This window comes from Dyella koreensis, assembly GCF_044904565.1.
GTDB lineage: Bacteria > Pseudomonadota > Gammaproteobacteria > Xanthomonadales > Rhodanobacteraceae > Dyella_D > Dyella_D koreensis.
On record NZ_JADIKD010000011.1, the window covers coordinates 1 to 115,343 of the forward strand.

The window sequence follows — 115,343 nt, forward strand, 5'->3', positions numbered from 1 at the left end:
TGGCGCTGGCACATCACGGTGACTTCCTTCCAGGGCATGAATGACGACACCTCGCCAGATCGATGGGGATCGGGCGGGTGTAACCCATGTCCTGGCACATCTGTTACCTATGTCTCCGGTCCATACAGGCCAGCAAAGAGAAAGTGACCCGGCTCGCGGCAGCGAGTCGGAAGCCCGCGGCAGGCGAGCCCGGTCGCGATAACGCGACAACCGGAGCGCACCACTCTGGATTCCGGCCTACGCCGGAATGACGAAGTAGGAAGGAATATCGCAAGCGCCGGACACTCTCCCAGAGGGAAAGGGAGCAGAGGCATTACTCCGATGCGCTGACCAACGCCGTCAACACATGATCCTCCCACACCCCTGCAATCTGCAGATACCGCCTCGCATACCCCTCCCGCTCAAACCCAAGCCCTTCCAACAACCGCCCACTACGCTCATTGCGCGGCATGTAATTCGCCATCACCCGATGCAATCCGAGCCCATCAAACGCCCACGCCAAGCCGGCGACCAACGCCTCCCGCATGATCCCCTGCCCCTGCCATCGCGCCGCCACGCCATAGCCCAGATGGCAGGCCTGAAAAGCGCCGCGCACCACATTGGACAGATTGAACGTCGCCAGCACTTCTCGCTCTTCGGCGTCGAACACGAGAAAGGGATAACTGCGGTCCAGCCGCATCGACTCGCGCATCTCGGCGATGGTCTGCACGCAATGCGCAAGGGTGAAGAAACGCTCCTCGCGCAACGGCTCCCAGGGCGCGAAATGCTCCCGATTCTCTATGCGATAGCGCAGCAGCGCAGGCGCATCCGCTTCCACCATCACGCGGCAGACGGTGCGCGCTGTTTCCAGACGCGGCTCGATCATCCCAGCGCCCGCGCGTGATGCCGCAAATGATCGTCCATGAAACTGGCGATGAAGTAATAGCTATGGTCATAGCCCGCATGACGACGCAGTTGCAGGGACTGCCCCGCTTCGGCACACGCCTGGTCGAACAGTTCGGGCCGCAGCTGCTCGGTAAGGAACCGGTCGGCTTCGCCCTGATCGATCAGGATGGTGCCCGGGAACGTCTGCTGCCGCACCAGTTCGCAGGCGTCGTACGCGGCCCATGCCTCCGGCCGATCGCCGAGGTAACGCGGCAACGCCTTCTGCCCCCACGGCACCTGACTCGGCGCCACGATGGGCGCGAAAGCGGAGACCGAGCGATAACGCTGCGGATGCTTCAACGCGATGGTCAGCGCGCCGTGCCCACCCATCGAATGACCGCAGATGCCACTGCGCGTCGGGTCGATCGGGAAGTTCGCCGCCAACAGGGCCGGCAACTCGTCCACGACATAGCGGTGCATGCGAAAGCGAGCCGACCATGGCGCCTGCGTGGCATCGACATAGAAGCCCGCGCCCTCGCCGAACTCCCAGTCGCCGGTCGCACCTTCGATGCCGGTGCCGCGCGGGCTGGTATCGGGCATGACCAGCATCAAACCCAATTCGGCGGCCAGACGCTGTGCGCCAGCCTTGATCGTTGCGGTTTCCTCGGTGCAGGTCAGGCCCGCCAGGAAATACAGCACCGGTCGCGGACCGTTCGCCGCCTGTGGCGGCTGGTATACCGCGAACCGCATCGGGCCACCGCAGGCCTCCGATGCATGCCGATAGAAACCTTGTACGCCGCCGAAGCATGCCTGCTCGGAGATCGTTTCGATTGCACTCATGGTCATCCTTCGCCTGCACATCCGGACGACGATGATAATCGCCACACAATGGCCTTCCGCAACTCAGCGCTCCTGATCTGTAGGACGCAGCAACACCTCGTTGATGCACACATACGATGGCCGCGTGACGCAGAACAGGATGGTGTCGGCGATATCTTCCGGCTGCAGCTGGCGCATCTCCGCCACGCGCGCCTCCACCGCTTGCCGCGCACCGGCGTGGCCGATGTGCTCGCGCAGCTCGGTGGCCACCATGCCCGGTTCGATCACACTGACGCGGATGTTGTCTTTGTAGACCTCGCGGCGCAGCGATTCGGAAAAGCCTACGACGCCGAACTTGGTCGCCGCATACGCTGCCGCGTTCGGGTTCGCCACGCGCCCCGCCACGGAGGACACGTTGACGATATGACCATCGCGGCGCGCACGCATGCCGGCCAGCGCGGCCTGGCTGGCGGCGATCAGGCTGAGCACGTTGAGCTCCAGCATGTGCCGCCAACGGCCCAGGTCGGCCTCGGCCACCGGCTCCAGGTACATCACGCCGGCGTTGTTGATCAGGATGTCCAGCCGGCCGTAATGCGCCTCGGTTTCCTTCACCACGCGCTGGGCTTCGGTTTCGGAGACCAGGTCGGCGACCAGGACCAGCGGTTCGGCACCCAGCGGCGCCAGCCGGGCGGCCAGGGTATCCAGCCGGTCGCGCCGCCTGGCCGCGATGGCCACGCGAGCGCCAGCCTCGGCCAGCGCCAGCGCCGTGGCCTCACCGATGCCCGATGACGCTCCCGTGACCAGGGCAACCCGGCCTTCCAGACGCTTTTGCATACGAATTCCTTGAAATAATTGAAAGTTCGACCAGGCCGAAGCGCGGCCAAGGCTGGTCAGGCTGCTACAATAGCGACCATTCTCCTGCATGCCGTCGTGCATGCCATGTCGAGGTTCCCATGTCCTCCCCGTCTACGGATTCCACACCGGCAGCCGCTGGTTTTTCTGCGCTTGCGCTTCACCCCGATGTGCTGCGCGCCCTCACCGACGTTGGCTACGAGTCACCGTCGCCGATTCAGGCCGCCACCATTCCACCGCTGCTGCAAGGCCGCGACGTACTCGGCCAGGCGCAGACCGGCACCGGCAAGACCGCTGCCTTTGCGCTGCCGATCCTCTCGCGCATCGAACTGAAGCCCGGCAAGCCGCAGGCGCTGGTGCTCGCACCGACGCGCGAATTGGCCATCCAGGTGGCCGAAGCGTTCCAGCGCTACGCCGCGCATATGCCTGGCCTGCAGGTACTGCCGATCTACGGCGGTCAGAGCTACGGCCCGCAGCTGCACTCGCTCAAGCGCGGCGTGCAGATCGTGGTCGGCACGCCCGGCCGCGTGATCGATCATCTGGATCGCGGCACGCTGGACCTGTCCGAGCTGAAATTCCTCGTGCTCGATGAAGCCGACGAAATGTTGCGCATGGGCTTCATCGACGACGTGGAAAAGGTACTGCAGGCCACGCCGCCGTCGCGCCAGGTGGCGCTGTTCTCGGCCACCATGCCCACGCCGATCCGCAAGATCGCGCAGCATCACCTGAAAGATCCGGTCGAGGTCACGATCAAGTCGTCCACCACGACCGCCGCCAACATCCGTCAGCGCTACTGGTTCGTCAGCGGCCTGCACAAGCTGGATGCGATGACCCGCATCCTGGAAGCCGAGCCGTTCGACGCGATGATCATCTTCGCGCGCACCAAGCAGGCCACCGAAGAGCTCGCCGAGAAATTGCAGGCGCGCGGCCTGGCCGCTGCCGCCATCAACGGCGACATCGCGCAGCCGCAGCGCGAGCGTGTGATCCAGCAGCTGAAGGACGGCAAGCTCGACATCCTGGTTGCCACCGACGTGGCTGCCCGTGGTCTCGACGTGGACCGCATCAGCCACGTGATGAACTACGACATTCCCTACGACACGGAAAGTTACGTGCATCGCATCGGCCGTACCGGCCGCGCGGGCCGCAGCGGCGAGGCGATCCTGTTCGTCACGCCGCGCGAGAAGGGCATGCTGCGCGCGATCGAACGCGCCACGCGCCAGCCCATCGAAGAGATGAAGCTGCCCACCGTAGAAGCGGTGAACGATCAGCGCATCAACAAGTTCAAGCAGCGCATTAGCGACACGCTGGCGGTGGGCGAGCTGGAGCTGTTCCAGCAGCTGATCGAGCAGTACGAGCAGGAACACAATATTCCGGCCATCGAAATCGCCGCCGCGCTGGCGCGTATCGCGCAGGGCGACCAGCCATTGCTGCTCGCGCCGCCGCCGAAGCGCGAGTTCGCACCGCGCGAACGCGATGATCGACGCCCTGCGGAACGCGACCATCGCGAAAGCCATGACCGCGGCACACGCGAACACAAGCCACGCGACCGCGACGGCGCGCCGCGCGAGTTCGGCACGCGTCCCGTGCGTCCGCACCACACCGAGGAAGGCAAGCGCACCTATCGCGTCGAAGTCGGCCACGAACATGGCGTGAAGCCGGGCAACATCATCGGCGCCATCGCCAATGAAGCCGGCCTGGAAAGCGGCTTTATCGGCCGCCTCAGCATCCGCGGCGAATACAGCCTGATCGACCTGCCCGATGGCATGCCGGCGGAAGTGTTCGAACACCTGAAGAAGGTGTGGGTGAGCCAGCAGCAGCTGCGCATCAAAGAATGGGACGGCAACGACACCGGCGCCAGCGAAGCGCCTCCGCGCAAGCCGGGCGGCTTCCGTCCGGGCGGCGGTGGCTTCAAGGGCAAGCCGCGTCCGCATGGCCATGGCGGCGGCAAGCCGTTCAAGAAGCGCTGAACCCAGGGGCCCTCTGATCTATTCCACGTAGGCGTCACCGTTGTTGTTTGCGCGCAGATGGCCGTTGCGCTGGCGAAGGTAGACTGGACGTCTGTCGAGACAGCGCGGCGGCGAGCTGCGCGCAAACAACAACGGCCCCAACTTCTTGTTTTAAAATGACGGGGTGATCTCCCGAAGGCGCGCTGCGGCTACCGCGCGGCTTGACCTGACGGCCAGTCAGGTGCTTCGCCACGCGGTAGCCGCAGCGCGCCTTCGGGAGATCATGCCGCCTACGCGGAATAGATCAGAGGGCCCCTGACACAGCGTTGCCCATCGTTCTGATCGGGCAACGCTTCGTTCCAGTACACACGGCTTATAAGCCAACGCAGCGCCCTTACTCTATGGCGGTCCCTTCGAGGTAACCGCCATGTCTGCCCTGCCCAGCCTGTATATCTCCCACGGCTCGCCGATGACCGCCCTGCATCCGGGCCAGGTCGGCGTGCGCCTGGCCGAGCTGGCGCAGACTATCGCGCGCCCCAAGGCCATCGTCATCGCTTCCGCGCACTGGCTGGCTCGCCAGCCATCGGTGGGTGGCGCGGCGCACCCGGAAACCATCCACGATTTCTACGGTTTTCCGCGCGAATTGTTCGACATCCACTATCCAGCGCCCGGCGCGCCGGCGCTTGCCGCGCACATCGTCGAACTGCTGGACAAGGCCGGCCTGCCCACCATGCTCGATCCACGTCACGGGCTCGATCATGGCGCGTGGGTACCACTGCGCCTGCTCTATCCGGAGGCCGACATCCCGGTCGTACCGCTGTCCATCCAGCCGGAACTCGGCCCTGCGCATCAATACACCGTCGGCCGCGCGCTCGCACCGCTGCGCGAGCAAGGCGTGCTGGTGATCGGCTCGGGCAGCATCACCCACAACCTGCACGATTTCCGCGAAGGCTATAGCGAGGAACGCGAAGCGCCTTACGTACGCCCCTTCATCGGATGGATCGAGCAAAAGCTCAATCAAGGCGACACTCAGGCGCTGCTCGACTATCGCCGGCAGGCGCCCTTCGCCCAGCGGGCGCATCCCACCGATGAACACCTGCTACCGCTGTTCGTGGCGCTGGGTGCGGCCGGCGATCAGCCGACCGCACAACGCATCGATGCGGGCATCGATCTCGGCTTCCTGGCCATGGACATCTATCGCTTCGACGGCCGCTGATTCATTGCACGACGATAGTGCCGACCATCATCGGATGGATCGTGCAGTAGTACGCATAGGTACCCGGCTTGGAAAACGTCACGGCATAGGTGTCACCAGTATCCAGGGCCCGCGAGGGTGCGAACATCGCGCCCGCACTGGTAACGACATGAGGCTCCTCGTCGTGGTTGGTCCACACCACCTTCGTTCCCGCCGGCACGGTGAGCGTCTTCGGCGAGAACGCGAAATTGGTGATGTCCACGCGGGTGTCCTTGGCCGCCGCGTGAGCCGCGAAGGCGGGCTGGATCGCAAGACAGCACAGTCCCAACACCCAAGCAGCGCGCTTCATGACAGCACCTCGTCAGTCACCGCCAACACCTGCTTGCCCTGCACATGCCGCACGTCGCGGATGCCCAGATAGGCATGCAGCGCATTGGGCGCCACGTCCTTCATCGGCCCCGGCGCGGGCGCCGCGCCAGGCGCCGGTTGCGGATACGCGGTAGAGCGCGCCGTGTAGAACGTGATCGTGCCCTCCACCTTCTGCTGGATCTGGTGGATGTGCCCGTTGAGCACGCTGACCGAACCGAAGCGGCGCAAATAACTTATCGCCTCTGCACTGTCGTCGGTTCCCCAGCCCCACTCCGGATACAACGGCCACAGCGGCATATGCGCGAACACCACCAGCGGCGTCTCGGCGGATAACGGCGCCAGATCCTTCTTCAACCAGGCCAGCTGATCCGCGCCAAGCGAGCCCAGCCCACCGGCTTTCAGGTTGAGCACATTGATCAGGCCGACGAAATGCACGCCATGATGATCGAAGCTGTACCAACCGCCGGATTGCTGGCGCTCGCCGAAGCGTCGGAAGAATTCGGCGCCGTTGTCGCCGATCACATCGTGCTCGCCCGGTACATAGAACGCGTGGCTGGCGCGCGCCTCGCGCATCACTTCGGACAAGGTGTCGAACTCCTCTGGTCGGGAGAGATGGGTGAGATCGCCGGTATGCAGCAGGAAGTCAGGGCGCGTCTGCTGCGCGCTGATCTTCGCCAGCGAGGCGCGCAAGGTGCCCACCACATCCATATTCGGCGCCTTGTGGAAGCCGATATGCGAATCGCTGATCTGCACAAAGCTGAAGCTGGCATCCTTCGCCGCAGCAGCGCCGCCATCCAGCGGCTGCGCGTGCAGCACCCCGCCTTTCATCAGCCATAGCGTGCCCGCCCCGGCCCAGGCCATGCACTTGAGGAACTGGCGCCGGCCGCCGTCTTGGTTGTCATGGTTATCTTGCATGTGGATTCGCTCCGCGCAGGGCGAATAGCCCGGATGGCTATCGCAGTCATGGACGCCCGGCACACGCCGGGGCCTCACCTTGCAATACCCGGCGAATGGGCGGCCTATTCCGCCTTTCGTGCGTCGGGAATAAAGTCGCGGCAACGGAGGTATTCCCTCTTATGCCCACCGGATCGCCCAGCCCGACACCTAGCTTCGACGCGCGTTTCGAAACGCAGGTACTGCCGTGGCTGGATGCGGCCTACAACCTGGCACGCTGGCTGGCACGTGACGACACGGACGCGCAGGACGTGGTGCAGGAATCACTGCTTCGCGCACTGCGTTATTTCGACAGTTTTCGCGGCGGCGATACGCGGGTATGGCTGCTCGCGATCGTGCGCAACACCTACTACACGCTGCGCAGCAAGCTGCCACCGGACCATCTGCGCGACGATGTGGACGACGACGCCCACCAACTGGCCGACGAACGCCCCTCGCCCGAAGCGCTCGCGCTGCTCGCGGTGGATGTCGGCTCCCTGCGGCTCGCGCTGGAACGCCTGCCGCATCCGCTGCGCGAAGTCATCGTGCTGCGCGAGCTGGAGGAATGCTCGTACAAGCAGATCGCTTCGATCACCGGGCAGAAGATCGGCACCGTCATGTCGCGGCTCGCACGCGCCCGCGAGAGACTGAAGGCCGACCTTACCCATCACCCAACTCATCACGCCGGGGAGGCGCGCCGCCATGACGTGCGATGACGCCAGGCTGCTTCTGCACGCCTATCTGGACGACGAACTGGACGCGCCGCAGAGCGCGGCCATGGCGCGGCACCTGCAGGACTGTGGCGCCTGTGCCGCCAACTACGGCGACCACGCCCGCCTGCACAAGGCGCTGGCGCAACCGGAGCTCTATCAGCGAGCGCCGGATGCACTACGCCAACGCTGGACTGCCGCCAGCGCCCAACCCGCTTCGCGCACGCGTCGCGCACGCTGGCCCCTGGCCATGGCGGCCGGCTTCGCAGGAGCCCTGCTGATCACCAGCCCCGCCTGGATCGCCACCCTGCGCCCTCATGACTCCAGCCAGGAACTGGTCGTCGGCGAAGCCATCGCCGGCCACCTGCGCTCCCTGCAGCCGGAACATTTGATGGATGTGGTCTCCACCGACCAGCACACGGTGAAACCCTGGTTCGAAGGCAAACTCGACTTCGCACCGAAGGTCAAAGACCTGGCCGGCGAAGGCTTTCCGCTGGCCGGTGGACGGCTGGATGCCATCGATGGGCACAGCGTCGCCGCGCTGATCTACAAGCGACGGCTGCATGTGATCAATCTGTACCAGTGGCCGGCGGAGAGCGCGGAAGCCGCACCGATGCAGGTACAGCGGCATGGCTATACGGTCATCGGCTGGGCCGCCGCAGGCATGCGTTATGTGGCGGTTTCCGACGTCAACGAAGGTGAGTTGAAGCAGTTCGTGCTGGCGTTCCAGAACGACGCCAATACACGTTGAAGATTCGCAATCACCCGTGAGATCTAAGCACTCTGCGGTAACAGCGGCGTGCCCGAACCCGGCGGATCGAGCCAGTCCTCAGGCGTCAGCAACTGCAAACCATGCGCTAGACGCGCCTTGTCACATTGCGGACTGGGCGCGCCGAACTCCCAGGAGGGCACCACCTCCCGGCATACCGACGGCCGCTGCTCATAAATCCCGCAGCTCGCCGCCTCGCCCACGGTGCCCTGCAGCGCAACGCAGCGCGGCTGAGAAGCCTGGGTGCCGCGCATCACCAGGCGATGCGGATCCAGCTTCTCCGCAAGTTCTGGCGGCACCACGCCGCCCATGAATGCCTCGGCCTCCGACCAGTGGAAGGCCACACGAAAATGAGCGCAGCAGGCACCGCAGCGCAGACAAGGATGGACCATAGAAGTGGACTGAGCGCACCCCAAGGCGCGCAGCGAGCGGATTCTAGAACGGCGAAGGCCCGCTTTACAGCGGGCCTTCGGGCTAGACCGGTAGCAAACGTTTAAGGCGTGCCGCTGAAGGTATTGCAGCTTCCCACATTGCCGCTGTCGAAACCGGTACGGAACCACTTCACACGCTGGGCCGAGGTGCCATGCGTGAACGAATCGGGCACCACCCGGCCGCGCGCCTGCTCCTGCAGAGCGTCGTCGCCGATCTTGCTGGCAGCGTTAAGGGCGGACTCAATGTCGCCCGCCTGCAGCCATTGCAGGCGCTGCTGACTGTGATTGGCCCATACACCGGCGAAGCAGTCGGCCTGCAACTCCTGCCGCACCGACAGGCCATCCGCGCCTTCCATGCGCGCGCCTTGACGACGCGCCCGCTCCACCTGATCGAACACGCCGAGCAGGTTCTGCACATGGTGGCCCACTTCGTGAGCGATCACGTAGGCACGCGCGAAATCACCCGCGGCGTTGAACCGGTTCTGCAATTCCTGGAAGAACTGCAGATCCAGGTAGACCTTCTGGTCACCGGGACAATAGAACGGCCCCACCGCGGTGGAGGCCGCGCCACAGGCGGTATTCACGCCGCCGCTGAACAGGTCCAGCTTGGGGTCCACGTATTGCTTGCCGTTGGCGGCAAAGATGTCGGCCCAGGTCTTCTCGGTGGAACCGAGCACCGCGCTGACGAAATCCTTCTGCTGCGGATCGACCTGCGCCGGTTGCCCACTGGGCGCGGCGACCTGGCCGCCGCCCGTATCGACCTGGCTGAGCAGCGCGGTCGGATCCTTGAAGAACACCAGGCCCAGGATCGCGAGGATCACAATGCCGCCGATGCCCATGCCGCGGCCGCCACCGAAACGCGGACCGCCACCACCGCCGCCACTGTCGACCTCGACGTTCTGACTGCGTTCGCCTTTCTGCCAGTCCATGCGAGCCTCACCCTGCCGATTGGCACCGCCACCGGCGCCGCGTCGCGACGATAGCGCCTGCCAGAGCCCCCGCCAAGCGTGAGCCAACCATTACAGTAGGCCACTTTTCAGCGAGATACCTTCTTCATGTCCCAGCATCTGCCTGCCGTGGTCGCCCTGCTCGCCGTCCTGCTTCAGCTCGGCACCATGTTTGCCGTGGGACGGGCCCGGATGCGCTATGGCGTCAAGGCGCCGGCCACCAGCGGCCATCCTGATTTCGAGCGCGCCTTCCGCGTGCAGATGAATACGCTGGAAGCGGTGTTGGTGTTCCTGCCCTCACTGTGGCTGGCGGTCCAATATGGCTCGCCGCTGTGGGCGGGGCTGGCTGGCCTGGTCTGGGTGGTGGGCCGCGTGTGGTACGCGCTGGCCTATCTCAAAGATCCCGCCAAGCGCGAAGGCGGTTTCATGCTTGGCTCGATCGGCTGGCTGGCGACGCTGGCGATCGGTGTGATCGGGTTGGCGCGCGCGATCTTCGCCGGCTGATTGCTCAGCCGGGCGCGACGGCGCTCAGGACCCACACGCAATGCGGCACGGCCATCGGTTCGACCGGGTGCCGGTTTGCCAGCAGTTCCGCCAGCTCGGCGTCGAAACGCGCGACGCCCACCGAATCCATTGAAGCACCGACACCCGCGCTGGCGCGGATGCGCCCGCGCCAATCCGCGTGGCTGTACGGCACGGCCACGTCGTAAGAGAAAGTGCGCACATCGGAGAAGCCGTTCTCGCGCACTTCCTTGAACCACGCGGGATACAAGCCGCTGCCGCCACCCAGATTCCACGCCGGATTGTGTGTGCGGATCAGCCGTTCGGTGTCGTCGACCATGTTGCCGGCGATCGGCAGCCAATCAAAATGCGCAATCACCAGGCGTCCGCCGGGACGCAGCCAGCGCCGCACCAGCGCGGCAGTGCGCGGCCGGTCAAACCAGTGCCAGCATTGCCCGGCGGTGATCAGATCAAAGCTGGCTTCGGGCAGGTCCGCCTCTTCTACTCGCGACTGCACTTGCCGCACCTGCACGCCATCGGCGCGATCCAGCTCGACGGCCTGTGCCAGCAAAGCCGCCGAAGGATCCAGGCCGGTGACGGCGCAGCCACGCAAGGCCAGTCCACGTGCCACCGTGCCGGTACCCGTGCCGAGGTCCAGTGCGATATCGCCCACGTGCGCCAGCTTTTCATCGAACAGGCGCTGGAAGAACGAATCCGGGAAACCTACGCGGTGCTTGGCGTAATCGCTGGCGGTCTTGCCGAAATCGACGTGCATGATGATCCCGATCCGATAGGGCCAGCGGCTCAGTCCGCCGGTATGACCTTCAGGCGCTCGATGCGCTCGATGCGCGCGCCGTCCATCGCCATCACTTCGAAATGCAGTCCTTCGCTGGTGAAGCGATCGCCGGCGCTTGGCAGGCGACCCAGCTGCTCCAGCACATAGCCGGCCAGCGTGGAAAAACTGCCGTCGCTAGTGAGCTGGCGATCCAGCAGATGCTCGACCCGGCGCAGGTCCAGACTTGCGTCGAGCAACCACGCACCATCGGTTTCCTGCACGGCGGCAGGGTCGCCGCTTTCGTCATCGGGAAATTCGCCAGCGATCACTTCGAGCACATCGGTGGGTGTCACCAGGCCAAGCACGCTGCCGTATTCATCCACCACCAGGGCCACCTGCAGGGGCGAGCGACGGAATTCGTCGATGAGACGCAGCACGCTGAGCGACTCCAGCACGGTCATCGGCTTGCGCACCACGTTGTCGACGTCGACGCGGCCATGCTCCAACAGGCTCGCCAGCAGATCGCGCGAGGACGCCACACCGATCAGCTGATCCAGATCATCGCCAGCCACCGGCAGCCAGTGATGGGTGGACGATGTCACTTCGGCGCGCAGAATCTCCGCACTCTCGCGCGGATCGATCCAGCTGATCTCCGGGCGCGGTGTCATGATCGAGCGCACGGGCCGGTGTGCCAGATCCAGCACGCCCTGCACCATCGCCAGCTCGTCCTTGCCGAACACGGCCATGCCGGTTTCCGCCACGGCCGATGTGGTCTTGGGCGCATCCTCTTCCTCTTCGCCGCCCGTGCCCAGCAGACGAAGTACGGCACGCGCGGTGCGATCGCGCAGATTGCGCGGACTGCTGAACAGCGCGCGCTGGCGATTGCGGCGCATGGTCTGGTTGAACACCTCGATCATGATCGAGAAGCCAATCGCCGCGTACAGATAGCCCTTCGGAATATGGAAGCCCAGGCCTTCGGCAACCAGGCTGAAACCGATCATCAACAGGAACGACAGGCACAGGATCACCACGGTCGGCCGCGCGTTGACGAAAGCGGTGAGCGGTTTGCTGGCACTGATCATCAGCACCATCGCGATCACCACGGCGATCATCATCACTGAGAGTTGATCGACCATACCGACCGCGGTGATCACGGAGTCGAGCGAGAACACTGCATCGAGCACCACGATCTGCGTCACCACCAGCCAGAAACGCGCCTGCGCGCGGTTGGCGGATTCGTTGTCGTCGTCTGCCTCCAGTCGTTCGTGCAGTTCCAGCGTCGCCTTGAACAGCAGGAACACGCCGCCGAGCAACAGGATGATGTCGCGCCACGATAGCGAGAAGCTCTGCCAGGTAAGGATCGGCGTGGTGAGTTTCACCAGCCACGACATCGCGCCAAGCAGCAGCAGGCGCATCACCAGCGCCATGGTCAGGCCCATGATGCGGGCCCGGTCGCGCTGATGCGCCGGCAATTTGTCGGCGAGGATGGCGATGAAGACGAGGTTGTCGATGCCGAGCACGATCTCCAGCACCACCAGGGTGAGAAGACCTGCCCAGGCAGTGGGATCGGCCAGCCAGTCGAAAGCGAACATGGGTAGGCGCCTGGGCGCCAACTTCCTCCTTAAACGATTGCGCCACTATACAGGCTCACTTCGCAGCGACCATGCCGAAGGACAGGATTGCGCGTGCGCGATCACGCCCTTAGCGTGTCGATGGTCGGGAGACGGATGCCTTCGCCTGCCCTGCACACAGGACCCGCCCGATGGATGCTCCGCGCCTTGACCCCGTTTTCACGTCCTCCAGGCCGCCGCGCCTGCCGACGTTGTGGGCGGCACTGGGACTGATCGCGCTGTACTTCCTGCTGCAGCTCGCGATGAGTGTGGTGACCGGCCTCGTCATTGGGCTGGTGGTCGGCTTTCGCCAAGGCACGCACGGCGGCGACGTGATGGCGCAGATGCACGACCTGCTCGTGCGCCCCGACGTCAACGCACTGATGGTGATACTGACCTTGCTGATTGCCGCCGGGGCGACGGTGCTGCTCGCCCGACGCCTGTGGCCATCGCTGTGGACGTTGACGACACCGCCCGGCTTTGGCTTCGTCGCGCCACGGCAAGCGTCGTTCTACGCCCTCGCACTTCTGCTCGGCCTGATTCTGCCTTTTGCCGGCGGGCTACTGACCCAATGGCTTGCGCAAGGACACGAGGTGAGCCAGGACATCAAGCAGCTCGGCGCGCAGGCTTCGCCGCTGCTTCGTTTCCCGCTCGCACTGCTGGTGGTCACCGCGGGACCGCTGGTGGAGGAGTTGCTGTTTCGTGGCGTACTACTATCGGCGGCGATGCGCTATGTCCCCATGGGCGCCGCATCGTTCGCGACCGCGCTGCTATTCGCCTGCGTGCATTTGCCCGATCTTGGTTTTCTCTGGTACGCCCTGCCCAATCTGCTACTGCTCGGACTGGTGCTGGCCTGGCTGCGCCTTCAATCGGGATCGATCTGGCCGGCGGTCATCGCGCACAGCGTCAACAATGCGCTGGCCGTGGTGTCATGGTTCGTAGTGACTTCGCCGGGCGCTACCTCGTAGGAGCGCACCCTGTGCGCGACAAACCGGCAGGACTGCCGGCTTGCACGGCGAAGCCGCCCGAAGGGCAAGGGCCATGGATGGCCCGAGTGAAACGGCCCGAAAGGGCCGCGCTCTGCATTACTGCGATAGAGGCCCTACTGCGTAGTTCAACCCGGAGTGATACCGAAGCGGCGCAGCAGCCGTGCCGTTTCGAAGACGGGCAACCCCATGACACCGGTGAAACTACCTTCCAGATGCTCGATCAAGGTCGCGCCGCGCCCCTGGATCGCATACGCACCAGCTCGGCCGAACGGTTCGCCGCTGGCGACATAGGCCGCAATATCCTCATCGCTGAGCGACGCGAAGCGTACGCGCGACACGCAGGTTTCGCTTTGCGCGCGCTCACCCTGCACCGCCCACACCACCGAGATCGTTTCGTGCGTGCGGCCGGACAACTTGCGCAGCATGGCGGTGGCATCCGCGGCATCGGCGGGCTTGCCGAATACTTCGTCGTCGAGCACCACTTCGGTATCCGCACTCAGCACCACCGCGCCGTTGCCCACGCCCGCCACTCCGGCGCGTGCTTTATCGCGCGCCACGCGACTGACGTATTCGACCGGCGATTCGCCTGCGGCACGCTGCTCTGGCACATCCACATCGAGCGGTGTGAAAGCGACGCCGATCTGTTCCAGCAACTGCCGCCGACGCGGCGACTGCGAAGCGAGGTAAAGCATGGAGGTGTCCTTGAAGAGAATGCCTTGAAGAGAATGCCTTGAAGAGAAAGCCCTAAAGAGAATGGCGGATCAGAGCGTCAGGTTGTATTCGCGGAATGCTTCATCGTGCACCCAGCCCATCGACTCGTAGAGGCGCTGCGCCGGTTGATTGTCATGCGCGGTGGAAAGCGAGAGCCCCGAAACACCCATCGCTCGCCCATGTGCCGCCGCAGCTTCAAGCAGCGCGCGCGCGGCACCATGCTTGCGTGCCGCGGGCGTCACGAACAGATCATTGAGCAGATACTTCCGCGTGGCGCGCACGGAGGAATACAAGGGATACAGCTGGGTGAAGCCCACGCCCCGCCCCTGTCCATCGAGCGCCAACAGAATCACCGACTCGCGATGCTGGAAACGTTCGGCGAGAAAGCGACGCGCCAATGCCAGGTCCGACGGCTGCTGATAGAACTGGCGATACGCATCGAACAGCGGTGCGACGGTATCGAGATCGTGGATCGTGGCCTGGCGAACGGTGATGGACATGGGGAACCCGGCGGCGTGGAGATGTACCGCCGAGCATAGCAAGCGCATGGGGGACCACCCACTAGGCGCGGTGGTAAGGATGTCCTGCCAATAAAGTGGTGGCCCGGTACAACTGTTCCGCAAGCACTAGGCGCACCAGCATGTGCGGCAAGGTCAGCGGCCCCAGCGACCAGCGCTGGTCGGCGCGCGCAATGACCTCAGGCGCATGACCGTCCGGCCCACCGATCAGAAACGCCAGATCGCGCCCCGACATGCGCCACTTCGCCAATTGCCCGGCGAGCTCTTCGCTGGACCAGGTCTTACCGCGTCCGTCCAGCGCAACCACGTGGATGCCGCGCGGCAAGGCGGCGAGGATCGCCGCACCCTCATCCTGGATCGCACGCGCGTCATCGCGCCCTTTGCCGCGTGCACCGGGCTTGAGTTCGATGAGTTCCAGCGGCAGCTCGTGCGACAGCCGCTTGCGGTATTCGGCGAAGCCTTCCGCCACCCAGGCGGGCATGCGTTCACCAACGGCGATCAGGCGTGCGCGCATTCGGATCGGAAAAAAGAGAGCGAAAAAGAAACAACGCGCGCGTCGAACGACGTCGCGCCACAGTCATCGCACGTCAGCGGGCGATCAGCCCGCGTTGACGGCTTCGTTTTCGGCTTCGCGGTCGCCCACGGTCCACAGCCGCTCCAGGCCGTAGAACTCGCGGATGCGCGGGAGCATCACGTGGACGATCACGTCGCCCAGATCCACCAGTACCCATTCGGCTTCCTGCTCGCCTTCCACGCCGAGCGGCATCACGCCCGCCTTCTTGGCGAACTTGACCACTTCGTCGGCAATGGATTTGACGTGGCGCGCGGAGGTGCCGGAGCAGATAACCAGCAGATCGGCGATGGAGGTTTTGCCGCGGACGTCGATCTCGCGGACATCCTTGGCTTTCAGTTCGTCCAGCGCGTTGAGCACGTGCTGGCGGAGGGATTCGGCGTTAGCCGTTTTGCTACGTTGTAGGGTCTGACTCAAGTGCGTGTGCCTCGATGCGATATCGATGCGCGGGATGGCGCGAGCGCAGTATAACGCTCCCACCTGAAACCCACGTCAAGCCAGGGCCTTACGGGCTTGCGCGTACTCGTCCATCAGCACCTTCACCAGCTCGCCGGCCGGCATGGCACGCACCATGCCGACGCCCTGCCCGCACCACTCCGAAAGCAGGTCGCCACGACCGGCCGCGGCGGCGGCCCGGCGCAGCGGCGAGGTCAGCGCATTGGTCACTGGATAGGCCGGCAGACTGGCTTCGTAAGGCCGCATGGCCTCCACGTAGGTATTGCGCAGCCCCCGCGCGGCGCGGCCGGAGAAGCTGCGGATGGTGCCTACCTGATGCTCCGCCGCCTTGGGCAGATCGCGCTTCCAGGCCTCCGCGGCACCGCATTCCGGGCAGGCCAGAAAGGCGGTGCCCAGCTGACTGGCCGCCGCGCCCAGCACTTCCGCCGCGAGTATGCCGCGCCCGTTCATGATGCCGCCGGCAGCGATCACCGGGATGTCCAGCGCGCGTACCGCCAACGGCAGGAGGGCGAACAGCCCGATCAGGGCCTGCTCCGGCTCGTGCAGGAAACTGCCGCGATGGCCGCCTGCCTCCGCGCTCTGCAGGCTCACCGCATCCGCCCCCAATTCTGCCCAAGCGTGCGCCTCGTCCACCGTGGTGGCAGTACCGATCAGGGTGATGTCGAGCTGCTTGAGTTGACGCACCTGCGCCGGCGTCAGCAGGTCGAAGGCGAAACTGGCCACGGCAGGCCGCGCCTCGCACAAGGCGGCGAACTGATCGGCGAACGATGGCGCCCAGCGCGCGGGCCGCACGGTGCGCACGGCCAGGCCTTCGCGCTCCATCAAATCGTCGAGATGTTTGCGTGCCGACGCGATAGCCACTTCATCGACATCAAACGTTTCCGGCAACACAAACAAATTGATCGCGAAGGGCCGATCACTCAACGCGCGCACTTGCGCGGCCTGTTCGAGGATGGCCTGTGGTTCTAGATAACCCGCCCCCATGGACCCGAGGCCACCAGCATTCGATACCGCAGCAACCAGAGCGGGTGTGGTGGAGCCGGACATTGGCGCCTGGATCAGGGGATGCGTTATGCCGAGACGTGCAACAAAGGGGGACGTCATGGTGTAACTCCGCAACTCATCCACGGCATTACACCACAGCAAAATAAAACGGCCCTCCCCGTCACCGGGAAGGGCCGCTTCAGATCAGATCGCGACGATCAGGTACCGCTGCTCGACGCTGCTGCCGGCGCGGCTTTCTTTCCGTGCTTCTTGCCGTGGTGGCTAGCCTTATGCGCTGGCTTGGTGCCCGCATCCGACTTCATCGACGTATCCGACTTCATCTCGTCGGATTTCATCGAGGTGTCGGACTTCATTGACGTATCCGACTTCATGCTATCGGACTTCATGCTGTCCGACTTCATGCTGTCCGTGGTGGACTTCATCGCATCTTTCCCAGCGCTCTGCGCGGACTTCATCGCGTCCTTGCTGGCGTCTTTCGTCGCCTGGGCCGCAGTGGCGCCGGCGTCCTGCGCCATCGCCTGACTTGCCGCGAAACCGGTAGCGAGCGCGATGGAGAGGGCGAGTACGGCGTAACGTGAAACTTTCATGGGTACGTTCTCCTTCATCGGTGAGGTAACCGTGCGGCAATGGCCGCACTTCCATGGAGCTGCCGACGCATCCCATCCTGGGTTGCCTCAGCGATACCAGTTCCGGCGCAACACCGGTCCCGGTCACGCCACATCAAGCCCCTGCTTGCCTGATGCGCAACGGTTCATCCGTGGGCCCGCGAAACCCTTCGGCTATAACGACATAACCGACAGGTTTTAAGCGTATACCCGTGCTCAAGACAGGCAAGCCGCCTGCGTTGTCATCGTTCAGCATCAATATCGTCTCGCGCACTCGTGCGCGACACGCATGCTGCAACGCCCACAAGACAGAATGGGATTCGGCGGCGCCTCAGCCGCCTCTTTCGCACTGGATGCTGCGACGCGCCATCCGTACGTCGGCGTAAAGCAAGCGGGAACTTATTCGCCTTGCTTAGCGCGGCTGCAGCAAGCGGCCGCCCATGGCGGCGTTTGCTGCGATCACCAGAGCCACCGCCAGCGCGTGCGTCAGCAGATCCGTCGCCGCGGCGTCGAAGGCGTGGCAGATCTCCAGCAAACTGGCTGAAGCCGCCGCGCTGGCGAGGCCGATCATCACCGCCGTCAACACCGGCCGCAGCGGAAAGGCCCGCCGCAGCAGCCATACCAGGCATGCCGACAAGGGAATCGAGAAGCTGATGATGAACACCAGGCAGTCGCTGACTTCGTGGATGTCCGCCACATGGGTCTCGGAAGGAATCCAGGTGCGCAGACAACCGATACCGCTCGCGCCTATCCACAGCAAAGCTGCCGGCAGCGGCAGCCAGGCCCAGCGTACGCTCCGCCCCGGCACACCAAGGCTAAATGCGGCCCATGCGGCAGCGACGGTGGTCAGCACCGCACCGATACCGGCCCAGGCCAGATCCGGTGCACTGGCCCAGCGCCCCAGCATGCCAGTGACGCCGTAGTGCATCAGCAATGCTGCAGCAATAACGGCGACTACCGACAGCCAGCCGAGCGCGCGCAGCCACGGCGCAGGCAGGCGACGCACCGGCACCAGCTCGGCGCCGAGCGTGTCGATCAAAGTTTCGTGGCGACGCGGATCGGACATGGCGCCTACGGTTCTCCGTGAATGCGGTTGCGCAGCGCCTTCAGCGCGCGATGCAAATTGACCTTGAGCGCGCCGGCCTTACGGCCGGTGTGCTGCGCGGCTTCGGCCAGCGAGCGCTCCTTCAGCGCGAGCTGCTCCACCGCCTCGCGCTGTCCTGGGGGCAAGGTGGCGATGGCTTCGCGCAACCGCTGTGCCGATTGCTCGCGCTCGGTTTCGCGGGTGGCATCGTCGCGGTCGGGATGCGTCTCCAGCGCGTACTCGTCGTGCAATTCACGGCGGTCGCGCCGGCCGTGACTGCGCAATGCGTCGATGGCACGGCGCGCGGCGATGGCCGCCAGCCACGCATCGTACGAACGCGAAGGATCGTAGGTATGACGCACCCGATGCACGGTAAGCAGGGTCTCCTGCACTACGTCGTCCACCGCATCCGGCGCCACGCCCTGCCGGCGCGCCACCGCGCGAATCAGGCCCAGCGAGTCAGCCAGCACGCGCTCATAGGCCCGGCGATCGCCCGCCTGGGCAGCCGCCATCCACGCCGCACGGCGCAGATCGGCCTCTTCATTGGCACGAAGGGTGGGTTCGACGGACAAGACGGCTCGGGGCTGCAGGCCAAGGGAAAGGCCGCCATCTAGAACCATCATGCTGCCCGCGGTCAAGCTGGACGACATGGACGCCTCGCAGGAGGAGGTATGTCAGGCGTTTCGCTGGCGGGGGTACCAGGGTTACGCCGTTACCCGATGGTCGATCCGACGCGCTATCGCGTCGACTCCGATTTGCGCTGTACTGGCCCGGGGCAGGTAACTCTCGCCGTCGCCGCGCCGAATAGCAGTCACACCTCCAAGGACCGTCCTTCCATGATCGTGTTGATCCTCGCCTATCTCGGCGGCGTACTGACCATCCTCAGCCCCTGCATCCTGCCCGTGCTGCCGTTTGTGTTCGCCCGCGCCGACCGCCCTTTCATGCGCAACGGCCTGCCGATGCTGCTGGGCATGGCGCTGACGTTTGCGCTGGTGGCGACGCTCGCGGCGCTGGGTGGCGGCTGGGCGATACGCGCGAACCAATATGGGCGCCTGATCGCGCTGGTGGTCCTGGCGGTGCTTGGACTTACGCTGCTGTCCAGCCATGTCGCGGAGTGGGTCAGCCGTCCGTTCGTGGCGCTGGGCAATAAGTTGTCGCAGCGTTCGGACGCGGAAGGCGATTCGGTGTTTTCGGCCGCCGGCCTGGGCATCGCCACCGGCCTGCTGTGGGCACCGTGTGCCGGCCCTATCCTCGGCTTGCTGCTTACCGGCGCGGCACTCAATGGCGCCAGTGTGCAGACCACGCTGCTACTGATCACCTACGCCGCCGGTGCAGCTACCTCGCTGGCGCTGGCACTGGTGGTGGGCGGCAAGGTCTTCTCCCTGATGAAGCGCTCGCTGGGTGCGGGCGAATGGGTGCGTCGCGCACTGGGCGTGCTGGTGCTGTGCGGGGTCGCCGCTATCGCACTGGGACTCGACACCGGTCTGCTCACGCGCGTGTCACTCGCCAGCACGGGCGGCATCGAGCAGCGCCTGATCAATGCGGTGAAGCCCGCCCCCGCGCCGCAGCCGATGCTGAAGCAAGGCGACCCGCTGCCGGTGGAAGGCGAACTGCCGTCACTCAATGGCGCTACCGCATGGCTCAACAACCCGCCACTGACCGCGATGTCGCTGCGCGGCAAAGTAGTGCTGGTGGATTTCTGGACCTACTCCTGCATCAACTGCATCCGCGCCCTGCCCTACGTCCGCGCCTGGGCCGACAAGTACAAGGACCACGGTCTGGTCGTGCTCGGCGTGCATGCGCCGGAGTTCGCGTTCGAGAAAGATCTGGGCAACGTGACCAAGGCGGTCAAGGATCTGGGCGTGACCTATCCGGTTGCGCTGGATAACGACTACGCGATCTGGAAGGGCTTCCACAATGAGTACTGGCCTGCGCACTACTTCATCGATCCCAAGGGCCAGATCCGCCATCACCATTTCGGCGAAGGCGAGTATGAACAAAGCGAGGATGTGATCCGCCAGCTGCTCACCGAAGCCGGCCAGACCAGCCTGCCGGGCGGTTACGTGAACCCGAATGCGCAAGGCGCCGAAGCTGCCGGCTCGGGCGACTACAACCGCTCGTCGGAAACCTATGTTGGCTATGCCCGTGCGCAGAATTTCGCCGGCGGCCAGATCGCCCATGACGACAGCTGGACATATCACGCACCGTCCGCGCTGCTGCCCAACCAATGGACGCTCGACGGCCAGTGGAACGTGCACGATGAGAGCGCGCAGTTGGATCACGCCGGCGGCCGCATCGTCTACCGCTTCCGCGGCCGCGACCTGCATTTGGTGTTGGGCCCGGGCAGCGACGGCACGCCGGTGCGTTTCCGCGTGCGCATCGACGGCAAAGCGCCCGGTGCCGATCACGGCATGGACATCGATGCCGGCGGCAATGGCAGCGTGACCTCGCAGCGCCTGTATCAATTGGTGCGCCAGGCCAACGGCACCGGCGAGCGTCTGTTCGAGATCGAATTCCTTGACCCGGGCGTGCGCGCCTACGCCTTCACCTTCGGCTGAGTTGACGCCCTTTGTTGCGGAGAACCGCCATGACTACCCGATCGATCAAAACCATCCAGGACGCGCAACGCAGGGACTTTCTGCGCGTGGCCGCGCTCAGCGGCGCGGCCGTCGCCCTGGGCGGCCTGCTGTGGCCGCGCCGCGGTCCGGTAATGGCGGCCAGCGCGCCTGCCGCCACGGCGGCTTCGCAGGATCTGATGCTGGAATGCTTCGCCGATGCGGATGGCCGGCACCTCGGCCCCTGTCACGTGCGCAAGCTGGTACTGACGGACACCCAGTGGCGCCAGCGGCTCTCCGCGGAAGCGTTCGAAGTGATGCGTCGCGAAGGTACCGAGCGCGCTTTCAGCGGCCAGTACGGCAGCCTGCATGCGAAGGGCCTGTTCCGCTGCGTTGGCTGCGATACCGCGCTGTTCGATGCGTCGACCAAGTTCGAATCCGGCACTGGCTGGCCCAGCTTCTGGCAACCCATCGCCAAGGCCAACGTGATTGAAACCACCGACCATAGCTTCGGCATGGAACGCATCGCGGTGAGTTGCGCCGGCTGCGACAGTCACCTGGGTCATGTATTCGACGATGGTCCCAAGCCGACCGGGCTGCGTTATTGCATGAACTCCGTGGCGCTGCGCTTCGTGCCGCGCTCGCTCACTTAAAGTTACCTGTAGGAGCCCACCCTGTGGGCGACCTTCAGCGCGTCACTCTGCAGGTTTTCGCGCACAGGGTGCGCTCCTACACTGCGCGCTTCAGCGCGCGCGATAGGGCGCCAGCAAAGCGGAATTGTCGAACAGACCGCAAGGCAACAGGTAACGCGGATCGCGTCCTGCGGCGAGCAATTCCCGGATGCGCGTCGCGGAAATCTCCAGCGGCGTCACCGCCAGCTCGATCACCTTGCCCGCGGGCAGCGCGCGCAACACGTTGACGTCGTCGACACGACGCGCGTCAATCTCGGCCCACAGTTGATGCGGCAGTTCCACTTCAACGCCCGGCCGGCTGAGCACGCCCAGGTGCGCTACGTCGAACAACTCCCGCCAGCGATGCCAGCTCGGCAGACCCGCGAACGCATCCACACCGAGCAGCAGCACCAGTGGACGATCGCCCTGCTCCGCGCGCAGCTCACAAAGGGTGTCGTAGGTATATGAGGGCCCGGTGCGGCGCAGCTCGCGGGTATCCACAGTCAACCGCGACTGTCGCTGCAGGGCGGCATGCAGCATCGCGACGCGTTGTTCGGCGTTGGCCATCGGCGCGGGACGATGCGGCGGTACGTTGGCCGGCATCAGCCGTACTTCGGCATCCAGCAGTTCGGCTGCTTCCCAGGCCACGCTGAGATGACCCAGATGCACCGGATCAAAGGTGCCGCCGAACAGCGCGAGTGGTTTCATGCGAGTGCGCTTGCTGCCCGCGGCTCGGCGATGGCGGCGATCAGGCGCTCGGCTTCCAACCACGGCTCGCCAGCTTCACGGCCCTTGGCCATGCGGTCGATGCGCGCAGCGCGCGCCAGGCATTGCAGCCAATGTTCGCGCGGCGCGCGGCGCAGCGCTTTGCGGAACAGCTGCTCGCGGGCCGGCCACAAGCGCTCGGCGCGGGCCTGCGCGGCGAAGTCGCGCGCATTGGCCAGGCGCAAAGCCAACTGCAATTGATTCACCAGCCAGCCCATGAGAGCGATCAACTCATCGCCCTCTGAACGCAGGCCGGCAAGAATGTGCAGGGCACGACCGCCATCACCGGCAAAAGCGGCGTCGGTCAGTTTGAAAGCGTCGTAGCGCGCGCTGTCGGCGACAAGGTTTTCCATAGCGGCGGCGTCGATGCGCGAAGCGCCACCGTCCTGCCCGCGCAACACAACAAGTTTGTCGATCTCTTGCGCAGCCGCCAGCAGGTTGCCTTCCACACGCTCAGCCAGCAGCGCGGCGGCGTCTGGTGTCGCACTGAGTCCGCGCGAGGCCAGCCGCGCACCGACCCAGGCGGCCCATTCGTGCGGCTTGGGTGCGTTGAATACCACCAGCGCGCCGGCGGCGTCCAGGTTCTTGGTCCAGGCGCCTTCGTGCTTGTTGCTCCACTCGGTCGCGGTGATCAGCAGCGAGACATCCGGCGGCGGGTTGGCGCAAAACTCGTTGATGGCCTTGGCACCCTCCGTGCCGGGACGCCCTGTAGGCAGGCGCAGATCCAGCAGGCGGCGCGTGGCAAACAGCGACATGCCGGCCGCGGCACGGGCCAGGTCGTTCCAGTCGAAATGGTTGCCGACATCGAGCACTTCGCGCTCGGCATAACCGAGACGGCGCGCCTGCGCGCGCAGTGCGTCGGCGGCCTCCAGCACCAGCAATTCCTCGCCGGCCAGCATATAGACCGGCAGCAAGTGATCCGCCGCCAGCGCCTTCTGCCATTGCGCGGAATTGAGCGGCATCGCTTACTTGGCCGAGCTGGTGGCGTGCGCCGGCTCCACCGTGCCGCCGTGTTTCTGCGCGGCCTGCAGACGGAACAGGATCGCCTGCACCATGTCGTCGTTGAGGCTGCGCTGGATCTCTTCGACCTGCGCGCTGCTGCCGATGGTGTTACTGGCGTCGTAGCTGAATTCGCGCGACATGTTGATGGTCTGCTGCGGTACCAGCGACTGGCCGGCACCATCGTTTACCAAGAACTGCACCTGGTAGTGCACCGCGTATTCCGTAACGCGAGCATAGCCGCTGACAGTCAGCGTATCGGTGCTGAAATTCGCCACCGGGATGTTCAGTTCCGCGATACCCGTTCCCGGCGCGTCCTCCACCGTGACACCGGAGCCTGCCAACGCGCGCGCGAGGTTGCGCGTCAGATCGCCGCCACCGCCACTCAGATGCATGCGCTGCATCGACGGCGGCAAGGCCGCGCTCTGGCGGAGATGGAAGCCGCACGCTGTCAGCGCGAGGGCGGACACCAGCATCAGCGAAGCTTTGAACATGCGGCTCACCGAACTCATAGGGATGTGCTCATAGGAGGTTCTCATCCTGCGACGATGTTGACGATCTTGCCCGGAACCACGATCACCTTGCGCACGGTCTGGCCCTCCAAGAAGGCCACCACGTTCGGCTGCGCCAGGGCCAGCTTCTCGGCTTCTTCCTTCGAGGCGTTGGCCGCAACCTCGATGGTAGCGCGCAATTTGCCATTGACCTGAACCGCCAGGGTCAGCGAGTCACGCACCAGCGCGGCACTGTCCACCTGCGGCCACGGCTGGTCTTCCACTACGGACTCAGCATGACCCAGCACCTGCCACAGGGTGTGGCTGACGTGCGGCACCACCGGGTTGAGCAACAGCACCATCGCCTCGAGCGCTTCGTGGCGCACGGCGCGGCCCTGGTCACTGCTGTCGTTGAACTTGCCCAGGCCGTTGAGGAGCTCCATCAACGCCGCGATGGCGGTGTTGAAGGAGTGACGGCGGCCGAAGTCGTCGCTGACCTTCTGGATGGTTTCGTGCAACTGGCGGCGCATGGCCTTCTGGCCGGCATCCAGCGCCGACGGATCGACCACCGGATGATCCGGGCCGGCCGCATGCGTGGTCACTTCGCGCCAGAAGCGGCGCAGGAAGCGCGCCATGCCTTCCACGCCAGCTTCGCTCCATTCCAGCGACTGTTCCGGCGGTGCGGCGAACATCGAGAACAGGCGCACTGTGTCCGCGCCGAACTTCTCCACCATCGCCTGCGGATCGATGCCGTTGTTCTTGGACTTGGACATCTTCTCGGTGCCGCCGATCTGCACCGGCTTGCCGTCGCTCTTCAGCACGGCACCGATCACGCGCGCTTTCTCGTCGCGCTGGATTTCGACGTCGGCCGGGTTGATCCAGTCCTTCGAGCCGTCCGCGTTGTCGCGGTAGAACGTCTCGGCGATCACCATGCCCTGGCACAGCAGATTGGTGGCCGGCTCGTCGGCCTTCACCAGACCCGCGTCGCGCATGAGCTTGTGATAGAAGCGGAAGTACAGCAGATGCAGGATGGCGTGCTCGATGCCGCCGATGTACTGGTCCACCGGCAGCCAGTAATTGGCGCGTCCGTCGACCTGATCCTGCGCACCCGGGCTGGTGTAGCGCGCGTAATACCAGCTCGACTCCATGAAGGTGTCGAAGGTATCGGTCTCGCGCTCGGCCGCACCGCCGCACTGCGGGCAGGTGGTTTTGCGCCACTCCGGATCGGCCTTGATCGGCGACTGCACACCGGAGAACGCCACGTCCTCGGGCAGCACCACCGGCAACTGATCTTCCGGCACCGGCACTGCATCGCATTTCGGGCAGTAAATCACCGGAATCGGACAGCCCCAGTAACGCTGGCGGCTTACACCCCAATCGCGCAGGCGCCAATTGACGCGGCGCAGGCCCTGGTCGCTGGCCTCCAGCTTGGCCGCGAGGAAATCGAAGGCCTCGCGGTAATTCTTGCCGTCCAGATCGCCGGAATGAACCACGCGCATATCGGCGCGCGTCTTGTCCGAATACCAATCCTTCCAGTGCGCCGGATCGTAGGCTTCATCGCCCGCGGCGATCACCTGCTTGATCGGCAGACCGTACTTGTGGGCGAACTCGAAATCGCGCTCGTCGTGGCCAGGCACGGCCATGACGGCGCCAGTGCCGTAACCCATCAGCACGAAGTTGGCGACCCATACCGGCACCTTCTCGCCGCTGACCGGGTGGATGGCGAACAGGCCGGTAGCCATGCCGCGCTTTTCCTGCGTCTCGAGTTCGGCTTCCGACACGCCGCCGTGCTTCAGCTCATCGAGGAAAGCAGCAAGCTTGGCATTGTCCTTGGCCGCCTTCAGCGCCAGCGGATGCTCGCCGGCGATGGAAACGAAGGTGACACCCATCAGCGTATCGGGGCGCGTGGTGAACACGGTCAGCTGTTCGCTCTCGCCTTCCACCGCGAAATGGATTTCCAGGCCTTCGCTGCGGCCGATCCAGTTGCGCTGCATGGTTTTCACCGCATCCGGCCAGCCGGGCAGCGTATCCAGGCCGTCGAGCAGTTCCTGCGCGTAATCGGTGATCTTGAGGAACCACTGCGGGATCTCGCGCTTTTCCACCAGCGCGCCGGAGCGCCAGCCGCGGCCGTCGATCACCTGCTCGTTGGCGAGCACGGTGTGATCCACCGGATCCCAGTTCACCACCGCGTTCTTGCGGTAGGCCATGCCCTTCTTCATCAGCCGGGTGAACATCAACTGTTCCCAGCGGTAGTACTCCGGACGGCAGGTGGCGAACTCGCGGGTCCAGTCATACGCAAAGCCCATGCGCTGCAACTGGCTGCGCATGTGCTCGATGTTCTTGTAGGTCCACTTGGCCGGCGCGGTGTTGTTCTTGATCGCGGCGTTCTCGGCCGGCAGGCCGAACGCGTCCCAGCCCATCGGCTGCAGCACGTTCTTGCCGTTCATGCGCTGGTAGCGGCTGATCACGTCGCCGATGGTGTAGTTGCGCACATGGCCCATATGCAGCGCACCCGACGGGTACGGCAGCATGGAAAGGCAGTAGAACTTCGGGCGGGAGGCGTCCTCCTTCACCTCATAGGCGCGGTGGTCGCGCCAGTACTGCTGCGCGGCGGTTTCCACCGCCTGCGGCTGGTAGGCCTGTTCGGTGGCCTGATCGTTCGTGCCCTGTTCTTGGATGTCCTGCATGTGTCCGGCGCCATAGCTTGTTCTGGCAGCCAAAACCGGCGTCCACCGGTGGCTGCGGGTGAACGGGGCAGACTAGCAGATTGGGGCCTCAGCCGGGCGGGCAGACCGTACTTTGGCCAGCCGCCAGCGGCCCTGCGGCGGCGGCGATTTGCGCCGCGAGACGGTCGATGGCGCGCTGATGTCCCTGCACCAGCGCCTCGTACCCCTCGCCCACCGATTCCTGCACCCGACTGGTACAGGACAGCGACGTGTTGCCCTTGAGCGAACGAAGGCTCCACGCGGCATCGATCAGCGCATAGCTGCCCGGTACCGAATCGAAGCGGCGCAGATCGACCTTGATCCGCAGGACCGGCTTGCTGCCTGCGGGCAACCCGCTGACATCCTGCGTTTTCAGCTGCCGCGCGAGATCGGCCGACAGGGCGCTACGGATTTCATCGCCCAGCGGCGCGATCCAGCGCTGGCCATCAAGCATGGCCACGCCCTGCCCGCCCTGGCGTACCACCAGCTGCGGCTGATCGACCTGCGCCGGCACGCCGACCGGCAGCAGTTCGAACTGGAACGAGGCCGGCGGCGCGGTGATAGCCGACTGCGTCGCCGTTGGCACATAGGTATCGGCCGGCGGCACCAGCGTGTAATAGCGCACGGGTGCCGAACCACCGCCACAGGCGGCCAGCGTCAATGCGGCGGCCGCGGCCAGGATGGGCCATCCCTTGTAAATGGTGCCCTTGCGGATCATGGCTTGCTCCCTTGTTGCGTGGCGGCTGGCGGCGTTTTGGCCGGCGCGGGATCGGCCTTGCGTCCGCGCAGCAGCGAGTCCGGATGACTGCCCAGGTAATCGGTGAGCACTCGCAGCGAGCGCGCCGAGCGCTGCAATTCCTGCAGCGTGCCGCCCAGGTTCTGTTGCAGCGGCGAATCCGGCGACAGCGCACTGTTGGCGGTACCCATGGTCTGCTGCGTGCTCTGCAAGGTGTTCTTGAACTCCGGCAGCACGTCGCCGTTGACCTGCTTGAGCGTGCGATTCAATTCGCCCAGCGTCTGGTCGAGATTGCGGCCGATACTGTCGAACGGGATCTTCTGGATCTTGCCCACGATCTCCGCCATCTGCTCCTGCAGCTTGTCGAAGCTGCCCGGCACAGTCGGAATCTCCATCGGCTTGGCGGTCGGATCGAACGCCACCTTCGGCGCCTTGGGATCGAAGTCCAGCGCGATATAGAGCTGTCCGGTGAGCAGATTGCCGCTGCGCGCCTGGGCGCGCAGGCCGTGCTCGACCAGACTCCGCATCATCTGCGAGAGCTGAGCGTCATCGCCGCGCGCCTTGGCCAGCGCCACCAACTTGTCGTGGGCGCGACCGAGGCGCTGCGGATACACCACCGCGCCCACAGTCACCGGGAATTTCTGGGTCTTCTCATCGAAGTCCAGGTTCACCGACACCACACGACCAAACGGAATGCCCAGGAATTCGACCGGCGCATCCACCTTCAAACCGCGCAGGGATTGATCGAAGCGCATGCGGATGTATTTCGGCTCGCCATCCGGCGGCGCCATCGCGGTGGATTCGTCCTTGAACAGACGGAACTCGGCATCCTCCGTCGCCGGCGTCTCGTCATGCGGCCCCATCGGCGCCTGAAACGCCACGCCACCCGCCAGCACGGTAGCCAGCGACTGCGTATTGAGCTTGACGCCGTCGGCGCCTACTGAGACATCCACACCGCTGGCGTTCCAGAAACGGCTGGACTGAGTGACAAACTGGTCGTTCGGGCCGTCGATGAAAATCTGCAACGACACACCCTTGCCATCCTTATCCAACTGATAGGTCACCACGCGCCCCACCTGGATGCGCCGGTAATACACCGGCGAACCGATATCGAGGGAACCCAGATCGTCGGTGCGCAATGTAAAGGTCTTGCCCGGCGCGCCGTGCGTCACCGCTGGCGGAGACTCCAGGCCGGTGAACTCGTCCTCCGACTCTTTCGACTCACCCACGTCAGCGCCGATGAAGGCGCCGGACAACAAGGTATCGATACCCGACACGCCGCCGAGACCGATGCGCGGACGCACCACCCAGAAGCGCGTATCCGCCGTGGCGAAACCTTCGGCGCTCTTTTCCAGCGACACCTTGGCGGTAACGTGGCTGCGGTCCTTGCTGAGGCGCACCGAAGTGACCCGGCCGATGACCACGTTCTTGTATTTCACCGGCGTCTTGCCCGGATCCAGGCCTTCCGCACTCTGGAAGCTGATGTTGATGGTGGGGCCTGCCTGCATCCAGGCGTTGATTACCAGCGACAGGCCGACCAGCGCGGCCAATACCGGAATCAGCCAGACAAACGACGCATTGATCCGCGGACGGTGAACTACCGGCTCGGGCAGGTCGGCGTTGCCGGGTTTCAAGTCGTCAGTCATCGGAATCCCTGCCATCCCAGATCAGCCTGGGGTCAAAACTCATTGAAGCGAACATAGTGAGCACCACCGTGAGGCCGAAGAACACCACCCCTGGCAGCGGTTCCACCAGGCTCAGCAAACCAAACTGCACCAGCGCCGTCAGTAGCGCTACCACAAAGACATCCAGCATCGACCAATAGCCGATCAGCTCCACCAGCCGGTAAAGCTTGGCACGTTGCCGGCGCGCCCAGCCGCTGTTGCGATGCGAACTCCACAACAACGTCACTAGCGCCAGGAACTTGAGCATCGGCACCACGATGCTGGCAGTGAACACGATAATCGCGAGATCCGGCGAACCCTTCACCCACAGTTCGATCACGCCGCTGAGGATGGTGTTGTCGTCTACATCACCCACGCTCACCGTGCGCATGATCGGCAACAGGTTGGCGGGAATGTACAGAATGAAAGCGGCGATCAGCAGTGCCCAGGTGCGGCTGTAGCTCGCCTTCTTGCGACGATGCAGCGGGGAATGGCAGCGCGGACAGTGCACACCCTCCACACCCGTATCGCGGCACACCAGGCCGCATACATGGCAACCGATCAAGCCCAGTTCGCTGGCGCGCGGCAATGCACTCACGACGCGCGCTCCGAGGTCATATCCCACAGCCGCCTAATGTCGATGCCCGCGAAGATGGTGATCAGCAAGGTCAAGGCAGCGTAAGCAAAAATGCCGGGATTGAGGATCACGTCGAAATACACATGCGCCTTGACGATGGCGACCATGGCGCCCAGCACGAACACCTCGCTCATCGTCCACGGCCCCACCCGATACAACGCCACCATCGCCAGGCGGAATCCCGGCGCGCGCTGTCCGCGGCGCGCGTACAGCAACACCCAGCCCAGCAGCAGCATCTTGCACAGCGGGAAGAAAAACAGCGTGCCCGCCGCCAGCAGCGACACCACCTGCGAATGCTCGCGCCACATCATTACGATGGCGCCCCACAGCGTGGTGCTGATCAGCGTGCCGTTGAACCCGAGCGTCACGATCGGCCAGATATTGGCCTGTACGAACACCACCAGCGCGGTCAGCACCAAGGCCAACATTCCGCTCGCGCTCAAGCGGTGATAGCGCTCCAGCACGGCGTCGCAACGCAGGCAGCGGGCAACCTCCCCGCAGCACAGTTCGCGCCGGCGATACACGGTGTCGCAGTGCTCGCAGATCAGCAGCGGCGGCGTCGCAGCCATGGGGGTCGTGCCTGGATCCGGGCTCGTCATCCAGCGGATTCTCGCAAATCTGTCGTCGCGGCGCTTTAAACGCACTTTAATCAGAAAGGGGGCCGTCATCTGAGGATGCGCCGACCCTTGATATGCTTCGCCGCGCCCTGATCTGAAACCGATTCGTTACCCGGAGTTCCCCCTGTGACCGCCAGCACTGCCGCCACCCATGTCTTCGATGTGGACCAGGACAATTTCGAGGCCGACGTCCTTCAAGCCTCGCTGACCACCCCGATCCTGGTGGACTTCTGGGCGACCTGGTGCGGTCCCTGCAAAACCCTGGGCCCGATGCTGGAAAAGCTGGCCGCTGAATTCAACGGTGCCTTCCGCCTGGCCAAGGTGGACGTGGACAAGAACCAGCAGCTGGCCGGCATGTTCGGCGTGCGCAGCATTCCCACCGTGGTGCTGGTCAAGGACGGTCAGATCCTGGACGGCTTCGCCGGCGCACTGCCGGAAGGCCAGTTGCGTGAGTTCCTGATGCGTCATCTGCAACCCGCCGAAGGTGGTACGGCGGAAGAACCGGCACCGGCCGAAGTCGAGACGCCCGAGCAGGCGATCAACCGACTCCAGCAAGCCATGGCCGCCGAGCCCGACAAGGCCGACCTGAAACTCGATCTCGCCCTGGCCCTGATGCGCGCCGGCCAGGCCGACGCCGCCGAAGCCGAGCTCGCCGCCCTGCCCGCTAACCTCGCCACCGATGGCCGTGCGGTGCGCCTGCGCAGCCAGCTCGACCTGGCCCGCGCACTGAAGGACGCGCCCACGTTGACCGAGCTGCAACAGCGCGTGCAAGCCGACGCTGCCGACTGGCAGGCCCGCGACCTGCTCGGCGTACGCCTGCTGCTGGAAGACGATGCCGCCGCCGGCCTGGAACAGTTCCTCGCCATCCTCGAGCGCGCCCGCGACTGGAACGAAGGCGCCGCCAAAAAGCGCCTGCTCGCCGCCTTCGCCACGCTGGACGATGCGGAACTGGTCGGCCGCTATCGCCGGCGCATGGCTTCGTTGCTGTTCTGATCGCATGAGTCCTTCCACCTTCCGGCGACTGATGAACCTGTGGCCGCCGTTCCTGTGCAACAGCATTCGCGTGCAATCGCTGAGCGACGACTGGAGCGAAGCCACCGTAGTACTGCGCCTGCGCCCGTGGAACCGCAACTACGTCAAAAGCCAATTCGGCGGCAACCTGTTCGCCATGACCGATCCACTATGGATGCTGCTGGTAATGCACCAGCTCGGTAGCGAGTACTACGTGTGGGACAAGGCTGGCGCGATCGATTTCGTCGCTCCGGGCCGCGAGGACGTCTACGCGCATTTCAAGCTGGAGCCATCGGTGGTCGACGAACTGCGCGCCGCCGCCGCGAACGGCGAGAAGGTATTGCGCTGGTTCGAAACCGAAATCAAAACGGCCAGCGGCGAAGTCGTGGCGCGAGTGCGCAAGCAGATCTACGTACGACTGAAGCCGAGGGCGCGCTAGCCGTTCGTCTATTCGCGCTCGAAACTCAGCATATCCGCCAGAAGTTTCTCTACGCGCTGGACGCTACGCCCAGCCGCATGGCTTGCCATCGAGCGCGCCAACCTCATCCGCTTCAAGACGCGGATAACAAGCCACATCAGCAGTTCGCACGGCGCCGAAAAAAAATCACACACGGCAGCGAAAGGGCCGAACGTCACCCCCTGATGGCACCAGCCGCCCCCTACAATGCCGGTCTTCCCGCTACCGATGACCCCTCCCATGCGGCGATTGCGCATCAAACGCTATCTGATCACCGGCCTGCTCACCTTTATCCCGCTGTGGGTGACCTGGCTGGTCTTCAAGTTCGTGCTGGGCATGCTGGCCGGCATCGGCGCGCCGCTGGTGGGGGCCTTTGTCGGTGCCATCTCGCGGGCCTGGCCCGGCCTGGGCGAATCGCTCAACCGTGGCTGGCTGCTCTTTATCCTGGCCCTGGTGCTGACCCTGGGCGCCCTGTATGTGCTGGGCTGGCTGGCCAATCGCGTGATCGGCCAGCGCCTGCTCGATGGCTTCGATGCGCTGCTCGCGCGCATCCCGCTGGTGCAGACCATCTACGGCGGCACCAAGAAACTGATGGCCGTGCTGCAACAGAAGCCGACGGGCGTGCAGCGTGTGGTGCTGATCGACTTTCCGCGCCGCGGCATGAAGGTGGTCGGCTTCGTCACCCGCGTGATGATTGAGGAAGGCACCGGCCGCGAAATGGCCGCCGTCTATATCCCGACCACGCCCAATCCCACCGGCGGCTACCTCGAGGTGGTACCGGTGGACGAATTGACGCCCACCGACTGGACCATGGATCAGGCCATGGCCTTCATCATTTCCGGCGGTGCTGTTGCTCCCGATACCTTGCCCGCCTCGGTTACGCCGCTGACGGACGACAACGCCAAGGATCACGTATGACAGGATCAGGCATAACCCCGCGCCACCTTCTTCTGTCCGCCCTGCTGGGAGCCGCGGCCATGACCGCACAAGCTGCCGACTGGACCACGCCTGCTGAGGCGGCGCATTTCCGCACCACACCGAGTTACGCCGACACATTGGCTTACCTGCAGAAGCTGGCCGCTGCCGCACCCGGCAAGTTGAAGGTGGAAAGTTTCGGCACCTCGCCACAGGGGCGTCCGCTGACGATGGTGATCGCCAGTGGCGATGGCACCTTCACTCCGGAAGCGGCGCGCAAGGCCGGCAAGCCGATCGTGCTGTTGCAGGCCGGCATCCATCCCGGCGAGATCGAGGGCAAGGACGCCGGCCTGATGCTGCTGCGCGACTATGCCGTCGCCGGCAAGCTGCCGCATCTGCTCGACAAGGTCGTACTGGTCTACATCCCGGTGTTCAGCGTGGATGGACATGAGAATTCCAGCCCCTTCCACCGCATCAACCAGAACGGCCCGGACAGCATGGGCTTTCGCGGCCAGGCGCAGTACCTCAACCTCAACCGCGACTACGTGAAAGCCGATACGCCGGAAATCCGCGACTGGCTGAAGCTGTGGCAGCACTGGCTGCCCGACCTGTTCATGGACATCCACACCACCGACGGCGCGGACTATCAGTACGACCTCACCTGGTATACCGAAGACCCGCACAAACTGGACCCCGATGTGAGCGCATGGCAGCAGGCGCTGATGACCAGCCGCGTGATGCCCGCCTATGAAAAGCGTGGCCATCTCGGGGCGATCTATCTGGACTTCAAAGATGGCCGCGACCCGCGCAAGGGCCTTGCCAACTTCGGTTCGGGTCCACGCTTCTCCACCGGCTATGTCGCGCTACAGAATCGCCCCGCGCTGCTGGTCGAAACGCACATGCTCAAGTCGTACGAGAACCGCGTGCGCGGCACCTATGATCTTGTGGAGCTGATGCTGGAGAACATCGGCAACGACGCAACCACACTGATCGCTATCAATCGCAAAGCCGACCAGGCCGTCGCGGCACGCGCCGCTGATCCGAAAGCGCAGGTGGCACTGACCTACAAGCCGGATTCCAAGTCCACGCCATTCGAGTTCAAGAGTTTCGCTTTCAGCATCACCCACAGCGATATCTCCAACAGCGACTGGATCCAGTACGACCCGAGCAAACCGCAGACCTACGCCATCGAGAACTGGAATGGCCTGCTGCCCGATACGTCCATCAATCCACCCGCTGCCTACGCCATTCCGGCGCAGTGGACGCAAATCATCGAGAAGCTCGACATCCACGGCATCGCCTACCGCCGACTGTCGCACCCACTGAAGATCAAAGCGGGCGCCTATCAGTTGGACAACCCACAGTGGAGCAGCAAGCCGTTCGAAGGCCACCTGATGCTGCGCGACTTCAGCCAGAGCAATGTCACACGCGAAGTCGAACTGCCGGCAGGTTCGGTCATCGTGCCGATGAACCAGCGCACCGCCAACGTCGCCATCAACCTGCTCGAACCGCAGGCGCCCGACTCGCTGCTGCGCTGGGGCTACCTCAACGCCATCTTCGAGCCGAAGGAGTACGGCGAGCCACGCGTAGTGGAGAAGCTCGCGCGCGACCTGCTCGCGAAGAACCCGGCGCTGAAAACGGAATTCGACAAGAAGCTGCGCGACGATCCCGCCTTCGCCGCCAGTCCCGGTGCGCGGCTGGAGTTCTTCTTCGAGCGCTCGCCTTGGTACAGCGCGCAGGATGTCGGTGCCTATCCCGTGCTGCGCCTGGATGCCGCCGCCCTCGAAAAGACTGCGCGATAAATCCCTCGTAGGAGCGCACCCTGTGCGCGATCTCCTACGTAGTGCCGCCTTGTCGCGCACAGGGTGCGCTCCTACTGGTGTCAGGCCAGCTTTTCAGCCGCACGCCTGTTGCAGAACGCGCCCCTGACCTTTGACACTGTGCCTGACCATGACCAATGACCTAGCGTCAAAAGTCATGACTACGATCCGGGCGGCTCCGCGCGCGATCGGCCATCAGCCGCTAACCCGCCCTATCGGGCTCTATTTCATGAGAGGGAAATCCATGACCAAGCCGTACCTGAAGCCGCTCGCCCTTGCGGTGAGCCTCGCCCTGACCCTGACCGCCTGCGGCAAGCAGGAATCCGCCGAGCAGGCCGCCCCGGCTAAGAGCAGCAGCGCCCCGGCCGCCGCCAGCACCACGGCCGCCGCGCCTGCCGTCAAGAAGAGCCCGTTCGACGTCAGCGAGCTGGATACCGGCATCAACGCCTGCCAAGACTTCAACGGCTTCGTCAACTCCAAGTGGGTGGCCGCCAACCCGATCCCGGAAGACCGCACCCGCTGGGGCGCTTTCGACCAGCTGGCCGAAAGCAGCCTCAACACCCAGCACGACATCGTCGATGCCGCCGCCAAGGGCGCCGCCCAGGCGCAGGCCGGTTCGATCGAGCAGAAGATCGGCCTGCTGTACCAGTCGGGCATGAATGAAGACGCCATCGAGAAAGCCGGCGCCGAGCCGATCAAGGCCAAGCTCGATGCCATCGCCGCGCTGAAGAGCGGCGCCGACGTGGCCGACTACATCACCAAGGCCTACGCCGAAGGCGACGGCCAGGTGTTCCAGTTCGGTTCGGGCGCCGACTTCAAGCACGCCGACATGCAGATCGCCTACGCCAATCAGAGCGGCCTGGGCCTGCCCACCAAGGACTACTACTCGGATGCCAAGTACAAGGACATCCGCGACGCCTATGTGACGCACATCGCCCAGGCGCTGCAGCTCGCTGGCGTGTCCGAGGCCGACGCCAAGACCCAGGCCGACGACGTGCTGAAGTTCGAGACCACGCTCGCCGCCGCCTCGCTGTCCCCGGTGGAAGAGCGCGACCCGAAGAACCAGTACCACTTCGTCAGCGTGAAAGACGCTGACAAGGTCACCCCGCACTTCAACTGGGAGAAGTTCTTCGCCGCCCAGGGCGTGACCATCGACAAGGGTTTCTCGCTGTCGCAGCCGAAGTTCTTCGCCGGCTTCGACAAGCTGCTGGCCACCGCGCCGACCGCACAGTGGCAGGCCTACCTGCGCTTCCACACCGTCGACGACGCGTCGCCGTACCTGAGCAAGGCGTTCCAGGACAACAAGTTCGACTTCTACGGCAAGACCCTCGCCGGCCAGCCGCAGCAGAAGCCGCGCTGGAAGCGCGTGCTCGGTGCCGTCAACGGCGGCATGGGCGAAGCACTGGGTCAGCTCTACGTGGCCAAGGTGTTCAAGCCGGAAGCCAAGGAGCGTGCCGAGCAGCTGGTCGACAACGTGCGCAACGCGCTGAAGGCCCGCATCGAGAAGCTGGACTGGATGAGCGACGCCACCAAGGAAAAGGCCATCGCCAAGTGGAATACCTTCCTGCCCAAGATCGGCTACCCCGACAAGTGGCGTGACTGGTCCGGCCTGAACATCAGCGGCGACAACTACTACGCCAACGTCAAGGCCGCCGCCAAGTTCAACTACGACTACGACATCGCCAAGATCGGCAAGCCGACCGACCGCAAGGAATGGGGCATGACCCCGCAGACGGTCAACGCGTATTACAACCCGACCGACAACACCATCAACTTCCCGGCAGCGATCCTGCAGTCGCCGTTCTTCGACGCCGCGGCCGACGACGCCATCAACTACGGCGGCATCGGTGCCGTGATCGGTCACGAGGCCAGCCACGGCTTCGACGACGAAGGCAGCCAGTTCGACGGCGCCGGCAACCAGGAAAACTGGTGGACCAAGGACGACCGCACCAAGTTCGACGGCCGCACCGACAAGCTGGTGCAGCAGTTCAACGACTACGCGCCGATCAAGGACAAGCCGGATGCGCACGTCAACGGCAAGCTGACCCTGGGCGAGAACATCGCCGACCTGGGCGGCCTCAACGTTGCCTACGACGCACTGCAGACCGCACTGTCGAAGACCCCGGGCTCGACCGAGCAGAAGGTGGACGGCTATACGCCCGACCAGCGCTTCTTCCTCAACTGGGCCCGCGTGTGGCGCGGCCACGTGCGCGAGAAGCAGGCGCTGCTCTCGCTCAACACCGATCCGCACGCACCGGCTTCGCTGCGCGCTATCGGCGCACCTTCCAACATGGAAGCGTTCGCTACCGCGTTCCAGTGCAAGACGGGCGATGCGATGGTGCGCGCGGCCGACAAGCAGGTGAAGATCTGGTAAGCCCTGTATCGCCGCGGCGTCTGCCGCAGCAATGAAAAAAGCGCCGCACATCTGTGCGGCGCTTTTTTATTTACAAGCGACTCTGTCCACGATGCATCAAGAAGCAACTGCTCTCGAGCGCCTCGCCTCATAAGCTTTCAGATGCGCATACGCGACGCGCAGCATGGGCAGCTCGGCGTCAGCCGTTTTGGCGCGCGCCAGCAAATCGCCCACCACATGATCGGCCTCGATGGCGCCGCCCTGCTCCAGGTCGCGCATCATCGACGCGCTGAGTGTGGAACCGGCTTCGGTAAGCACTGAGCGCGCGCGATCAAGAACGGTATCGGCGGGCGCATGTCCATTGTCGCTCGCCACACGCCGGCAATCGTCCAACAAGCCTAGGATCGCCTTCGAACCGCCAGGAGCCGCAACGATGTCGCCCACGGGTGCGCGCATCAGACACGTGATGCCAGCGAGCGAAGCAAGGAACACCCACTTATCCCACATGTCCTGCAGGATGGTGGTACTGAGGCGCGGCTCGAAGTTGGCTTTCGCCATGCTCTGCGCGACACGTTCGATGCGCTCCGAGCGCGTGCCGTCGCGTTCGCCGAAGGTGAGGCTGTGCGATTGATTGAGATGCTGCACGACGCCGTCGGCATTCAGTGTCGCCGCGATCACGCATTGCCCTCCCAGCACATGCTGCGCGCCAAAGCGCGCATCCAGCAGGTCCAAATGGCGCATGCCGTTGAGCAGCGGCAAGATCATGGTCTGCGGGCCTACCGCAGGGGCGATGTCCTCGATCACCTGCGCCAGGTGATAGGCCTTGCAGCTCAGCAGGATCAGATCGAACGGCGCAGTCAACTGCCCGGCCAGCACCACCGGTGGCGATGACAAGGTGACATCGCCCTTCGCACTACGGATGACCAGGCCATTCCGTGCCAGTGATTCGGCACGACCGGCGCGCACCAGAAAGGTCACGTCTTGCCCGCTTTCCAGCAGCCGCCCGCCGAAGTAACCGCCCGTAGCGCCCGCGCCCACCACCAGAATCCGCATGCCCTGACTCCTGACTCAATTCAGCCCCACAGCGTACAGGCAGCACCGGTGCACCCTGCTGTATCGCAACTTTTCACGATATTTATTGCGAATCATTATCAATTGTTTTACTGTCTCGACGCTCAGCGAGGCAGTCAGCCTGGCCAACGCAACCTTCGCGCGGACCGCATGAAGGAGCGCGCCGCCGGCCCGGACGCCAGGCCAGCCCTCTTCTTTATTCAAGACATTCCAGACGCATCGGTGTCGACGTCCGCGGCGCGCCATGCATGCCCTTTACCTGTTTCAAGGAAGCGCGATGCCCTCCCCGCAAGCTTTTATCTCCTCACAAGCCTCTTCGCCCAAGCGCCTGCTAGCCTCCGCCCTCGGCCTGGCCTTACTGCCCATCGCGGCGCACGCTGCTGACGCCGACGCACCGAAGGAAGACCAGGCCAAGAAGCTGGAGGGCGTGAAAGTCGACGCCACCACGGTCAACTCCACCTCGCCCAAATTCACCGCGCCACTGCTGGATACGCCACGCGCGGTTACCGTGATCCCGCAGGCGATCATGCAGGAGACCGGCGCGGTCTCCCTGCTCGATGCGCTGCGCACGGTGCCGGGCATTACCTTCGGTGCCGGCGAAGGCGGCAACCCGAACGGTGACCGTCCCTTTATCCGTGGATTCGATTCGCAAAGCTCGCTGTTCATCGATGGCGTGCGCAGCTCCGGCTCGCAATCGCGCGAAGTGTTCGACATTGAGCAGATCGAAGTGACCAAGGGCCCCAGCTCCGCGTATACCGGCCGCGGCTCCGCTGGCGGCAGCGTGAACCTGGTGACCAAGGCGCCCAAGGCGCAGAACTTCGTCACTGGCAGTGTCGGCGTAGGCACCGACAACTATCGCCGCGGTACCGTCGACTGGAATCAGGCGGTGAACGACGACGTGGCCTTCCGCCTCAACGCGATGGCGCACGAGAACGACATTCCCGACCGCAACGGTCCCGACTTCAGTCGCTGGGGCATCGCACCCTCGGTCACCTTCGGCATGAAATCCGCGACCAGCGTCACGCTGAGCTACTACCACCTGCAAAGCGATGACACGCCGGACAGCGGCCTGCCGTACAACAACCCTTTCGCGGCGACCAGCCCGAACGCCGGGCTCAACGGCAACGGCGAGCCGATCAAGGTGCCGCACGACACCTACTACGGCCTGCTCAAGCGCGACTTCCAGAAACAGAAGACCGATGTCGGCAGCATCCGCCTGCAACACGACTTCGGCGGCGGCTGGCTGCTGCGCAACACCACGGTGTACTCGCGCGTCACCAACGACTACATCTGGACGCAACCGGACGACAGTCAGGGCAACTTCCTGGTCAACGGCGGCATCTGGCGCCGCAATAACAACCGCATCAGTGCCGTCACCGCGCTGACCAATCAGACCGACCTCACCGGCGAGTTCGAGACCGGCGCGATCAAGCACAGCATCGCCACCGGTATCGAGATCGGCAACGAGAAGACACATCGCAGCAGCTACAGCGTGGACCCGGCAGTCAATGCGGCCGACACCCACAACACCGGCTCGATCGTCAACGGCGCCTGTACCCGCAAATACGGCATCGGCGCGGCCTCCAACTACTGGTGCACCAGCGTACTGAACCCGAATCCGAACGATCCGTGGAGCGGCCTGATCTCCGGCGGCCTCAACCCGGTACGTGTCACCACCGATACGCGCTCGGCCTGGGCCTTCGATACCGCCACGCTGAGCGAGCAGTGGCTGCTCAACCTGGGCGTGCGCTTCGACAACTTCCGCACGCGCTCCACCAGTGTCACTACCGCCACCAATGCGGTCGCGACACTGAAGAACGACTCCAACTTCTGGAACTACCAGGCCGGCGTGATCTACAAGCCGGTGAGCAATGGCAGCATCTACCTCTCGTACGGCACCTCCTCCAATCCGCCGGGTGTGGACGCAGGCGACGGTTCGGATGCCATCGCGCTGAGCAACGCCGACCTCAAGCCGGAAACCAGCCGCAACCTGGAACTGGGCACCAAGTGGGACGTGCTCGACAACCGCGTGTCGCTCACCGCCGCCGTGTTCCGCAGCGAAAAAACCAACGCCCGTGTCGCCCTCACCGGCGTGCGCGGCGGCCCGATGGCCAACGTCGGCGAGCAGCGCGTGGACGGCATCGAGCTCGGCATCAGTGGCAATATCACCGCGCAGTGGCAGGTGTTCGCCGGCTACACCTATCTCGACAGCGAACTGGTGAAAGCCTCGCCGGCCGCACCGGGCGACCAGGGCAACCAGTTCCCGAACACGCCGAAAAACAGCGCGACCCTATGGACCACCTACGCCATCACCCCCGCGCTCACCATCGGCGGCGGCGCGTATTACATGGACAAGGTCTACGGCAACACCGCCAACACCAAGTGGGTGCCGTCGTACACGCGCTTCGATGCGATGGCATCGTACGAGATCAACCACAACCTCACACTGCAGCTCAACATCCAGAACCTCACCAACAAGTACTACTTCGACAAGGCATACGCCTCCCACTACGCCACGGTGGCGCCGGGTCGCTCCGCCATCCTGAGCGCGAACTTCAAGTTCTGAAGGAGGGCCATCGCCCCGGCGCGCTCACCCGCCCAGGCGATGGCACGGATGGAACCACGCCGCCCGATCACCCGGGCGGCGTTCTGTTTATCAATGCGCTCGTTATCGAAGTACCTGCTTATGCCACGGAACCGCCGCCATGCTGCTGCACATCCCTGACGTCCTGACACCCGCGCAACTGCAGATGTTTCGCGAGAAACTCGCCGACGCACCGTGGACGGACGGCCGCATCACCGCCGGCTATCAATCGGCCCAGGCCAAGGACAACGCGCAGCTCGACGAACAACACCCCATCGCGCGCGAGCTCAGCGCCATCGTCACCGACGCTGTACTGCGCCATCCCACCTTCTTCGCCGGCGCCCTGCCGCGGCACATCTACCCGCCGCTGTTCAACCGCTACAGTGGTGGCCAACAATTCGGCTTCCACGTCGACAACGCGATCCGCTACGACCGCGCGCGTGAACCCGCGCTGCCGATCCGCACCGACCTCTCCGCGACGCTGTTCCTCGCCGCACCCGAAGAGTACGACGGCGGCGAACTAGTCATCGAAGACAACTTCGGCACCCACAGCATCAAACTGCCGGCAGGCGATCTCGTGCTCTACCCCGCCAGCAGCCTGCATCGAGTGCAGCCGGTAACACGCGGTGCGCGTGTGGCATCGTTCTTCTGGATCCAGAGTCTCGTGCGCGACGACGCGCAGCGACGCATTCTGTTCGACTTGGATGTGGCCATCCAGGCGCTGCAGCAGAAGCAAACCAACGACCAAGTCGCCCTGCTTTCGCTTACAGGTGTTTATCACAACCTGCTCAGGCAATGGAGCGAGCCGTGAGCGAACCGGTCGGCATTCCACTCGATCTGGAGGCCGTAAATCATCTATTGCCCCATGCGCCTGAGGAGGCCGCCACTCTGCTGCATGAAGCAGCCCGCGCAGGCCGAGGTGACGCACAAACCTGGTTGGGCCAGTTGTATCTGAATGGGCTAGGTGTATCGCTCGACCCGAGCGAAGCACTGTATTGGTTCCAGCGTGCCGCCCATGCCGACATGCCGATGGCGATGAACATGCTCGGCCGTTGCCACGAGAACGGTTGGGGCTGTGAGATTGATCATGCACTGGCTGCGGTGTGGTACCGCCGCTCCGCCGATCACGGTCTGGACTGGGCGATCTACAACCTGGCGCAGATGCATGCCCAGGGCCGAGGCGTGCGGCAGGACCGCACTGAAGCCTTTCGTCTCTTCACCCGCGCCGCCACCATGGGCCATGCGCGCGCGATGCACTTTCTCGGTCAGTTCTATGAATACGGTTGGGAGGTAGCTCCCGACCGGGCACAAGCCTTCGCGCTATACCGCCACTCGGCGGAAGGCGGTGACTACCGTGGCATGTGCAGCTGGGCCTCGGTGCTCACGCAGACCGGGCACGTGACGGAGGCCGTCGCGCTGCTGGCACGCGCGTTTCCACTCGCGCCGCCGCACTACCGCGAAGCGCTACTGGTCTCCTTGCGCGCATCGCCCTATCCGCCGTTGCGTGCGCTTGCCAAAAATCTGTCGGTGTCGCCCGGAACCTCTGAGACGCCGGGCTGACGATTTCGCCATGACAAGGTGCTACCAGCACCCCGCTACACCCGCCGTGCCGCTCACCGAACGCGTCCCCGTCTGATCCATGCTGAGTGTGCCGCACTGGGCGTCGTTGGTCGCCTGTTTGTTCTGCGGTACCGCCTGGATGACGTAAGTGGCCGCACTGGTCGAAGGCGCGGGGTAGTTGTAGTAGTTACCGGTCTGCGCCGCGGTGGCGCAATCTTGCTGGGTGTATGGATTGGCCGTGCTGCTCGAGTCCTGGTCGTAGCGCAGATTGGTGGTGTAGTAGCGCTCCATGTAGTTGGCGTAGTTGGCCAGACAAGCCTCGGCAGCCACGCGACGAGTCTTGGTCACGTGCTTGGTATAGGAGGGGTATGCGATCGCCGCCAGGATCGCGATGATCACCACCACGATCATGACTTCGATCAGCGTGACACCCGCTTGGCTCGACATCGCCTCCCGGACGGCCACTCCGGCCCACGACGTGGGCGTCCTTTCGCGTTTACCCACCGGGTATCGATTCATCGCCCCGCTCCTCATGGATTAATCAGTTCCTGCCAGGACACGCGTGTCAGACCGCCAGTCGAACCCGACGTCATCAGGCTGGATGTGCTGCCATTGTCAAAACTCTCCAGCATGTCGCCGCCGACAAAGATCGGGTTATTGGGCAGCGAACTGAAGCCGACGCCTGCTGCGGCGACTTTCGTGCCGTTCGGCAAAGTGACCAGGCCAGAACCGCCATTGGCCATGAAGAAGCCAGCCGATGGGTTGGTACCTGTAAAAGGATTGATCGCCATGACCCAACCACTGCCGGACGGATTGCAAATATCCGTAACCACCGGAATACGCGTTGTGCCCAACAACAAATTGCCCTGGAACTGGCTGGGGGTGACCATCCGCTCGCCCTGCGCGTTGGTACTGGTAATGTTGCCGGCGCTATCGGTCACCGGCTGCACCAAATCCATATACCAGCCGCCCTTGCTAGTCATGTCACCAGCGGTCCCTGCGGACACGGCGCGCAAACCCACTGTCGGCGGCGTAGCGCTTGGATTGCCGCTTTGCTCGAAAATAATGGAACGCGATACCAGGTTGCTGCGTGTCGTAGGCAAGCTCGGCAGGCTGGACGGGTTCTGTCCTGACTGAACGATCACGCCATACCAGCTCTGCACCTGCTTGCCTGCCAGGTCTGACGAACTGAGGTACTGGCCTGTCCCAAAAAACACCCAGACATTGCCGGTTATAGGATCTCTGCCCGCCGACATGCCCGCCGTGATCGGCTGAGCTGTGCCACCAGGATCGGTCGCGGTGAACACTTTGGTGCCAGCGGTACTCAGATCGGCATTGAGTGTCGTGACGGCATTGCTGCCATTCCCCGTGGTCACGAATTTGGCTAGCGGGAACGTCCACACACGCCCCGCCAGGTCGCCCGCATAGGCCTCCATGCTGACGCCATTGGTAGGGTCGTCCATCCATGCCACGGGGGCCGCCAGACCATTGTTCGGGGTTGTATCAGTCGTATGGATACTTAGCGTGCCGTTATCCAGTTCGAACTCCAGCAACGCCGCCTTGCCACTAGCGCTGTTGTAGCCATTGCCGATCAGCACCTCCCAGTTACCGTCCGCTACCTGCGCAATCACCGGCTTGCCTGTCATCTGGCCGATGTAATTGCTATTGGTCTGGCCATCGCCAGCCGAGCGTTCCCACAGTGGCGTGATATTGCCGGGATCGGTGATGTCCAATGCATAGACGGCTTCCGCCGTACCGCGGCCGGTAGTGCCCACCAGGATCGTATGCCACGCAGAGTTGTTGATCTTCGTAAGCGAGGGTAGATAGACGTCCGCGACAGTCAGCTCACCGTCGTTGTAGTACTGGTGCGGGACGCTGTCTCCGCCGTAGCCTGAACTGGCCAAGTTCGCCACTCCCGAAGTAATCACCGCGCCCGGCAAATACGCATAGACCTCTGAGCCAGTGCTGGCATTGAACGCGTGCAACATGCCGTCGTTGGCGGCGACAAACACCAGTGGCGTGCGCTTCGATGCGGCGCTGGCGACTGGATTGCCGCTGCTATCTGTCGTACCCACCGCCCACCACTGGAAGTCATCGGTACTGGTGGAGCTGGAAGGGTTGATGCCTGAGAACGTCTGGTTGACGAACTCGTTCGGGTTCGGCGGACCGACGTATACCGGCTGGGAATCCACGATATCGCCCAGTGGCGTATCCCGGTTGCGGTAGGTGCCGTTGTTTTTCATCTCCAGCGTGTTGTCGCCGCGCAGGTAATTGACCACATTCATCTGGGTCGCGGCATCGGTGCCCAAGGCGGCCAACTGTGTGGAGGACAAGGCGGGGGGAGTGCTGGTCGAACTCGTACTGGTCGAATTCTTGAACGCCACGAATGGCGAGCCGGTGGTCGCACTGGGATTGTAGGTATAGATCGTGCGACTCGGGAAAGTCAGCACCGTGCCGTTGGCAGTGGCACTCGTCGTCAACTGGGTCGAGGCTTGCCATGTTGGCGTGGTGGAAATTGCGCCATTGCCTGCATTGATCGCCATTGATTTCAGGTCGCCCTTCCACTTGGCCGTGTAGTAGTTCGCCTGATAAGCCACCGTGCCAGTGGTCAGCTGGGTCGAGTTCGCCGCCAAGCTGGCGCCCGTACCCACGCGCTCGGCGGCACGCTTCAATGCATCGCTCAGGCCGCTGGCAAATGCTGCGGGGCTGGTGGCGGAATAGAACCCGCCATGACCGTTCACTGCCGCGTGAGCGAGGTCGGCAATGTTGTTGATCGAATTGGACGCAGGCGTGGGCCAGCTGAAACTACCGATGCTCGAGCCAGCGCCCGTGGCCCAATCGAAGATCTGCTTGATCGTGGTGCCCACGGGCTGGATGCCGGTTGGCGTAAACCCCAGCCCCATCGTGAAGGTGGTCATGTGCTGCCAGAACGCCGGATCCGCCGTGCTGGTCGGCACTGAATTGGCCGTGCTCGGCCGCAGATCCGTTTCCCAGTAGTTCATCGCGACGTCGGCGAGCGTGTCGCTGTTGTTGTCCTGGAAAGGGTCTTTGGGCTGGTAGGTATAGCTCTGATTGTTCGGCCCCTTCACCGTGGTGCCGGCGGTACCGTCGGCATTGCCGGGACCGCTGAAGTCATCGTTCCAGAAACCGTCGGTCGTGAGGATGGTGTACGACTGGCGACAGGCGATTTCGGTGGTGGCGGATACCGAAGACGGATCGGTAGACATCGTCGACCAGGGCTGGGTTGTCTGGTAGTACTGACCGACCTGATCCAGTGCCTGACGAAGGGGCGTGCCGTTACTGGCCTTTTCACCAACGATCCAGCTCCAGAAAGCGGTCTTTTGATCGGTAGAGGAGGAACCGTCACCAAACGGCGTCACGTTTGCGATCGCGTTGGTCTTGTTGTTGTACGTATCGTTATAGGTGTACTTGGAGGATGGCAGGCCACTCGTGTTGTTGCCATCGATTGAGCCGAAACCGACGCGGAACGTCTTGTTGAGTCCGGAAAACGCATTCATCAGACCACTCTTGGCCATCAGAATTCGGGTGTGATAGTAGGCAAACCAGTTCGCGATATTCTGGCCCGCCGCAGTCCCTTTAGGCGCGGCGGTACCGGACGTGTCGGACGCTACGACACAGTTGCTGTCGCCCGACGCGCAACTCGACGCAGCCACGTAGTAATCCGTATAAGGGCCCGCGCCTCCATTCGAGTCCTGCGAGTACTGGAAATAGGTCGGATAGTATTTAAACGTACATATCCCGGTCTTGCTGCTCCACTGATCGCCATTACCGTCGTTGGACTGGTTCCAGTAAGCATTATCGCAGTCACTCTGTGACGCAGCCTTGTTACTGTAGGTGGCAAGGTTGCTACTGGTGGTCGAATAATAGAGGGTACTGAAGTTGCTTCCCTGATTCTCGCCTCGGATATCGGTGTTCGAATAGCCAGTGATATCCACCGTGGAACTGCTGGTACTGAACCCGTTCACCGGCACCGACGTGATGTCGGTCATATTGGGATATGAAGAGCCGTCCGCCTTGACCGGCGGCGTATAAGTGACAGTGGGGTTGTAATAGACCCCGTTATTGTTCGAGTCGATCATGGCGTCATTGACGACCGCCGACACCCTATCGGTGCCATTGCCGCTGGACGTCGTGCCGCTGCCAGTCCCCGTGCATGTCACGCCGTTCAAGTAGCACGCATCCGGCATGTAGTCCCAGGCCATGGAGCCGGAGTCGTCGAGCATCAATACGATGTTCGGCGGAATCGGCGGCTGCAAGGTCAGCGGCTGCTGGTCAACGGCGACCCGGGTCGCAGTGGCCGCCACGGCCGGCATGTAGACAGCGCCCAGCAACCAGATGGCCAGTGCGGTGCCGAACAGCTTGCGAAGGGCTTGCCCGAAACGGCGGCCCAGTTGCGACGGGGCATGCATGGTGGCTTCACCCTGAAGTGTGATGTTTTTACCCAGTGCAGGAACCAGGCGAGACGCTGGCGTGGAAATCATCACGCTCAGCCCTGCTTAATGACGGCTTGCAAAGTGACCACCGCGCGGTCACCCACCTTGGCGGGGTCGCCGCTGCGCGCCGTGATGCGGTAGTACAGCAACTGGCTCGAGCAACCCTGCACACCGTAATTGCGGCAGTTTGCAGTCTGCCCGGCACCGGTATTGGTGGTCTGGTCAACCCAGCTGCCCATGCTTTCCACCACGTACTGTGGCTGGCCGGTGGCAGCTGGGCTAGCGGTAAAGCTGCCCGTCGCCGTGCCTGTGGCCACGGGGTGGATGGCCGTGGATGGTAGATTCGTATCGTTGAACGGGTTGGGCAAGCACGTCACACCGCCGCTCTGGCAGTTGTGCCAGATCAGCGTAGGCTGGCTGGGAATCAGCGCGGCCGCCTCGCGAATAGCCGCCTCGGCACTCTGGAAAGCAATCTGGCGGTCGTACTGATTGGCGGTCATGCGCTGCTGCATGATGGTGCCGCGCATAGCCGCAAGCCCTACCAGAGTGATCAAGATCAGCAGGATCAAGGCCACCACCAGCGCGATACCACGCTGGGCGTATGCCAACGGCAAGCGGCGCTCAGTCCGGCGGCCGCGAGGTGCATGTGAAACGTGGGCCGTTTTCATGTCATTGCACTCGGTTGCGCACTGTGGTGGTACTAGTAAACGGGCGCACCAGCGGTGCGGCGCCGTTGACGGTCGCTCTCGGGTTGGTGCTCTGCAAGGTGAGCTTGATCTGCGCGGCATTGGCCGTGGCCCAGTTGGTCACGCTTGCGGCGGTAACGAAATCAGCGCCAGACGGCTGCATGTACTTGATCGTCATGCCGGTGACATTGCGCACCATCTCCTGGGGCACCGCAGATATACCAGAGCTGCTGGAGGTCGCATTCAGTCGATACAGCGATCTGCCATTGGCCGAGTTGTTGCCGATGTACCAGACCGACGCCGTGAGTTTGGCAATGCGCGAATTAGGCGGAAACGAATAGCCATTACCCGTGGCGCTGCCACTGCAGATGGTCGGATAACCCAAGCCTTTGGAACAGTTTCCTGGAGAAACCTTGTTGCCCGTATTGTGGACGACCACCATGCCGCTGCCGGCGTACACGTCGATCTGGACAATGGCCGCATGATCGAAATCGCAGAGCATGATCATATCGCCAGTATTTAACTGACTGGTGTCCGCGTTGATCTTGATGTTCGCCGCGTTGCTCGAGGGGACACTGGAGACGGTGACGTCCAGATTACCCGTGCTGATCACATGCACCGAGCTAGTATTGGCCACGGGTGACATTTCACCAGTCGTAGGGACAGCAGGAGGGACCAACGCCGGGTCCTTGGTGGCATCGTCGTAGCCATGCAACGCATTGGCCCAGTCGGCGTACCACGGGAACGGCGGGTTGATGACATTGGCGACGCGGCCATTGCTGTTGTCGCAACCAGTAAGTCCGGCATTGCGGATATCGTGCGCCAGCATCTCGAATGCCGCGCGCGAACCGTTCTCGACGTCACTCAGCGCGTCATTAGCGCGATAGGTCTGCTGGCCTGCCAAAAAAACGCTGGCCACCCCGCCCACGACGATCAGGCCCAGCAGCATGGCCACCATCAGCTCGATCAGCGTAAACCCGGAAGAATGCCGAAACGGCTTGGCGTAACGTCGGACGTAGTCACTCATAGGATGGCCTGGGTAATGACTTGCTGTGCAGCCTTGCCGCCAACGCCGGCGCGGCTGTCATCGAACTGGATCGTGATGGTGCAGTTGGTCGTGCTAGTACCCGATGCCGCGGAGCAGGCAATCTTGCCGCTGGTGTTGGCGGTGGCGCCGAGGGTGGCGCCTAACTGCTGGCACCACTGATAGGTCTGGTTGCTGGATAGGCTCGCCCCCGCCGATGGCGCCGTGCAGGCATTCGCCTTGTAGGTGCCGTTGTAGTTGCCGCTCACGGCATTGGGCAGGTCCGCGCGCATGGCATCGAGAATCGAATAACTCGCGATCGTGGCCATGCTGCGCGCCATGGCACTGTTGTTGGTGGAAAGCGACTTGGCCTGCATGGCGGCTATGCCCAAGAAACCAATAGAAAGCACCAGCACCGCCACCAACACTTCGATCAGACCGACGCCGACCTGCCCTTTCTTGGCGGGCAGTATGCGCGGCTGGCCGGATGCGGCGCACGCTAAGAACGAAACAGCGTGACTACTCATGGACACGCTCCTGAGCTGGCATCGGTCACAAGAATCGAGCCAGCCGCCATCTTGATGGTGCGGTGGTTGTAGCTACTGATGGCGCTGGTGCAGATATCTGCTATCTGGCCGTCATACACCGATGTGTCGCCCGCCTTCCGTGCCAGCCCAGTACCGTTGTAACGTAGGGCGATCATGCTGCTGTTCAATTTCAGGGGCGATGTGATGCCAACAACCATCCCCCGTACTGGATTGGTATTGGTGCCGGATGTCAGCACGTAAACCGCACCGGTCTGAACCACACCGTTCTGTGTGCAAGCGCTACCCAGCGTATCGCTGGTGTTGTTAGTGGCGGAGTCGCTGCAGAAACCCGTGCTTCCGTTGCGCTTGATCGCTTCCATGCGCGCCACGTTCAGTGCCGTCACGACATCGTTGGCGGCCGTGGTGAGCTTGTTGGAGATGATCATGTTCTTGAAGCTGGGGACGGCCACTACTACCAAGATAGCGACCACTCCCAGTGTCACCATGAGCTCTACCATGGTGAAGCCGCCGACGCGCCGCCCCAAGCGTGCGTCCCTACCGGCGGAGGCCGGTCGCAGCGCCGCCCAGCCTTCTCTCAAGCTGCCCCGCACGGACATATCCATCCCCTGTAACCCTTGGCACGAACTCTCTCGCCGGCCTGAAGCCGCCGCCAGTCTTTGCCGACCAATGGAAGGATTTGTCCGACGAGCGGCAGTCAACGCGGCAGGGATCGTGACGGTCATCACTTGCGGCCGGTACCGCTCATGGGTGGTCCGCCACCATCCTTTGCTAGGCATGGCTCGCTGCTGAGCGGATAATCGCAGGCCCGATTTACAGAAGAAGCAACAGCGCGATGTTCGTACCAGGCCAACGATGGATCTCCACCGCCGAACCCGAACTGGGCCTCGGCACCGTGCTGCGGGTGGAGGGTCGCGGGGTGCAGGTACTGTTCGCCAAGGCCGGTGTGCTGCGCCCTTATGCGATGGATTCGGCGCCGCTGGTGCGCGCTGAGTTCCGCGCGGGCCAGCGGGTGGCGGGCAAGGGGCTTGCCTTCCTGGTTGAGCGAGTGGAGATCAAAGACGACCTGCTGATCTACCGCGGCGAAGGCCGCGAGCTGCACGAAGGGCAGCTGGACGATGAGCAGAGCGTCAGCCAGGCCGATGACCGCCTGGTCGGCGGGCGCACCGATCCGGTGGCCCAGTTCGATCTGCGCATCGAAGGCCTGCAGCGACGCGCTGAGGCGCGCCGTTCGCCAGCCTGGGGCCTGGGTGCCGCCCGCATCGGGCTGGTGCCGCACCAGCTGCGCGTGGCGGGTATCGCCTCCACTCGCCGCCCACCGCGCGTATTACTGGCGGATGAGGTGGGTTTGGGCAAGACCATCGAAGCCGGCATGATCCTTGCCCGCCAGCTCGCCACCGGCCGGGCGCAGCGCGCATTGGTGCTGCTGCCGGACACACTGATGTATCAGTGGTTCGTGGAGTTGCTGCGTCGCTTCAACCTCAGTTTCGCCATCTACGACGAGGAGCGCTGCGAGGCAGTGGAGCAATCCGGCGACGGGCGCAATCCGTTCGAAGACGAGCAGCTGGTGATTGCCGACTTCGGCTTCCTCGAACAACACCCCAAGCGCGCCGAGCAACTTCTGCAGGCGCCGTGGGATTTACTGGTGGTAGACGAAGCGCATCACCTGGCCTGGACGCCGGAAGCGGCCAGCCCACGCTACACGCTGGTCGAAGGGCTCGCCGCCGTAACTCCCGGCGTGATCCTGCTCACCGCGACACCAGAGCAGCTGGGCCGCAGCGGCCACTTCGCCCGCCTGCGCTTGCTCGATCCGCAGCGCTACCACGACCTCAACTCCTATCTGGCGGAGTCGGAGACCTTCCAGAATCTGTCGAAGATCGCCGACCGCCTGCTCGACGGCAAACCGCTGGAGGAAAGCCAGCTCGCCACCTTGCACGTCGCTTTTGCCGGCGACGAATCGCTGCAGGCGCGTTTGGCCGACACCACCAAGCCCGACAACGCGCGCGAGCTGATCGCCGCGTTGATTGATCGCCACGGCACCGGCCGCGCGATGTTCCGCAACCGCCGCGCCGGCATTGGCGGCTTTCCGCAGCGTGTACCAGTGTGGCATGTACTGGATGCGGGCGTGCTAAGCGACGATGGCCGGCAGGCGCTGCTTGCCGAGTTCCACGCTGATATCCAGCAGCCCGCGCCGGCGCTGGAACTCGACTACAGCGCCGACCCGCGTCTCGATGCATTGGTGACCTTGCTCGACGCGCATCCGCAGGACAAATTTCTCCTGATCTGCCGCAGCCAGGCCAAGGTGCTCGCACTGGAAGAAGCGCTGCGTACCAAGAGCGGTGTCGGCGTGGCGCGTTTCCACGAAGGCCTCGGCATCGTGCAGCGCGACCGTAACGCCGCCTATTTCGCGCAGCCCGATGGCGCGCGTCTGCTGCTGTGTTCCGAGATTGGCTCCGAAGGCCGCAACTTCCAGTTCGCTCATCGCCTGGTGCTGTGGGATCTGCCGCTGGATCCGGACCTGCTCGAACAGCGTATCGGCCGCCTGGACCGCATTGGGCAGAAGCACGACATCAGCATCCATATCCTGGCCGTTGCCGATAGCGCGCAGCATGTGCTCGCACGCTGGTACGACGAAGGTGTCGACGCCTTCCGCCTCAGCCCTGCCGACGGCCGCGAACTGCTGCGCCGCTATGGCGACCCGCTGGCGCGCCTCGCCGATCAGCATGCGCGTGGTGACGACAACCGCGACCAGGAACTCGACGTACTGCTGGCCGAGACCCGCGGCAGCCACGAGGAGATGGCCGAGTTGATCCGCGCCGGCCGCGACCATCTGCTCGAACTCGCCGCCAGCCGCGACCTGCATGCCGACGAATTGCAGCAAGCCTTCGCGCGCGAAGAGAGCGACCCTGGCCGCGATACGTTCGTGCAGCACCTGCTGGAGCAGTTCGGTATTCACGCCGAAGAACTCGGCAGCCGGGTACTGCTGCTCGACCCGCAATACCTCTCCACCGACGCTCTGCCCGGCTTCGCCGAAGGCCCCGTCTCCGTGACCTTCGCACGCGACGTCGCCCTCGCCCGCGAAGACCTGCCCCTGCTGCGCCTGGATCACCCCATGATCGCCGGCGCACTCGACCTTGCCCTGTCAGGCGAACAAGGCAACGCCGCCTTCATGGTCGACGACGCCCTGCCGCCACGCACCGCCCTGCTGCAATCGGTCTATCTGCTGGAATGCGTAGCCGACCGCAAACTCGACGCGGAACGCTTCCTGCCCTCCCTGCCCATCGTCGTCACCATCGACACCAAACTCGCCGAACGCGCCGACTTCCAGCCCAGCGACATCGCTCTGCGCAAAGCCGCCGACCGCAACATCGAAGTCGCGCGCTACCGAAAATTCCTCGCCAAGCTGGTGCCGCCGATGCTCGAGAAAGCCGAAGCCGCCGCCGCACTGCGCGCCCAGACCCACATCGCCGACGCCATCGCCCAGGCCACAGACACCCTCGACGCCGACCTCTCGCGCCTGCTCGCCCTACGCGCAGTGAACCCGTCCATCAGCGACGCGGAGATCACCGCCGTAACCGACGAACGCACCGCGCTACTTGCCGCGCTGCCGCAGTCACGGCTGCGTCTGGATGCAGTGCGATTCGTGGTGAGCGCGGATTTCCTCGCGCTGAGATAAAGACAAAAAAACGCCGCTGCGTAGCGGCGTTATCTCAAGCACCCACCCCTCACCCCAACCCTCTCCCCGGAGGGGAGAGGGAGCTGTTCTTCTTTTTCTTTGAAAGGCGATGCGAAGCGAGCCCGTAACCGGGTCCCCTGTGGAGCGGTGAGGGTTGGACGATCAGGCCCCGAAGGGGGCGCAGGCACGGATGCCTGCGCCTTTTCGACACGACAGGGATGTCGTGTCGAAAAGCCCGGCCAACCCTCACGGACTCGAAGGGCGAAGCCCGGAGAGCGCGCAAGAGGGGTGCCTTTTCTTTTGGTTACTTTTCTTGACTCAGGGCATCCATGCCCTTCGCCCTTCGGGCCAGCTGCGCTGTTCGCACCCGCTCCTGCGGGTGCGTGGGCAAGCAAAGAAAAGTGACCCGACTCGCGGCAGCGAGGCGGAAGCCCGCCGCAGGCGAGCCAGAACACGCAAACGCTAAAATCGAGCGACTACGCCACTGGATCCCTGCCTACGCAGGGATGACGAAGTAGGAAGCGCGTCGCAAGAACTGAACACGTCATCCCAGCCATCTCCCGAAAGAGAAGGGAGAAAGAACTCACACCGGCGCGGCGTCCGCGCCCACCAGACTCATCCGCTTCCCCACCCCAAACACCTGATACCCCAAACTCAACACCACCACCCACATCCCACCCACATACAACGCAACACGCGTATCCGCCCCATACCCCAACATAAACACCACAAACCCAAGAAACAGCAGACACGCCACACTGCTCAACGGCCACACACGCAACGGAAACGCCGTCGCCGCATGCTTCCGCCGGAAGCTGTAATGCGCGATCAACACCATCGCCCACGTCCACACCGTGTTGAACGCGAGGATCGACATCATCATCGCGAAGATGCGCTCGGGCACCAGGTAATTCAGCAGCACGCCAAAGATCAGGCAGACCAGCGTCACCAGCACGCCACGCACCGGTACGCCGTTCGTACTCACCTTGCTCAGCATCGCCGGCGCCTGCCCCTTGGTGGAAAGGCTGTACAGCATGCGACTGCCACTGAACGTCGTGCTGTTGAAGCCGGACAACGCGGCGGTGATCACCACAAAGTTGATGATGCCCGCCGCCTGCGAAATGCCCAGCTTGGCAAAGGTACTCACGAACGGGCTGCCCTGCGTACCCAGCTGGTTCCACGGATAGATCGCCATGATCACGAACAGCGCGCCGACGTAGAAAATCAGGATGCGCCACAACACCGAGTTCACCGCGCGCGGAATGGTGCGCTCCGGCTGCGAGGCTTCGCCCGCCGCCATGCCGATGGTTTCGATACCGCCGAAGGCGAACACCACCACTGGCAGCGCCAGCACCATGCCGGTCACGCCGTTGGGAAACCAGCCGCCGTGCTGCCACAGGTTGCCCAGCCCCACCGGGTGGCCGCTGTTGCCCCAGCCTAGCCAGATCATGCCGGCGCCGCCGATGATCATCAGCACCACGGTCACCACCTTGATCATGGTGAACCAGAATTCCATCTCGCCGTAGACCTTCACCGCCATCAGGTTCAACGCGCCGATCATCGCGACGCTGCCGAACACCCAGATCCACTGCGGCAGGTCCGGAAACCACTGCTTCATATAGATGCCCACAGCCGTGCTCTCGGCCATGCCGACACCGACCATCAGGATCCAGTAGTTCCAGCCAGTGAGATAACCAGCGAAGGGACCAAGGTAACGATGCGCGTAGGTGCTGAACGAACCAGCCACCGGGTCATGCACCGCCATCTCGCCCAGCGCGCGCATGATGATGAAGATCATCACGCCGCCGAACAGGTAGGCAAACAGCACCGACGGCCCCGCCATGTTGATGGCATTGGCCGAGCCGAGAAACAGGCCGGCGCCGATCGCCATGCCCAGTGCCATGAAGGTGATATGGCGCGGCGTAAGCCGGCGCTGAAGGTGCTGGGACATGCAAGGAACCGCTTAGAGGAAAGTGATCAGCGCAACAGACGGCGCTGCGGCTTGATGGGAAATTTGCCGCGCCAGTACTGGATCAGCACGAAGCCGCCCAGCATGCCGCCGAGGTGCGCGAAGTGGGCGATGCCAGGCATCCAGCCGGTGACGCCGGAGGTGAGCTCCAGCAGTGCATAGCCGGTGACGAACAGCCAGGCCGGGATCGCCATCGGAATGGGGAAGACGATCAGCTTCTCGCGCGGGTACATCATGCCGAAGGCCAGCAGCAGGCCGAAGATCGCACCGGAGGCGCCCACCGTCGGCGTCTCGAAATCCATCAGGAAGTAGCGCAGCACAACCAGCTGCAGCACCGAGGCGGTGATCAGGCAGACGAAGTAGTAGATCGTGAAGTTGCGCGCGCCGAACAGGCGCTCGATCTGTCCGCCGAACATGTACAGGGCGAACATATTGAAGAGGATGTGCGTCCAGCCCCCATGCATGAAGCCGTTGGTGACTATCTGCCACGGCTCAAAGTAGCCGCTGCCCAGCGGCCATAGCGCAAACAGCGGCTCCAGCGAAGGCATCACCATCTGGAGCAGGAAGACGGCAACGTTGGCAATCAACAGGTTACGAGTAACCGGAGGCAGGTCGTAGGGCATGGCGGATTCCAGGCAAGCCGGCCAAGGGTATCTGCTGCCGACCCGGGCCGCCATGCGCGCCCGGACCGGCCCGGGGCACCCCTGCGACAATACGACGCATGATGCCGCAGGAACCTTCGCAAAGCCCGCCAGCATGCGATCCGCCCTGCCGCGCCCATGCCCAGCCGCAACGAACCGCATAACAAATGGTTGACATCATTCGCCGCGAATGGAACAAATGGACGTCCATACCGCCAATCCATTTGCGCGGTATCTGTCCACGCAGTACTGGTCTACATAAGAAACGCACCACATCGTGATCATCCAGGGTTTCAGCACTGTCATGAGCAACATGCATCGCTACAAGGCGATGTGTTGTTGCTGTTGTTGACCGTCGCCTGAGAAACCCGTGCGGACCGCCCTGGTTCGCGATCGACAAGCCAGGCCCTTTCTCACGGGCCCGCGCACACCGGATATCACGATGCTCTCCCTGCTTTCCTTCCATTCGCATGGCCGCCACCTCCACGCCGTCTACGGCGCGGGATGTTGTTGTCGCTGTCGAATGTGTCGCATCGGCTGATCCCGCAGCCCCAAGCGTCACACCCCCTGGCGTAACCCCGCGCCGTCCCTGACGCCGTCCCCACGGCGTTTTCCCAGGCAGCTCCCCCGCTGCATCCCCTGCGCTTTCCCTCACTGGCGTTTTGCCGGAAGGGGCGCGTTTACCGGAATGCCCATCGTCATGTTCAAGCCAAGCCTGCTCCCGCTCGCCATCACCGCCGTGCTGGCGGCCTCCGCACTTCACGCCGAAGACGCCGACAAGAAACCGACCCAGCTCGAAGCGGTCACCGTCACCGGCTCCAACATCAAGACCACCGACACCGAAGGTCCCAGCCCAGTGCAGGTGATCAGCGCTGACCAGATCAAGGTCAGCGGCAAGACCACCCTGCCCGATGTGCTGCGCTCGATCTCCGCCAACACCGGCAACAGCGTCAACGAACAGCTCACCGGCAGCTTTTCCGCCGGCACCGCGGGTATCTCGCTGCGCGGCCTGGGCCAGAAGAACACGCTGGTGCTGGTGGACGGCAAGCGCGTAGCGAACTACGCCACCGCCTACGAACTGCAGGACACCTTCGTCGATCTCAATGCGCTGCCGCTCGCCGCGGTAGAGCGCGTCGAAGTGCTGAAGGACGGCGCTTCTGCGGTATACGGCTCCGATGCCATTGCCGGCGTGGTCAACATCATTCTCAAGCAGAACTACCAGGGCGCCGAAGCCGGCGTGAGCATCGGCGGCAGCACGGAAGGTACGGGCCAGACCTCCAACAACTTCCACCTGCTGCTTGGCCACGGTGACGTGAAGAAGGACGGCTACAACGTGTTCTTCGCACTCGACGGCACGCGCGGCAGTCAGTTGAACCAGGACGATGTGAGCTGGCTGCGCAACAACGATTTCCGCGACAAGCCGGGCGGCCGTCTGAACTGGGTGCCGACCAACTACTACAACAACGATCCCAACCAGGGTTTCGCCAACGCCGTCGGCCCGGTACGCAGAGTGCCGTATGGCGCGATCACGCCCGGCAAGTCCGGTGACACCTGGGCCTACAACCCGGCGCCATACACCTCACTGATTCCTGGCGTGGAGCGCTACCACGCCGTGCTGCGCGCCACAGTGAAGCTCACCGACACCATCGACGCCTACGGCGAAGCCATCTACAGCCGCAGCCATGCTGCCTTCGTTTTCAGTGCGCCGCTGGCCATCGGCAGCGGTCTGCGCGCGTGGGACAACGCTAACCAGAAGCTGGTCAACATCGACACCGCGCTGCCCGCGGGCAATCCAGCCAACCCTTACGGTGTACCCACGCCGGTGAACACCAACCTGTGGGATGTAGGCCAGCGCAACAAGCGCGACCGCACCATCTTCACCCGCTTCCTTGGCGGCGTGAAAGGACACATCGGCGGCTGGGACTGGGATGTCTCGGCCGAGCATTCGGAAAGCAGCCTGAAGGAATACGTCACCAACTTCGGCAATCGCTACGCATTCCAGTCGCTGCTCGCCAGCGGTGGCTATGACTTCGCAGCGAACGGCAACCCTGCGGCAGCCACCGATGCCCTGCGTCTCGCCACCACACGCCCGGCGGTATCGCGACTGACGGCGGTGAACGCCACCGCCAGCACGCAGCTGTTCGATCTGCCGGCCGGCACGGTAGGTTTCGCAGCGGGCTATGAGTTCCGCAACGAATCGATCAACTCACGCACCTCCGAAGCGGTGCTGTCCGGCAGCGAGCTGCGCCCCGCGATCGACATCATCCGCGGCTCGCGCGATGTGCACGCGGGCTATGCCGAGTTCAACGTACCGATTCTCAGCACTCTGGAAGTCGGCATCGCGGGGCGGCTGGATCACTACAGCGATTTCGGCAACGCCTTCGCGCCGAAATTCAGCTTGCGCTACCAGCCGCTGGACTGGCTGTTGCTGCGCGGTTCGTATTCGCGCGGCTTCCGTGCGCCGTCGCTGCCGGAAATTACCCATAGCACGGCGGTGAGCTACAGCACGGTGGTCGATCCTTATGACCCGATCACGCCTGGGCAGCGCCGCGGCTATACCGACGTGTTCGCCGCCAATCCCAAGCTGCGGCCAGAGCGCTCAGAGAACTACAACGCTGGCTTCGTGATCTCGCCCGGCGTCGACACCAGTGTGGGTATCGACTACTACCACATCGTGCAGCACGGCATCATCGGGCCGGATGACGATGCCACCCTGGTGCTGCGCAAGGATCCGCGCGTGCAGCGCGATGCGCAGGGCCGCATCACCATCATCACCAACCAGTACAAAAACCAGCAGAGCCTGACCACCGACGGCGTCGACATCGATTTCCATCAGGCGCTGCATACCTCTCGCTACGGCGATTTCATCCTCAACGGCAACTTGACGCGCTTGCTCAAGTACAGCCAGCCGCTGGTGGCCGGCGACGCGCCGATCAACGGTGCCGGCACCAACATCTTCGGCTCGCTGCCGAAATGGCGCGGCACCACCGGCCTGACCTGGAGCCTGGGCGACTTCGCCAGCACGCTGACCTGGTACTACGTAGGCGGCTACAAGCAGAACCCTGAGAACCGATTGAGCGCGGCATATCCGGAGAGTGTGAAGAACTGGAGCACCTTCGATCTGTCGGTGGCCTACACCGGCATCGCGCACACCACGCTGACGCTGGCGATACAGAACCTGCAGAACCGACGTCCGCCGTGGGATCCGTCACACACCTATTACGACATCACCCAGGCCGATCCCCGCGGCCGCTACGCCTATGTCGGCGTGAACTACACCTTCTGATCCATCGGCGCGGGCCATGAGGCCCGCGCTCTACCCCAGACTGGAACCCATCATCCATGGAACATCGATCCGCCTCGCGCAGCGGCGCCCTTCTGCGCACTTCACTCTGGCTCGGCCTGTTCGCCGCTTTCGGCACCCACGCCACTGATGCCGCCGACACCAAGGACAGCAAGACGCTGGAACAAGTCACCGTCACCGGCTCGCGCATTCCGCGCGTCGACGTCGAAGGTCCGACCCCGGTCATCACCATCAGCGCATCGGATATCGAGGCGCGCGGTTTTCGCAGTGTGTATGACGCGCTTAATGCGCTCACGCAGAACACCGGCATGACCCAGGGCGAGGATTTCGGCAATACCTTCACCCCAGCGGCCAACACCATCAATCTGCGTGGGCTCGGCCCCAACCACACGCTGGTGCTGGTCAATGGTCGCCGCGTCGCGGATTATCCGGTCGCTTACGACGGCTCGGTGAATTTCGTGAATCTGGCGAATATCCCCGCCGTGATGATCGATCGCATCGAAGTGCTGACCGGCGGCGCGTCTGCGGTGTATGGCTCGGACGCCATCGCCGGCGTGGTCAATGTGATTCTCAAGAAGAAGGCCAAAGGCGTCGACGTGGATTTGCGCGTCGGCGGCACGCAGGGCGGTGGCGGCGCCAACCAGCGTCTGCAGATTGGCGGCGGCCATAGCTGGGGCAAGCTGGATGCGGTGTTCGGCGTGGAGCTCACGCATCGCTCGCCGATCTGGGGCACGGACCGGAGCTTCATGGATTCGCTCACGCGCGATCCCAGCCTCAACGGCAAGCCTACCCAGCCCACAGCGGTGTTTTATCGGCGCGACATGCAAACCGGCAAGTACATCGATCCGAGCGCATCGACCTGCGAAGGATTGAGCAGCCTTTATGGCGGCACCGTACGCCGCGCCTATAACCCGCGCCTCGGCTATTACTGCGGCAGCGACCGCGCGGCGCCAACCTTCTGGACGGTGCAGACGCAGCAGCGCAACGTTAATGCCTATACCGGCCTGCACTACCAGCTCAGCGACGACACCGAACTGTTCGGCGACTTCATGCTGGGTGTGGACAAGATCAGCAACACCACGCGCGCGCCGAGCTGGACTTCGCTCGCGGCCAGCAACAGCTATTTCATCAACGGCAACACTGGCAACCCGGAGCGCTGGTATCGGCGCTTTTCGCCAGAAGAAATCGGCGGCCGCACGCAGGCCGGCACGCGCTTCTTCGAGCGTTCCTGGAATGCCACGGTCGGCGCGCGCGGCAAGATCGGCGATGGCTGGCGGTACGAGGCCGCCTACAACCGCTCCGAATACGACAACACCACCACCCGACGCGCCTTCCTCAGCGGCCTGGACGAATACTTCCTCGGCCAGCGCACCGGCACCGCCGATGGCGTGGCCGTCTATACGCCCGATCCGGCCCGCCTCTACCAGCCGCTCGATCCGGCCAGCTGGGACCGGCTCACGGATACCTACGCCAGCCATAACAGCGCATGGGTGCAGACACTGAGCCTGAGCGCGAATCATGGTGATCTGTTTGCATTGCCCGGCGGCTCGGCGGGCTTTGCCGGTGTGATCGAAGCCGGCAGCCAGGGCTATCGCAACACGCCCGATGCACGCCTGGCGCAAGGCGTGTTCTGGAACAACAGCGGCAGCCTGCCTTCCAGCGGCAAGCGCGATCGCTATGCCATCGGCGCCGAACTGAGCCTGCCCTTGCAGGACAAGTTGATTGCGACGCTGGCGGGCCGTTACGACAGCTACAGCTACGCAGGGCGCCGCGACCACAAGACCACCTGGAGCACGGGCCTGGAATATCGCCCGATCGACTCGCTGCTGCTGCGCGGCAACTATGCGACCAGCTTCCGTGCGCCGGATATGAACTACATCTTCGCCAGCGCCACCAACGGCTATATCCCGGGACTGACCGACTACTACCGCTGCCGCGTGGCGGGACAGGCCTTCGGCAACTGCGACTTTGCCAACCAGAGCATCAACTACACCAGCTATGGCAGTAACAAACTGAAGGCGGAAAACGGCCGCTCCTACAGTTACGGCCTGGTGTGGTCGCCGAGCCAGCAGATGGATGTCTCGGTGGATTACTACAACGTGCGCATCGACAACGAGGTCACCAACCTCAGCGCGGACGGCGTGCTACGCGACGAAGCCGATTGCCGCCTTGGACAGACCCAGGCGGGGCAAGCGGTGGACATCACTTCACCGCAATGCCAGACCACGCTCGCGCGCGTGCAGCGCAATGCGGCGAACGCGGTCGATCCGCTTACTGCCACGCGCATCTACGTCAACCCGATCAACGCGGCGAGCGAACGCACCAGCGGCATCGATGCCAGCGGCAACCTGCGCTGGGGCATGCAGCGGGCCGGCGATTTCGCACTGCGCATGAATTACACCCTGGTGCTTACTCACGAGTACCAGCAGTTCCCCGGCGGCGTGGTACTGAACCTGCGCGATGGTGCCGGCCAGAGTGATTCGGGCAGCACCTTCGAATGGCGCAGCAAGATCAACGGCAGCCTTAGCTGGCATTACCGCGACGTCACCACCACGCTGTACGGCATCCGCTACGGCAGCCTGATGAATGCCGATCAGAGCGGACGCATCGCGCCCTACTTCCGCTACAACGCCAGCGTGGCGTGGCGCATCAACGACCGCGCCAGTGTGTCGCTGATCGTCAACAACCTGCTGGACAAGGCCCCACCGCGCGACCGCACCGGCAGTGGCTGGCCGTTCTATCCGGTCGGCAACTACGACCCGTATGGGCGCCAATGGTGGATCGAAGCGAGCTATCACTTCGGCGCGCGATAGGGTCCCCACCCGTACGCAAGCGCATGTCTTCGCCGGATGGAGCCGCAGAAACTTGCGCGTTTTCAGCCGGCGAAGACACGGTTACATTCCGCCTCCAGCCCAGCAGTAACGGGAACGCGGAATGCGCCGGTTTTTGTCGATCATCGTCATGAGTGTCGTGCTGGCAGCGTGCCAGCACCATCAGGCCAATTCGCGCGACGACAGCACCGCATCCGCTCATTTCTCGCCTGGGATCATGCCGGCCGATCTGGCCGCGCATATCAAAGTGCTGACTTCGCCCGGCTATCGCGACCGCTCGCCCGGCAGCGAGGGCGAACGGCAAACGGTGACGTACCTGATCGAGCAGTTCCAGCGCATCGGCCTGCAGCCGGGCAACGACGGCAACTGGGTCCAGCAGGTGCCATATATCGCCAGTACGGTGCTGCACCCGGAGCAAGTGAAGCTCGCCATCGCCGGTGGCAAGGCGCCGCTCGAGTTCGGGTTCGGCGACGACATGGTGGTGAACTCGCCCGCCAATCAGGAACACGCCGCCATCCATGATTCGCCCATGGTCTTCGTCGGCTACGGCGTCGACGCACCGGAGCAGCAGTGGAACGATTACGCCGGCGTCGATCTCAAGGGCAAGACGGTGGTGGTGCTGTCCAACGATCCCGGCTGGGGCAGCCAGGATCCGCAACTGTTCAAGGGTCGCACACCGACCAACTACGGCCGCTGGACCTACAAGATCGAACAGGCCGCGCTGCATGGCGCCGCGGCGGCCTTCGTGGTGCATGACGCGGCAGCTTCGGGCTACGCGTGGCACAAAGTAAAAAACCGCTGGGGCGGGGCCTGGTACAACCCACCGGGCCGGGCCGGGCAATCGCCTAACCTTCCCATCGCCGGCTGGCTTACGACGGAGGCCGCACGCAAGCTGTTCGCTAATGCTGGTGCGGATTTCGATGCCTTGGCAAAAGCGGCCTATCAGCGCGGCTTCAAACCGGTGGCGCTCGACGCCACCGCCAGCGTCGCCATCGACAGCAGCGTGGTGCACGGCCAGTCGCAGAACGTGATCGCCAAGATCCCGGGAAGCAAACACGACGACGAAGCGGTGATCTATTCCACGCACTGGGATCAGCCTGAGGAACAGGACCCCCAGGCCGTGCACAGCATGGTCGACAGCGCCACCGGCCTAGCAGGCCTGCTCGAAATGGCGGAAGCATTCGCGCACCGCGCGCCCAAGCCTCATCGCAGTGTGCTGTTCCTGGCGCTGACCATGGAGGAGTCGGGCCTGCTCGGCTCGCACTACTACGTCGAACATCCCGTGGTGCCGCTGGATCGCACCGTCGCCGACATCAATATGGATGCCCTGCCGGAGCTCGGACCCAGCCACGATGTCGCCGTGGTGGGCTACGGGCAATCGCAGCTGGACGACTACCTCGCCGACGCGGTGCGCGCGCAGCACCGCAGCGTGACGCCGGACGATGCCGAGATCCAGGGCCTGCTCTACCGCTCCGACCAGCTCAGCTTCGCCAGCCATGGCGTGCCGGTGTTGTATGCACGCTCGGGCATGAACCTGGTGACCGGTGGCCTTGCGTTGGGCCGCAAGCGTTTTGGCGAATACCTCGGCCTTAGCGACAACCCGCCGGCGCCTGCCAGCGATCCCCAGTGGGATTTGCGCGGCGTGGCGGAAGACCTGCGCGCGCTGTTTATGGTCGGCGGCAAGCTGTCGATGGAAACCAGCTATCCGCAGTGGAAACCGCAGGCGAACTTCCAGCGACCGGCGAGCATGCGCTAACCGTGCCGCCTTTAATTTTGTGCTGAGCAAGCCGTCACGCGCACCCAAGGCGCAGCGTGGCAGGCTGATATTGCGCCTTCCTCGCTGCCGACCTTCATGACCGACACGCCGCGTAACGTCCTGCTCGTCGGAGCCACTGGCCTAACCGGCGGCTTCGTGTTGGGCGAATTGCTCGCCGACCCCGCGGTCGCGCGCATTCTCGCGCCGACGCGCCGCCCTTTGCCTGCGCATCCGCGGCTGGAGAATCCGGTGGGCATGCTGCATCGCTTGATCTCGCAGCTACAGGCGCCGATAGACGTGGCGATCTGTTGCCTGGGCACCACGATCCGCCACGCCGGTTCGCGCGAGGCGTTCCGCATGGCCGATTACGATCTGCCGCTGGAGCTGGGCCAGAAGGCGCGCAAACTCGGCGCGCGGCACTACCTGGTGATCAGCTCGCTCGGCGCGAACGCGTCATCGCGGGCCTTCTACAACCGGGTCAAGGGCGAGCTGGAGCTGTCGCTAGGCAAGCAAGGCTGGCCACAACTGACCATTGTGCGTCCTTCCTTGTTGCTGGGACCGCGCCAGGAATTCCGGCTGGCCGAACGACTGGCCGCCCCATTCGCCACGCTGCTGCCCGGTCGCTGGCGCGGCATCCAGGCGGAAACGGTCGCCCGCGCGCTGTGGCGGCTCGCCAGCACGCCGGGCGAAGGCGTGCGCATCGTCGAGTCGGACGAGCTGCGCCAGCTTGGGAATGCGCCGAATCGCTGATGCGCTTTATCCGTCAACGCGCATAAAAAAGGCCGCCCTGAGGCGGCCTTGGACTGCGGAAAAACGAAGAAAGGCTCAGCCGTTCTGCGCGATCGCCTCGGGGCGCTTGGCGCCAGCGAAACGCTTGGCCCAGTAGGCCTCCTGCAGGCTGTCCACGCGCACGGTCTTGCCGTGCGAAGGCGAATGGATGAACTGGCCGTTGGCGATGTAGATGCCAACATGCGAAATGCGACCGCCGCCCTTGCGACCACCGGCCGTGCGGAAGAACACCAGATCGCCCGGCTGCATATCCGAACGGCTGACCTTGAGGCCGGCCAGGAACTGCGAAGCGGAATTGGTGGGCAGCTCGAGACCCACGGCGTGGGCGAACACGTAGCGGACGAAACCGCTGCAATCGAAACCGGTGGAAGGATCGTGGCCGCCGCGCACATAGCGGATGTTGCGCAACTTCATGGCCAGGCTGATCAGGTTGCTGCGAAGATCGCCGTTGTCATCGGCGTCGGCATCGTCGGCTGCGCCGGACTTGCCGCCGGTGGCCGCCAGATGGGCCGGCATGGCCGACTGCGACAGCACCTGGGCGGGCGCGAAGATCGACAGTTGGTTCAACAGCGGAGGGGTAATCGTGGCGACGGCCGGGGAAGCTTGCGTCGATTCCGTGGTGGGGCTGGCGAACAGCGGGCCGGAAACGAGAGCGGCGGCAGCCAGCACGGAGAGGGCGGTCAATCGCTTGATTGGCATGCGGGAGGAATCCCCTTGCTGTTCACAGGATTGGCCGTCTGCACTGCTGACGACCGTGACGAAGAGGTGAACTTAGCAAAGCGATGTAGATCGTATGTTCGATTGAGGTTAACTGAACCCCATCGTTCTAAAAATTTTGACGAACCGTATCTGATTGATTTAAAAGGAAACTAACGAAAAAACCAGCATCATCTCACAGAAATTCCGGACGCTTCCTAACGTTAACGCTAGGCATCCGTCCTACCCGCGCCGGCCAAAAATGGCCGTGCCGATGCGCACTTCGGTCGCCCCCTCGGCGATGGCGAGCGGGAAATCGCCGCTCATACCCATGGAAAGACGCGGCAGATCATGCCCGCGGCCCACGGCCTCGTCGCGCAGCTCGCGCAGGCGGCAGAAGCAGGCGCGCACCTGTGCGGGATCCTCGGATTGGACGGCAAGGGTCATCAGGCCGCGAACGCGCAAGGTGGCGAAGCGGCGCAGCTGTTCCAGAAAAGCCGGCAGCTGCTCAGGCGCCAGACCGGTCTTGCTCTCTTCGCTGGAGGTCTTCACCTGCACCAGCACATCGATCATCCGCCCCTCGGCCTGCAACCGGTGATCCAGCGCTTCAGCCAGCTCCAGCCGGTCCAGCGATTGCACCTCGCTGGCCAGCCGCGCCACATCCTTGGCCTTGTTGGTCTGCAAGTGACCGATCACCACCCATTCGATGCCGCAATCGGCCAGCGGACCGGCCTTGTCGCGAATCTCCTGCACTTTGTTCTCGCCAAAGCGATGCAGGCCAAGCGCCACCGCGTCACGAATGACGTCGGCACCGAAGGTCTTGCTGACGGGAAGGATGACGACTTCGGAGGGATCGCGACCAGCGGCGCGACAGGCATCGTCGACGCGGCGGCGCACCTCGGACCAATTGGCGGCGAGGTAGGTGTGATCGCTGGAGGATAGCGTCATGAGGCGAGAACCTACCGAATACGAGGAATTCCCCCTCCCATGCGTGCAGCAGAGGAAGGCCGGGGTGAGGGTCAAACCCCTTAAGTCGTGCAACGTCTTCGCAAGGGTTTACCCCCTCCCAGCCTCCCCCTGCTTGCAGGGGGAGGAGCAAAGCGGATCAGTTCTTGCCGGCTTGTTCGAAATGCCGTGCCACCACTTCCGCCACCACCATGCTCACCTTCTTGCCGGTGGGGATGTGCAGGAATTCGTTTGGACCATGCGCGTTGGAGTGCGGACCCAGCACGCCGGTGATCAGGAACTGCGCCTTGGGGAATTTCTCGCCCAGCATGCCCATGAAGGGAATGCTGCCGCCCTCGCCCATGTACGCCGCCGGCGCGCCGAAATAATTCTGCGAGGCCTCAGCCACCACCTGCTCCAGCCACGGCGAGAGCTGCGGCGCATTCCAGCCGCTGCCGTCCTTCTCCAGCTTGAAGGTGACCTTGGCGCCGTACGGCGGATCCTTTTCCAACAACTGCTTGACGAACTGGCCGGCCTTGGCGCCGCTCAGGGTCGGCGGCACGCGCAGGCTGAGTTTCAACGCGGTCTTCGGGCGCAGCACATTGCCGGCGCTTTCCAGCGGCGGCAGGCCGTCGGCGCCAGTTACCGCGAGCTGCGGACGCCAGGTGCGGTTGAGCACCAGTTCGGTGAGGTCGGTCGTCACCGGCTTCATGCCGTCGACGAACGGGAACTTGTCGTATACCGCCGTGCCGAGCACCTCGGCCGACTTCTTGGCCTGTTCGACGCGCTGCTGCGGGATGTCGACGTACAGCTCCTTCGGCTTGATCGTGCCGGTTTCCGGATCCTCCAGGCGCGACAACAGATCGCGCAGGATGCGGAAACTCGAAGGCACGACGCCGGAGGCGTCACCCGAATGCACGCCCTCTTCCAGCACCTGCACGCTCAGCTCGCCGCCGGTCATGCCGCGCAACGACGTGGTGAGCCACAGCTGGTCGTAGTTGCCGCAGCCGGAATCCAGGCACACCACCAGCGAAGGATTGCCGATACGGTCAGCGAGGTGATCGACGTAGTACGGCAGATCGTAGCTGCCTGACTCTTCGCAGGCTTCGATCAGCACCACGCAGCGCGCGTGCGGAATGCCCTGCTCGTGCAGCGCCAACAAAGCGGCGAGCGAACCGAAGATGGCGTAGCCGTCGTCGGCGCCACCACGGCCATAGAGCTTGTCGCCCTTCAGCACCGGCGTCCACGGTCCCAGGCCCTCGGCCCAGCCGGTCATTTCCGGCTGCTTGTCGAGATGTCCGTAGAGCACCACGGTGTCGTCGTTCTGACCGGGCACTTCAATGTAGATGAGCGGGGTGCGGCCTTCGAGGCGCACCACTTCCAGGGTCGCGCCGGGCAGCGAGGAAAGCTTGGAACGCGCCCACGTTTCCATCAGCTTTACCGCAGCATCCATGTAGCCGTGTTCCACCCACTTCGGGTCGAACATCGGCGACTTGTTGGGGATCCGGATGTACTCCACCAGCTGAGGCACGATCTCGTCATCCCACAGGCCGCTGACAAATTTGGAAAGACGGGCGGTATCCATGGGCGACTCCTATGTAGATCGGGGAAAGCGTCGATTGTATCAGCGCGACTGATGGCCCCCGGCTCAGGCCGACAGTTGCGTAGGGGCCAACGCACAGATACGCGAGCACGCGACGCACTCGAAGGCCGCAGCCGCGCCGGCTTTCACCGGTCGATCCAACGGGCAAGGTGATGCGGCGGCGCACCTGCGCCGCCCTTCCAACATCAGGAGACCACCATGCTTCGCAAACTCGCTGCTCTCGCCCTCGCCCTGGCCTTCACTCTTCCCTTGCAGGCAGCCACGCCGGTCAACGTCAACACCGCGGACGCAGCCACCATAGCCAAGTCACTGGACGGCATCGGCCCAGCCAAGGCTGCCGCCATCGTGGCCTGGCGCGACGAGCACGGGCCGTTCAAAAGCGCGGACGAGGTCGGCCAGATCAAGGGCATCGGCGCCTCCATCCTCGAGCGCAACCGCGCCGCCATCCTGCTTACCGGTGGCGAGGCTAAGGCCGATGACGCTCCCGCCAAGGGCAAAAAGGCCGCTAAAGCCAAGAAAAAGTCCTCCGAAACCGAGGAATAAGCTCCCAACGGGCCGCTATGGCCCCGCAACCGGCACGGCCCTGGCGGGCTAAGAGCCATCCCTCACCGTCCACATGGCCCGCGCCGGGAGCTGTTTGCCCGCAAGACGAGGAAGAACGAGGGCGTGTATGTCGATACACAACCGAGTGATGACGAAGGATTGCGGGCAAACAGACCCGGCCCGAAGGGTTGAGTCGCTGTGGCCGCCAGGCGGTGGGGGATGGCTCTTATCGGTTGCGCTACACTCGCCCGCCATATTCCTTGCCCCTGGCCCCAGCCGTAATGATCCTTCCGCGTTATCGCATTGCCGCCTCGACCATCGGCGGCGCTGGCAAGGGGTTGTTTTTGGAGGAAAACGTGGCCGCCGGGCGCATCATTACCGCGCCGGACGCCATCGACCGCACCTGGCGCTACGCAGAGCTCACCGGCTCGCCGGAGCTGAGTTCCCAGCTCTACGCCAGCGCCCGCTGGTTCGAGGACCGCTACACCGTGTCCCCCGACTGGCCCGACGAGTGCTTTATCAACCATAGCTTCGACCCCACCGGCCTGTGGCACCTGGGCTTCGTATTCGCCCTGCGCGAACTGCCGGCTGGCACCGAAATCACCGTGGATTACCGCCACCTGCTGCCGCCCGGCCAGGAAGAGGACTTTATCGACACGGCCACTGGTGAGAAAATCATCGGCTTGCCGTGGGCAGAGAGCCTCGCCCTGAGTACCCGCGCCCTATCCAGTCTGTTGGGTGGTTTGCCCGCCCTTTGATGCCGTGATGTTCGATATTCCGACCCTCGAAACCGCACGCCTGCGCCTTACCGCGCTCTCCGCCCGCCACTTCGACGACTACGCCGCGATGCTCGCCGATCCCACCAGCACCCGCTGGGTGGGCGATGGCGAACCGCTCGATCGCGGACATGCCTGGCGCTCCCTCGCGATGCTGCTCGGCCATTGGCAATTGCGCGGCTACGGCATGTGGGCACTGGAGTTGAAGGACACCGGTGAATTCGTGGGCCGCGTCGGTCTGATGAATCCGGAAGGCTGGCCAGGCATCGAACTCGGCTGGATGCTCAAGTCGGAGTCGCGCCACCACGGCTACGCCACCGAAGCCTGCACTGCAGTCCTCGACTACGCGTGGAACCAGTTGCACGCGCAGCGCGTAATCAGCTTGGTGCGCATCGGCAATGAAGCCTCCGACCGCCTGGCCGAGCGCCTCGGCGGCGAGCACATCGAAGACATGGATTTCTGCGGCAGCTACAACCACGTGTTCGCCTACTACCCGCCTTATCGCGAGAGCCGCCGGGCCTACGCATGACGCGGTTCCGCCGTGTGCCCGCCGATGCGTTGCGCGCGGAACCATGGGCCAACGGCGGTGGCACTACCACTGTATTGGACAGCGGCCCCGACGCTTCCGATTGGCAATGGCGGCTGAGCATCGCGCAGATCGATCGTGATGCCGATTTCTCCATCCTGCCTGGCGTGCGTCGACAGTTCGCCACGCTGGATGCGCCATTGACGTTACGTTTTCCGGATGGCACGGATCGGCAACTGCTACGTCTCGGTGTCGCCCGTTTTGACGGTGGCGCAGCCCCACGCGCCGAGCTGGCCGAAGGTCCCACGCGTGCGTTCAACCTGATGCTTCGCGACGGCATCGAAGGCGAACTGGTGGTTCGCCCACTGACGGGCGCGATGTTGCTGCCGGCTTCTTCCGCGTCACACTGGTTCGTGCATATGTTGGCGGGACAGGCTCAGATACATGCGGGCCCCGAAACAACGGCCGTTGCCCAAGGTGAGTCGCTTTGGATCGATGCCCATACAGGCGAACGCCTGCGCGTGGATGGCGGCGGCGAAATCGTACTGGTTCGTTTGGACGTCCATCCCGCCGAAGAATGACAACTTCTGTAGGAGCGCACCCTGTGCGCGAAACGGCCCGATAGGGCCGCGCTCTACAAGCGGCCCTGCAATCGAAGGGCTTTCGCGCACAGGGTGCGCTCCTACAGCGTGGCCATCCACTGGCCACCTAGGGTCAAACCCTCTCTCTGCGTCGGCTCAAAACCCCGCTCGCCGACCGCCACCCAGCGAACGCGCCACTTCCGCCAGCGCGAATAACCGGGCAATGCGCGTCCAGCCGATCGCCGCCACCACCAGCTGGCTGAGCAGGAAAGCCAGCAGTAACCCCAGCCCACCCACTGCCGTGGTGTGCGCACGCACCACGCCGAGGCCAAAGGCGATACCGAAACCGATCGCCGTGATCAGTGCGTAACCCAGCAGGCTACTGAACGGGCGCCGCAGCAACTGCATGACGCCGCGCCCGATCGCCACCGTCGCCGAACGCAGGCCGGTGTCGGCGATGAAGGCGGCACGGCCGGACTCCGCAATCACCTGCGCCAGCACCACCACCAGGCCGAGCAACCACACCGTAAGGTGCTTGGCGGAGTCCGCCTGTGATTCCAGCATCGCGACATCAACCTTGTCGTCCAGCAGATTCATGCCGGTCTTTACCAGGAACCCCGCCGCCGCATAGGGCACCAACGACCACAGCATCAATCGGAACATACGGCCGTATTCCACAACGCCACTCTGCAGCAGATGGCCAAAACCCAACGGACGCCCGGCACGACCACTGCCTACGATCATGCCGTTGAGCAGTGGCGTCAGCAGCAACGTGATGACCAGTGCAGCGAAGAAGGCGCCGGTCAACGCCCCGCTATTGCTGCTGAGCTCACGCACGGTATCGCCGAACATCATGGCGTCGAACTGGCGCGCCCATGCCTCAGCATGCACCGAGTGATCCAGCAAGCCACCCAACGCCTGCAGCAACGGCAGACCAACCGCAACTGCCGGCAACAGCATCAGCAGCACCCATAGCAGCAGCAGACGCCATTGCAGCGCGGCGAACGGAGCGCTCAGCAAGGCACCGAAGGCAATACGACGGGAGTTTTTGTAGGCCATCACAGCGTCACCAGGAAGGAGTAGAAGGCCTGCAGCAGGGCCGTGACATCGGCAGTCCAGCGTCGCGACGCCGCCGCATTGCCCTTGGCCGTGCGGCTGTCGTTGAGCTTGTTGGCGTCGAGCAGGATCTTCTGCTCGGGATCCAGTTCGGCGGACACCACCTTGGACGGCTTGTCGAATACGAAGCGCGCCCAGCGCCGCTGATCGTTCCAGTGCACGTCCTCACTGCTGCCGTCGGCGAACTTCACGCGCAAGAGCTGCGCCACCGGCGCGCCCTGCCGCACTACGGTGACGGTGCCACGCCAGGGGAACGGTCCTTCGCCGGGCTTGGCCTTCGGGTGCGACTTATCCCAGGCATCGCGCTGCTTGTCGATCTGTTTTTCCAGCTCGACGGCAACCACTTCATTGCGCTTGCCGTCTTTGTCCGTCACGCCGGACTGCGGCAACACTTCTTCGTTATCGATAGACGCCACACGGTCATCGATGAAGGCGGTGCCATAGACGTACTGGTCGAAGATCTCGTTGACGTTCTTGGCGTCGCCGGACACATCGATCAACGTGGCGCGCAGATCGGCCACGGAGGGATGCCTGAAATGCCAGCGCTTGTAGTACTCGCGGAAGGCGCGCTCCATCACTGGCTTGCCCAGGCGCTCTTCCAGATCGTGCATGGCGGTGGCGGTGCGCGAATACACCGTGCCATAGCTGCTGCTGGAGAAGCGGTTCCAGGCATTCTCGCTGAGCGGATCGTACGGTGACTTCAGACCCGCGCCCATGCGCTCCTGCACGAACACATCCATCGATGGCCTCACGCCGATACGTGCCGCCCATGAACTCGGCACCAGGATGCGCTGGTTGCGCTCACGCAGCATGCGCTCGTCCCAGTACTCGTTGAGGCCTTCGTCCAGCATCGGCTCCTCGAATTCGTTCGAGGCGAGCAGACCGTAGAAATAGCCATGGCCGAACTCATGGATGGTAACGAAGTCGATCTCCCACTGGTCCGACGTACGCTCATCGATGGTGGCGTAGCCCTCCGCCGTAAAGAAGGTCGGGTATTCCATGCCGCCCGCTTCCGCCGCGTTGTACGGCGGCACCACCGCCGTCACCGTGCGATAGGGATACGCGCCCAGCGTGTTCGAGAAATAGCCCAGCGAATCGATCGTGGCCTTCAGCACCGGCTGTGCGCTGGCTGCGTACTCGGGCGGATAGATCACGCGCACCGCCACCTTCGGGCTGCCCGGTCCTGTGTAACTACCGTCCAGTGTCTTGAAGCCCTTGGCGGCGACCCAAGCGAAATCGTGCACGTCGCCTTGTATAAAGTGGTACGTCGTCTTGCCGTTGGCCTGCAACGGCTCGCCCTGCTGCTCGCCCACTGCGCCGACGGTGTAGTCGGAGGGGACGGTCAGGCGTACGTCGTAACTGCCGAAGTCGGCATAGAACTCACTGTTGAAGTGGAACTCGTGTGCGTTCCACTGCACTTCGGTAGCGCCGCGCTCGCCTGGCAATTCCAGCACAGCAATCTTGGGAAACCATTGCGCGACCAGATTGAAGTCGCCCCACCAGCCCGTGCGCTCGACCACGCGTGGCAGCTGGCTGAGAAAATCGATATCCAGGGTCAGCGTCTCGCCCGCGGGTACCGGCTGGGCGAGATCGACGCGCACGACGGTCTCGTCGCTCTTCGGGCCATCGTCCGGCTGCACGAAACTCCATTTCAGCGAGGCGCCGCCCTGTTGCACGCGCTCAAGGTCGATCCAGCCCCACTGCCCTTTCTTCAGCACTGCCGCGCCACGCGAGCGGCCATGCGCGGTAAGCACGCGGCGTTCGGTGAAGAAGGTGCTGCCTTCGTTCTTGAAGGCGTTGAGATAAAGATGCAGGTAGACGCTGCGCACCGCGCGATCGCTGCGGTTGCGCCAGGCCATCTGCTGCTTGCCGGTCACTGTGTGCTTGGCTGCGTCCAGTTCCGCATCGATGCGATAGCTCACCACCCGGTCGGATAGGGTCGGCTCGCTGCCGCTGCGCTCGCCGCCCCACGCGTTCGGTGCGCTGGGTGTTCTTATGCCGGCCGCACTGCCGTGGACGAGGGGGATTTCGACGACGTCCGCCGCCGGCGTTTCAGTGGCAGGTGCTGCGACCGCAGGCTTGGTATCCACTGCCTTTGTCGCAGGTGGCGGCGCCGCTGCGTCCTGTGCCACGCCATGCCAGGAAACGGCGATCAACGCCATTGCCAACCCAAGGCTGCCCGCCAAGCCCCATCGCTTCTGCATCGTGATGTCTCCCCAAAACCTGATGCAGGGTGCGCTATGAACGCGGATCGAGGCATAGGCCAAAGGTCACGGCGCAAACTTTCACGCCGTACTCAGTAGACGTCGCGGCGATAGCGCCCGCTCATGCGCAATTGCTCTACCTGCTCGCTGCCCAGCGTTTCGCGCAGCACCGCATCCACGCCGGGTGCCATACCAGCCAGGCTGCCGCAGACGTAGATCGCGGCGCCCTGCTCCACCCACCGGCGCAACTCGTCTGCTGCTTCGGCCAGACGCTGCTGCACGTAGACAGGTGTCGCCGCTTCGCGCGACCACGCCAGATCGAGACGCTCGATATGACCGGACGACTGCCATCGCTCGATCTCATCGCGATGGAAAAAATCGTGTGCCGCGTGCCGTTCGCCGAACAACAGCCAATGCCGCCGATGCCCGGCCGCCACACGCGCTTTCAACAGCGCACGCAGCCCGGCCAGGCCGGTGCCATTGCCAATAAGGATCAGCGGCACATCCTGCGCCGGCATGTGGAAGCCCGGGTTGGCGCGGATGCGCAACGCGACCTCGCCTCCTTCTGCAGCCCCTTGCGTCAGCCAGCCGGAACCGATGCCCGGCGTACCGTCGTCGCGTTGCATGCGGCGCACCAACAGATGCAGCGCGCCGTCAGCAGGCATGGAGGCGATGGAGTACTCGCGATGCGGCAGCGACCGCAAACAGGTGACGAGCTGTTCCATGGTGTAACCGGCGACGTCGGCGGGCTGTGGCAGGTGGCTGCGCGAGAGACAGGCCGCCAGTGATTCGCGCCGTTCGCTATCGCTCAATGGAAACGAGCCGTCGAAACCCGCCGCATCCAGCCAACGGCTGATGTCGGACATGGCATGGCGCGGTTCGATCTCCACCAGGTCTCCAGCCTGCCACGCCAGCTCACCATCCAGCGGGCGCAGCGCCAGATGGAAGCATGCACCGCCAGCGCTGCCCGGATTGAGCAAGCGACACTCGACCAGTTGCCAGCGCTGGTACTGCGGAGGCTGCCAGTCGGGCAGCTCATTCGCGCCACTCAGCAGACCAAGATGATGCTGCCAGTGACGCAAGGCGCCATCGTCGCGGTTGTCTACCTGCACCGGGTCAAACAACGGCTGCGCGCCGCTCTGCGCCAGCCAGTGATGCAGGCGATGACCGAAGCCACAGAAGTTCTCGTAGTCGCGATCGCCCAGTGCGAGCAGGCCATAGCGCAGCCCGTCCAGCTTGCCGACCTGCCGCAGGCAACACTGTTCGAAGGCCGCCGCGCTGTCGGGCGCATCGCCTTCGCCAGTGGTGCTGACCACGAACAGCACACGGCCAGCGGCACGCAAGACAGGTACATCGAGTCCACCCAGTTCAGCCAGCCGCACGCGCAGCCTGGCGGCCAGCAGGCTTTGCGCCGTCTGATGCGCGAGTTGTTCCGCGTAGCCGGTTTGGCTGGCATACGCCACTAGGATCGCACCGGCATCAGCCGCCTCAGCGATCGGCAAATGCATCGTGGTCGCGCACACCCGCCGTCGACGCAGCAGCATCACAAAAACCATCCAGACTGACATGCTCAATCCCGCAGCCAGCCATCGGCCAAGACCAGGATCACGCCACTGCATCGCTTCGGCATGCAGATCGAGCAGCCATACCGCCACGACAGCCAGCGCAACTATCACCGCGAGATTGCCCAACCGCTCCTTGTCGATGGCGGCGAGATGCTTCACGCGCGCATAGCCTCGGCGAAGGCCGGCGACATGCGCTCTTCGAATCCATGCTCGCCATGCAGCAGGAACAGCACAGCGAGATCGCGCTCGCGCGCGTAGGCCAGTCCATGCTCTGGCCCCATCACTGTCATAGAGGTGCCCAGCGGATCAGCAATCATCGCCTGCGCGGCGAGAATACTGACCGAGGCTACAGCATGCCGCACCGGCTTGCCGCTTCGCGGATCGATATGGTGCGAACAGGTCTGCTCACCACTGCGGTAGCTACGCCGGTAATCGCCCGATGTCGCAATGGCGCGACCGCTGAGCGACACCACGCGCCCGTGCTGCCCGCTCGCATCCGGATGCTCGATGGCTATAAGCCATGGCGAGCCGTCAGGCTTCATCCCCTTGCCCTTCAGCTCGCCGCCGACTTCGATCAGCCAGGAAGGGATATCGGCGCCGTCCAGCCATGTGCCTGCCAGGTCGACCGCATAGCCTTTGGCCACCGAGGAAAGATCGACGTAGCTGCCGCCTGGCTGATAGGCCATCTCGTTCGCCGCATCGAGCTTCACCTTCCACCAGCCAACGCGTTCCAACGCCTCGGCAATCGCGCTATCGGACGGCGTACCGTCTGGCCGTGCCGCGGGGCCGAAGCCCCACAGATTCACCAGCGGCCCCACCGTGGGATCGTAAGCACCGCCCGTGTCGCTGGCGAGCCGCAACGCATGCGTCAGCACGGTGAAGCACGCTTGCGGCAGCGCATGCCAGGTGCCGGCTGGCGCGGTGTTGAAACGCGACAGCGCCGAATGCGGCTTGTACGTACTCATCTGGTCGTCGACCCGATCGAGACACTGCTGGATGCCGCTCTGCAGGTGATGCAGTGGCATGTCGGCCGGTGCCACCACGCGCGCCGACCAGGTCGTGCCCATGGTTTCACCGTGCAGGCTGTGCACGATGCGTCTCGCGTGACGCTGCGCCGGCATGACCATGGCGACGCTTACTGCGGCAACACTTCCAGCGTCGCCGTGTACGACAGGCGACGCTGCTTGGCTTGCTTCACGCTGGTCTTGTCGTCTTGCGTGCTGGCATTGATCCAGTACATGCCTGCGTGCGGCCAGGTCAGCGTGAACTTGCCATCCTTGCCGGTCGTGGCATCGAACGCATCCTGCGCATTGCGATAGCGCGTGGCGCCAGCGATGGCGCTGACCTTGATGTCGCTGGCCGGCTTGCCGTCCAGCAGCAGTTGAAAGGTCGCGCCCTCACCTGCCACCAGATCGGTAACGTGGCTGACCGGCACCAGCTCCAACCCCTTGCCGCTGGGCTTGAGCGCCGCGTCGTTCGGCTTGCCGTTGCTGACGAAGGTTTCCACGCGATTGACTGCTTCACTCACCTCGACCTGCTTGGCATCGGCGGGCAGTTCCTTGGACAGATTCGCCGCGTCGCCGCGCCAGCGCTTCTTCTGGCCGCCCTGCTCGTAGCTGGCGAACACGCCCGTGTTGACCAGCGCCAATTTGTAGGTGCCTTGCTGGGTCAGGTGCAGATCGAACACGCTGCGATACTTGCCGGTGATCGTATTGTCCGGTTTAGCAGTCTGGCCGTCCGGCGAGGTGATCACCAGACGCGAGAGATCGCCCGGCACATGGTCCGGGTAGAAAAGATCGTTGGACACCGCGGCATCCACCGTCACCCACGGATCGGCACCAGAAACATTAGTGGCCGAAGGCAGCAGCCACATCTTGTGCGCCTGCGCTGCGAGCGGCAGCACCAGGGCGAGAACAGCCAAAGGCAGGGAACGCTTGAGCATGTCGGACTCCGCTAAAAGTGATTGAAGAATCAGGGCGTGATGTCGAGCTTCACCACACCCAGCTCCGTGCCGCCCTTGGCGTCGAGGTGTTGCGATGAAGCTGCCGGCCAGGTGAACGGCACGCGCACCACTTCGCGGCCACCGACTTCGCGCGCGGCCTCCACCACCAGTTCGTACTTGCCCGCCGCGAGCTGGCCCAGCGGCGCCTTGCCGTCCTTGAACTTCAACTGCTGCTGACCCGCTGGCCGCGTCGCGCCGGAGACGCCGTCCACCGGCATCTGCAATTCGCGGCCGCCCCGACGCCACCATTGGCGCAGCTCCGGCAGCCACTTGGTGCCGGCACCTTCCTTGGTTTCTTTCTGCGCGTACCACACGGCCAACTGCGCAGCGACGCTGTGGTCTTCGCGCTCGATCCACACCGCGGTGTAGGGCCGGTGGTACTCCGCCACATCGAGCTGGGGAATCTGCACCGTCACATCGAGATCGGCGGCGGCGACAGGCGCGGCCAGCAACAAGGCAGGCATGGAAAACAGCAGGCGACGCATCGGCGTTCCTTTCTAGTGAATGAAGATCAGGGCGAGTACCAGCGGTAGCACCAGGCCCAACGCCACCAGCGGCCAGGTGGCGCCACGCTGGGCGGCATGCATTTTGAGCAGCAGCAGGCCGGTGACCGAGAACACCACGCAGGCCAGTGCGAACACGTCGATAAACCAACCCCACACCGGACCCGCATTGCGGCCCTTGTGCAGGTCGTTGAGATAGGAAATCCAGCCGCGCGCCGTGCGTTCGTATTCGAGCTTGCCGGTGACGCGGTCGATGCTGAGCCAGGCGTCGCCGCCGGGGCGCGGCATGGAGAGATAGATGTCGTCGGCCGACCAGTCGCCCTTGCGACCGCTTACGTCCAACTGCATGGCATGGCCGATCCAGTCGGCGACGGCGGCCGGCAACGCGACGCCCTTGTGTTCTTCCTCACCGGACAGCACACGCAGCAGCGGTGCGGGCAGTTGCGCTTCGCGATGCACGGTCTGCGGCTTCGCCTCGATCTGCGCCGCGTGGTTGAGCGTGATGCCGGTAGCGGCGAACAACAGCATACCGATCAGGCACAGGGCCGAGCTGATCCAGTGCCAGCGATGCAGTTGCTTCAGCCAGAACGCATGCTCCGGCTGCCCCTGTCTGCCCTGCATCCGCATTGCCTGTTGCTTCGCCATCCACCCTGCCCGTCAGTTGTGCGTTCATCGCGGGCCGGCCGTGCAACTGCGCCGCTTGCGATCTGTCCCAGTGATCCGCCCGGGCGCTAAGCTGGCGGACGTGGGCCGCCACCGCGGCCGGGCGCAAGATCTTGCCACAAATGATAATCACTCTCAATTCGAATGCTCTGCGCCCCCATATCCCTTGCCTTGCCCTTTATTGATCGGAGTTACTCATGCGCATCCTGATCGCCGAGGATGATCCCGCCATTGCTGCTGGCGTCTGCTCCTCGCTGCGCCAGAGCGGGCACGCCGTCGACCACGTGAACGACGGCGCGCGCGCCGACGCGGCGTTGCGCGACACGCCCTATGACCTGCTGATCCTCGATCTCGGTCTACCCGCCCTGGATGGCAGCGACGTGCTGCAACGCCTGCGCAAACGCGGCGCCAGCCTGCCGGTGCTCGTGATCACCGCGCGCGAAGGCCTGCGCGAGCGCGTGCGCGTGCTCGACCTCGGCGCCGACGATTACCTCGTGAAGCCGTTCGCCCTGGCCGAATTCGATGCCCGCGTACGCGCGCTGCTGCGCCGCTACACCGCGCAAGGCGCACCGGAACTGATACTGGGCCGCCTGCGCCTGGACCTGCCTGGCCACCGCGCCTGGGTCGACGAGACACCACTGGAACTCACAGCGCGCGAATTCGGCCTGCTCGAAGCACTCGCCGCGCGCCCGGACCGCGTCACCAGCCGCGCCCAACTCGTCGAGGCGCTGTGCAACTGGGACGAGGAACTCACCGACAATGGTCTGGACATCGCCATCTACCGCCTGCGCCGCAAGCTGGCTGATTCCGGCACCCAGGTGCGCACCATCCGCGGCCTCGGTTATCTACTTGAGGAAGTGAAGGAAGGCGCTGCATGAGCGAACCGGTGCCACGGCCCATCCACAGTCAATCAATGCGGGCCATGAGAAGGCGATGAGCAAACCCTCGCAGCCCTGGCTGTACCGGATGCTGGAACCCGATGGGCGGCAAAGTCTGCGGCGGCGGCTGCTGGCGTTCCTGCTGGTACCGCTGATGGCGATGCTGTTTATCGAAAGCCTGATCACCTACACCGGCGCGCTGGTGTATTCGAACAGCGTGCATGACCGCGATCTGGCAGGTAGCGCGGAGACCGTCGCGCAAATGATGCAGAAGGAAGGCCTGGACGGCCCGATCTCCGAGCAGGCGCGCTTCCTGCTGCAGTACGACCCGGAGGGTCACAACAACATCAACTACTTCAGCATCGTCAGTCAGCGCCACGGCCTGCTCGCCGGCAGCGACAAGCTGACACCGCCTTCCGGGCTCGGGCTCAGCATCAACGGTGAGCCGAAGCTGTTCGACATCATGCTCGACCGTCGCCGCTTGCGTGCCGCTGGCATGATCATCGACAGCATCCACGAAGAAGGCGACCAGCTCACCATCACTGTCGCCGAAACCCTGCGTGACCGGCGCCAGCGCGCCAAAGAAATCCTGCTGCTCAGCATTCCCGCGCAAGCGCTGCTGATCGCCGCGGTGTTCGTATTGGTGTGGTTCGGCGTACGCATCGGCCTGCGCCAGCTCGACCCGCTTACGGCGAGGCTGGCCAGGCGCGAACACGACCTTGCGCCCATCGGCGATGCCGACGTGCCGGTGGAAATCCTGCCGCTTACCCGCACCATCGATGGCCTGTTCGCGCGCCTGCGCGGCATGCTGGCCCTGCAGGAACGTTTTATCGCCGACGCAGCGCATCAATTGCGTACACCGCTGGCCGGATTGCGCGTGCATGTCGAGCGCGCGCAAAGCGATCCCACACCGGAAACCGTCAAGGACGCGCTGCAGCACATCCTGCGCCTGACCCAGCGCGCTACGCGCACCTCGGGCCAGCTACTCGCGCTCACTCGCGCGCAATCGCCGGATCACGACGACGGCGCGCACGCATTGATCGATCTCGCACGACTGGTTCCCGACCTGCTGACCCTGCGCGTACACGAAGCTTTGGCAGCCGGTGTCGACCTGGGTTACGAAGGTCCGCCACAACCGGTGTGGATCGATGGCGACCGCACCACCCTGCAGGAATTGCTCGACAACCTGATCGACAACAGCCTGCGCTATGCGGGCCGGCGCAGTGAAGTGACGGTGGGTGTGTCCAGCGATGCCAAGGGCGCCATGCTCAGCGTGGAAGACAACGGCCCCGGCGTGCCGGCGGCCTTTCTCGCGCGGCTGGGCGAGCGTTTCTTCCGCGTACCTGGAAGCAATGAAGAAGGCACTGGCCTGGGTCTGGCCATCGTGCAGCGCATCGCCGAACGGCATCATGCCCGCGTGCGCTATGTGGCCGGCAGTGAAGGCGGCTTGCGCGTGGAGATTCTGTTCCCGCCTGCACGGACTACAAAAAAAGACGGCGACGCATAAGCGCCGCCGCGGTCAGAATCCCCTGCATGGGAATGTAGTGACGCAATAAAAACCCGCGGCCGCCGCGCCATGCGCGGCGGCCATCATGCTTACATCGCCTTCTTGGCCTTGGTCAGCAGCTGGTCGAGCAGCGCGACGGCCAGATCGATCTCTTCATGCGTGATGTCGAGCGACGGGGCGAAGGTGATCACGTTCTTGTACCAGCCACCCACGTCGAGCACGAGGCCGATCTTCTTGCCGTTGTGCGTGAGGTCGCCGGCGAGACCGATGTCGACCATCTTGTCGAGCAACGCCTTGTTCGGCGTGAAGCCGTCGTCGGTGCAGATTTCGGCGCGCAGCGCGAGGCCCAGGCCGTCGACGTCGCCGATTTCCTTGTGGCGCATCTGCAGATCCTTCAGCGCGTCGAGGAAGTGGGCGCCCTTCTCCGCCACGGTCTTCTCGTAGTTCAGCTCGTAGCCCATCTTGATGACTTCGAGGCCGAGCGAGGTGCCGAGCGGGTTGGAGTTGAAGGTGGAGTGCGTAGAGCCCGGCGGGAAGATGGTCGGGTTGATCATCTCTTCGCGCGCCCACAGGCCGGAAAGCGGGTTCAGGCCGTTGGTCAGCGCCTTGCCGAACACGATCACGTCCGGCGTCACGCCGAAGTGCTCGATCGACCACAGCTTGCCGGTACGCCAGAAGCCCATCTGGATTTCGTCGACCACCATCAGGATGCCGTACTTGTCCAGCACCTTCTTGAGGTCCTTGAAGAAGTTCATCGGCGGAATGACGTAGCCGCCGGTGCCCTGGATCGGCTCGACGTAGAAGGCAGCGTATTCAGCCTGGTTAACCTTGGGGTCCCACACGCCGTTGTACTCAGTCTCGAACAGGCGCTCGAACTGACGCACGCAGGCATCCGAATACTCTTCCGGCGTCATACCCTTCGGGCGACGGAACGGATACGGGAACGGGATGAACATCGCGCGCTCGCCGAAGTGGCCGAAGCGACGACGGTAGCGATAGCTCGAAGTGATGGACGATGCGCCCAGCGTACGGCCGTGATAGCCGCCCTCGAAGGCGAACATCAGGCTCTTGCCGTTCTTGAAGTTGCGCACCAGCTTGAGCGAATCCTCGACCGCCTGCGCGCCACCCACGTTGAAATGCACGCGGCCCTTCAGGCCGAACTTCTGCTGCGCGTCGACCGCGATCGTCTTGGCCAGCTCGATACGGGTCTGGTGCAGGTACTGGCTGGCGACCTGCGGCAGCACGTCGATCTGGCGCTTCAGCGTGTCGTTGAGGCGCTTGTTGCCATAACCGAAGTTGACCGCCGAGTACCACATCTGCAGATCGAGGAACGGCACGCCGGCGGTGTCGTACATCCAGCTACCTTCGCCATGGCGGAAGATCTTCGGCGGGTCGACGTAATGGACGGTGTCGCCGAAGGAGCTGTACTCAGCCTCGTCGGCCAGCAGCTGCGCATCAGGAATCACGCCAGTAGCGGCGTTCGGGTCGTAAGCATTCATCAGGCAAATCCGGATGGGGTATGGGGGTTAGTCGGTAAAGCGGATCAGCGGGCGATCGCGACGATGCGCTCGGGCTGGGCGTGCTCTTCCAGCAGGCTGCCATCGAGCAGCTTGGGCAGCAGTTCCAGCGCGTCCTCGAAACCGGTGATCGGCACATAAGGAATGCCAGCCGCACGGCAATGCTCGATCAAGCGATGCTTGGCGAACACGAAATCGACGCGGTCGGCCGCGCAGAAGTCAGAGGCGCCGTCGCCGATCAGCAGGGTCTTGGCGCCACTCTGGCGAGCCTGCGCCACACAGGCGCATTTGCAGGTGCCGCTGCGGCAACCTTCAGCCTGGAACGGCGAGGTCAGCTGCCACTGGCGCGGCGGCTGGGCCGGGGCAAAATGGTTGGCGGCGAGCGGCAGATCGTCCAGGCCATAACGACCCAGGATCTTGTGAATGGCGTAATCGAGACCGTCGCTGACCACGCGGATCGGCGTGTTCAGCTCACGCGTCTTGGCCACGAAAGCCGGGAAGGCGTGGTCGATCCACAGGCCGCCGAGATGCTTATCGAGCTGGTCGCGGCTCATGTCGAGCAGGTCGACCTGGCCGGTCATGCACTCGCGCGAGCCGATGCGACCGGCGCGCCAATCCTGCTCAAGCGCCTCCCAGCCCGGGCGGCCGAAGCGGTCAAGCAGCGAGTCGATCACGTCCTCAACGGAAATGGTGCCGTCGAAGTCGCAGAGGATGTTCCATGCAGTCACGGGTGCCACTCGAGTTTCAGGATGGGCGAACCTTAGGCGCTACCCCCTTTCGGCCTCCTTTCTCTATGGACCATGCCTTCCGGCACAGGTCGCCCTCCCCATCGGCACATTTCAAAAACAGAAAGGTGAGCCGTCTTTGACTCTTGCTTGCCGTTTTGTGTCGTTGTGTGTCGTGCCGAAGCCAAGCCAAAGGCTGGCAAGGTATGCTTTGCCCCCTAATCGTCGCCTGCCGCCGTGAAACGCCTTCCGGCGGCCCGGCCGTCGGAGGCGCAGTCCCCTTCAGTTACCCGCGGGAGTTCCGTGTCCCTGTTCCCCACCATTCCGTCGATGACGGTCGCCAGGACGGCGCAACGGCGGATTGCCCATCGCTCCCTGGCCTCGCTGTGTCTGGCCGCGGGCCTGACCTTGCTGGCCGGCTGCTCGGTGGCGCCGCTGCCCGAGCTCAAGCCGCCGGTTCCGGAAACCTGGCGCAACGCCCCCCATGGCGTCGCCCCGCCCAAGGCTGATCTCAAGGGCTGGTGGCAGGCACTGGGCGATCCGGCGCTGGACGCGCTGGTGGATCGCGCACTGGAGCACAACCTGGATGTCGCACAGGCGGCTGAGCGCCTGCGCGCGGCCCGTTCGCTGAATCCGCATGCCCATGACAGCTATTTGCCCAACCTGCATGCGCGCACGAATGACGTGGTCAATCCCGACACCAGCGCCTCCTATTTCATGGTCGGCTTCGACACCGCCTGGGAATTTCCGCTGTTCGGCGCCTGGCAGAGCGCCAGCCGCGTGTCACAGGCCCAGCTGAACAGCGCACAGGTCGGTCTGCGCGGGGTCCAGGTATCGCTGGTCGCCGAAGTCACCCGTCGCTGGATCGAGCTGCGCTCCGCGCAGCAGCAGGCCCGCCTGCTCACCGGCATCCGCGATGCGCAGCAAGAAAAGCTGCGTCTGGTGCAGACCCGCGTGAACCTGAAGCTGGCCCCGCCCGCCGAGGCCGCCCGCTCGCAAGCCGAATTGCTGCGCGCTGAGGCTGCACTGGCCGAACCGCAACAGGCGATCAACGCCAGCGCGCAACAGCTGGCCGTGCTGCTCGGCCAGAACGAGCCCGATCCACAATGGCTGGAAACCGGGCCGCAACCACGGCTGGGCAGCTGGCAATTGTCCTCGGCACCGGCCGACCTGCTGCGCACCCGCCCCGAGGTCGCCAACGCCGAGGCCGAAGTGCTGCGCGCGGCCGGCGAACTGGGCATGAGCCGCGCCGATATGTATCCGCACATCGGTATCGGCGCCTCAATGCAGTGGTCCATCAACATCGCCAGCAATCACCGTGCGCGCAACCACGAAGGGATTTTCTCGATCGGCCCGGTGATCGACATCCCGCTGTTCGACTGGGGCCAGCGCGTCGCCGCCGCGCATGCCAAGGGACACGAACTCAAGGCCGCGGTGTATGCCTATCGCCAGGCGGTACTGCAAGGTGTGGCGGAAGCAGAGATCGCCATGGGCGATCTGGAACAGCTGCGCGGACGGGAGCAGGCCTCGCAACAGGCCGCCGAGGTATTGCAGACCGGCGCTGCGGCCATGCGCAAGCGGGCCGAGCTTGGGCTAGGCAGTCATCTGGATATCCAGGACAGCCTGGTCGAAGGCCAGCGCGCCGAGCTGGAGCTGGTCAGCGCCATCGCCGCACGCGACCTCGCCTATGTGTCGCTCTACAAAGCCCTGGGCGGTGCGCCGATGCCGGCGCAACCGATGCCGAAGGGAACCGACTGATGGTCGCCCTCGCCCGCAAGACCTTGATCTATGAATGGCGCCGTTTTCTACCAGCCATCGTCGCCGTAGGTTTCGCCGGCCTGCTGCAGTTGCTGCAGGCTGCGCTGGTGCTCGGCATCTTTGGTAGCGCCAGCGTCTACATCACCGGCTCCTCCGCGGATTTGTGGGCCGGTTACCCCGGCACCCAGAGCGTGAATCTTGGCCGCCCGATCGATACGGGCGTCGAGATGCGGCTGCTGATGGACCCGGCCGTGACCAAGGTGGAACCGTTCCATTGGGTCGATGCCGACTGGCGCGGCCCGAACGATACGGGCGGCGTGTCCGTGTTCGTCTCCGGCATCGATGCAAGGCCCGACAGCATGATGTTCGCCCACGCGCTGCCGGCCACACTGCGCGCACGCCTGAACGAGCCGGACGCGGTGATCGTCGATCGCGCCGACCTCGGCAGCCTCGGCGTGAGCGTTGGCGATACCGCGGTCATCAACGGCCACCGCGTACGCGTGGTCGGCGTGAGCAGCGGCCTGCGTGCACTCGGCGGTGTGAACGTGGTGGCCTCGCTCGCCACCGCGCGCGAACTGGATACCGATCCGACCAACGCCAATCGCATGACGTATTTCGTTGCCAAGGTGAACGACCCCGACAAGGCCGACGAGATCGCACAGCGCCTGCGCGGCTCCAACACCTTCGGCAACTACGATGTGTGGACCGCGCACGACTTCGCGCGCCGTTCGCAGTTCTACTGGATGTTCGACACCGGCGCGGGCGCGGGCGTGTTGTTCCTCGCCGGCATCGTGTTCCTGGTGGGCGCGGTGATCACCAGCCAGACCCTGGTCGCCGCCGTGATCGGCTCGATCCGCGAGTACGCCACGCTCAACGCGCTCGGCGTCGGCGTCGGCGCCTTGCGCAAGGTCGTGATGGAGCAGGCCTTCTGGGTAGGCGCCCTCGGCCTGATCGGCAGCGCCGTGCTGGGCGCCCTGTTCTTCTTCTTCGCGCGCAGCCGCAGCGTGCCGGTGGAGCTCAACCCGATCGCCACGATCGGCTGCCTCCTGCTCGGCATGGGCCTTGCGATCGTCTCCGGCCTCGCCGCGATGCGCAGTCTGCGCCGCGCCGATCCCGCGACGCTGTTGAGGTAAGCCATGGCGAGCCAACCCATGCCATCGGCATCCATCTCTCTGCAGGCGCGCGGCGTCAGCAAGTCGTTCGAATCCGGCCGGGTGCGCAGCACCGTGCTGCACGATCTGACGCTGGACATGCGCGCCAGCGAACTCACCTTGATCTCCGGTCCGTCCGGTTGCGGCAAGAGCACCCTGCTGGCGATCCTCAGCGGCTTGCAGCGGCCCGATGCCGGCCAGGTGATCGCGCTGGGCCAGGATCTGGGCCTGCTCGACATCCGCGCACTCGAACGTTTCCGTCTGCTGCACACCGGCTTCGTGTTCCAGGGCTTCAATCTATTCCCCGCTTTGAATGCGGTGGAACAGGTGGAGCTACCGCTGAGCTACCTTGGCCTGTCTCCCTCCGAGGCACGCCGCCGCGCGGTGGCCTCGCTGGAAGAAGTCGGCCTGGGGTCGCGCATGCAACTGCGCCCCTCCGAACTCTCCGGCGGCGAAAAGCAGCGCGTGGCGATCGCCCGCGCGCTGGCCAAAGAGCCCGAGCTGCTGTTCGCCGACGAGCCGACCAGCGCGCTTGACGCCGCCAACGGCCAGATCATCATCGATATCCTGCACCGCATCGCGCGCACCCACGGCACCACGGTGCTGTGCGTGAGCCACGATCCGCGCCTGGTCGGCCATGCCGACCGCGTTCTTGCCATGGAAGACGGTCGTATCCTGAGCGATCGCAGCCCGCCGTCCACCACGACCGCCGTCCCCGGCCTCAAGGAATCCTCTGCATGAGTTCGCGTCTGTTCCGTCCGCTGATCGCCCTGGCCGCCGCCTCCTTCGCGCTGGCCGGCTGTTCGCGCGACGACACCGCCAGCCACAAAGCCGCCGCACAGGCGGCAACGGCTCAGTTCGTGGCGGTGGCGCGCGGACGCATCGACATCGAAGGCGGCCTGCTCAAGCTGAGCATGGCGCGCGATGGCGTGGTGGCCGACATCAAGGTTCATGAAGGCGACCACGTGCGCAAAGGCCAGCTGCTGGCCGCACTGGACACCGAACCCGCACGCCTCGCCGTCACCTCGGCCGAAGCCGAGCAGAAACAGGCGGAAGCGCAGGCCAGATTGCTCGAGTCGCGCATCAAGGCCGCCACACAGCGCGCCGAGCGTCTCGCCGCCGCCGCGGCCGCTGGTGCCGGCGACAGCCAGAGCGCCGACGATGCCCGCGAGAATGCGCAGCAGCTGCAAGGCGAACTGGACAACGCGAAGGCTTCCGCTGCGATGGCCGCGCAGAAGCTCGCCGGTGCGAAGTACGAGCTGTCGCAGCGCAGCCTGCTCGCGCCGGTCGACGGCCAAGTGGTGCAGCGGCTGATCCAGCCCGGCACGCTGGCTTCGCCGCAAAGCGGTCCCGCTTTCGTGCTGCTGCCCGATCAGCCGCGCATCGTGCGCGCCGAACTCAACGAATCGTTCGTGCGTGCGGTCAGCCCGGGTATGCAAGCGGAGGTCGCAGACGATAGCGGCAGCGGCATGCCCAACCTCACCGCGCATGTGCTGCGCATCGGCACCGTGTTCGGCGCCAGCACGCTGGAAGACGATCCGCTGGTGCGCGCCAACACGCGCACGGTGGAATGCGTGCTCAGCTTCGATCAGCCGCCACCGGCTTCGGTGCGCATCGGCCAACGCGTGTTGGTGCGCTTCCCGCCGGCCAGCACCGACACCAAGGCCGCCGCCGCTCAGTGAGTCTGACCGTGCGCACTCCCGGCCGCGTCGCGCGCCTTCTACTCACCACCTTGCTGGGCAGCGGCTTGCTGGCAGGCGCACCGAGTTACGCCGACGACGTCCAGGACACCGGCGACGGTCCGCCCAATATGTTGGGCGTCGGCGTCATTCACCTGCCTCGCTGGCAAGGCGCACGCTCGCATCGCGACCAGCTTGCTCCATATGTCGAAGTCGAGCTGGACGACCGCATCACATTGTCCACCGATGACGGTGCGACGCTCGACCTCATTCACGCCGATCATCTCCACGGCGGCCTCTTCGGCAACTACCAATGGGGCCGCAGCCGCGAAGACCTCGGCCCGCATCTGGACGGTATCGTCAGCAGCCTGTCGCCGCGCCTCAATGCCGGCGGCTACGTGGAGTACGACTTCAACAAGGCGCAGAACGTGGGCGTCACGCTGTCGCACGACACGCTGGGTGCCGGCGTCTATCTCAATATGTACGCGGTAACCGGACTGCCGCCGCTTGGCCGCTACGAGCACAGCCTGCAACTGCAGCTGCAATCGATGAACGGCCCGGCCATGCGCCGCTTCTTCGGACTCACACCGGCACAGGCCGCACAGCTTGGCGTGAGCGCGTGGAGTCCCGGCGCGGGTGCGCAACAGATGGCGCTGGAATACGACGCCATGATTCCCATCGGCGACTCGCTCGCCGCGGTGTTCTCGCTGAACTTCGCGCGCCTGCTCGGCGACGCAGCCGACAGTCCACTGGTGCGCTACTACGGCTCACCCAACCAGTTCACCGGCTCGTTCGCGCTGGTCTATCGTTTTTGATACGCGCGCGCTGATACTCACGCCGGCTCAGCGGTTGTCGCGCGTCCAGATGCCACCGTGCGCCTCGCGCACCGGAAAGCTGGCGATCGGCTCGTAGGCCGGCGGACAAGTGACCGCCCCCGTGCGCAGGTCGAAGCGCGCGCCGTGACGCGGGCACTCCACCTCGAAACCATGCACCTCACCACCGGCAAGATCCCCGCCGTCGTGCGTACACACATCCTCGACCGCATACAGGTCGCCGTCGATGTTGTAGACCGCGATCGGCGTGTCGCCGTCGTAGATCACCTTGAACTCGCCCGGCAGCAATTCGCTGCGCGTGCCGACGAAGATCCAGTCCTTCAGATCGTCATCGCTCACGCCACCGCCCCGGCGAGCGGCTTCACCATCCATTCGAAGCGCAGGTCGTCGCGGCGCGGAATGCCGAAACGCGCATCGCCATAAGGGAACGGCCGGAACTCGCCAGTACGCTGATAACCGCGGCGCTCGTACCACGCGATCAATTCGACGCGCTGCTCGATCACCGACATGCGCATCGCCACACAACTCCACTCGTCGTGCGCAACGCGCTCGGCCTCGGCGAGCAAGGCCTTGCCGACGCCGGCCATCTGCAAATCCGGGTTCACCGCGAACATGCCGAAATAACCGGCATCGCCCTGCCGCTCGATATGGCAGCAGGCAAGCAATACGCCGTCGCGTTCCGCCAGCAGCACCAGGCTGTCCGGCTGGCCGAGCAACGCAGAGACACCCGCGGCGTCCGTGCGCTGCCCATCGAGTAGATCGGATTCAGTAGTCCAGCCGCGCCGACCGGAATCCCCACGATAGGCGGACTCCACCAGGGCGACTACAGCTTCGATATCGGCGGTCCCGGCCGCCCGAAAAACGGGAACAGAGGTTTCGGACATCTAGCGATGATAAGCCACCACCCAACGACGGTACACCCACGGTGTACCGTCGTGTATCCGGGACTCAGCGCGGCGCCACTACCAGCACGCCAAAGCCTTCCACTGGTTTGCCCTTGCTGGATGCACTAGCGGCCGCGAGATACACCGTATGGCTCTGCGGATCGAGCGCCAGCGTGCGCGCACTCTTCTGCGTCGGCAGATTGCCCAACAGGCGGTACTGATCGACACCGTCCTGCGCCACCACGCTGAGCGCACCTTCGCCGCCGGAGCTGAGCACAACATGGCGCTGCGCATCGAACACTACCGCGTCAGGGTCCTTGCTGATCGGCAGCTTGGCCACCTGGTGCCCGTCACGGGCATCGGTCACCACCATCCAGCCGTTGGCGCACACCGAGAACAGTCGCTGGTGCTCGGCATCCAGCGCCAGTCCGGTGGGGCCATCGCACGGTTCCAGCGACCACACGTTCAGCACCTTCTTCGTCGCGAGATCCACGCGCACGAGCTGGTTCTTGTCTTCCAGATTGAGGAACAACTGACCCTTGCCATCGGCGACAGCGAACTCCGGGCGCCCCGGCACCGCAATGGTCGCCAGTTCCTTGCCCGCCTGCGCATCGATGATGCTGATGTTGCTGCTATGCCCGTTCATGGTGAGCAGATGGCCGGAAGCCCCGTCGAACACGATCGCATCCGGATCCTTGCCGCTGATCGCGATGTGGCCCGTGACCTTCAGCGCATCGGTATCGATCACCGTCACGTTATCGCCGTGACCGTTGCTCACGAACGCCTGATGCCCGGACGGCAACAGCGCCACACCATGCGCGTGCTGCATCCCCGGAATCTCAGTGAGCAACTTGCCGGAAGCGGTATCTACAACCATGACGCGGTCGTCGCGAGCGATGAACAGGCGATGGTTCGCCGCATCCAGGCTGAGGTAGTCCCAGCCGCCGGCACCGCCTAGTGCATAGTGCTTGGTGACCGCATAGGGCTGCTCGGCGGACGTGCCCGCCGTCGACGGCGCCACCACAACTGCGCCGAGCAATAGCGCGATCGACAACGCAAGGAAAGACGACTTCTTCATGTAAGGGGCCCTGGTTAGAAGAGAGATGATCAAAGTTTCAGACGCACGCCGGCGGTGTAGGTCTGTCCGTAGAACTCGCGCTGGATCGGACGGCCGCTGCCCGGACCCTCAGTGAACTTCAGGCGCGTATCGGTCAGGTTCTTGGCATTGAGGAACACCGACCACTGTTCGTCGATCGCATAGCTCGCACCGAAATCCAGCGAGAACCGGGGCTGCGAACAGATATCCGTCGCCGCCGAGCTGCCCACGCCGAAGATGTTCTTACTGACGTAGTAGGCGCCAAGATTCACATTGAGTCCGCCCAGGTCATAGAACAGCGCGAAGTTGCCGGTGTTGCGCGACGTCGAAGGCAACTGCAGATGCTCGCCAGGGCGGATCTCGCCGCTTGAATCGACGAAGGTGTAGTTGGCCGCCATACCGAAGCCGGCCAGCCAGCCCGGCAGCGTGGCGAACCGCTGCTGGTAGTTCAGCTCCACGCCACGCGCATGCGCGCTGCTGAGGTTGGCGAAGGTGAAGACCTTGGCGGCGCCAGTGAATCCGGCGAACAGTCCATTGTTCGGGAAGGTCACGCCGACCTCTTCCTTGTTGATGATGTAGTTGCTCAACTCCTTGTCGAACACGCCCACCGAAGCGATGCCGCCGTTATCCAGGTAGTACTCCAGCGACAGATCGAAATTGTTGCTGGTGGTCGCCTTGAGGTTCGGATTGCCCTGGGTCACGTTGTCCGCGGCGGGATCGATCAAGGTCGATGTGGTCACCTGATTGAAGCCCGGCCGCGCAATCGTCTTCGAATAGACCGCGCGCGCCACCAGGCCCTCGCTCAGTTCATAGCGCAGCTGCACCGTGGGGAAGAAATGGTTGTAGCTATGATTCACCGCAATCGGCACAGCGCCGCCGAACTCGCCCGTGTTCGGATCGACCAGGACCTGATTGCCACCGTAGGTGGCCATGGTCCGCTCCCAGCGCACACCGGCCAGCACACCCAGCTTGTCGATCGGCTTGAACTGATACTGGCCATAGATGGCGTAGACGTCTTCCTTGCCGTTCGACGCACCCTGCGCTTCGCTCTGCGCATCCGCCAACGGGTCGTTCTCCGTAAACAGCTCCGGGTGGGTCACATACAGATTGCGTAGCGCCTCGGCATTGATATTGGGACCGTTCTGGTAGTGATCCTTGTAGTAGCTGATCGGCTGCCCAGAAGCGAACTGGCTCAGCGACAGCGCCGGCGGGGTTCCACTGAAGCGCGTGATCTCACCGTGGCGGGAACGCTTGCGCGCGCTGATACCGAATTTGATGTTCTCGTCACTGCCTTCGAAATAGCTGGTCGGGATGGTGACGTTGAACGCGCCCGTGTATTCCTGATCGTGATCGTGCTCGGTGCTGTTCTGGAAATTGCCGAACGTATAGCCCGAAGGGTCCAGCGGGTTCGCATTGAGATAGCCGAAGCGCGGATAGCGCGGGTCACTGATGTTGTCGTAAGCCACCGCCGCCGCGTTCGGATTGGAGAACGTGCTGTTGTGATCGAACGGCTTGTTGTACGAACCGAAGGTCGCGGCCAGCAGGTAGTCGATCTTGAAACTCTGGAAGTGGTTCTCGCCGCCGATGGTCGCTACGCGCGTATCGATGGTTTCCTTCTCGTCGCGCAAGGTCTTGTCGAAGGTGACATTGGGATCGATGAAGCCATGCGCATTCGCCGGATCGGCGGTGACCGAGCCCGTACCGCCGCCAAACATGTTGTAGGTCAGGCGCTGGCGGTTCACCGACTCGGTATAGCCCGCGTCGAAGTAGCGCGCATACCAGCGGTTATCGTCATCCGGCTGGTAGTTGAGCTCGCCACCGTAGCCGAGACGGCGGCGGTGGTAGCGGTAGTAACGCTGCTCGAAATCGTTCATCACCTTGTCGGGCGTGCCGTTGGCCTGGTCGTCCGCATACGAGCCTTCGATATCGTCGACGCCGCGCTTGTCTTCGTAATAGGCCACGGTGCCGATGAAGCTGAAGGCATTGCCCGGACCGAAACGGCCGCCACCGCTGAGCTGATAATCCTTGATCCCCGTGCTGCGCAGGCTTTCGTAGCCGGTGCCCAGCTCCACCTCCAGAAACTTGTCCCGGCCGGGCGGCACCTGCTTGGGCGTGATCTCGATCGTGCCGCCCAGCGCTTCGGCGTCCTGGTCGGGCGTATTGGTCTTGGTCACGGTGATCGCACCGATCAGGCCGGTGGGGATCGAGTCGAACGCCACCGCGCGTCCACCGCCCATCGGTGAGGCGACGTTGGTGGGCGGCAAGCGCACGCCGCCGAAGGTGGCACCGTTGAGATCGGCATCGAGACCGCGAATATTTACGAAGCGGCCTTCGCCGGTATCGCTTTCCAGCGAGATGCCCGGAATGCGGCGCACCGCCTCGCCCGCGTTGACGTCGGGCAGTTTGCGGATCTCCGTCGCCGGCTGCACGTTGACCAGATTCGGCGCGTCCTGCTGGATGCTGCGCGCCAGTTCCAGCGGCGTGGTCTGCGCAGTGACCCGCAGACCCTGCAAGGTTTTGGCGGTGCCACCGAATTCCACATCCTGCTCGATGGTCTGGCCGGCATGCAGAATCACCTGCCGTTGCAACGGCGCCTGACCGGACGCGCTGACCATCATGGTGTAGTTGCCCGGGTCCACACCGTCCAGTTCAAATTGGCCGTCCGGCCCGGTGACCACAGTGCGCCCCGATTCGCTCAACACCACCTTGGCCCCCGCCAACGGACGGTGATCGCTCTCGACGACGCCCTTGAGCGCCGCCGAACCCGCCGCATGAGCCAGCGTCGCTCCAGTCAGGGCGGCGACGCCCACGAGAAAACTGCCTGCATGTTTACGAGCCATGGAAAAAAACCTTCGTTGAATGAGCACAGCCGGTCTGCGCTGTCATCCAACCGAAACTAGGGAGGTGCTATGACCATGGGGATGCAGAGGGCTTACCGATCCGTAAGGAAGCCCGGTCATGGACGACTTTCGCGACGAGCCTCACACCACCCACCACGGAACGCCGCCCATGAAAATCCTGATCGTCGAAGACGATCGCGACACCGCCGCGCATATCGCCGCAGGCCTGCAATCGAGCGCGTCGCATATCGACAATGCGCGCGACGGCTACACGGGCCTGACCATGGCGGCACGCGAGCATTACGACCTGCTGGTGGTCGACCGCATGCTGCCGCAGCTGGACGGCCTGTCGATGGTGCGCGAACTGCGCCACGCGGGCCGCGAGACGCCGGTATTGATGGTCTCCGCCCTGGGCGAAGTCGACGCGCGGGTCGAGGGCCTGGAAGCCGGTGCCGACGACTACCTGGCGAAACCTTTTGCGATGATCGAGCTGCGCGCGCGCCTCGCCGCGCTGTCGCGTCGCCCGCACATGGCCGAGCACCCTACGTTATTGCGCGTCGCCGACCTGGTATTGGACCGGATCACGCGCGAAGTGCGCCGTGCGGATCGCGCTGTCGAACTCCAGCCGCGCGAATTCCGCCTGCTGGAATACCTGATGACACATCAGGGACGCGTAGTGACGCGCAGCATGCTGCTTGAACACGTGTGGGAATTTCATTTCGATCCACAGACCAGCGTGATCGAAACGCACATCAGCCGCCTGCGCAACAAGATCGACCGCGGCTTCGAGCAGGAACTGCTGCACACCGTGCGCGGTGCCGGGTATTGCCTGCGTGCTGCGGACTAGCCTGCTCCGCACGGCCGCGTTCCGCATGGCCATGATCCAGGCCGCGCTGTTCGCGGCGCTGGTCGCGGCGCTGCTCGGCATTGCGTGGTGGAGTGTCAGCGACTACGCGGAAGCGCAACTGCGCGCCGACGTGAAGACCGATATCGCCAGCCTGCTTCAGGCCGCTGCCGACGGCACACTGACTCAGCAGATCCGCCAACGCGTCGCAGTCATGCCGGTAGGACCAGACTACTACCTGCTTGCCGACGCCACGGGGCACCGCCTCGCGGGCAACCTCGCCTATCGTCCGGCCAAGGTGGGATGGCATACCGTGCCCCTGCAGGGCGCACTGGGCGAAGACAATAGCGACGCCGACATCGTGCATCTCTATGTGGTGCGGCTGGCCGACGGCCGCTGGCTGGCTGCCGGCAGCGACAACCGCAGCGTTGTCGAGCTGAGCGAATTGCTCAGCCAGCGCTTTCTGGAAATCGGCGTGCCGGCCATCCTTCTCGTGCTGCTGATCGGCGGCATCGGCGGCTGGCTCTACCTGCGCCGCATCGATGCACTGGGCGAGCTGGCCGAGCGCGCACTCGAAGGCGACACCGAACTGGTGATCGCCCCTTCGGGCAAAGGCGATGAATTCGATCGCCTGGCCAACCGCCTCAACCGCATGCTGAGCCGCATGCATGTGCTGATGGACGGCATGCGACAGGTTTCAAACGATATCGCGCACGACTTGCGCACGCCGCTCACACGCATGCGCCAAGGGCTGGAATCCAGCCTCGATCCGCGCGTCGACGAACAGGGGCTGCGCGATGGCGCGCAGCGCGCGCTAGAGGAAGTGGACAGCCTGCTGGCGACCTTCCGCGCGCTGCTGCGCATCGCCAGCGTCGAATCGCGGCAGCGGCGCTCCGGCTTTGAAGACCTGGATCTGTCGGCCGTCTTCGACACGCTTGCGGAAACCTATCGGCCGGTGGCCGAAGATCTCGGACAACATTGGTCCGCACGCATAGAAAGCGGCCGCCGCCTGCACGGCGACCGCATCCTGCTGACCCAGATGCTGGCCAACCTGATCGAGAATGCATTGCGCCACACGCCACTCGGATCGCATATCGAGCTGAGTCTGAGCGGCACGTCCGAACACGTCATCGGTCGCGTGATCGACAGCGGCCCCGGCATTCCCACCGAAGCACGCGAACACGTACTACGTCGCTTCGTACGGCTGGACCGCAGTCGCAGTACACCCGGTAGCGGACTTGGCCTGGCCCTGGTCGCCGCCGTTGCCGATCTGCATGGCATCCGCCTGACACTCGGCGATGCCCAGCCCGGGCTCACAGTGGAGCTCGGCTTTCCCGCGGTGTAGCAGACGCGCTCAGGCCAGATTGTCGCTGGCGAATTCCCAGTGCACGAGCTGCCAGAACGCCTCCAGATATTTCGGACGGGCGTTGCGGTAGTCGATGTAGTACGCGTGCTCCCACACATCCACCACCAGCAGCGGACGATCCTCGCCGGTCAACGGCGTCGCCGCGTTGCCGGTGTTGACGATCGCCAGCGCGCCATCCGGGCGCTGCACCAGCCAGGTCCAACCCGAACCGAAATTACCGGCGGCGGATTTGGCAAAGTCTTCCTTGAACTGCGCGAACGAACCGAATGCGTGCGCAATGGCATCAGCCAGCTTGCCGCTGGGCTCGCCACCGCCGCGCGGACTCATCGAGTTCCAGTAGAAGCTGTGGTTCCAGATCTGCGCAGCGTTGTTGAAGATGGCGCCGGAGGAGCGGCGGATGATGTCCTCCAGACTCATCGACTCAAACTCGGTGCCCTTGATCAGGCTGTTGAGGTTGGTGACGTAGCTCTGATGATGTTTGCCGTAGTGGTATTCCAGTGTTTCAGCGGAGATATGCGGCACCAGGCCATTGCGCTCATAGGGCAAGGGAAGCAGTTCGACAGCCATCGTCGGGGTCCTTTCATTGGGGGGAAAACATTACGAAGCGCGCGGTGCGGCCCGCCGAGCGATGGGCAAGGCACACGCCACCAGCACGGCAAACACACCGAACACCCACAGCGCCGCCGAGCGTGCGCCGGCTACACCGCCCGGATCGCCGAGGCCGGCGGCGTTGGCGATCAGTCCAGCCAATGCAGCGCCCAGCGACATCGCATAGAGCTGCACCGTCGAGATCGATGACGAGGCCAATGCGCCCTCGTCCGCCGGCGCCGACGCCAACAGCGCGGTGAGCAGATGCGGCCACGCCAGCCCGATGCCGAGACCGACACCGGCCAGCACCAGGCATAGCAAGACGAAGCCCGCGCCCTGTTCGAAACCGCTCGGCTGCTGCAGCATCCACGCCAGCAAGGCCAGCGACAGCGCCATCAACAGTGGCCCGATGCGAATGCTGGTTGTGGCGAAAGCACCGCTGCGCCCTGCGCTGAGCATCGAGCCGAAACTCCAACCGCCCGCCATCACCGCCGTCAGATAACCCGCCACCAGCGGTTCATGGCCGTGAATCACCTGCAGGAAATACGGCACGAAGATCTCCGCCGTACTGCCGATGACCAGCAGGCTGAGCACCCCGTAGATCGCCCGCAGCCGCGATGGCGCATAAGCGCCGGTCGGCAGCAGCTTCGCGTCAGCGCGACGGTCCAGCCGCACGATCCATACAGCGAGCGCCAGGCCGGCGACCACGCCCACCGTCTGCATACCGCGCGACGCACTGAGACTCGCCAGCGACACGGCGAGCACCGACAGCGCCAGCAAGGCCAGCCGACCACCGGGCACACGCGTCTGACTACCCGCCGATGCGCCCGCCGGCAGCCACACCGACACGATCACCGCCAGCACCAGCACGGCGGGCAGCAGACACCAGAACGCCGCGCGCCAATCGCCGAGCTGCGCGAACACGCCACCGATAGCCGGCCCGGACAACGTAGCAATACCCCACATCGCCGACACCAACCCCATCGCGCGTGACCACAACGAAGGCTCGAATACCTGGCGGATCAGCACATAGGCCAGCGACACCAGCACACCGCCGCCCAATCCTTGCAGGCTGCGCCCCACCAGCATCCACAACATGGACGTGGCACTGGCGCAGACCAGCGTGCCCACGGTGAACACACCCAGCGCCAGCAGATACGCCCCTTTGCCGCCGCGCCGCGCGGCCAGCGTTGCCGCCAGGGTGGCGCCGATGATCGAGGCGATTACGAACAGCGTGGTGTTCCATGCGTAGTAAGCGAGGCCACCGATGTCCGCCACGATCGACGGCATGATGGTGGTCACCACATAGACGTTGATCGCGTGCAAGGCGGTGCCACCGGCGAGGGCAAGCGAGCGGACGCCATTGCGTCCCGAGAGGAGATCCGCCCAGGAGGCGGATTCGGCAGTAACGGACATACGACCTCGACAATGCGCATCATGCGCGCCTAATATCCAAGCAACGACTTGCATATTAAGCCGAAGCCCCGGAATTAAACAAGTATGAACTTGGATAATAAAATCGATCCGCCTGCCGAACGCATCCTGCGTCAGCTGAAAACGCAGGGGCCGCAGGGCACCACGGCGCTCGCCGAGACGTTGGACATCACCGCGGAGGCGGTGCGCCAGCAAGTGCAGAAGCTGCTCGACGATGGCCTTATCGCCGGCCAGCAGGAGCGCGCCGCCGCTGCCGGCCGGCCACGCCAGCTGTGGTCGTTGACCGCGGCCGGCCACGCGCGCTTCCCCGATGCGCATGCGCAACTGGCGGTCGACCTGATTGCCTCGGTGCGCGCATTGTTTGGCGATGCCGGCGTGGATCGCCTGGTCGACGCCCGTCGCGACGACAATCGCCGCGCCTATCTCGAAAGCATCGGCAACGCCCGCAACCTCGGCGAGCGTGTGCGGCGGCTGGCCGCGATCCGCGAACACGAGGGCTATATGGCGCGAGCCGAACGCGATGGCCGCGACTGGCTGCTGATCGAAGACCACTGCCCCATCTGTGCCGCCGCGCAGACCTGCCAGGGTTTCTGCCGTGCCGAACTGGAACTGTTCCGCGACGTGCTGGGCAACGATGCGCAGGTGGTCCGCGAGCAGCACCTGCTGGCCGGCGCGCGGCGCTGCGTCTATCGCATCAGCCCGCGCCGACCGGTGGCAACCCCGGTACGGCTGCAGGACTGATTGTCGAGAGTGACCTTCGACACTGCCACCTTCCCCTACCCCTCCCTAGCCTGCAAGATCGGCGGATAGCGCGCTGCGCTTGGCCGCCCGTAGACCGCACCCAGGGAGAACTCATGAAAAACCGCATCGTCAAACCGTTGGCCAAACCCGTAGCCAAATCCATGGCATGGGCCGTTGGCCTGGCCTTGTGCACCGGCGCTATCGCCGGCCCTTCCGGCAACTTCGACGTGAAGGAGCTGGACAAGAACATCGACGCCTGCGCCGATTTCAACGGCTTCGTCAATGCGAAGTGGGTGGCCGCCCATCCGATTCCGGCCGACCGCACACGCTGGGGCTCCTTCGACGCCCTGCGCGAAGACAGCCTCAACGTGCAGCGCGGCATCGTCGAAACCGCCGCCAGCAGCGCCGCCAAGGCCAAGCCGGGTTCCATCGAACAGAAGATCGGCTACCTCTATGCCTCCGGCATGGATGAAGCGGCCATCGAGAAGGCCGGCTTCGATCCGCTCAAGCCGCAGCTCGCACGCATCGATGCGCTGAAGAGCAACAAAGACATCGTGGCCTACATCACCGACAGCTATGCCAAGGGTGATGGCGTGGTGTTCGGCTTTTTCGGCAATGCCGACTTCAAGGACTCCAACAAGCAGATTGCCTACGCCAGCCAGGGTGGCCTGGGCCTGCCCACCGCCGACTACTACAGCAAACCTGACTTCGCGAAAATCCGCGACGCGTATGTGGCGCATATCGCGCGCACGCTCGAACTCACCGGCGTGAGCGCAGCCGACGCGCAGTCGCAGGCAAAGGCAGTAATGGCTTTCGAGACGCGCCTGGCCGCTGCCTCGCTAGTGCCGACCGAACTGCGCCAGCCGGAGAACCGCTATCACTACGTGAGCATCGCCGATGCCGACAAGGTAACGCCGCACTTTGAATGGGCCGCCTTCTTCAAGGCGCAGGGCGCGGATGTGAGGGACGGCTTCTCACTGTCGCATCCCAAGTTCTTCACCGAGTTCGACAAGATGCTGGCCGACGTCCCCGTCGCCGACTGGCAGGCCTATCTGCGCTTCCATGCCATCGACGGCGCCACACCGTATCTCTCCAAGGCATTCCAGCAGGAAGACTTCGAGTTCAACGCCAAGACGCTCAATGGCCAGAAGGAAATGAAGGCGCGCTGGAAGCGCACGTTGGATACCGTCAACGAAGGCATGGGCATGGCGCTGGGTGAGCTTTATGTCGCCAAGACGTTCTCGCCCGATTCCAAGCAGCGTGCCCAGGCGCTGGTCGACAATCTGCGCGTGGCCTACAAGTCGCGCATCGAAAAGCTCGAATGGATGAGCGACGCGACCAAGCAGAAGGCGCTGGAAAAGTGGGCCAGCTTCACGCCCAAGATCGGCTACCCCGACAAATGGCGCGACTGGAGCGGCCTGCAGGTGAAGCAAGGCGACTATTACGGCAACGTGATGTCGGCCGCCAAGTTCAACTATGACTACCGCATCGCCAAGATCGGCAAGCCGGTGGACCGTACCGAATGGGGCATGACGCCGCAGACCGTGAATGCCTACTACAACGCGCAGAAGAACGAGATCGTGTTCCCGGCGGCCATCCTGCAGTCGCCGTTCTTCGATGCCAAGGCGGACGACGCGCTCAACTACGGCGGCATCGGCGCGGTGATCGGCCATGAGATGGGCCACGGCTATGACGACCAGGGCAGCAAGTTCGATGCCCAGGGCAACAACGTCAACTGGTGGACCGACGGCGACCGCAAGGCATTTGAGGCACGCACCGACAAGCTGGCCGAACAGTTCAACGGCTATGAAGCGCTGCCGGGCAAATTCGTCAACGGCAAGCTGACCATGGGCGAGAACATCGGCGATCTCGGCGGCCTCAACGCCGCTTACGATGCGCTGCAGATGGCACTGGCGAAGAACCCTGCCGAGGCGAACAAGAAGATCGACGGCTACACCCCGGACCAGCGCTTCTTCCTCAACTGGGCCCGCGTGTGGCGCGGCAATATCCGCCCCGAAGCGCAGCTGACCCTGCTCAATACCGATCCGCACGCGCCGGCGCAGTTCCGCGCCATTGGTGCCCCGTCGAACATGCAGGCCTTTGCACAGGCATTCCAGTGCAAGGCGGACGCGAAGATGGTCCGCTCAGGCGATAAACAAGTGAAGATCTGGTAAGCGCGGGCTGTCCATGACGCATGAAAAAAGCCATGGGTGCGAGCCCATGGCTTTTTTCTTTTCGGAGCGGATGGTGGTGACGGCCGTTACAAAGCCCCCAACCGGTCACATCAGCAACGTACGCACCTTGAGCAACGCCGTCACGAAGGCATCCACCTCTTCGCGCGTGTTGTAGAACGCCAGCGAAGCCCGCAGCGTGGCGGGCACGCCGTAGAACTTCATCAGCGGATGCGCGCAGTGATGGCCGGAACGCACCGCCACACCCTGCAGATCGAGCAGGGTCGCCAGATCGGTGGCCTGTGCACCTTCGATCAGGAACGAGATGACCGGCTCCTTCTCCTTCGCTTCGCCGAACAGGCGCAGACCCGGGACTTCGCGCAGGCGATCGGTGGCATAGGCCAGCAACTGTTGCTCCCAGGCGTGAATCGCCTCGAAGCCGATGGAGTCGTAGTAGTCGATCGCTGCCGACAGGCCGGCAAAACCGGCGATGTTCGGCGTGCCCGCCTCGAAGCGATGCGGCGGCTCGGCGAAGGTAGTGCCGTCGAAACTCACCTCGCGGATCATCTCGCCGCCACCGAAAAACGGTGGCATGGCCTGCAGCAGTTCCTTGCGCGCCCACAGCGCGCCGGTGCCTGTGGGCGCCAGCATCTTGTGGCCGGTCAGCATGTAGAAATCGCAGCCCAGCGCCTGTACGTCCACCGGGCGATGCGGCACCGCCTGCGAACCATCGACCAGCAACGGAATGCCACGCTTGCGGCATTCGCGCGCCAGCTCGCGAACTGGATTCACCGTGCCCAGCACATTGGAGACATGGGTGACGCAGGCGAGCTTCACTTCCGGCGTCAGCAGCTTGACGAATTCCTCCACGATCAACTCGCCGCGCTGATCGATCGGCGCCGCCTTCACCGTGGCGCCACTGCGCTGGGCGATGATCTGCCAGGGCACGATATTGGCGTGATGCTCCATCACCGTGGTGACGATAGCGTCGCCCGGCTGCAGCTTCGGCAAGGCGTAGCTGTAAGCCACCAGATTAGCGGCTTGCGTCGTACCCGAGGTCAGGACCAGCTCGTTGCGCGAGGTGGCGTTGATGAAACGAGCCAGCTTGTCGCGCGCGCCTTCGTAGGCGGCCGTGGCTTCCTCGCCAAGCTGATGCACAGCGCGCGACACATTGGCATTGTGCAGGCGGTAGTGATCGTCCACCGCCTCGATCACGCTCAGCGGCTTCTGGCTGGTATTGGCGTTGTCGAAATAGATCAGCGGCTTGTCATGCACGGTACGCGCAAGCAGCGGGAAATCCGCGCGGACGCGCTGCACATCGAAAACGGTCGGTAGCTGTGCTTGTGCATTCATCGCTGTATTCCATGAATCCCGGACGCCCAGGTGTCGGGCTTATTCGTTCGGCAGGTGCGCCAGCAGCAGGCCGGACACGTGTTCCCGCAATGCATCGTTCGGCATCGACTCCAGCACGGCGCGACAGAACGCCGCCGTCAGCAGGGCGCGAGCCTCCGCCTGCGGAATACCGCGCGAACGCAGATAGAACAGTGCGCGCTCATCCAGCTGACCGACGGTAGCGCCATGCGCCGCCTTCACTTCGTCGGCGTAGATTTCCAGCTCCGGCTTGGTGTCGATCTCGGCCTGGCCAGACAACAACAGGTTCTTGCTGCTCAGCGAGGCATCGCTGCCATCGGCGCCCTCGGCCACCACGATGGCGCCGCGGAATACACCGCGCGAACGCTGGTTGGCCACGCCGCGCCAGACGGATTCCGAGGCCGTATTCAAAGCCTGATGACGAATGGCCAGTTGCGTATCCACGTGCTGGCGACCGTGCAGCGCAAACACACCGCGCGAATCGAAGCGCGCCCCGTCACCCACCAGCTCGGCGTGCAGATCGTGGCGCACCAGTGCGCCGCCCAGTTCCAGCACATGCAGCATGACCTGCGCTTTCGCGCCGAGATGCAGGCTGCTGCGCCGGATCAGGCTGCCGCCTTCGGCGGCGTCCTGCAGCAAGGTGTGCTTTAAGCTCGCACCGTCGCGCAACACGATGTCGCCCACTAGGGTGGCCATGTGTCCCTGTTCGCCGACGGAGGCGTGGTGTTCGACCATGCTCAGCTCGGCACCTTCGCCGAGCTCGATCACGTGACGCAGATGCCAGCCGTAATCCGCTTCGGCGGTTGCGCCAATGAACAGCAAGTGCAACGGCTGCGCGATCTTCATGCCCGCGGCGACCCGCAGGACCACGCCATCACCGGCAAGCGCGGCATTGAGGCGCGCGAACGCGTCGCCGGCTTCGCGGTAGTGACGCGTCAGTGCGAAGCGCAGCGATTCGGCGTCGCTGCGCAACGCCTGCGACAGCGGCAACAGCGTCAGGCCGGCCGGCAGGTCAGACAGCGATGAGAGATCGGCACGAAACACGCCATTGACGAAGACCAGTCGCGGCCCATCGATGCCGGGCAGCAAGAATGCAGCGAGATCCACCGCACGCGTGGCGGCCTGCTCGTCGCCATGCGCAAAGCTGCGCTGGCCCAAGGCGCGCAGCGCGGTGTACTTCCAGGCCTCTACCCGTGTATCGGGCAGACCTTCGGCTTCAAACGCCGCGAGATTCTCGCGCCGTGCCGCATTCAGCCACGCGATATCGCTGCCCGGTAGCCGCTCCAGCGCCGCCGATGCGAGCAGCGACTCGACGAACGGCGTGCGCACCGGCTGACTCATGCCTGCGCTCCAGCCACCGGGCTGCGCTCGCCAACCCAGGCATAACCGTGCTCTTCGAGCTTCAGCGCCAGCGTCTTGTCACCGCTTTCGACAATGCGACCATCGGCCAGCACGTGCACGAAATCCGGCTCGATGTAGTCGAGCAGGCGCTGGTAATGGGTAATCATCAGGAATGCGCGCTCCGGCGAACGCAGCGCGTTGACACCCTGCGCCACCTGCTTCAGCGCGTCGATGTCGAGGCCGGAATCGGTCTCGTCCAGAATCGCCAGCTTCGGTTCCAGCACGGCCATCTGGAAGATCTCGTTGCGCTTCTTCTCGCCGCCCGAGAAACCTTCGTTCACGGCACGATGCAGCAGCTCGTCGGAGATCTGCATGATCTTCAGCTTCTCGCGCACCAGCTTGAGGAACTGCATGGAATCCAGTTCCTTCTCGCCGCGCTGCTTGCGCTGTGCGTTAAGCGCGGCACGCAGGAAGTAGGTGTTGTTCACACCGGGGATTTCCACCGGGTACTGCAAGGCGAGGAACACGCCGGCGGCGGCACGCTCTTCCGGCTCCAGCGCCAGCAGATCGCGCCCTTCGAAGATCACCGAGCCTTCGGTGACTTCATAACCATCGCGGCCGGACAGTACGTTGCCCAGCGTCGACTTGCCGGCGCCATTCGGCCCCATGATGGCGTGCACTTCACCCGCGTTCACGATGAGCGAAAGGCCCTTGAGGATGTCCTTGCCCTCGACGCGGGCGTGCAGGTTTTCGATCTTGAGCATGGTCACTTCAGTTCCGCGGAATGCTTGATGGAGCCGGCGCAGACATCGCCTTCCTGCGCGCCGTCGAGCCAGGCTTTCAATTGCTCGGTGCGCTGCTGGGTAAGACGCGCCTTGGCCTGCCCCACGCACATGGGATAGGACGAGCCGTACTGCGCGCCGGCATTTTCGTTCTTGCCTACCGGATAGAGGGCGTCCACTTCCGCATCACGGAACTGCAGCCACAGCTTTTGGGAAGCCTTGAGCTTCTCCAGAAACACCGGTTGATCCTTGTACTTGGTCTGGATGGCTTTCCAGACCCGGTTGAGCTCCTGGTCCGCCTTGGTGAAATCGCCGGCCGAACAGGCATTCAATGCGGCTTGCGAACCGGCTTGGTCGCAGGCGGCCTGCGGACCAGCGGCAAAGGCGGCGAACGGCACGGCGAACATCAGAGCAAACAACGCGATGCGCTTCATCCCACGACTCCTTCCAGAGAGACTTCGAGAAGTTTCTTCGCTTCCACCGCGAACTCCATCGGCAGCTCGCGGAACACCTGCTTGCAGAAGCCGTCGACGATCATCGACACGGCGTCTTCTTCGCTGATGCCGCGGCTGCGGCAATAGAACAGCTGGTCGTCGGAAATCTTGGAGGTGGTCGCCTCGTGCTCGACGATGGCGCTCGGATTCTTCACTTCCATATACGGAAAGGTATGCGCGCCGCAGCGCTTGCCGATCAGCAGCGAGTCGCACTGCGTGTAGTTGCGCGCACCCTCGGCCCCCTTCTCCACCTTCACCAGGCCGCGATACGCATTGGAGCTGCGGCCGGCGCTGATGCCCTTGGAGACGATCTTGGACTTGGTGCCCTTGCCGATGTGGATCATCTTGGTGCCGGTGTCGGCCTGCTGGCGATGGTGGGTCAATGCCACCGAGTAGAACTCGCCCACCGAACGATCGCCGCGCAACACGCAACTCGGGTACTTCCAGGTGATGGCCGAACCGGTCTCCACCTGCGTCCAGGAAATCTTGGAATCGTTGCCGCGGCAGTCGCCGCGCTTGGTCACGAAGTTGTAGATGCCGCCGACGCCGTTCTCGTCGCCGGGATACCAGTTCTGCACCGTGGAGTACTTGATCTGCGCACGCTCCAGCGTGACCAGTTCCACCACGGCGGCATGCAGCTGGTTCTCGTCGCGCATCGGCGCGGTACAGCCTTCGAGGTAGGAGACGTAGGCATCGTCCTCGCACACGATCAAGGTGCGCTCGAACTGTCCGGTGTTCATCGCGTTGATGCGGAAATATGTGGACAGCTCCATCGGGCAGCGCACGCCCTTGGGCACGAACACGAACGAGCCGTCGGAGAACACCGCCGAATTCAGCGCGGCGAAGAAGTTGTCGCCGGTCGGCACCACGCTGCCCAGGTACTTCTGCACCAGGTCGCCGTGCTCGCGGATCGCTTCGCTCATCGAGCAGAAGATCACGCCGGCTTCGGCCAGCTCCTTGCGGAAGGTGGTGCCCACGGACACCGAGTCGAACACCGCGTCCACCGCCACGCCGGCCAGCTTCGCGCGCTCATGCAGCGGTACACCGAGCTTGTCGTAGGTTTCCAGCAGCTTGGGGTCGACCTCATCCAGCGACTTCGGGCCTTCCTTCGGCGCGGCGTAGTAGCTGATGGCGTTGTAGTCGATCGGCGCGAGCTTGAGCTTGGCCCAGTCCGGCGTCGGCATGGTCAGCCAGTGGCGGTAGGCCTTCAGGCGCCACTCGGTCATCCACTCCGGCTCCTGCTTGATCGCGGAGAGCTGGCGAATGATGTCCTCGCTCAGGCCCGGCGGCAGGCTGGTGGTTTCGATGTCGGTGACGAAACCGGCTTCGTAACGGCGGCCGAGCGCTTCCGCGACTTCAGCGTTGTCGCGTAGCGTGGTGGCAGTGTTATCGCTGCGTTCGGCGGTCATGCGTGGGTCCTGCCTTTCAATTCACTGAGTGCCACGGTCGCAACCGGTGGGCGCGACGGCGGCTTGAGCATGTCGGCCAGACTCACCGCGCGCAGCGCGTTGTCCACCACATGACTCACCAACTGCCAGCTGCCGCGCACGGTGCATTGCGATTCGCGATCGCACTGCCCTTCGACAAGGCCGCATTCGGTCATGCCGATCGGTCCTTCCATCGCCTCGACGATCTGCGCCAGCGAGATCGCTTCCGCAGGACGCGCCAGGCGATAGCCGCCGTTGACGCCGCGGAACGACTCGACCAGGCCGGCATGGCCCAGCGACTTGAGCAGCTTGCTGACCGTCGGCAACTCCAGGCGCGCCTCGTCGGCGATCTGCGCCGTGCTGAGTACGTCGTGCGGATGGGCGGCGATGCAGGTCATCACCACCGTGGCGTAGTCGGTTAGGCGGCTGACTCGGAGCATGGGGTGGGAGCGGGATCGACCGGCTTTAATCGGGACCAAAATGGTACTGATTAAGCCGCCTTTGGTCAATGCGCCGCATTGCACCAAGAACACCCAATCCTTGCTGCCATGGCACCACATTGGCGCCTCTTGCATCCAAGATCCGAGTCAACTCACTGATTTTATTAAACCTGCCGCAGGTGCTTTCGCTGGCACGCAATGTGCTGCGTTGCGACATATCAACCGCTCGGGGAGTGCCGGATGAAATGGATTACCGCAATCATCAAACCTTTCACGCTGGATGACGTGCGACAAGCACTATCCGAGGCCGGCATCACCGGCATGACCGTTACTGAGGTGAAAGGCTTCGGCCGCCAGCACGGACATACCGAGCTCTATCGCGGCGCCGAATACGTAGTGGATTTCCTGCCCAAGCTGAAAGTGGAAGTGGCCGTCGCCGACGAACAGCTCGAACACGCCATCGAAGCCATCAGCGGCTCCGCGCGCACGGGGAAGATCGGCGACGGCAAGATCTTCGTCAGCGAACTGGAACAGGCCATTCGTATCCGCACCATGGAGGCCGACACCGATGCGCTCTGAGAAGCGGAATACCGGACACCGACTCGGCAGCCTGCTGGCACTACTTGCCATCGGAGCGCTGATGGCCACACCAGCCTGGGCACAATCCACCCCGGCCCCAACCCATATCGATAGCGGCGACACCGCGTGGATGCTCACGGCCACCATGCTGGTGCTGCTGATGACCATCCCCGGCCTGGCACTGTTCTACGGCGGCATGGTGCGCGCGAAGAACTTGCTTTCCGTCCTGATGCAGTGCTTCGCCATCACTGCGATGGTCACTGTGCTGTGGATCGTCTACGGTTACTCGCTCGCCTTCAGCAGCGAGGGGATGCAGGCCGGCGTATTCAACCTGCACTCCATCATCGGCGGACTCGATCGTGCACTGCTCGCCGGACTCAAGCCCGACTCGCGCTACCAGACCGTGCCGGAAGCAGTATTCGTGATGTTCCAGATGACTTTCGCGATCATCACGCCAGCGCTGATCGTCGGCGCCTACGCCGAGCGCATGAAGTTCAGCGCGATGCTGTGGTTCAGCGGCCTGTGGCTCACCGTGGTTTACCTGCCCGTCGCACACATGGTGTGGAGCGGCCCTGGCTCCCTGCTCGGCGATCTCGGCGTGCTCGATTTCGCTGGCGGCACCGTCGTGCATATCAACGCCGGTATCGCCGGCCTCATCGCATGTCTGGTGATCGGCAAACGCCGCGGCTATCCGCATACGCCGATGCCGCCGCACAACCTCGGCTACACCGTCGTCGGCGCCAGCCTGTTGTGGCTCGGCTGGTTCGGCTTCAACGCCGGCTCCGCCGTCGCCGCCAACGGCAGCGCCGGCATGGCCATGCTGGTCACCCAGATCGCTACCGCCGCCGCCGCGCTCGGCTGGCTCGTCGCCGAATGGATCACCCATGGCCGCCCCAGCGTCCTCGGCATCGTCTCCGGCGCCGTCGCCGGCCTCGTCGCCGTCACACCCGCGGCAGGCACCGCCGGCCCGGGCGGTTCACTCGTACTCGGCTTCATCGCCGGCGTGGTCTGCTTCTTCAGCGCCACCAAACTCAAACACAAACTCGGCTACGACGACTCCCTCGACGTCTTCGGCGTCCACGCCATCGCCGGCATCATCGGCGGCCTCCTCACCGGCCCACTCGCCGCCCCCGCACTCGGCGGCTTCGGCACCGTCACCTCGCTATGGGGACAACTGTGGATCCAGGCCAAAGGCGTCGGCTTCACCATCGCGTGGAGCGCTGTACTGAGCTTTGTCTTGCTCAAGCTGATCGACTGGACCATCGGCCTGCGCGTCGATGACGAACAGGAAATGGTCGGACTGGATATCTCCCTGCACGAAGAGAAGGCTTACAACCTCTCGTAAGCACTAAAACGCGGCAAGAAAAAAGGCCCGCAAGCGATGCTTGCGGGCCTTTTTTTCTTGCATGCACAAGCGAGCCGGCAACAGATCTCTAAAATCGAAGCGCTTCACTACTGGATCCCTGCCTACGCAGGGATGACGAAGTAGACACGGTGAGCCGAGCACTCACTCCTCCCAGCCCCCTAGGGGGAGAGGGAACCAAAGGACTACACCGAAGCGTCGAGCCGCATACGGCTCCCACCCCTCCCCTCGATCCAGTCATAAAGCACCGGCAACAACACCAACGTCAGCAACGTAGACGTCAACAACCCGCCCACCACCACCGTCGCCAGCGGCCGCTGCGTCTCCGCGCCCACCCCGCTCGATAACAACATCGGCACCAGGCCAAGAATCGCCACGCTCGCCGTCATCAATACCGGCCGCAATCGCAACGCCGTCCCACGCACCACCGCCTCGCGCACATCCAGCCCCTTGTCGCGCAGTTCGTTGAGGAAGCTCACCAGCACAATGCCATTGAGCATCGCCACACCAAACACCGCGATAAACCCGATCGCCGACGGCACCGACAAGTACTGTCCCGTGATCGCCAGCGCCACCAGTCCGCCTATCGTCGCGAACGGCACATTGGCCAGGATAAGCGCGGCATACCGCATCGAGTTGAACGCGGTATAGAGCAGGATGAAGATAAAGAAGATCGTCGCCGGCACGATCAGCGCCAGCCGCCCCAGCGCGCGCTGCTGGTTCTCGAACGCACCGCCCCACTCCGTCCAATAGCCCGCCGGCAGCTTCACCTGCTGCGCGATAGCCGCATTGGCTTCCTTCACGAAACCGTCGATATCGCGTCCGCGCACATCCATCTGGATCACCGCATAACGCTGCAACTGCTCGCGACGCACAAAGGAATAGCCTTCCGCCGTGCTGACCTCGGCCACCTTCTCAAGCGGCACGATGCTGCCGTTGGCGGAGCGCAGCGGGATCTGCCGGATCGAAGCGATGGACGCTCTCGACGCATCGTCGAGCCGCGCGGTGATATCGAAGCGGCGCACGCCGTCGATCAGGCTGCTCAACGCTTCACCACCGATGCCGTTCTTCACCACGGTCAGCACATCCTCCGCATTCAAGCCATAACGAGCCAAGGCCTCGCGATCCACACCAATCCGGATCTGCGGCTTGCCAAGATTGGCTTCCAACGCCAGATCGGCCACACCCGGTACGTTGGCAAGAATGCCCTTGACCTTCGCACTGAGCCGGTCCAACTGTCCCAGATCGTCGCCGTAAAGCTTGAGCGCCAGCGTGGCACGCACACCGGAGACCAGTTCCTCAATGCGCATCTGGATCGGCTGGGTGAAGCCGACCACAGCGGTGGGCAACTCTTTTTCCAGCGCCTCCTGCATATCGCGCTCCAGGCTTTCCAGGCTCACGCCTTTGCGCCAGGTTTCCTTCGCTTTGAGTGGCGTATAGATCTCCATGTAATTCACATCGGCCGTTTCGCCTTTCTCCGCACGGCCTATCATCGACAGCGTGGTTTCGACCTCGGGGAAATCGCGCTTGAACAGAGCCGCGATTTTGTTCGAGATGGCGATGGACTCATCCAGCGACGCCGAGGGAATCGATGTGACGCGCCACATGATGGCGCCCTCGCGTAAGTTGGGCATGAATTCCTTGCCAAGCAGCGGGAACAAGGCGAGGCTGCCGAGCAAGGCGACGCATGCGCCAGCCAGTACACCGCGGCGATGGTTCAGGGCCCAACCCAGCAGCGGCACATAAGTCCGCTTGAGCCATGCGACCAGCCAGGTGTCCTTCTCTTCCTTGGGTTTCAGCAGCAAGGCTGCCAGCACCGGAATCAGGGTCAGCGCCAGCAGCAGCGAACCCACCATGGCGAAGCTGATGTTGAACGCCATCGGCTTGAACATCTTGCCTTCGAGCCCTTGCAGACTGAAGAGCGGCAGGAATACCACCACGATGATGGCGATGGCGAAGGTGATCGGATTGGCCACCTCGCGCGCCGCCATCAACACGGCCGCGGTGCGATCCACTTCGCCGCCCTGTGCGCGCTGCTCGGCCATGATGCGGAATGCGTTCTCCACCATCACCACCGCGCCGTCCACCATCATGCCGATGCCGATCGCCAGACCGGCCAGCGACATCAGATTGGCGGAAAGCCCGGCCTTCTCCATGCCGATGAAGGCCATCAGCATCGCCAGCGGCAACGCCACGATCACCACTACCGCGCTGCGGAACTCGCCCAGGAAAAGGAACAGCACCAGCGCCACCAGCAGCGAGCCCTCCACCAGCGCACGCACCGCCGTACCCACCGCCTTGTTTACCAGCTCGGTGCGTTCGTATACCGGCTTGACCTCGACACCGGCCGGCAGGGCCTGCCGCACGGTGTCGAGACGCGCGTTGACGGCATCGACCACGCTCTTCGCGTTTTCGCCGATGCGCGCGAGCGCCTGCCCCATCACCACTTCCTTGCCATCACGGGTCACCGCACCAAAGCGCGGCGCGGGCGCCTGAGTCACCATCGCGACATCGCGCACGTAGACCGGCGTACCGTCCGTACTCTTCAGCACGATGTTGCCGATGTCCTCGGCATTGCGGACCAGCCCCAGTCCACGCACCAGGTATTGCTCGCGCCCCACGTCGACGTAGTTGCCGCCAACCTGTGCGTTATTCGCCTCCAGCGCTGCCATCACCTCGCGGAAACCCAGGCCGTGTGCGATCAGGCGGCTCGGATCAATGCGCACTTGATACTGCCGTTCGCCACCGCCCCAGGACACCACATCGTCCACACCCGGCGCAGTGCGCAGGATCAGGCGCACCGTCCAGTCCTGCAGCGTGCGCAGATCCATATCGCTGGTGTTCTGCATGGCCTTGTCGGCCCGCTCCACCGTGTACCAGAACACCTGACCAAGACCGGACGTGTTCGGCCCCATCTCCGGCTTGCCATAGCCGGCCGGCAGACGGTCGCCGACCTGTTGCAAGCGCTCGTTCACCAACTGGCGCGCGAAATAGATGTCCATATCGTCGTCGAAATAGACTGACACATAGGAAAGACCGAACAGGCTGACCGAACGTATTTCCTGCACCTTGGGCAGGCCGGCCAGCGCCGACTCCACCGGCGTGGTCAGCAATTGCTCCACATCTTCCGCGGCGAGTCCGGCCGATTCCGTGTAGACGTTGACCTGTACCGGCGTGACATCGGGAAAGGCATCGATGGGTACCTGGCGCATCGCGCGCCAGCCGAGGAAGCCGATCACCACGAACAGGATGATGACCAGCAATTTGTAGCGCAACGAGAGTTCGACGAGTCGAGTCAGCATGTCAGTGCCCATCCCCACCGATCTGCGACTTCAGTAATCGCGCCTTCAACGCGAAAGCTCCCTTGACCACCACGGGCGCGCCTGGCTTCAGTCCATCGCGTATCACTGTCCAGCCGCCCTGGCTGTCGCCGGGGGCCACGGGTACCGGCTCGAAACGTCCCTGGCCTGCGGCAACGAACACGGTGGGCTGGTTCTGCATCAGCAAGATCGCCTCATCCGGTACGGCAAGCGCATCGCGCCCTTCACCCGCGGCAATGAACGTGTCGACAAACTCGCCGTTATGCAGCAGGTCATCGCGGTTGCTTGCTTCGATGCGCACCGGCACGGTGCGCGTCTGCTCGCTGGCTTGGTGCGGCAACTGCACGACCTTGCCGCTGATGGTCTGGCCATGCGCCTCGATCCGCGCGGTACTGCCGCGCTGCACCCGCCCAGCCTCCGCCGGTGCCAGCTGCGCCTGTATCCACACGCTGTCTTCGTCGACCAGCGTGAATAGTGTGCGGCCAGGCTCGATACGTTCGCCGAGCATGAATTCATCGGTGGTGATGCGGCCATCGGCAGGCGCCAACAGCTCGAAGGTTCCATCCGCGCGCGACGAGCCGCCACGCAGCAAGGCAGTGATCTGACCGTCGCTCAACCCATAGGCGCGCAAGCGCGCCCTCGCCTGATCGCGCTGTACTTTCACTTCGGTGTAGCGCCGCTCGGAAACAGCCTGCGCCCCCAGCGAACTCACGCGCTGCCATTCGCGCTCGCCAACGATCAATGCACCTTGCGCCTCAGCCACCTCCACACTGGAGAGCGTCACTAACGGCGCACCGGCCTTCACGCTATCGCCCAGCCGCGCCTGGCGCTTCACCACTTGTGCGGGCACGCGTGGCGATACCAGCACGGTAGCGTAGCCGTTCGCCTTCACTTCGCCCGGCGCCTTGATCTCGCCCTGCAAGCGGCGCACCGCTGCCGGCGCGGTCACAATGCCCTCCGCCTTGATCGCCGCGGTGTCGAGCGTGAGCGCGCTACCCGAGTCCGACGTGTCAGCCATGGCCGATCCGGATAGGGTGGCGAGGACCAGCCACAGCGATGTAGCGCTGAAAATCATCTTGTTCATCGAGAAGAATCCTTGTCGTCGGCGCCGGTCCAGGCGATCAGCCGGCCTGCCGCACTGAGGTGATCAATCCAGGCTTGCCAGGTTTCGTTCTCCAGTGCGATGCCGGAGAGCGCGGTATCGAGGCTCTGCTTGAGTTGCACGAGGTAATCGGAGGTGCCGATCTCGCCGGCCTGCCACAGACGCTCCAGCAAGGCGGCGCGCTCGTCGAAAGCGGCCGCGCGGCTGCCGCTGAAAGCCACGCTGGCGTCGCGCAATGCGGCATAACGCTGTTCGCTTTCGCGCTGTCGCGCCCGCGAAGCCAACCGCTGCGCGTCGAGTCCAGCCAGGGCTGCGTCTGCTTCGGCACGAGCCGAGTCGACCTCCGCGCGATAGCTGTTGCGCACCGGCAATGGCACGGTCAGGTTCAAGCCGACTACGTTCTGGCTCATTCCCGCGCCGGGACCGGTACGCACGCGGCCGCCCGTCAGCGCAATCACCGGATCGGGCACACGCTGTCGCTGAGCCACGCGGATACCCGCGTCGGCACTCTCGACACGCGCCTGCGCCTGGCGCATCTCAGGTAGTGGTTCCGATGGCATGGGTGGTCCATTGACTATCGCCGGCAAGCTGCGCAACACGAGCGAGCCAGGCGTATCCGTCGGACCACCCAGAGCAACCAGCGCTGCCTGCACACCCGCGGCACGACCGAGCAACGCCGCCTGCTGCGCCTGCGCCTCGCTCAACGCAAGCGCCGCCAGATCGCGCTCGGTGATGCTGATATCGCCGACCTTCAAACGGCGTTCCGCCAGCTCCGCGAAGCGCTGCATCAACTCGACGCGCCGCCTGCCAAGTTCGGTCTCACGCACGGCCAACCCCGCAGCGAACCAGGCCTTCAGCCAGCGCACCGCGATATCACGACGCGCCTGGTCATAACCGGCACGTGCGGCAACCACACCCGCCTCACCCACCGCGCGGCGCGCCTCACGCTTGCCCGAAAGATCGAGCGCAAGACTCAGACCCACGGTGCGCCGATCCACATCCGCATTTTCCGCGGACAACGCCAGCTCGGGGTTATAAAGCGGCTGCCCCGCGGCGCGCGCACGCGCGCTTGCCGCCTCCAGCTCCGCGCGAGCCACGCGCACCTCGGGACTCAGCGTCCACAGCTCGCGAATGGCGCGCCTGATCTCCTCCGGCGCGGATTGATCCACGGGTGCCACAACAGCAGCCGCAGATTGCGCCAACACAGGCCCAACCCCAAAGCTGGCGCACGCAAACGCACACAGGACACCCCAAGGTGCCCGCAACAGAAAACGCATGACAGAAACTCCTGAATTCCATCCACGCGCACGCAGAAAGCGCGCACGACCTTCACGGATGGATCAGGCGATCGGAGGCCTCAAAGGACTCTGCGCAGGTGGCGACCGCACCCACGATTGCATGGCGACAAAAGCGTGCGCCGGCTGCAGCGCCGGCCAAATCATCAACGCGTCGCTCGCCAAAGGCGTCGCGTGAGTGCAATTGCAATGACAGCCACCCGCACCGTCATGCCAACACGATGCGGCCCCATCATCCTGAGCAACCGCTTTCCCGGACTCGACAAGCACCGTCCGTGCCCCATCCGCAGCATCAACCTGCCCACTATCAGCAGCAAGACAAGCCGTGCCCACCGCCAGCTTCAACACCATTAGCAACGCAAACATCCAAGCCGCACCAGACAAGCGGCGGCGAAGGCGAGTCAATAGGGGCCGATGGGGAAACATGCGGAACACTCTAGGCGACGAGCCCGCTGTTAGACAATTTCATTTGCTTATCGAGTGTCCACATTGGAGCCATGTGCGCGAAAGCGAGTTCGTGCGGTGATAAGGGCTGGACGATCAGGCCCGGAAAAATGTCCCGACGCCTGACACTGGAAAAGGCGTAGCTACAGAGCACGCCGCCTGCTCTTCAGGCCATTTCTCTTTGGTTACTTTCTCTTTGGGCCAGCAAAGAGAAAGTGACCCGGACCGCGGCAGCGGTTCGGAAGCCCGCGGCAGGCGAGCCAGAGCACGCAGACGCGACAATCGAAGCGCACCACTACTGGATTCCGGCCTTCGCCGGAATGACGAAGCAGAAACGATATCGCAAGGGCCAAACCTTCAGCCCCCATGAGGAGAGGAAGAACGGCTACAGCCGCCCATCCACCGCCCCCACCGGCAACACCGCCTTCACATCAAAAATCACCGCCCCCGGCTTACCAAGCGCGCGAATCCGCTCCGCCCCCCACTCCCGAAACTCCCGATGCGCCACGGCCAAAATAATGGCGTCATAAGCCCCGTCGGCAAGCTCCGCCACCGTACCCACCCGGTACTCCACCCGCGCCTCCTGCGCATCGATCCACGGATCAAACACATCCACCTGCGCATGCGACAACTCCAGCTCGCGCACGATGTCGACCACTCGCGTATTGCGCAGATCCGGACAGTTCTCCTTGAACGCAAAACCAAGTACCAGCACGCGTGCATCGACGATATGCAAACGCCGCTCGCTCATCAGGCGGATCACGCGATCCGCCACGTAACTACCCATGCGGCTGTTGATACGGCGCGCCGTGAGAATCAGCTCGGGGTGGTAGCCGGTGACTTCGGCCTTGTGCGTCAGGTAGTACGGATCCACGCTGATGCAATGACCACCCACCAGACCGGGGCGGAACGGCAAGAAGTTCCACTTGGTACCAGCAGCAGCCAGCACTTCCTCGGTATCGATGCCGAGCCGGTGGAAGATCAGCGCGAGTTCGTTGACCAGCGCAATGTTGACGTCGCGCTGCACGTTCTCGATCACCTTCGCGGACTCCGCCACGCGGATCGATGACGTCTTGTGGGTGCCCGCACGAATAGTGGTGCGGTACAGCGCATCCACTCGCTCCGCTACTTCCGGCGTGGAGCCGGAGGTGAGTTTGGTGATGTCGGTGACGCGGCGCGCGTGGTCGCCGGGATTGATGCGCTCGGGACTGTAGCCACAGAAGAAATCGGCATTGAAGACCAGCCCGGAACCCTGCTCCAGCAGTGGCACACAAACCTCTTCGGTGGTACCTGGATACACAGTGGATTCGAACACCACCACATCGCCGCGCTTGAGCAGGTCTGCCAGCATGCGGCAGGCGGACTGCAACGGCTTGAGATCCGGCCGCTGCGCCTCGTCGATCGGCGTCGGCACAGTGACGATGTAGACGTTGCAATCGCGCAGGCCATCGAGCTGGTGCGCATAACGCAGCCGCGTCGCGGCACGCAGCTGTTCGGCCGAGGTCTCCAGCGTGTGGTCACTGCCGCCTTCCAGCTCGGCCACGCGCGCCGCATTGATATCGAAGCCGATCGTATCGAAATGCTTGCCGAACTCCACCGCGAGCGGCAGGCCGACATAGCCCAGGCCAATGATGCCGATGCGTGTTGCCGTGCTTTCCATGAATTCGCTCATAACCCCCGCCCGCCGTAACAAGCGGTGCAGAT

Annotated in this window: 100 protein-coding genes; 38 read left to right on the forward strand and 62 right to left on the reverse strand. The window is 64.0% G+C overall.

Features of this window, described 5'->3' with window-relative positions; translation table 11 throughout:
- Positions 1–313 precede the first annotated feature (313 nt).
- From rimJ to ISS97_RS12055, 3 genes are all read right to left on the reverse strand, one after another.
- Positions 314–865 carry a ribosomal protein S5-alanine N-acetyltransferase gene (gene rimJ / locus ISS97_RS12045; protein WP_379983749.1) on the reverse strand — a complete coding sequence of 184 codons (552 nt, stop codon included), beginning with the start codon at positions 863–865 and terminating at the stop codon, positions 314–316.
- Positions 862–1,704, reverse strand: a complete 843-nt coding sequence (fghA, locus tag ISS97_RS12050; RefSeq protein ID WP_379983750.1) for an S-formylglutathione hydrolase — start codon at positions 1,702–1,704, stop codon at positions 862–864. Before fghA ends, rimJ begins: the two co-directional genes overlap by 4 nt.
- A 63-nt stretch (positions 1,705–1,767) precedes the next feature.
- A complete protein-coding gene (locus tag ISS97_RS12055; protein WP_379983751.1) occupies positions 1,768–2,517 on the reverse strand; it encodes an SDR family NAD(P)-dependent oxidoreductase in 750 nt (249 codons plus the stop codon).
- A gap of 119 nt (positions 2,518–2,636) precedes the next feature.
- On the opposite strand from ISS97_RS12055, the gene ISS97_RS12060 reads away from it, so the two are divergent.
- Both ISS97_RS12060 and ISS97_RS12065 read left to right on the forward strand, forming a co-directional pair.
- Entirely contained in the window at positions 2,637–4,502 is a 1,866-nt protein-coding gene (locus ISS97_RS12060) for a DEAD/DEAH box helicase (RefSeq protein WP_379983752.1), read from the forward strand.
- Between the two features lie 406 nt (positions 4,503–4,908).
- Positions 4,909–5,697, forward strand: a complete 789-nt coding sequence (locus ISS97_RS12065; protein ID WP_379983753.1) for a dioxygenase family protein — start codon at positions 4,909–4,911, stop codon at positions 5,695–5,697.
- Between the two features lies 1 nt (position 5,698).
- Here the strand turns inward: ISS97_RS12065 and ISS97_RS12070 are convergent, their stop codons facing one another.
- Positions 5,699–6,025 carry a cupredoxin domain-containing protein gene (locus tag ISS97_RS12070; RefSeq protein WP_379983754.1) on the reverse strand — a complete coding sequence of 109 codons (327 nt, stop codon included), beginning with the start codon at positions 6,023–6,025 and terminating at the stop codon, positions 5,699–5,701.
- Positions 6,022–6,960: a metallophosphoesterase family protein gene (locus ISS97_RS12075; protein WP_379983755.1), complete on the reverse strand. Its 939-nt coding sequence runs from the start codon at positions 6,958–6,960 to the stop codon at positions 6,022–6,024. The genes ISS97_RS12070 and ISS97_RS12075 overlap by 4 nt, the downstream gene beginning before the upstream one ends.
- Before the next feature lie 161 nt (positions 6,961–7,121).
- Between ISS97_RS12075 and ISS97_RS12080 the strand changes: the two genes are divergently transcribed.
- Positions 7,122–7,694 carry a sigma-70 family RNA polymerase sigma factor gene (locus ISS97_RS12080; protein ID WP_379983756.1) on the forward strand — a complete coding sequence of 191 codons (573 nt, stop codon included), beginning with the start codon at positions 7,122–7,124 and terminating at the stop codon, positions 7,692–7,694.
- Positions 7,681–8,439 carry an anti-sigma factor family protein gene (locus tag ISS97_RS12085; RefSeq protein ID WP_379983757.1) on the forward strand — a complete coding sequence of 253 codons (759 nt, stop codon included), beginning with the start codon at positions 7,681–7,683 and terminating at the stop codon, positions 8,437–8,439. Before ISS97_RS12080 ends, ISS97_RS12085 begins: the two co-directional genes overlap by 14 nt.
- A 23-nt stretch (positions 8,440–8,462) precedes the next feature.
- Here the strand turns inward: ISS97_RS12085 and ISS97_RS12090 are convergent, their stop codons facing one another.
- Both ISS97_RS12090 and ypfJ read right to left on the reverse strand, forming a co-directional pair.
- Positions 8,463–8,849, reverse strand: coding sequence for a YkgJ family cysteine cluster protein (locus tag ISS97_RS12090; RefSeq protein ID WP_379983758.1), 387 nt, complete (start codon positions 8,847–8,849; stop codon positions 8,463–8,465).
- Between the two features lie 101 nt (positions 8,850–8,950).
- On the reverse strand, positions 8,951–9,817 hold the full coding sequence (ypfJ, locus tag ISS97_RS12095) for a KPN_02809 family neutral zinc metallopeptidase (protein WP_379983759.1): 867 nt from the start codon (positions 9,815–9,817) through the stop codon (positions 8,951–8,953).
- Positions 9,818–9,943: 126 nt separating this feature from the next.
- Between ypfJ and ISS97_RS12100 the strand changes: the two genes are divergently transcribed.
- Complete coding sequence (locus tag ISS97_RS12100; RefSeq protein WP_379983760.1) at positions 9,944–10,339, forward strand: MAPEG family protein; 396 nt, start codon at positions 9,944–9,946, stop codon at positions 10,337–10,339.
- A 4-nt stretch (positions 10,340–10,343) separates the two neighbouring features.
- On the opposite strand, the gene ISS97_RS12105 is transcribed toward ISS97_RS12100, so the two are convergent.
- Positions 10,344–11,111, reverse strand: a complete 768-nt coding sequence (locus tag ISS97_RS12105; RefSeq protein ID WP_379983761.1) for a class I SAM-dependent methyltransferase — start codon at positions 11,109–11,111, stop codon at positions 10,344–10,346.
- 29 nt (positions 11,112–11,140) lie between these two features.
- Positions 11,141–12,703, reverse strand: coding sequence for a TerC family protein (locus ISS97_RS12110; RefSeq protein WP_379983762.1), 1,563 nt, complete (start codon positions 12,701–12,703; stop codon positions 11,141–11,143).
- Between the two features lie 170 nt (positions 12,704–12,873).
- On the opposite strand from ISS97_RS12110, the gene ISS97_RS12115 reads away from it, so the two are divergent.
- The gene (locus tag ISS97_RS12115) at positions 12,874–13,689 is read left to right on the forward strand and encodes a CPBP family intramembrane glutamic endopeptidase (protein WP_379983763.1); all 816 of its coding nucleotides are present in this window, start codon (positions 12,874–12,876) and stop codon (positions 13,687–13,689) included.
- A 146-nt stretch (positions 13,690–13,835) separates the two neighbouring features.
- On the opposite strand, the gene ISS97_RS12120 is transcribed toward ISS97_RS12115, so the two are convergent.
- From ISS97_RS12120 to ISS97_RS12155, 8 genes are all read right to left on the reverse strand, one after another.
- Positions 13,836–14,402: a Maf family protein gene (locus ISS97_RS12120; protein WP_379983764.1), complete on the reverse strand. Its 567-nt coding sequence runs from the start codon at positions 14,400–14,402 to the stop codon at positions 13,836–13,838.
- A 69-nt stretch (positions 14,403–14,471) separates the two neighbouring features.
- Complete coding sequence (locus ISS97_RS12125; RefSeq protein WP_379983765.1) at positions 14,472–14,921, reverse strand: GNAT family N-acetyltransferase; 450 nt, start codon at positions 14,919–14,921, stop codon at positions 14,472–14,474.
- 61 nt (positions 14,922–14,982) lie between these two features.
- On the reverse strand, positions 14,983–15,453 hold the full coding sequence (gene rlmH, locus ISS97_RS12130; protein ID WP_379983766.1) for a 23S rRNA (pseudouridine(1915)-N(3))-methyltransferase RlmH: 471 nt from the start codon (positions 15,451–15,453) through the stop codon (positions 14,983–14,985).
- An 84-nt stretch (positions 15,454–15,537) separates the two neighbouring features.
- The gene (gene rsfS / locus ISS97_RS12135) at positions 15,538–15,927 is read right to left on the reverse strand and encodes a ribosome silencing factor (protein ID WP_379983767.1); all 390 of its coding nucleotides are present in this window, start codon (positions 15,925–15,927) and stop codon (positions 15,538–15,540) included.
- Between the two features lie 75 nt (positions 15,928–16,002).
- A complete protein-coding gene (locus ISS97_RS12140; protein WP_379983768.1) occupies positions 16,003–17,070 on the reverse strand; it encodes an NAD(P)H-dependent flavin oxidoreductase in 1,068 nt (355 codons plus the stop codon).
- Between the two features lie 98 nt (positions 17,071–17,168).
- Positions 17,169–17,558 (reverse strand): hypothetical protein, encoded by a 390-nt coding sequence (locus ISS97_RS12145; RefSeq protein WP_379983769.1) that lies wholly within the window; start codon positions 17,556–17,558, stop codon positions 17,169–17,171.
- A 430-nt stretch (positions 17,559–17,988) separates the two neighbouring features.
- Positions 17,989–18,642, reverse strand: a complete 654-nt coding sequence (locus ISS97_RS12150) for an NrsF family protein (RefSeq protein ID WP_379983771.1) — start codon at positions 18,640–18,642, stop codon at positions 17,989–17,991.
- A 5-nt stretch (positions 18,643–18,647) separates the two neighbouring features.
- Complete coding sequence (locus ISS97_RS12155) at positions 18,648–19,172, reverse strand: RNA polymerase sigma factor (RefSeq protein ID WP_379984048.1); 525 nt, start codon at positions 19,170–19,172, stop codon at positions 18,648–18,650.
- A gap of 324 nt (positions 19,173–19,496) precedes the next feature.
- Between ISS97_RS12155 and ISS97_RS12160 the strand changes: the two genes are divergently transcribed.
- Both ISS97_RS12160 and msrB read left to right on the forward strand, forming a co-directional pair.
- Positions 19,497–21,218, forward strand: a complete 1,722-nt coding sequence (locus ISS97_RS12160) for a cytochrome c biogenesis protein DipZ (RefSeq protein ID WP_379984049.1) — start codon at positions 19,497–19,499, stop codon at positions 21,216–21,218.
- Between the two features lie 29 nt (positions 21,219–21,247).
- Complete coding sequence (msrB, locus tag ISS97_RS12165) at positions 21,248–21,868, forward strand: peptide-methionine (R)-S-oxide reductase MsrB (RefSeq protein WP_379983773.1); 621 nt, start codon at positions 21,248–21,250, stop codon at positions 21,866–21,868.
- A gap of 90 nt (positions 21,869–21,958) precedes the next feature.
- On the opposite strand, the gene nadD is transcribed toward msrB, so the two are convergent.
- The 8 genes from nadD to ISS97_RS12205 all read right to left on the reverse strand — a co-directional run bounded on the left by nadD (position 21,959) and on the right by ISS97_RS12205 (position 30,452).
- The gene (gene nadD, locus ISS97_RS12170) at positions 21,959–22,594 is read right to left on the reverse strand and encodes a nicotinate-nucleotide adenylyltransferase (RefSeq protein WP_379983774.1); all 636 of its coding nucleotides are present in this window, start codon (positions 22,592–22,594) and stop codon (positions 21,959–21,961) included.
- Complete coding sequence (gene holA, locus ISS97_RS12175; protein WP_379983775.1) at positions 22,591–23,613, reverse strand: DNA polymerase III subunit delta; 1,023 nt, start codon at positions 23,611–23,613, stop codon at positions 22,591–22,593. Before holA ends, nadD begins: the two co-directional genes overlap by 4 nt.
- A gap of 3 nt (positions 23,614–23,616) precedes the next feature.
- Positions 23,617–24,144 carry an LPS-assembly lipoprotein LptE gene (locus ISS97_RS12180; protein WP_379983776.1) on the reverse strand — a complete coding sequence of 176 codons (528 nt, stop codon included), beginning with the start codon at positions 24,142–24,144 and terminating at the stop codon, positions 23,617–23,619.
- 41 nt (positions 24,145–24,185) lie between these two features.
- Positions 24,186–26,828, reverse strand: coding sequence for a leucine--tRNA ligase (gene leuS, locus ISS97_RS12185; RefSeq protein ID WP_379983777.1), 2,643 nt, complete (start codon positions 26,826–26,828; stop codon positions 24,186–24,188).
- A gap of 88 nt (positions 26,829–26,916) precedes the next feature.
- Positions 26,917–27,564: a PqiC family protein gene (locus ISS97_RS12190; RefSeq protein WP_379983778.1), complete on the reverse strand. Its 648-nt coding sequence runs from the start codon at positions 27,562–27,564 to the stop codon at positions 26,917–26,919.
- The gene (locus tag ISS97_RS12195; RefSeq protein ID WP_379983779.1) at positions 27,561–29,228 is read right to left on the reverse strand and encodes a PqiB family protein; all 1,668 of its coding nucleotides are present in this window, start codon (positions 29,226–29,228) and stop codon (positions 27,561–27,563) included. The genes ISS97_RS12190 and ISS97_RS12195 overlap by 4 nt, the downstream gene beginning before the upstream one ends.
- Complete coding sequence (locus ISS97_RS12200) at positions 29,221–29,844, reverse strand: paraquat-inducible protein A (protein WP_379983780.1); 624 nt, start codon at positions 29,842–29,844, stop codon at positions 29,221–29,223. Before ISS97_RS12200 ends, ISS97_RS12195 begins: the two co-directional genes overlap by 8 nt.
- Complete coding sequence (locus tag ISS97_RS12205) at positions 29,841–30,452, reverse strand: paraquat-inducible protein A (protein WP_379983781.1); 612 nt, start codon at positions 30,450–30,452, stop codon at positions 29,841–29,843. Before ISS97_RS12205 ends, ISS97_RS12200 begins: the two co-directional genes overlap by 4 nt.
- 174 nt (positions 30,453–30,626) lie before the next feature.
- Between ISS97_RS12205 and trxA the strand changes: the two genes are divergently transcribed.
- The 5 genes from trxA (at position 30,627) to ISS97_RS12230 (ending at position 37,077) form a co-directional block, all read left to right on the forward strand.
- Positions 30,627–31,493, forward strand: a complete 867-nt coding sequence (gene trxA / locus ISS97_RS12210; RefSeq protein ID WP_379983782.1) for a thioredoxin — start codon at positions 30,627–30,629, stop codon at positions 31,491–31,493.
- 4 nt (positions 31,494–31,497) lie between these two features.
- Complete coding sequence (locus ISS97_RS12215) at positions 31,498–31,950, forward strand: DUF4442 domain-containing protein (protein WP_379983783.1); 453 nt, start codon at positions 31,498–31,500, stop codon at positions 31,948–31,950.
- A gap of 258 nt (positions 31,951–32,208) precedes the next feature.
- Positions 32,209–32,886: a DUF502 domain-containing protein gene (locus ISS97_RS12220; RefSeq protein WP_379983784.1), complete on the forward strand. Its 678-nt coding sequence runs from the start codon at positions 32,209–32,211 to the stop codon at positions 32,884–32,886.
- Between the two features lie 59 nt (positions 32,887–32,945).
- Positions 32,946–34,685 carry a M14 family metallopeptidase gene (locus ISS97_RS12225; RefSeq protein WP_379983785.1) on the forward strand — a complete coding sequence of 580 codons (1,740 nt, stop codon included), beginning with the start codon at positions 32,946–32,948 and terminating at the stop codon, positions 34,683–34,685.
- A gap of 262 nt (positions 34,686–34,947) precedes the next feature.
- Positions 34,948–37,077 (forward strand): M13 family metallopeptidase, encoded by a 2,130-nt coding sequence (locus ISS97_RS12230; protein ID WP_379983786.1) that lies wholly within the window; start codon positions 34,948–34,950, stop codon positions 37,075–37,077.
- A gap of 96 nt (positions 37,078–37,173) precedes the next feature.
- Here ISS97_RS12230 and panE read toward each other — a convergent pair whose 3' ends face one another.
- Positions 37,174–38,109 carry a 2-dehydropantoate 2-reductase gene (gene panE, locus ISS97_RS12235; RefSeq protein WP_379983787.1) on the reverse strand — a complete coding sequence of 312 codons (936 nt, stop codon included), beginning with the start codon at positions 38,107–38,109 and terminating at the stop codon, positions 37,174–37,176.
- Between the two features lie 295 nt (positions 38,110–38,404).
- Here panE and ISS97_RS12240 point away from each other — a divergent pair, with 295 nt between their 5' ends.
- The 3 genes from ISS97_RS12240 to ISS97_RS12250 all read left to right on the forward strand — a co-directional run bounded on the left by ISS97_RS12240 (position 38,405) and on the right by ISS97_RS12250 (position 42,271).
- A complete protein-coding gene (locus ISS97_RS12240; RefSeq protein ID WP_379983788.1) occupies positions 38,405–40,693 on the forward strand; it encodes a TonB-dependent receptor in 2,289 nt (762 codons plus the stop codon).
- Positions 40,694–40,832: 139 nt separating this feature from the next.
- Positions 40,833–41,522, forward strand: coding sequence for a Fe2+-dependent dioxygenase (locus ISS97_RS12245; protein WP_379983789.1), 690 nt, complete (start codon positions 40,833–40,835; stop codon positions 41,520–41,522).
- Positions 41,519–42,271 carry a tetratricopeptide repeat protein gene (locus ISS97_RS12250; RefSeq protein WP_379983790.1) on the forward strand — a complete coding sequence of 251 codons (753 nt, stop codon included), beginning with the start codon at positions 41,519–41,521 and terminating at the stop codon, positions 42,269–42,271. The genes ISS97_RS12245 and ISS97_RS12250 overlap by 4 nt, the downstream gene beginning before the upstream one ends.
- Positions 42,272–42,292: 21 nt before the next feature.
- Here the strand turns inward: ISS97_RS12250 and ISS97_RS12255 are convergent, their stop codons facing one another.
- The 6 genes from ISS97_RS12255 to ISS97_RS12280 all read right to left on the reverse strand — a co-directional run bounded on the left by ISS97_RS12255 (position 42,293) and on the right by ISS97_RS12280 (position 49,585).
- A complete protein-coding gene (locus ISS97_RS12255) occupies positions 42,293–42,718 on the reverse strand; it encodes a type IV pilin protein (RefSeq protein ID WP_379983791.1) in 426 nt (141 codons plus the stop codon).
- A gap of 83 nt (positions 42,719–42,801) precedes the next feature.
- On the reverse strand, positions 42,802–46,701 hold the full coding sequence (locus ISS97_RS12260; protein WP_379983792.1) for a pilus assembly protein: 3,900 nt from the start codon (positions 46,699–46,701) through the stop codon (positions 42,802–42,804).
- A 77-nt stretch (positions 46,702–46,778) separates the two neighbouring features.
- A complete protein-coding gene (locus ISS97_RS12265) occupies positions 46,779–47,339 on the reverse strand; it encodes a pilus assembly PilX family protein (protein WP_379983793.1) in 561 nt (186 codons plus the stop codon).
- Between the two features lie 55 nt (positions 47,340–47,394).
- A complete protein-coding gene (locus ISS97_RS12270; RefSeq protein ID WP_379983794.1) occupies positions 47,395–48,438 on the reverse strand; it encodes a prepilin-type N-terminal cleavage/methylation domain-containing protein in 1,044 nt (347 codons plus the stop codon).
- The gene (pilV, locus tag ISS97_RS12275; protein ID WP_379983795.1) at positions 48,435–48,962 is read right to left on the reverse strand and encodes a type IV pilus modification protein PilV; all 528 of its coding nucleotides are present in this window, start codon (positions 48,960–48,962) and stop codon (positions 48,435–48,437) included. The genes ISS97_RS12270 and pilV overlap by 4 nt, the downstream gene beginning before the upstream one ends.
- A complete protein-coding gene (locus tag ISS97_RS12280) occupies positions 48,959–49,585 on the reverse strand; it encodes a pilus assembly FimT family protein (protein ID WP_379983796.1) in 627 nt (208 codons plus the stop codon). Before ISS97_RS12280 ends, pilV begins: the two co-directional genes overlap by 4 nt.
- Positions 49,586–49,815: 230 nt before the next feature.
- Between ISS97_RS12280 and rapA the strand changes: the two genes are divergently transcribed.
- The gene (rapA, locus tag ISS97_RS12285) at positions 49,816–52,656 is read left to right on the forward strand and encodes an RNA polymerase-associated protein RapA (protein WP_379983797.1); all 2,841 of its coding nucleotides are present in this window, start codon (positions 49,816–49,818) and stop codon (positions 52,654–52,656) included.
- A 583-nt stretch (positions 52,657–53,239) separates the two neighbouring features.
- Here the strand turns inward: rapA and ISS97_RS12290 are convergent.
- Positions 53,240–54,607: an amino acid permease gene (locus ISS97_RS12290; protein WP_379983798.1), complete on the reverse strand. Its 1,368-nt coding sequence runs from the start codon at positions 54,605–54,607 to the stop codon at positions 53,240–53,242.
- A gap of 26 nt (positions 54,608–54,633) precedes the next feature.
- Positions 54,634–55,248 carry a rhomboid family intramembrane serine protease gene (locus tag ISS97_RS12295; protein ID WP_379983799.1) on the reverse strand — a complete coding sequence of 205 codons (615 nt, stop codon included), beginning with the start codon at positions 55,246–55,248 and terminating at the stop codon, positions 54,634–54,636.
- A gap of 718 nt (positions 55,249–55,966) precedes the next feature.
- On the opposite strand from ISS97_RS12295, the gene ISS97_RS12300 reads away from it, so the two are divergent.
- From ISS97_RS12300 to ISS97_RS12315, 4 genes are all read left to right on the forward strand, one after another.
- On the forward strand, positions 55,967–58,552 hold the full coding sequence (locus ISS97_RS12300) for a TonB-dependent receptor plug domain-containing protein (RefSeq protein WP_379983800.1): 2,586 nt from the start codon (positions 55,967–55,969) through the stop codon (positions 58,550–58,552).
- 56 nt (positions 58,553–58,608) lie between these two features.
- Entirely contained in the window at positions 58,609–61,383 is a 2,775-nt protein-coding gene (locus ISS97_RS12305) for a TonB-dependent receptor plug domain-containing protein (RefSeq protein WP_379983801.1), read from the forward strand.
- Positions 61,384–61,504: 121 nt separating this feature from the next.
- Positions 61,505–63,157 carry a M28 family peptidase gene (locus ISS97_RS12310; RefSeq protein ID WP_379983802.1) on the forward strand — a complete coding sequence of 551 codons (1,653 nt, stop codon included), beginning with the start codon at positions 61,505–61,507 and terminating at the stop codon, positions 63,155–63,157.
- Positions 63,158–63,253: 96 nt separating this feature from the next.
- A complete protein-coding gene (locus ISS97_RS12315) occupies positions 63,254–63,907 on the forward strand; it encodes an oxidoreductase (protein WP_379983803.1) in 654 nt (217 codons plus the stop codon).
- Positions 63,908–63,982: 75 nt separating this feature from the next.
- Here ISS97_RS12315 and ISS97_RS12320 read toward each other — a convergent pair whose 3' ends face one another.
- From ISS97_RS12320 to ISS97_RS12330, 3 genes are all read right to left on the reverse strand, one after another.
- A complete protein-coding gene (locus ISS97_RS12320) occupies positions 63,983–64,645 on the reverse strand; it encodes a C40 family peptidase (protein ID WP_379983804.1) in 663 nt (220 codons plus the stop codon).
- A 240-nt stretch (positions 64,646–64,885) separates the two neighbouring features.
- Positions 64,886–65,590 carry a YggS family pyridoxal phosphate-dependent enzyme gene (locus tag ISS97_RS12325; protein WP_379983805.1) on the reverse strand — a complete coding sequence of 235 codons (705 nt, stop codon included), beginning with the start codon at positions 65,588–65,590 and terminating at the stop codon, positions 64,886–64,888.
- 157 nt (positions 65,591–65,747) lie between these two features.
- Positions 65,748–67,172, reverse strand: coding sequence for a M20 family metallopeptidase (locus ISS97_RS12330; RefSeq protein WP_379983806.1), 1,425 nt, complete (start codon positions 67,170–67,172; stop codon positions 65,748–65,750).
- 216 nt (positions 67,173–67,388) lie between these two features.
- Here ISS97_RS12330 and ISS97_RS12335 point away from each other — a divergent pair, with 216 nt between their 5' ends.
- The 4 genes from ISS97_RS12335 to ISS97_RS12350 all read left to right on the forward strand — a co-directional run bounded on the left by ISS97_RS12335 (position 67,389) and on the right by ISS97_RS12350 (position 69,616).
- Positions 67,389–67,733 carry a ComEA family DNA-binding protein gene (locus ISS97_RS12335; protein WP_379983807.1) on the forward strand — a complete coding sequence of 115 codons (345 nt, stop codon included), beginning with the start codon at positions 67,389–67,391 and terminating at the stop codon, positions 67,731–67,733.
- A 281-nt stretch (positions 67,734–68,014) separates the two neighbouring features.
- Positions 68,015–68,491 carry an SET domain-containing protein-lysine N-methyltransferase gene (locus tag ISS97_RS12340; protein WP_379983808.1) on the forward strand — a complete coding sequence of 159 codons (477 nt, stop codon included), beginning with the start codon at positions 68,015–68,017 and terminating at the stop codon, positions 68,489–68,491.
- A gap of 7 nt (positions 68,492–68,498) precedes the next feature.
- Entirely contained in the window at positions 68,499–69,038 is a 540-nt protein-coding gene (locus tag ISS97_RS12345) for a GNAT family N-acetyltransferase (RefSeq protein WP_379983809.1), read from the forward strand.
- Positions 69,035–69,616 (forward strand): HutD/Ves family protein, encoded by a 582-nt coding sequence (locus tag ISS97_RS12350; protein WP_379983810.1) that lies wholly within the window; start codon positions 69,035–69,037, stop codon positions 69,614–69,616. The genes ISS97_RS12345 and ISS97_RS12350 overlap by 4 nt, the downstream gene beginning before the upstream one ends.
- 156 nt (positions 69,617–69,772) lie before the next feature.
- Here ISS97_RS12350 and ISS97_RS12355 read toward each other — a convergent pair whose 3' ends face one another.
- From ISS97_RS12355 to ISS97_RS12385, 7 genes are all read right to left on the reverse strand, one after another.
- Positions 69,773–70,675 (reverse strand): hypothetical protein, encoded by a 903-nt coding sequence (locus ISS97_RS12355; protein WP_379983811.1) that lies wholly within the window; start codon positions 70,673–70,675, stop codon positions 69,773–69,775.
- Positions 70,675–72,936, reverse strand: a complete 2,262-nt coding sequence (locus ISS97_RS12360; protein ID WP_379983812.1) for a M1 family metallopeptidase — start codon at positions 72,934–72,936, stop codon at positions 70,675–70,677. Before ISS97_RS12360 ends, ISS97_RS12355 begins: the two co-directional genes overlap by 1 nt.
- Before the next feature lie 92 nt (positions 72,937–73,028).
- A complete protein-coding gene (locus tag ISS97_RS12365) occupies positions 73,029–74,660 on the reverse strand; it encodes a sulfite reductase subunit alpha (protein ID WP_379983813.1) in 1,632 nt (543 codons plus the stop codon).
- Positions 74,657–75,592: an FAD:protein FMN transferase gene (locus ISS97_RS12370; RefSeq protein ID WP_379983814.1), complete on the reverse strand. Its 936-nt coding sequence runs from the start codon at positions 75,590–75,592 to the stop codon at positions 74,657–74,659. The genes ISS97_RS12365 and ISS97_RS12370 overlap by 4 nt, the downstream gene beginning before the upstream one ends.
- A gap of 44 nt (positions 75,593–75,636) precedes the next feature.
- A complete protein-coding gene (locus ISS97_RS12375; RefSeq protein WP_379983815.1) occupies positions 75,637–76,443 on the reverse strand; it encodes a DUF4198 domain-containing protein in 807 nt (268 codons plus the stop codon).
- A gap of 29 nt (positions 76,444–76,472) precedes the next feature.
- Positions 76,473–76,988, reverse strand: coding sequence for a DUF2271 domain-containing protein (locus tag ISS97_RS12380; RefSeq protein WP_379983817.1), 516 nt, complete (start codon positions 76,986–76,988; stop codon positions 76,473–76,475).
- 12 nt (positions 76,989–77,000) lie between these two features.
- Positions 77,001–77,633: a PepSY-associated TM helix domain-containing protein gene (locus ISS97_RS12385; RefSeq protein ID WP_379984050.1), complete on the reverse strand. Its 633-nt coding sequence runs from the start codon at positions 77,631–77,633 to the stop codon at positions 77,001–77,003.
- A gap of 233 nt (positions 77,634–77,866) precedes the next feature.
- Here ISS97_RS12385 and ISS97_RS12390 point away from each other — a divergent pair, with 233 nt between their 5' ends.
- Both ISS97_RS12390 and ISS97_RS12395 read left to right on the forward strand, forming a co-directional pair.
- Positions 77,867–78,547: a response regulator gene (locus ISS97_RS12390; RefSeq protein ID WP_379983818.1), complete on the forward strand. Its 681-nt coding sequence runs from the start codon at positions 77,867–77,869 to the stop codon at positions 78,545–78,547.
- Positions 78,548–78,602: 55 nt separating this feature from the next.
- On the forward strand, positions 78,603–80,054 hold the full coding sequence (locus ISS97_RS12395) for a sensor histidine kinase (RefSeq protein ID WP_379983819.1): 1,452 nt from the start codon (positions 78,603–78,605) through the stop codon (positions 80,052–80,054).
- A gap of 89 nt (positions 80,055–80,143) precedes the next feature.
- Here ISS97_RS12395 and ISS97_RS12400 read toward each other — a convergent pair whose 3' ends face one another.
- Positions 80,144–81,553, reverse strand: coding sequence for an aspartate aminotransferase family protein (locus ISS97_RS12400; protein WP_379983820.1), 1,410 nt, complete (start codon positions 81,551–81,553; stop codon positions 80,144–80,146).
- Between the two features lie 44 nt (positions 81,554–81,597).
- Positions 81,598–82,299 carry an MtnX-like HAD-IB family phosphatase gene (locus ISS97_RS12405; protein WP_379983821.1) on the reverse strand — a complete coding sequence of 234 codons (702 nt, stop codon included), beginning with the start codon at positions 82,297–82,299 and terminating at the stop codon, positions 81,598–81,600.
- A 300-nt stretch (positions 82,300–82,599) separates the two neighbouring features.
- Here ISS97_RS12405 and ISS97_RS12410 point away from each other — a divergent pair, with 300 nt between their 5' ends.
- From ISS97_RS12410 to ISS97_RS12430, 5 genes are read left to right on the forward strand one after another with little or no spacing between them, the layout of a single operon-like run.
- Entirely contained in the window at positions 82,600–84,054 is a 1,455-nt protein-coding gene (locus ISS97_RS12410) for a TolC family protein (protein WP_379983822.1), read from the forward strand.
- A complete protein-coding gene (locus tag ISS97_RS12415; protein ID WP_379983823.1) occupies positions 84,054–85,187 on the forward strand; it encodes an ABC transporter permease in 1,134 nt (377 codons plus the stop codon). The genes ISS97_RS12410 and ISS97_RS12415 overlap by 1 nt, the downstream gene beginning before the upstream one ends.
- Before the next feature lie 3 nt (positions 85,188–85,190).
- Positions 85,191–85,946, forward strand: a complete 756-nt coding sequence (locus tag ISS97_RS12420) for an ABC transporter ATP-binding protein (protein ID WP_379983824.1) — start codon at positions 85,191–85,193, stop codon at positions 85,944–85,946.
- On the forward strand, positions 85,943–86,887 hold the full coding sequence (locus ISS97_RS12425; protein ID WP_379983825.1) for an efflux RND transporter periplasmic adaptor subunit: 945 nt from the start codon (positions 85,943–85,945) through the stop codon (positions 86,885–86,887). Before ISS97_RS12420 ends, ISS97_RS12425 begins: the two co-directional genes overlap by 4 nt.
- A gap of 8 nt (positions 86,888–86,895) precedes the next feature.
- Positions 86,896–87,699: a MipA/OmpV family protein gene (locus ISS97_RS12430; RefSeq protein ID WP_379983826.1), complete on the forward strand. Its 804-nt coding sequence runs from the start codon at positions 86,896–86,898 to the stop codon at positions 87,697–87,699.
- A 27-nt stretch (positions 87,700–87,726) separates the two neighbouring features.
- On the opposite strand, the gene ISS97_RS12435 is transcribed toward ISS97_RS12430, so the two are convergent.
- From ISS97_RS12435 to ISS97_RS12450, 4 genes are all read right to left on the reverse strand, one after another.
- On the reverse strand, positions 87,727–88,041 hold the full coding sequence (locus tag ISS97_RS12435; protein WP_379984051.1) for a non-heme iron oxygenase ferredoxin subunit: 315 nt from the start codon (positions 88,039–88,041) through the stop codon (positions 87,727–87,729).
- A gap of 11 nt (positions 88,042–88,052) precedes the next feature.
- The gene (locus tag ISS97_RS12440; RefSeq protein WP_379983827.1) at positions 88,053–88,601 is read right to left on the reverse strand and encodes a GNAT family N-acetyltransferase; all 549 of its coding nucleotides are present in this window, start codon (positions 88,599–88,601) and stop codon (positions 88,053–88,055) included.
- Positions 88,602–88,665: 64 nt separating this feature from the next.
- Entirely contained in the window at positions 88,666–89,679 is a 1,014-nt protein-coding gene (locus ISS97_RS12445) for a YncE family protein (protein WP_379983828.1), read from the reverse strand.
- Between the two features lie 29 nt (positions 89,680–89,708).
- Complete coding sequence (locus ISS97_RS12450) at positions 89,709–92,537, reverse strand: TonB-dependent receptor (RefSeq protein ID WP_379983829.1); 2,829 nt, start codon at positions 92,535–92,537, stop codon at positions 89,709–89,711.
- Between the two features lie 169 nt (positions 92,538–92,706).
- On the opposite strand from ISS97_RS12450, the gene ISS97_RS12455 reads away from it, so the two are divergent.
- Together ISS97_RS12455 and ISS97_RS12460 are read left to right on the forward strand one after the other, a co-directional pair.
- Entirely contained in the window at positions 92,707–93,384 is a 678-nt protein-coding gene (locus tag ISS97_RS12455; protein ID WP_379983830.1) for a response regulator transcription factor, read from the forward strand.
- Positions 93,371–94,726 carry a sensor histidine kinase gene (locus ISS97_RS12460; RefSeq protein ID WP_379983831.1) on the forward strand — a complete coding sequence of 452 codons (1,356 nt, stop codon included), beginning with the start codon at positions 93,371–93,373 and terminating at the stop codon, positions 94,724–94,726. Before ISS97_RS12455 ends, ISS97_RS12460 begins: the two co-directional genes overlap by 14 nt.
- Positions 94,727–94,735: 9 nt before the next feature.
- On the opposite strand, the gene ISS97_RS12465 is transcribed toward ISS97_RS12460, so the two are convergent.
- Together ISS97_RS12465 and ISS97_RS12470 are read right to left on the reverse strand one after the other, a co-directional pair.
- A complete protein-coding gene (locus ISS97_RS12465) occupies positions 94,736–95,314 on the reverse strand; it encodes a Fe-Mn family superoxide dismutase (protein WP_379983832.1) in 579 nt (192 codons plus the stop codon).
- 30 nt (positions 95,315–95,344) lie between these two features.
- Entirely contained in the window at positions 95,345–96,751 is a 1,407-nt protein-coding gene (locus tag ISS97_RS12470; RefSeq protein ID WP_379983833.1) for an MFS transporter, read from the reverse strand.
- An 84-nt stretch (positions 96,752–96,835) separates the two neighbouring features.
- On the opposite strand from ISS97_RS12470, the gene ISS97_RS12475 reads away from it, so the two are divergent.
- Together ISS97_RS12475 and ISS97_RS12480 are read left to right on the forward strand one after the other, a co-directional pair.
- A complete protein-coding gene (locus tag ISS97_RS12475) occupies positions 96,836–97,510 on the forward strand; it encodes a helix-turn-helix transcriptional regulator (protein WP_379983834.1) in 675 nt (224 codons plus the stop codon).
- A gap of 113 nt (positions 97,511–97,623) precedes the next feature.
- On the forward strand, positions 97,624–99,684 hold the full coding sequence (locus ISS97_RS12480; protein WP_379983835.1) for a M13 family metallopeptidase: 2,061 nt from the start codon (positions 97,624–97,626) through the stop codon (positions 99,682–99,684).
- Positions 99,685–99,789: 105 nt separating this feature from the next.
- Here the strand turns inward: ISS97_RS12480 and ISS97_RS12485 are convergent, their stop codons facing one another.
- The 6 genes from ISS97_RS12485 to ISS97_RS12510 are packed head-to-tail and all read right to left on the reverse strand — an operon-like array spanning position 99,790 to position 105,536.
- Positions 99,790–101,034, reverse strand: coding sequence for an aminotransferase class V-fold PLP-dependent enzyme (locus ISS97_RS12485; protein WP_379983836.1), 1,245 nt, complete (start codon positions 101,032–101,034; stop codon positions 99,790–99,792).
- Between the two features lie 39 nt (positions 101,035–101,073).
- Positions 101,074–102,393 carry a Fe-S cluster assembly protein SufD gene (gene sufD, locus ISS97_RS12490; RefSeq protein WP_379983837.1) on the reverse strand — a complete coding sequence of 440 codons (1,320 nt, stop codon included), beginning with the start codon at positions 102,391–102,393 and terminating at the stop codon, positions 101,074–101,076.
- Positions 102,390–103,157 carry a Fe-S cluster assembly ATPase SufC gene (gene sufC, locus ISS97_RS12495; protein WP_379983838.1) on the reverse strand — a complete coding sequence of 256 codons (768 nt, stop codon included), beginning with the start codon at positions 103,155–103,157 and terminating at the stop codon, positions 102,390–102,392. The genes sufD and sufC overlap by 4 nt, the downstream gene beginning before the upstream one ends.
- Before the next feature lie 2 nt (positions 103,158–103,159).
- Positions 103,160–103,609 (reverse strand): lysozyme inhibitor LprI family protein, encoded by a 450-nt coding sequence (locus ISS97_RS12500; protein ID WP_379983839.1) that lies wholly within the window; start codon positions 103,607–103,609, stop codon positions 103,160–103,162.
- Positions 103,606–105,078 (reverse strand): Fe-S cluster assembly protein SufB, encoded by a 1,473-nt coding sequence (gene sufB / locus ISS97_RS12505; RefSeq protein WP_379983840.1) that lies wholly within the window; start codon positions 105,076–105,078, stop codon positions 103,606–103,608. The genes ISS97_RS12500 and sufB overlap by 4 nt, the downstream gene beginning before the upstream one ends.
- Positions 105,075–105,536, reverse strand: a complete 462-nt coding sequence (locus tag ISS97_RS12510; protein ID WP_379983841.1) for an SUF system Fe-S cluster assembly regulator — start codon at positions 105,534–105,536, stop codon at positions 105,075–105,077. The genes sufB and ISS97_RS12510 overlap by 4 nt, the downstream gene beginning before the upstream one ends.
- A 240-nt stretch (positions 105,537–105,776) precedes the next feature.
- Between ISS97_RS12510 and ISS97_RS12515 the strand changes: the two genes are divergently transcribed.
- Together ISS97_RS12515 and ISS97_RS12520 are read left to right on the forward strand one after the other, a co-directional pair.
- Positions 105,777–106,115 carry a P-II family nitrogen regulator gene (locus ISS97_RS12515; RefSeq protein ID WP_379983842.1) on the forward strand — a complete coding sequence of 113 codons (339 nt, stop codon included), beginning with the start codon at positions 105,777–105,779 and terminating at the stop codon, positions 106,113–106,115.
- Complete coding sequence (locus ISS97_RS12520) at positions 106,105–107,460, forward strand: ammonium transporter (protein ID WP_379983843.1); 1,356 nt, start codon at positions 106,105–106,107, stop codon at positions 107,458–107,460. Before ISS97_RS12515 ends, ISS97_RS12520 begins: the two co-directional genes overlap by 11 nt.
- Positions 107,461–107,663: 203 nt before the next feature.
- Here ISS97_RS12520 and ISS97_RS12525 read toward each other — a convergent pair whose 3' ends face one another.
- From ISS97_RS12525 to ISS97_RS12540, 4 genes are all read right to left on the reverse strand, one after another.
- On the reverse strand, positions 107,664–110,780 hold the full coding sequence (locus ISS97_RS12525) for an efflux RND transporter permease subunit (RefSeq protein ID WP_379983844.1): 3,117 nt from the start codon (positions 110,778–110,780) through the stop codon (positions 107,664–107,666).
- Between the two features lies 1 nt (position 110,781).
- Positions 110,782–111,882 (reverse strand): efflux RND transporter periplasmic adaptor subunit, encoded by a 1,101-nt coding sequence (locus ISS97_RS12530; protein WP_379983845.1) that lies wholly within the window; start codon positions 111,880–111,882, stop codon positions 110,782–110,784.
- Positions 111,879–113,105 (reverse strand): TolC family protein, encoded by a 1,227-nt coding sequence (locus ISS97_RS12535; protein WP_379983846.1) that lies wholly within the window; start codon positions 113,103–113,105, stop codon positions 111,879–111,881. The genes ISS97_RS12530 and ISS97_RS12535 overlap by 4 nt, the downstream gene beginning before the upstream one ends.
- 919 nt (positions 113,106–114,024) lie before the next feature.
- Entirely contained in the window at positions 114,025–115,311 is a 1,287-nt protein-coding gene (locus ISS97_RS12540) for a nucleotide sugar dehydrogenase (RefSeq protein WP_379983847.1), read from the reverse strand.
- Positions 115,312–115,343 lie beyond the last annotated feature (32 nt).

Excerpts from the sequence above, each read along its gene's own strand:
- ISS97_RS12375 (WP_379983815.1), bottom strand. The coding sequence starts at position 76,443 with ATGCTCAAGCGTTCCCTGCCTTTGGCTGTTCTCGCCCTGGTGCTGCCG.
- ISS97_RS12415 (WP_379983823.1), top strand. The coding sequence starts at position 84,054 with ATGGTCGCCCTCGCCCGCAAGACCTTGATCTATGAATGGCGCCGTTTT.
- ISS97_RS12390 (WP_379983818.1), top strand. The coding sequence starts at position 77,867 with ATGCGCATCCTGATCGCCGAGGATGATCCCGCCATTGCTGCTGGCGTC.
- ISS97_RS12260 (WP_379983792.1), bottom strand. The coding sequence starts at position 46,701 with ATGCATGCCCCGTCGCAACTGGGCCGCCGTTTCGGGCAAGCCCTTCGC.
- sufC (WP_379983838.1), bottom strand. The coding sequence starts at position 103,157 with ATGCTCAAGATCGAAAACCTGCACGCCCGCGTCGAGGGCAAGGACATC.
- ISS97_RS12055 (WP_379983751.1), bottom strand. The coding sequence starts at position 2,517 with ATGCAAAAGCGTCTGGAAGGCCGGGTTGCCCTGGTCACGGGAGCGTCA.
- ISS97_RS12395 (WP_379983819.1), top strand. The coding sequence starts at position 78,603 with ATGAGCAAACCCTCGCAGCCCTGGCTGTACCGGATGCTGGAACCCGAT.
- ISS97_RS12120 (WP_379983764.1), bottom strand. The coding sequence starts at position 14,402 with ATGCTTTACCTCGCTTCGCAGTCGCCGCGTCGGCGGCAGTTGCTGGAA.
- rapA (WP_379983797.1), top strand. The coding sequence starts at position 49,816 with ATGTTCGTACCAGGCCAACGATGGATCTCCACCGCCGAACCCGAACTG.
- ISS97_RS12145 (WP_379983769.1), bottom strand. The coding sequence starts at position 17,558 with ATGAAAGTTTCACGTTACGCCGTACTCGCCCTCTCCATCGCGCTCGCT.
- ISS97_RS12525 (WP_379983844.1), bottom strand. The coding sequence starts at position 110,780 with ATGCTGACTCGACTCGTCGAACTCTCGTTGCGCTACAAATTGCTGGTC.
- ISS97_RS12480 (WP_379983835.1), top strand. The coding sequence starts at position 97,624 with ATGAAAAACCGCATCGTCAAACCGTTGGCCAAACCCGTAGCCAAATCC.
- ISS97_RS12425 (WP_379983825.1), top strand. The coding sequence starts at position 85,943 with ATGAGTTCGCGTCTGTTCCGTCCGCTGATCGCCCTGGCCGCCGCCTCC.
- ISS97_RS12070 (WP_379983754.1), bottom strand. The coding sequence starts at position 6,025 with ATGAAGCGCGCTGCTTGGGTGTTGGGACTGTGCTGTCTTGCGATCCAG.
- ISS97_RS12140 (WP_379983768.1), bottom strand. The coding sequence starts at position 17,070 with ATGACGTCCCCCTTTGTTGCACGTCTCGGCATAACGCATCCCCTGATC.
- ISS97_RS12380 (WP_379983817.1), bottom strand. The coding sequence starts at position 76,988 with ATGCGTCGCCTGCTGTTTTCCATGCCTGCCTTGTTGCTGGCCGCGCCT.
- ISS97_RS12335 (WP_379983807.1), top strand. The coding sequence starts at position 67,389 with ATGCTTCGCAAACTCGCTGCTCTCGCCCTCGCCCTGGCCTTCACTCTT.
- sufD (WP_379983837.1), bottom strand. The coding sequence starts at position 102,393 with ATGAGTCAGCCGGTGCGCACGCCGTTCGTCGAGTCGCTGCTCGCATCG.
- ISS97_RS12330 (WP_379983806.1), bottom strand. The coding sequence starts at position 67,172 with ATGGATACCGCCCGTCTTTCCAAATTTGTCAGCGGCCTGTGGGATGAC.
- ISS97_RS12085 (WP_379983757.1), top strand. The coding sequence starts at position 7,681 with ATGACGTGCGATGACGCCAGGCTGCTTCTGCACGCCTATCTGGACGAC.
- ISS97_RS12465 (WP_379983832.1), bottom strand. The coding sequence starts at position 95,314 with ATGGCTGTCGAACTGCTTCCCTTGCCCTATGAGCGCAATGGCCTGGTG.
- pilV (WP_379983795.1), bottom strand. The coding sequence starts at position 48,962 with ATGAGTAGTCACGCTGTTTCGTTCTTAGCGTGCGCCGCATCCGGCCAG.
- ISS97_RS12255 (WP_379983791.1), bottom strand. The coding sequence starts at position 42,718 with ATGTCGAGCCAAGCGGGTGTCACGCTGATCGAAGTCATGATCGTGGTG.
- ISS97_RS12450 (WP_379983829.1), bottom strand. The coding sequence starts at position 92,537 with ATGGCTCGTAAACATGCAGGCAGTTTTCTCGTGGGCGTCGCCGCCCTG.
- ISS97_RS12315 (WP_379983803.1), top strand. The coding sequence starts at position 63,254 with ATGACCGACACGCCGCGTAACGTCCTGCTCGTCGGAGCCACTGGCCTA.
- ISS97_RS12420 (WP_379983824.1), top strand. The coding sequence starts at position 85,191 with ATGGCGAGCCAACCCATGCCATCGGCATCCATCTCTCTGCAGGCGCGC.
- ISS97_RS12500 (WP_379983839.1), bottom strand. The coding sequence starts at position 103,609 with ATGAAGCGCATCGCGTTGTTTGCTCTGATGTTCGCCGTGCCGTTCGCC.
- leuS (WP_379983777.1), bottom strand. The coding sequence starts at position 26,828 with ATGCAGGACATCCAAGAACAGGGCACGAACGATCAGGCCACCGAACAG.
- ISS97_RS12475 (WP_379983834.1), top strand. The coding sequence starts at position 96,836 with ATGAACTTGGATAATAAAATCGATCCGCCTGCCGAACGCATCCTGCGT.
- ISS97_RS12355 (WP_379983811.1), bottom strand. The coding sequence starts at position 70,675 with ATGGCCTACAAAAACTCCCGTCGTATTGCCTTCGGTGCCTTGCTGAGC.
- ISS97_RS12305 (WP_379983801.1), top strand. The coding sequence starts at position 58,609 with ATGGAACATCGATCCGCCTCGCGCAGCGGCGCCCTTCTGCGCACTTCA.
- ISS97_RS12400 (WP_379983820.1), bottom strand. The coding sequence starts at position 81,553 with ATGAATGCTTACGACCCGAACGCCGCTACTGGCGTGATTCCTGATGCG.
- ISS97_RS12225 (WP_379983785.1), top strand. The coding sequence starts at position 32,946 with ATGACCGCACAAGCTGCCGACTGGACCACGCCTGCTGAGGCGGCGCAT.
- ISS97_RS12320 (WP_379983804.1), bottom strand. The coding sequence starts at position 64,645 with ATGCCAATCAAGCGATTGACCGCCCTCTCCGTGCTGGCTGCCGCCGCT.
- ISS97_RS12520 (WP_379983843.1), top strand. The coding sequence starts at position 106,105 with ATGCGCTCTGAGAAGCGGAATACCGGACACCGACTCGGCAGCCTGCTG.
- ISS97_RS12515 (WP_379983842.1), top strand. The coding sequence starts at position 105,777 with ATGAAATGGATTACCGCAATCATCAAACCTTTCACGCTGGATGACGTG.
- ISS97_RS12115 (WP_379983763.1), top strand. The coding sequence starts at position 12,874 with ATGGATGCTCCGCGCCTTGACCCCGTTTTCACGTCCTCCAGGCCGCCG.
- ISS97_RS12125 (WP_379983765.1), bottom strand. The coding sequence starts at position 14,921 with ATGTCCATCACCGTTCGCCAGGCCACGATCCACGATCTCGATACCGTC.
- ISS97_RS12075 (WP_379983755.1), bottom strand. The coding sequence starts at position 6,960 with ATGCAAGATAACCATGACAACCAAGACGGCGGCCGGCGCCAGTTCCTC.
- ISS97_RS12510 (WP_379983841.1), bottom strand. The coding sequence starts at position 105,536 with ATGCTCCGAGTCAGCCGCCTAACCGACTACGCCACGGTGGTGATGACC.
- msrB (WP_379983773.1), top strand. The coding sequence starts at position 21,248 with ATGACTACCCGATCGATCAAAACCATCCAGGACGCGCAACGCAGGGAC.
- ISS97_RS12150 (WP_379983771.1), bottom strand. The coding sequence starts at position 18,642 with ATGTCCGATCCGCGTCGCCACGAAACTTTGATCGACACGCTCGGCGCC.
- ISS97_RS12270 (WP_379983794.1), bottom strand. The coding sequence starts at position 48,438 with ATGAGTGACTACGTCCGACGTTACGCCAAGCCGTTTCGGCATTCTTCC.
- ISS97_RS12280 (WP_379983796.1), bottom strand. The coding sequence starts at position 49,585 with ATGGATATGTCCGTGCGGGGCAGCTTGAGAGAAGGCTGGGCGGCGCTG.
- ISS97_RS12160 (WP_379984049.1), top strand. The coding sequence starts at position 19,497 with ATGATCGTGTTGATCCTCGCCTATCTCGGCGGCGTACTGACCATCCTC.
- ISS97_RS12110 (WP_379983762.1), bottom strand. The coding sequence starts at position 12,703 with ATGTTCGCTTTCGACTGGCTGGCCGATCCCACTGCCTGGGCAGGTCTT.
- sufB (WP_379983840.1), bottom strand. The coding sequence starts at position 105,078 with ATGACCGCCGAACGCAGCGATAACACTGCCACCACGCTACGCGACAAC.
- panE (WP_379983787.1), bottom strand. The coding sequence starts at position 38,109 with ATGCGGATTCTGGTGGTGGGCGCGGGCGCTACGGGCGGTTACTTCGGC.
- ISS97_RS12155 (WP_379984048.1), bottom strand. The coding sequence starts at position 19,172 with ATGGCGGCTGCCCAGGCGGGCGATCGCCGGGCCTATGAGCGCGTGCTG.
- ISS97_RS12440 (WP_379983827.1), bottom strand. The coding sequence starts at position 88,601 with ATGTCCGAAACCTCTGTTCCCGTTTTTCGGGCGGCCGGGACCGCCGAT.
- ISS97_RS12220 (WP_379983784.1), top strand. The coding sequence starts at position 32,209 with ATGCGGCGATTGCGCATCAAACGCTATCTGATCACCGGCCTGCTCACC.
- ISS97_RS12215 (WP_379983783.1), top strand. The coding sequence starts at position 31,498 with ATGAGTCCTTCCACCTTCCGGCGACTGATGAACCTGTGGCCGCCGTTC.
- holA (WP_379983775.1), bottom strand. The coding sequence starts at position 23,613 with ATGCCGCTCAATTCCGCGCAATGGCAGAAGGCGCTGGCGGCGGATCAC.
- ISS97_RS12090 (WP_379983758.1), bottom strand. The coding sequence starts at position 8,849 with ATGGTCCATCCTTGTCTGCGCTGCGGTGCCTGCTGCGCTCATTTTCGT.
- ISS97_RS12350 (WP_379983810.1), top strand. The coding sequence starts at position 69,035 with ATGACGCGGTTCCGCCGTGTGCCCGCCGATGCGTTGCGCGCGGAACCA.
- ISS97_RS12455 (WP_379983830.1), top strand. The coding sequence starts at position 92,707 with ATGAAAATCCTGATCGTCGAAGACGATCGCGACACCGCCGCGCATATC.
- nadD (WP_379983774.1), bottom strand. The coding sequence starts at position 22,594 with ATGAAACCACTCGCGCTGTTCGGCGGCACCTTTGATCCGGTGCATCTG.
- ISS97_RS12065 (WP_379983753.1), top strand. The coding sequence starts at position 4,909 with ATGTCTGCCCTGCCCAGCCTGTATATCTCCCACGGCTCGCCGATGACC.
- ISS97_RS12195 (WP_379983779.1), bottom strand. The coding sequence starts at position 29,228 with ATGACTGACGACTTGAAACCCGGCAACGCCGACCTGCCCGAGCCGGTA.
- ISS97_RS12310 (WP_379983802.1), top strand. The coding sequence starts at position 61,505 with ATGCGCCGGTTTTTGTCGATCATCGTCATGAGTGTCGTGCTGGCAGCG.
- ISS97_RS12240 (WP_379983788.1), top strand. The coding sequence starts at position 38,405 with ATGCCCTCCCCGCAAGCTTTTATCTCCTCACAAGCCTCTTCGCCCAAG.
- ypfJ (WP_379983759.1), bottom strand. The coding sequence starts at position 9,817 with ATGGACTGGCAGAAAGGCGAACGCAGTCAGAACGTCGAGGTCGACAGT.
- ISS97_RS12360 (WP_379983812.1), bottom strand. The coding sequence starts at position 72,936 with ATGCAGAAGCGATGGGGCTTGGCGGGCAGCCTTGGGTTGGCAATGGCG.
- rimJ (WP_379983749.1), bottom strand. The coding sequence starts at position 865 with ATGATCGAGCCGCGTCTGGAAACAGCGCGCACCGTCTGCCGCGTGATG.
- ISS97_RS12325 (WP_379983805.1), bottom strand. The coding sequence starts at position 65,590 with ATGACGCTATCCTCCAGCGATCACACCTACCTCGCCGCCAATTGGTCC.
- ISS97_RS12345 (WP_379983809.1), top strand. The coding sequence starts at position 68,499 with ATGTTCGATATTCCGACCCTCGAAACCGCACGCCTGCGCCTTACCGCG.
- fghA (WP_379983750.1), bottom strand. The coding sequence starts at position 1,704 with ATGAGTGCAATCGAAACGATCTCCGAGCAGGCATGCTTCGGCGGCGTA.
- ISS97_RS12230 (WP_379983786.1), top strand. The coding sequence starts at position 34,948 with ATGACCAAGCCGTACCTGAAGCCGCTCGCCCTTGCGGTGAGCCTCGCC.
- ISS97_RS12340 (WP_379983808.1), top strand. The coding sequence starts at position 68,015 with ATGATCCTTCCGCGTTATCGCATTGCCGCCTCGACCATCGGCGGCGCT.
- ISS97_RS12540 (WP_379983847.1), bottom strand. The coding sequence starts at position 115,311 with ATGAGCGAATTCATGGAAAGCACGGCAACACGCATCGGCATCATTGGC.
- ISS97_RS12385 (WP_379984050.1), bottom strand. The coding sequence starts at position 77,633 with ATGCGGATGCAGGGCAGACAGGGGCAGCCGGAGCATGCGTTCTGGCTG.
- ISS97_RS12245 (WP_379983789.1), top strand. The coding sequence starts at position 40,833 with ATGCTGCTGCACATCCCTGACGTCCTGACACCCGCGCAACTGCAGATG.
- ISS97_RS12530 (WP_379983845.1), bottom strand. The coding sequence starts at position 111,882 with ATGAACAAGATGATTTTCAGCGCTACATCGCTGTGGCTGGTCCTCGCC.
- ISS97_RS12290 (WP_379983798.1), bottom strand. The coding sequence starts at position 54,607 with ATGTCCCAGCACCTTCAGCGCCGGCTTACGCCGCGCCATATCACCTTC.
- ISS97_RS12080 (WP_379983756.1), top strand. The coding sequence starts at position 7,122 with ATGCCCACCGGATCGCCCAGCCCGACACCTAGCTTCGACGCGCGTTTC.
- ISS97_RS12295 (WP_379983799.1), bottom strand. The coding sequence starts at position 55,248 with ATGCCCTACGACCTGCCTCCGGTTACTCGTAACCTGTTGATTGCCAAC.
- ISS97_RS12190 (WP_379983778.1), bottom strand. The coding sequence starts at position 27,564 with ATGATCCGCAAGGGCACCATTTACAAGGGATGGCCCATCCTGGCCGCG.
- ISS97_RS12445 (WP_379983828.1), bottom strand. The coding sequence starts at position 89,679 with ATGAAGAAGTCGTCTTTCCTTGCGTTGTCGATCGCGCTATTGCTCGGC.
- ISS97_RS12205 (WP_379983781.1), bottom strand. The coding sequence starts at position 30,452 with ATGGCTGCGACGCCGCCGCTGCTGATCTGCGAGCACTGCGACACCGTG.
- ISS97_RS12100 (WP_379983760.1), top strand. The coding sequence starts at position 9,944 with ATGTCCCAGCATCTGCCTGCCGTGGTCGCCCTGCTCGCCGTCCTGCTT.
- ISS97_RS12060 (WP_379983752.1), top strand. The coding sequence starts at position 2,637 with ATGTCCTCCCCGTCTACGGATTCCACACCGGCAGCCGCTGGTTTTTCT.
- ISS97_RS12105 (WP_379983761.1), bottom strand. The coding sequence starts at position 11,111 with ATGCACGTCGATTTCGGCAAGACCGCCAGCGATTACGCCAAGCACCGC.
- ISS97_RS12180 (WP_379983776.1), bottom strand. The coding sequence starts at position 24,144 with ATGTTCAAAGCTTCGCTGATGCTGGTGTCCGCCCTCGCGCTGACAGCG.
- rlmH (WP_379983766.1), bottom strand. The coding sequence starts at position 15,453 with ATGCGCGCACGCCTGATCGCCGTTGGTGAACGCATGCCCGCCTGGGTG.
- ISS97_RS12485 (WP_379983836.1), bottom strand. The coding sequence starts at position 101,034 with ATGAATGCACAAGCACAGCTACCGACCGTTTTCGATGTGCAGCGCGTC.
- ISS97_RS12300 (WP_379983800.1), top strand. The coding sequence starts at position 55,967 with ATGTTCAAGCCAAGCCTGCTCCCGCTCGCCATCACCGCCGTGCTGGCG.
- ISS97_RS12470 (WP_379983833.1), bottom strand. The coding sequence starts at position 96,751 with ATGTCCGTTACTGCCGAATCCGCCTCCTGGGCGGATCTCCTCTCGGGA.